Source organism: Streptomyces sp. NPDC088097, from assembly GCF_044741845.1.
Classification (GTDB): Bacteria; Actinomycetota; Actinomycetes; order Streptomycetales; family Streptomycetaceae; genus Streptomyces.
This window is the reverse complement of the sequence record NZ_JBIUTJ010000021.1, coordinates 1-93,768: the sequence shown is the minus strand read 5'-3', so window position 1 is coordinate 93,768 and position 93,768 is coordinate 1. Positions and strand designations below refer to the sequence as shown.

The 93,768-nt window shown below is 69.0% G+C and carries 87 protein-coding genes and 2 pseudogenes; 38 read left to right on the top strand and 51 right to left on the bottom strand.

Annotated features, from left to right (window positions below; all coding sequences use genetic code 11):
• Positions 1 to 524 precede the first annotated feature (524 nt).
• Positions 525 to 944, bottom strand: a complete 420-nt coding sequence (locus ACIOD1_RS33280; protein WP_401906762.1) for an ankyrin repeat domain-containing protein — start codon at positions 942 to 944, stop codon at positions 525 to 527.
• A gap of 60 nt (positions 945 to 1,004) precedes the next feature.
• Here ACIOD1_RS33280 and ACIOD1_RS33275 point away from each other — a divergent pair, with 60 nt between their 5' ends.
• Positions 1,005 to 1,922: a hypothetical protein gene (locus ACIOD1_RS33275; protein ID WP_401906760.1), complete on the top strand. Its 918-nt coding sequence runs from the start codon at positions 1,005 to 1,007 to the stop codon at positions 1,920 to 1,922.
• 167 nt (positions 1,923 to 2,089) lie between these two features.
• Here ACIOD1_RS33275 and ACIOD1_RS33270 read toward each other — a convergent pair whose 3' ends face one another.
• Together ACIOD1_RS33270 and ACIOD1_RS33265 are read right to left on the bottom strand one after the other, a co-directional pair.
• A complete protein-coding gene (locus ACIOD1_RS33270; RefSeq protein WP_365629910.1) occupies positions 2,090 to 2,293 on the bottom strand; it encodes a hypothetical protein in 204 nt (67 codons plus the stop codon).
• 91 nt (positions 2,294 to 2,384) lie between these two features.
• Complete coding sequence (locus ACIOD1_RS33265) at positions 2,385 to 3,452, bottom strand: hypothetical protein (RefSeq protein ID WP_401906757.1); 1,068 nt, start codon at positions 3,450 to 3,452, stop codon at positions 2,385 to 2,387.
• Positions 3,453 to 4,373: 921 nt separating this feature from the next.
• Here ACIOD1_RS33265 and ACIOD1_RS33260 point away from each other — a divergent pair.
• Positions 4,374 to 4,769, top strand: coding sequence for a hypothetical protein (locus ACIOD1_RS33260; protein WP_401906754.1), 396 nt, complete (start codon positions 4,374 to 4,376; stop codon positions 4,767 to 4,769).
• Positions 4,770 to 5,144: 375 nt separating this feature from the next.
• Here ACIOD1_RS33260 and ACIOD1_RS33255 read toward each other — a convergent pair whose 3' ends face one another.
• The gene (locus ACIOD1_RS33255; protein WP_401906752.1) at positions 5,145 to 5,492 is read right to left on the bottom strand and encodes a MerR family transcriptional regulator; all 348 of its coding nucleotides are present in this window, start codon (positions 5,490 to 5,492) and stop codon (positions 5,145 to 5,147) included.
• Positions 5,493 to 6,342: 850 nt separating this feature from the next.
• Between ACIOD1_RS33255 and ACIOD1_RS33250 the strand changes: the two genes are divergently transcribed.
• Positions 6,343 to 6,687, top strand: a complete 345-nt coding sequence (locus ACIOD1_RS33250) for an STAS domain-containing protein (RefSeq protein WP_401906749.1) — start codon at positions 6,343 to 6,345, stop codon at positions 6,685 to 6,687.
• On the opposite strand, the gene ACIOD1_RS33245 is transcribed toward ACIOD1_RS33250, so the two are convergent.
• The 3 genes from ACIOD1_RS33245 to ACIOD1_RS33235 all read right to left on the bottom strand — a co-directional run bounded on the left by ACIOD1_RS33245 (position 6,622) and on the right by ACIOD1_RS33235 (position 10,683).
• Positions 6,622 to 8,514 carry a hypothetical protein gene (locus ACIOD1_RS33245; protein WP_401906746.1) on the bottom strand — a complete coding sequence of 631 codons (1,893 nt, stop codon included), beginning with the start codon at positions 8,512 to 8,514 and terminating at the stop codon, positions 6,622 to 6,624. The genes ACIOD1_RS33250 and ACIOD1_RS33245 overlap by 66 nt on opposite strands.
• 410 nt (positions 8,515 to 8,924) lie before the next feature.
• Positions 8,925 to 9,455 (bottom strand): AAA family ATPase, encoded by a 531-nt coding sequence (locus ACIOD1_RS33240; RefSeq protein WP_401906744.1) that lies wholly within the window; start codon positions 9,453 to 9,455, stop codon positions 8,925 to 8,927.
• Between the two features lie 1,054 nt (positions 9,456 to 10,509).
• Positions 10,510 to 10,683: an Rv0909 family putative TA system antitoxin gene (locus ACIOD1_RS33235; RefSeq protein ID WP_401906741.1), complete on the bottom strand. Its 174-nt coding sequence runs from the start codon at positions 10,681 to 10,683 to the stop codon at positions 10,510 to 10,512.
• Positions 10,684 to 11,361: 678 nt separating this feature from the next.
• On the opposite strand from ACIOD1_RS33235, the gene ACIOD1_RS33230 reads away from it, so the two are divergent.
• A complete protein-coding gene (locus tag ACIOD1_RS33230; protein ID WP_401906738.1) occupies positions 11,362 to 12,054 on the top strand; it encodes a hypothetical protein in 693 nt (230 codons plus the stop codon).
• A gap of 92 nt (positions 12,055 to 12,146) precedes the next feature.
• Positions 12,147 to 13,250: a terpene synthase family protein gene (locus ACIOD1_RS33225; protein ID WP_401906735.1), complete on the top strand. Its 1,104-nt coding sequence runs from the start codon at positions 12,147 to 12,149 to the stop codon at positions 13,248 to 13,250.
• A gap of 175 nt (positions 13,251 to 13,425) precedes the next feature.
• Here the strand turns inward: ACIOD1_RS33225 and ACIOD1_RS33220 are convergent, their stop codons facing one another.
• The 9 genes from ACIOD1_RS33220 to ACIOD1_RS33180 form a co-directional block, all read right to left on the bottom strand.
• Positions 13,426 to 14,559, bottom strand: a complete 1,134-nt coding sequence (locus tag ACIOD1_RS33220) for a terpene synthase family protein (RefSeq protein ID WP_401906732.1) — start codon at positions 14,557 to 14,559, stop codon at positions 13,426 to 13,428.
• A 150-nt stretch (positions 14,560 to 14,709) separates the two neighbouring features.
• Positions 14,710 to 15,729, bottom strand: coding sequence for a polyprenyl synthetase family protein (locus ACIOD1_RS33215; RefSeq protein WP_401906729.1), 1,020 nt, complete (start codon positions 15,727 to 15,729; stop codon positions 14,710 to 14,712).
• A gap of 199 nt (positions 15,730 to 15,928) precedes the next feature.
• Entirely contained in the window at positions 15,929 to 16,630 is a 702-nt protein-coding gene (locus ACIOD1_RS33210; RefSeq protein WP_401906728.1) for a hypothetical protein, read from the bottom strand.
• A gap of 408 nt (positions 16,631 to 17,038) precedes the next feature.
• Positions 17,039 to 17,536 carry a hypothetical protein gene (locus tag ACIOD1_RS33205; protein ID WP_401906725.1) on the bottom strand — a complete coding sequence of 166 codons (498 nt, stop codon included), beginning with the start codon at positions 17,534 to 17,536 and terminating at the stop codon, positions 17,039 to 17,041.
• Between the two features lie 107 nt (positions 17,537 to 17,643).
• A complete protein-coding gene (locus ACIOD1_RS33200) occupies positions 17,644 to 18,114 on the bottom strand; it encodes a hypothetical protein (protein ID WP_401906722.1) in 471 nt (156 codons plus the stop codon).
• Complete coding sequence (locus ACIOD1_RS33195; protein ID WP_401906719.1) at positions 18,111 to 18,758, bottom strand: hypothetical protein; 648 nt, start codon at positions 18,756 to 18,758, stop codon at positions 18,111 to 18,113. Before ACIOD1_RS33195 ends, ACIOD1_RS33200 begins: the two co-directional genes overlap by 4 nt.
• 284 nt (positions 18,759 to 19,042) lie before the next feature.
• On the bottom strand, positions 19,043 to 19,288 hold the full coding sequence (locus tag ACIOD1_RS33190; protein ID WP_401906717.1) for a hypothetical protein: 246 nt from the start codon (positions 19,286 to 19,288) through the stop codon (positions 19,043 to 19,045).
• Between the two features lie 378 nt (positions 19,289 to 19,666).
• Positions 19,667 to 20,557 carry a hypothetical protein gene (locus tag ACIOD1_RS33185; protein ID WP_401906715.1) on the bottom strand — a complete coding sequence of 297 codons (891 nt, stop codon included), beginning with the start codon at positions 20,555 to 20,557 and terminating at the stop codon, positions 19,667 to 19,669.
• A gap of 627 nt (positions 20,558 to 21,184) precedes the next feature.
• Entirely contained in the window at positions 21,185 to 22,108 is a 924-nt protein-coding gene (locus tag ACIOD1_RS33180; RefSeq protein ID WP_401906712.1) for a hypothetical protein, read from the bottom strand.
• Between the two features lie 301 nt (positions 22,109 to 22,409).
• Here ACIOD1_RS33180 and ACIOD1_RS33175 point away from each other — a divergent pair, with 301 nt between their 5' ends.
• Together ACIOD1_RS33175 and ACIOD1_RS33170 are read left to right on the top strand one after the other, a co-directional pair.
• The gene (locus tag ACIOD1_RS33175) at positions 22,410 to 22,742 is read left to right on the top strand and encodes a DUF6233 domain-containing protein (RefSeq protein ID WP_401906710.1); all 333 of its coding nucleotides are present in this window, start codon (positions 22,410 to 22,412) and stop codon (positions 22,740 to 22,742) included.
• A 23-nt stretch (positions 22,743 to 22,765) separates the two neighbouring features.
• Positions 22,766 to 22,978: a hypothetical protein gene (locus ACIOD1_RS33170; protein WP_401906708.1), complete on the top strand. Its 213-nt coding sequence runs from the start codon at positions 22,766 to 22,768 to the stop codon at positions 22,976 to 22,978.
• 9 nt (positions 22,979 to 22,987) lie between these two features.
• On the opposite strand, the gene ACIOD1_RS33165 is transcribed toward ACIOD1_RS33170, so the two are convergent.
• Positions 22,988 to 23,938 carry a helix-turn-helix domain-containing protein gene (locus ACIOD1_RS33165; RefSeq protein WP_401906705.1) on the bottom strand — a complete coding sequence of 317 codons (951 nt, stop codon included), beginning with the start codon at positions 23,936 to 23,938 and terminating at the stop codon, positions 22,988 to 22,990.
• Positions 23,939 to 24,437: 499 nt separating this feature from the next.
• On the bottom strand, positions 24,438 to 24,770 hold the full coding sequence (locus tag ACIOD1_RS33160; protein ID WP_401906704.1) for a hypothetical protein: 333 nt from the start codon (positions 24,768 to 24,770) through the stop codon (positions 24,438 to 24,440).
• A 22-nt stretch (positions 24,771 to 24,792) separates the two neighbouring features.
• Between ACIOD1_RS33160 and ACIOD1_RS33155 the strand changes: the two genes are divergently transcribed.
• A complete protein-coding gene (locus ACIOD1_RS33155; RefSeq protein ID WP_401906701.1) occupies positions 24,793 to 25,056 on the top strand; it encodes a hypothetical protein in 264 nt (87 codons plus the stop codon).
• Between the two features lie 571 nt (positions 25,057 to 25,627).
• The gene (locus tag ACIOD1_RS33150) at positions 25,628 to 26,560 is read left to right on the top strand and encodes a hypothetical protein (protein ID WP_401906698.1); all 933 of its coding nucleotides are present in this window, start codon (positions 25,628 to 25,630) and stop codon (positions 26,558 to 26,560) included.
• 563 nt (positions 26,561 to 27,123) lie between these two features.
• On the opposite strand, the gene ACIOD1_RS33145 is transcribed toward ACIOD1_RS33150, so the two are convergent.
• On the bottom strand, positions 27,124 to 27,525 hold the full coding sequence (locus tag ACIOD1_RS33145) for a DUF4259 domain-containing protein (RefSeq protein ID WP_401906696.1): 402 nt from the start codon (positions 27,523 to 27,525) through the stop codon (positions 27,124 to 27,126).
• Positions 27,526 to 27,605: 80 nt separating this feature from the next.
• Between ACIOD1_RS33145 and ACIOD1_RS33140 the strand changes: the two genes are divergently transcribed.
• The 5 genes from ACIOD1_RS33140 (at position 27,606) to ACIOD1_RS33120 (ending at position 30,756) form a co-directional block, all read left to right on the top strand.
• Complete coding sequence (locus ACIOD1_RS33140; protein ID WP_401906693.1) at positions 27,606 to 28,145, top strand: winged helix-turn-helix domain-containing protein; 540 nt, start codon at positions 27,606 to 27,608, stop codon at positions 28,143 to 28,145.
• Positions 28,142 to 28,678 (top strand): transposase, encoded by a 537-nt coding sequence (locus ACIOD1_RS33135; RefSeq protein WP_401906764.1) that lies wholly within the window; start codon positions 28,142 to 28,144, stop codon positions 28,676 to 28,678. Before ACIOD1_RS33140 ends, ACIOD1_RS33135 begins: the two co-directional genes overlap by 4 nt.
• A 574-nt stretch (positions 28,679 to 29,252) precedes the next feature.
• Entirely contained in the window at positions 29,253 to 29,489 is a 237-nt protein-coding gene (locus tag ACIOD1_RS33130) for an acyl carrier protein (RefSeq protein ID WP_401906690.1), read from the top strand.
• A gap of 120 nt (positions 29,490 to 29,609) precedes the next feature.
• The gene (locus tag ACIOD1_RS33125; protein ID WP_401906687.1) at positions 29,610 to 29,855 is read left to right on the top strand and encodes a hypothetical protein; all 246 of its coding nucleotides are present in this window, start codon (positions 29,610 to 29,612) and stop codon (positions 29,853 to 29,855) included.
• Between the two features lie 589 nt (positions 29,856 to 30,444).
• A complete protein-coding gene (locus tag ACIOD1_RS33120; protein WP_401906685.1) occupies positions 30,445 to 30,756 on the top strand; it encodes a hypothetical protein in 312 nt (103 codons plus the stop codon).
• 517 nt (positions 30,757 to 31,273) lie between these two features.
• Here ACIOD1_RS33120 and ACIOD1_RS33115 read toward each other — a convergent pair.
• A complete protein-coding gene (locus ACIOD1_RS33115; protein WP_401906683.1) occupies positions 31,274 to 31,609 on the bottom strand; it encodes a hypothetical protein in 336 nt (111 codons plus the stop codon).
• Positions 31,610 to 31,745: 136 nt separating this feature from the next.
• Positions 31,746 to 31,874 (bottom strand): hypothetical protein, encoded by a 129-nt coding sequence (locus ACIOD1_RS33110; RefSeq protein WP_401906681.1) that lies wholly within the window; start codon positions 31,872 to 31,874, stop codon positions 31,746 to 31,748.
• A 52-nt stretch (positions 31,875 to 31,926) separates the two neighbouring features.
• Between ACIOD1_RS33110 and ACIOD1_RS33105 the strand changes: the two genes are divergently transcribed.
• Positions 31,927 to 32,196 (top strand): hypothetical protein, encoded by a 270-nt coding sequence (locus ACIOD1_RS33105; RefSeq protein ID WP_401906679.1) that lies wholly within the window; start codon positions 31,927 to 31,929, stop codon positions 32,194 to 32,196.
• A 73-nt stretch (positions 32,197 to 32,269) separates the two neighbouring features.
• On the opposite strand, the gene ACIOD1_RS33100 is transcribed toward ACIOD1_RS33105, so the two are convergent.
• Positions 32,270 to 32,500 carry a hypothetical protein gene (locus ACIOD1_RS33100; protein WP_401906676.1) on the bottom strand — a complete coding sequence of 77 codons (231 nt, stop codon included), beginning with the start codon at positions 32,498 to 32,500 and terminating at the stop codon, positions 32,270 to 32,272.
• A gap of 330 nt (positions 32,501 to 32,830) precedes the next feature.
• Here ACIOD1_RS33100 and ACIOD1_RS33095 point away from each other — a divergent pair, with 330 nt between their 5' ends.
• Positions 32,831 to 34,177, top strand: a complete 1,347-nt coding sequence (locus ACIOD1_RS33095; protein WP_401906673.1) for a peptide ligase PGM1-related protein — start codon at positions 32,831 to 32,833, stop codon at positions 34,175 to 34,177.
• Positions 34,178 to 34,282: 105 nt separating this feature from the next.
• On the opposite strand, the gene ACIOD1_RS33090 is transcribed toward ACIOD1_RS33095, so the two are convergent.
• The 6 genes and pseudogenes from ACIOD1_RS33090 to ACIOD1_RS33065 all read right to left on the bottom strand — a co-directional run bounded on the left by ACIOD1_RS33090 (position 34,283) and on the right by ACIOD1_RS33065 (position 40,335).
• Entirely contained in the window at positions 34,283 to 35,095 is an 813-nt protein-coding gene (locus ACIOD1_RS33090) for an SET domain-containing protein (RefSeq protein WP_401906671.1), read from the bottom strand.
• Between the two features lie 77 nt (positions 35,096 to 35,172).
• Positions 35,173 to 35,514, bottom strand: coding sequence for a hypothetical protein (locus ACIOD1_RS33085; RefSeq protein WP_401906668.1), 342 nt, complete (start codon positions 35,512 to 35,514; stop codon positions 35,173 to 35,175).
• Positions 35,515 to 35,761: 247 nt separating this feature from the next.
• Complete coding sequence (locus tag ACIOD1_RS33080; protein ID WP_401906666.1) at positions 35,762 to 37,735, bottom strand: hypothetical protein; 1,974 nt, start codon at positions 37,733 to 37,735, stop codon at positions 35,762 to 35,764.
• Positions 37,736 to 38,207: 472 nt separating this feature from the next.
• Positions 38,208 to 39,455: an esterase/lipase family protein gene (locus ACIOD1_RS33075; protein WP_401906664.1), complete on the bottom strand. Its 1,248-nt coding sequence runs from the start codon at positions 39,453 to 39,455 to the stop codon at positions 38,208 to 38,210.
• 335 nt (positions 39,456 to 39,790) lie between these two features.
• Positions 39,791 to 39,910: pseudogene (locus tag ACIOD1_RS33070) on the bottom strand (FAD-binding protein); the annotation flags it as partial.
• A 5-nt stretch (positions 39,911 to 39,915) separates the two neighbouring features.
• Positions 39,916 to 40,335 carry an arsenate reductase ArsC gene (locus ACIOD1_RS33065; RefSeq protein WP_401906661.1) on the bottom strand — a complete coding sequence of 140 codons (420 nt, stop codon included), beginning with the start codon at positions 40,333 to 40,335 and terminating at the stop codon, positions 39,916 to 39,918.
• Positions 40,336 to 40,435: 100 nt separating this feature from the next.
• Here ACIOD1_RS33065 and ACIOD1_RS33060 point away from each other — a divergent pair, with 100 nt between their 5' ends.
• The 4 genes from ACIOD1_RS33060 (at position 40,436) to ACIOD1_RS33045 (ending at position 44,285) form a co-directional block, all read left to right on the top strand.
• Positions 40,436 to 40,744 carry an ArsR/SmtB family transcription factor gene (locus ACIOD1_RS33060; protein ID WP_401906658.1) on the top strand — a complete coding sequence of 103 codons (309 nt, stop codon included), beginning with the start codon at positions 40,436 to 40,438 and terminating at the stop codon, positions 40,742 to 40,744.
• Positions 40,741 to 41,832 carry an ACR3 family arsenite efflux transporter gene (gene arsB / locus ACIOD1_RS33055; protein ID WP_401906655.1) on the top strand — a complete coding sequence of 364 codons (1,092 nt, stop codon included), beginning with the start codon at positions 40,741 to 40,743 and terminating at the stop codon, positions 41,830 to 41,832. Before ACIOD1_RS33060 ends, arsB begins: the two co-directional genes overlap by 4 nt.
• Positions 41,829 to 42,884, top strand: a complete 1,056-nt coding sequence (locus ACIOD1_RS33050; RefSeq protein WP_401906652.1) for an ArsO family NAD(P)H-dependent flavin-containing monooxygenase — start codon at positions 41,829 to 41,831, stop codon at positions 42,882 to 42,884. The genes arsB and ACIOD1_RS33050 overlap by 4 nt, the downstream gene beginning before the upstream one ends.
• A 258-nt stretch (positions 42,885 to 43,142) precedes the next feature.
• Complete coding sequence (locus ACIOD1_RS33045; protein ID WP_401906649.1) at positions 43,143 to 44,285, top strand: hypothetical protein; 1,143 nt, start codon at positions 43,143 to 43,145, stop codon at positions 44,283 to 44,285.
• Between the two features lie 21 nt (positions 44,286 to 44,306).
• Here the strand turns inward: ACIOD1_RS33045 and ACIOD1_RS33040 are convergent, their stop codons facing one another.
• Together ACIOD1_RS33040 and ACIOD1_RS33035 are read right to left on the bottom strand one after the other, a co-directional pair.
• The gene (locus ACIOD1_RS33040; protein WP_401906647.1) at positions 44,307 to 44,801 is read right to left on the bottom strand and encodes a GNAT family N-acetyltransferase; all 495 of its coding nucleotides are present in this window, start codon (positions 44,799 to 44,801) and stop codon (positions 44,307 to 44,309) included.
• Complete coding sequence (locus ACIOD1_RS33035; RefSeq protein WP_401906645.1) at positions 44,798 to 45,163, bottom strand: ArsR/SmtB family transcription factor; 366 nt, start codon at positions 45,161 to 45,163, stop codon at positions 44,798 to 44,800. The genes ACIOD1_RS33040 and ACIOD1_RS33035 overlap by 4 nt, the downstream gene beginning before the upstream one ends.
• A gap of 115 nt (positions 45,164 to 45,278) precedes the next feature.
• On the opposite strand from ACIOD1_RS33035, the gene ACIOD1_RS33030 reads away from it, so the two are divergent.
• Both ACIOD1_RS33030 and ACIOD1_RS33025 read left to right on the top strand, forming a co-directional pair.
• Positions 45,279 to 46,646 (top strand): NAD(P)-binding domain-containing protein, encoded by a 1,368-nt coding sequence (locus ACIOD1_RS33030; protein ID WP_401906643.1) that lies wholly within the window; start codon positions 45,279 to 45,281, stop codon positions 46,644 to 46,646.
• A gap of 5 nt (positions 46,647 to 46,651) precedes the next feature.
• Positions 46,652 to 47,899, top strand: a complete 1,248-nt coding sequence (locus tag ACIOD1_RS33025; RefSeq protein WP_401906640.1) for an MFS transporter — start codon at positions 46,652 to 46,654, stop codon at positions 47,897 to 47,899.
• A gap of 572 nt (positions 47,900 to 48,471) precedes the next feature.
• Here ACIOD1_RS33025 and ACIOD1_RS33020 read toward each other — a convergent pair.
• Positions 48,472 to 49,692: a nucleoside monophosphate kinase gene (locus ACIOD1_RS33020; protein WP_401906637.1), complete on the bottom strand. Its 1,221-nt coding sequence runs from the start codon at positions 49,690 to 49,692 to the stop codon at positions 48,472 to 48,474.
• A gap of 480 nt (positions 49,693 to 50,172) precedes the next feature.
• Positions 50,173 to 51,510, bottom strand: coding sequence for a hypothetical protein (locus ACIOD1_RS33015; RefSeq protein ID WP_401906635.1), 1,338 nt, complete (start codon positions 51,508 to 51,510; stop codon positions 50,173 to 50,175).
• Between the two features lie 306 nt (positions 51,511 to 51,816).
• Here ACIOD1_RS33015 and ACIOD1_RS33010 point away from each other — a divergent pair, with 306 nt between their 5' ends.
• On the top strand, positions 51,817 to 53,451 hold the full coding sequence (locus ACIOD1_RS33010) for a hypothetical protein (RefSeq protein WP_401906633.1): 1,635 nt from the start codon (positions 51,817 to 51,819) through the stop codon (positions 53,449 to 53,451).
• 235 nt (positions 53,452 to 53,686) lie between these two features.
• On the opposite strand, the gene ACIOD1_RS33005 is transcribed toward ACIOD1_RS33010, so the two are convergent.
• Both ACIOD1_RS33005 and lexA read right to left on the bottom strand, forming a co-directional pair.
• The gene (locus ACIOD1_RS33005; protein ID WP_401906631.1) at positions 53,687 to 54,205 is read right to left on the bottom strand and encodes a hypothetical protein; all 519 of its coding nucleotides are present in this window, start codon (positions 54,203 to 54,205) and stop codon (positions 53,687 to 53,689) included.
• 126 nt (positions 54,206 to 54,331) lie between these two features.
• The gene (lexA, locus tag ACIOD1_RS33000; protein ID WP_401906628.1) at positions 54,332 to 55,006 is read right to left on the bottom strand and encodes a transcriptional repressor LexA; all 675 of its coding nucleotides are present in this window, start codon (positions 55,004 to 55,006) and stop codon (positions 54,332 to 54,334) included.
• Between the two features lie 185 nt (positions 55,007 to 55,191).
• Between lexA and ACIOD1_RS32995 the strand changes: the two genes are divergently transcribed.
• On the top strand, positions 55,192 to 55,410 hold the full coding sequence (locus ACIOD1_RS32995) for a hypothetical protein (RefSeq protein ID WP_401906625.1): 219 nt from the start codon (positions 55,192 to 55,194) through the stop codon (positions 55,408 to 55,410).
• Positions 55,411 to 55,605: 195 nt separating this feature from the next.
• Here the strand turns inward: ACIOD1_RS32995 and ACIOD1_RS32990 are convergent, their stop codons facing one another.
• The 3 genes from ACIOD1_RS32990 to ACIOD1_RS32980 form a co-directional block, all read right to left on the bottom strand.
• On the bottom strand, positions 55,606 to 55,842 hold the full coding sequence (locus ACIOD1_RS32990; RefSeq protein WP_401906623.1) for a hypothetical protein: 237 nt from the start codon (positions 55,840 to 55,842) through the stop codon (positions 55,606 to 55,608).
• Positions 55,843 to 56,074: 232 nt separating this feature from the next.
• A complete protein-coding gene (ligA, locus tag ACIOD1_RS32985; protein ID WP_401906620.1) occupies positions 56,075 to 58,132 on the bottom strand; it encodes an NAD-dependent DNA ligase LigA in 2,058 nt (685 codons plus the stop codon).
• Positions 58,133 to 58,250: 118 nt separating this feature from the next.
• On the bottom strand, positions 58,251 to 58,508 hold the full coding sequence (locus tag ACIOD1_RS32980; RefSeq protein ID WP_401906618.1) for a hypothetical protein: 258 nt from the start codon (positions 58,506 to 58,508) through the stop codon (positions 58,251 to 58,253).
• 251 nt (positions 58,509 to 58,759) lie between these two features.
• Between ACIOD1_RS32980 and ACIOD1_RS32975 the strand changes: the two genes are divergently transcribed.
• On the top strand, positions 58,760 to 59,053 hold the full coding sequence (locus ACIOD1_RS32975; RefSeq protein WP_401906615.1) for a hypothetical protein: 294 nt from the start codon (positions 58,760 to 58,762) through the stop codon (positions 59,051 to 59,053).
• 154 nt (positions 59,054 to 59,207) lie between these two features.
• Here ACIOD1_RS32975 and ACIOD1_RS32970 read toward each other — a convergent pair whose 3' ends face one another.
• The 7 genes from ACIOD1_RS32970 to ACIOD1_RS32940 all read right to left on the bottom strand — a co-directional run bounded on the left by ACIOD1_RS32970 (position 59,208) and on the right by ACIOD1_RS32940 (position 67,561).
• The gene (locus ACIOD1_RS32970; protein ID WP_401906612.1) at positions 59,208 to 60,494 is read right to left on the bottom strand and encodes a UDP-glucose dehydrogenase family protein; all 1,287 of its coding nucleotides are present in this window, start codon (positions 60,492 to 60,494) and stop codon (positions 59,208 to 59,210) included.
• A gap of 159 nt (positions 60,495 to 60,653) precedes the next feature.
• Positions 60,654 to 62,210, bottom strand: a complete 1,557-nt coding sequence (locus tag ACIOD1_RS32965; RefSeq protein WP_401906609.1) for a glycosyltransferase family 4 protein — start codon at positions 62,208 to 62,210, stop codon at positions 60,654 to 60,656.
• 26 nt (positions 62,211 to 62,236) lie between these two features.
• Positions 62,237 to 63,691: a hypothetical protein gene (locus ACIOD1_RS32960; RefSeq protein WP_401906606.1), complete on the bottom strand. Its 1,455-nt coding sequence runs from the start codon at positions 63,689 to 63,691 to the stop codon at positions 62,237 to 62,239.
• An 88-nt stretch (positions 63,692 to 63,779) separates the two neighbouring features.
• Positions 63,780 to 65,126: a putative PEP-binding protein gene (locus tag ACIOD1_RS32955; protein ID WP_401906603.1), complete on the bottom strand. Its 1,347-nt coding sequence runs from the start codon at positions 65,124 to 65,126 to the stop codon at positions 63,780 to 63,782.
• A 2-nt stretch (positions 65,127 to 65,128) separates the two neighbouring features.
• The gene (locus ACIOD1_RS32950) at positions 65,129 to 66,472 is read right to left on the bottom strand and encodes a UDP-glucose dehydrogenase family protein (RefSeq protein WP_401906601.1); all 1,344 of its coding nucleotides are present in this window, start codon (positions 66,470 to 66,472) and stop codon (positions 65,129 to 65,131) included.
• 79 nt (positions 66,473 to 66,551) lie between these two features.
• Positions 66,552 to 67,337: a class I SAM-dependent methyltransferase gene (locus ACIOD1_RS32945; RefSeq protein WP_401906599.1), complete on the bottom strand. Its 786-nt coding sequence runs from the start codon at positions 67,335 to 67,337 to the stop codon at positions 66,552 to 66,554.
• Between the two features lie 86 nt (positions 67,338 to 67,423).
• Positions 67,424 to 67,561 carry a hypothetical protein gene (locus ACIOD1_RS32940; RefSeq protein WP_401906597.1) on the bottom strand — a complete coding sequence of 46 codons (138 nt, stop codon included), beginning with the start codon at positions 67,559 to 67,561 and terminating at the stop codon, positions 67,424 to 67,426.
• 277 nt (positions 67,562 to 67,838) lie between these two features.
• On the opposite strand from ACIOD1_RS32940, the gene ACIOD1_RS32935 reads away from it, so the two are divergent.
• The 6 genes from ACIOD1_RS32935 to ACIOD1_RS32910 all read left to right on the top strand — a co-directional run bounded on the left by ACIOD1_RS32935 (position 67,839) and on the right by ACIOD1_RS32910 (position 78,992).
• Positions 67,839 to 69,074, top strand: coding sequence for an XRE family transcriptional regulator (locus ACIOD1_RS32935; protein WP_401906595.1), 1,236 nt, complete (start codon positions 67,839 to 67,841; stop codon positions 69,072 to 69,074).
• Positions 69,055 to 69,588 (top strand): NUDIX domain-containing protein, encoded by a 534-nt coding sequence (locus ACIOD1_RS32930; protein ID WP_401906592.1) that lies wholly within the window; start codon positions 69,055 to 69,057, stop codon positions 69,586 to 69,588. The genes ACIOD1_RS32935 and ACIOD1_RS32930 overlap by 20 nt, the downstream gene beginning before the upstream one ends.
• 2,117 nt (positions 69,589 to 71,705) lie before the next feature.
• The gene (locus ACIOD1_RS32925) at positions 71,706 to 72,113 is read left to right on the top strand and encodes a hypothetical protein (protein WP_401906591.1); all 408 of its coding nucleotides are present in this window, start codon (positions 71,706 to 71,708) and stop codon (positions 72,111 to 72,113) included.
• Positions 72,114 to 72,263: 150 nt separating this feature from the next.
• Positions 72,264 to 78,512 carry an SDR family NAD(P)-dependent oxidoreductase gene (locus ACIOD1_RS32920; protein WP_401906589.1) on the top strand — a complete coding sequence of 2,083 codons (6,249 nt, stop codon included), beginning with the start codon at positions 72,264 to 72,266 and terminating at the stop codon, positions 78,510 to 78,512.
• A gap of 73 nt (positions 78,513 to 78,585) precedes the next feature.
• Positions 78,586 to 78,774: a DUF5988 family protein gene (locus tag ACIOD1_RS32915; RefSeq protein WP_401906586.1), complete on the top strand. Its 189-nt coding sequence runs from the start codon at positions 78,586 to 78,588 to the stop codon at positions 78,772 to 78,774.
• Positions 78,775 to 78,824: 50 nt separating this feature from the next.
• Positions 78,825 to 78,992 (top strand): hypothetical protein, encoded by a 168-nt coding sequence (locus ACIOD1_RS32910; RefSeq protein ID WP_401906583.1) that lies wholly within the window; start codon positions 78,825 to 78,827, stop codon positions 78,990 to 78,992.
• A gap of 165 nt (positions 78,993 to 79,157) precedes the next feature.
• Here ACIOD1_RS32910 and ACIOD1_RS32905 read toward each other — a convergent pair whose 3' ends face one another.
• A complete protein-coding gene (locus ACIOD1_RS32905) occupies positions 79,158 to 79,436 on the bottom strand; it encodes a hypothetical protein (protein WP_401906581.1) in 279 nt (92 codons plus the stop codon).
• A gap of 313 nt (positions 79,437 to 79,749) precedes the next feature.
• Between ACIOD1_RS32905 and ACIOD1_RS32900 the strand changes: the two are divergent.
• Positions 79,750 to 80,551 (top strand): annotated as a pseudogene (locus tag ACIOD1_RS32900) (IS5 family transposase).
• 680 nt (positions 80,552 to 81,231) lie between these two features.
• Here ACIOD1_RS32900 and ACIOD1_RS32895 read toward each other — a convergent pair.
• Positions 81,232 to 82,014, bottom strand: coding sequence for a methyltransferase domain-containing protein (locus ACIOD1_RS32895; RefSeq protein WP_401906578.1), 783 nt, complete (start codon positions 82,012 to 82,014; stop codon positions 81,232 to 81,234).
• A 268-nt stretch (positions 82,015 to 82,282) separates the two neighbouring features.
• Here ACIOD1_RS32895 and istA point away from each other — a divergent pair, with 268 nt between their 5' ends.
• The 3 genes from istA to ACIOD1_RS32880 are packed head-to-tail and all read left to right on the top strand — an operon-like array spanning position 82,283 to position 85,342.
• The gene (istA, locus tag ACIOD1_RS32890; RefSeq protein ID WP_401906575.1) at positions 82,283 to 83,881 is read left to right on the top strand and encodes an IS21 family transposase; all 1,599 of its coding nucleotides are present in this window, start codon (positions 82,283 to 82,285) and stop codon (positions 83,879 to 83,881) included.
• Between the two features lie 5 nt (positions 83,882 to 83,886).
• A complete protein-coding gene (istB, locus tag ACIOD1_RS32885) occupies positions 83,887 to 84,627 on the top strand; it encodes an IS21-like element helper ATPase IstB (RefSeq protein WP_401906572.1) in 741 nt (246 codons plus the stop codon).
• 55 nt (positions 84,628 to 84,682) lie between these two features.
• A complete protein-coding gene (locus ACIOD1_RS32880) occupies positions 84,683 to 85,342 on the top strand; it encodes a hypothetical protein (RefSeq protein WP_401906569.1) in 660 nt (219 codons plus the stop codon).
• A gap of 89 nt (positions 85,343 to 85,431) precedes the next feature.
• Here ACIOD1_RS32880 and ACIOD1_RS32875 read toward each other — a convergent pair whose 3' ends face one another.
• The 3 genes from ACIOD1_RS32875 to ACIOD1_RS32865 all read right to left on the bottom strand — a co-directional run bounded on the left by ACIOD1_RS32875 (position 85,432) and on the right by ACIOD1_RS32865 (position 88,684).
• Positions 85,432 to 86,130 carry a hypothetical protein gene (locus tag ACIOD1_RS32875; protein ID WP_401906566.1) on the bottom strand — a complete coding sequence of 233 codons (699 nt, stop codon included), beginning with the start codon at positions 86,128 to 86,130 and terminating at the stop codon, positions 85,432 to 85,434.
• A gap of 535 nt (positions 86,131 to 86,665) precedes the next feature.
• A complete protein-coding gene (locus ACIOD1_RS32870) occupies positions 86,666 to 87,082 on the bottom strand; it encodes a hypothetical protein (RefSeq protein WP_401906563.1) in 417 nt (138 codons plus the stop codon).
• Between the two features lie 1,452 nt (positions 87,083 to 88,534).
• Positions 88,535 to 88,684 carry a hypothetical protein gene (locus ACIOD1_RS32865; RefSeq protein ID WP_401906562.1) on the bottom strand — a complete coding sequence of 50 codons (150 nt, stop codon included), beginning with the start codon at positions 88,682 to 88,684 and terminating at the stop codon, positions 88,535 to 88,537.
• Between the two features lie 252 nt (positions 88,685 to 88,936).
• Here ACIOD1_RS32865 and ACIOD1_RS32860 point away from each other — a divergent pair, with 252 nt between their 5' ends.
• On the top strand, positions 88,937 to 89,359 hold the full coding sequence (locus tag ACIOD1_RS32860; protein WP_401906559.1) for a YrdB family protein: 423 nt from the start codon (positions 88,937 to 88,939) through the stop codon (positions 89,357 to 89,359).
• Between the two features lie 253 nt (positions 89,360 to 89,612).
• Here the strand turns inward: ACIOD1_RS32860 and ACIOD1_RS32855 are convergent, their stop codons facing one another.
• Positions 89,613 to 90,758, bottom strand: a complete 1,146-nt coding sequence (locus ACIOD1_RS32855) for an epoxide hydrolase family protein (protein WP_401906557.1) — start codon at positions 90,756 to 90,758, stop codon at positions 89,613 to 89,615.
• A 63-nt stretch (positions 90,759 to 90,821) separates the two neighbouring features.
• Here ACIOD1_RS32855 and ACIOD1_RS32850 point away from each other — a divergent pair, with 63 nt between their 5' ends.
• Positions 90,822 to 91,790: a helix-turn-helix transcriptional regulator gene (locus ACIOD1_RS32850; protein WP_401906555.1), complete on the top strand. Its 969-nt coding sequence runs from the start codon at positions 90,822 to 90,824 to the stop codon at positions 91,788 to 91,790.
• A 768-nt stretch (positions 91,791 to 92,558) separates the two neighbouring features.
• On the opposite strand, the gene ACIOD1_RS32845 is transcribed toward ACIOD1_RS32850, so the two are convergent.
• Complete coding sequence (locus ACIOD1_RS32845; RefSeq protein ID WP_401906553.1) at positions 92,559 to 93,008, bottom strand: SRPBCC family protein; 450 nt, start codon at positions 93,006 to 93,008, stop codon at positions 92,559 to 92,561.
• Positions 93,009 to 93,301: 293 nt separating this feature from the next.
• On the opposite strand from ACIOD1_RS32845, the gene ACIOD1_RS32840 reads away from it, so the two are divergent.
• Positions 93,302 to 93,768 (top strand): transposase (locus tag ACIOD1_RS32840; RefSeq protein WP_401906550.1); only part of this gene is annotated, 467 nt, incomplete at its 3' end.

Sequence of the window (93,768 nt, the reverse complement as noted above, 5' to 3'; positions counted from 1 at the left end):
CCAGCGCGGCGCGCTGGGGAAGAGACCCGGTTCGCTGCGCTCACCGGAAGGCCGGCCCTTCGGGCCGGTGTCCTGCGCTTCGCTCCGGACTGGTTCGGGCTTCGCCCGAACCGCCTGCTACGCAGGCCGGCATGACCCCGTTTCACGGGGTCCGGGCCTTCGGCCCGTTGGGTGGGTCCGCTCCGCTCCCCCGCCCCGGGTCCTTCCGGCTTCGCCTCCAGGACCAGCCCGCTGACGCGGGCAGCCGGCTACAAAGTGCATGCCGCCGGTCGGCAATCCACGGGGCCGGTTCTGGCGAGCCGGTCGGGACCGGCCTCATCGCTTCCATCGCTCAAGATCGTCGTTGAGGATGTACCCGTGACTAACCGCATCAGCGTTCTGATCTCAGCCTTGACCGTCCCCGCCAGCTTCATAATGTTCATAGTCGGCATTCAGCAGTACCGAGCCGGCGCCTCAGTCCTGTGGCTCATAGGCGGCTCCCTGTTTGTTCTCAGCTCCGTGTACACCCTCGTAAAGGATGTACGTCACCTCCGCACAGAGCCGAATGCCTGACGAACGACAGCAACGCATCCCCACGCCCGAGAAGACCACACTCCCCTCCGCGGACGACCGACGCCGGTTGAAGTGATCCGGGTGATGAGGCGATAGGCGATGTCGTGACCGTAAGACTCGGCCAGGTCGACCGCAGACCTCCTGCCTGTCGGCTGGGGTCGAGGATCGGCACCGTAGGCCAACAGGATCACCGTAAGCCGGCTGTCGATCGGCTCTCCGGACTGGAGTGCCGAGTCCCCTTCCAGGTCGATGGCGTGCTCCAGGAGAGTCATCCCGCAGCACACCTCGTCGACATCGGCACCTTCCTCAAGGAGACGAGTCAGCGTGGCGTGATCGCTCGACTCAACCGCCTGATGCGCGGCAGTCCACGAGCTTTCGGGAAACCCAGTCATTCAGGTAGCGTAGATCTCTTCGGGCACCCTAGGGGCCTGGAGTCCATAAGGTGAATGCCGATGACCCTTGGCGAACTGCCCGTCGCGTGGAGCCTGCCCACCGAGGACGCCCAAGCCGGATGGCGAGCTCTGTGGTGGAGCGTCGGACCGGACAGCGAACTCGCAGTGATGCTGGTCCACGAACGAAACCTGCGCCGCTCCCCGCACATCAAGGGATGGGTCGGATGGAGCGTGCCAGCCCCGTGTGACGGCATACTGATCGTGGTCTCCAGCGGGGTGGAACGCCGGACAACAGTAAAAGGCATCACCGAGTGGACCAGCCACCTGGCCCTGCTCTCCTGGTCACGATTCCTGCTGGCCTCCGGTCGTACGCGTCGCGGGCAAAACGGAACCTGGGAAAGAAACGCCGTCGTGTACTCCCCCGGGGGATACCCGGTGAGTCACTTCTGCATCGGTGACGACATCGACTACGTCGTCACCGACCGCACCGACGGCATCTGGACCTCGTACGGCGACGAGGGCATATACGGGCACCATCCGCAGAGCAGCGCCGGCCTGGCCCGCTGGAACACCGACGGCGCCCACACCTGGAATCCCCAAGGACGACTTCCCGTATGGCCTCTCGGCGGAAGCGCAGCCGCCACCGAGGAGGCAATGGTTTGGCTCGCCTGGTACAGCCACAAGGGTTCCTTCCTGTCCCGGGTCGATCCCACCAACGGCCAGGTCACCAGCTACCGCAACCCCCTCAAGGACACCGACGGCATCGCCGTCCGCGGCACCCGGATGATCCTCACCCACCGATTCCACAACCGGCCCGACATCGAACTCAGCCGCGCGGAACTCATCGACGACACCTGGGTAATCACCACCCAGGAAAAACTCCACCTACCAGGGCCCGTAGTCATGCGCTGCGCCCAAGGCCGCGACGGCAACCTCTGGCTCCGCGGCGGCGACACCTGGACACGAATCGAAGCCTGAACCAGGCACCGCTTCGCTTCGTACTGGTTCAGGCTTCGCCCGAACCAGTACGCTCCGCGTGCTGGGCTGACCCCGTTTCGCACGGTCCGTGCCATCGGCACGTTGGGATGGGTCCGCTCCCCCACCCGGTCCGCGGACGCCAACAGCGATAAGGGCGGCGGGGGGGGCTAACGGGTACCTCCAAGGAGCGCCGTGGCCGTTTCCAGGTCGATCGCCGGGTCCCCTGTCGCCTCGACTGCGGTGATGAACTCCTCGAGCTGGGCCGGGGACATCCGATGAGACAGGCCCTCTCGGAGCTGAGTGGTGTCGAAGTGGGCGTCCTGGTCGTATCCGTAGAGGTCGGCCAGGAGTTCTTGCGGGGTGGGTTTCACTGGGACAGTCCTTCTTCGTGGAGACGGGGGCATTCGGCTCCGGGGGTGCTCCGCTCCCCCCGGGGCCGGTTCCAGCCGGGTTGCCAGCCAGCTACTGCATCAGCTCGATATGAGGGTGCTCCACCGCTGCCGGGCAGATGTAAATCTGCTGCGTGACACAGTCGGCTATCTGGACCCTGGTCGGATGCTGCATATCGCGGCGATCACGAGGGGCGCAAGAAGCGGCGGCTTGGTCTTCGTACGGGATCCAGCTTCCGTTGCCGGCATCCCATTCGGAGCTGGTGATGGTCAACAACGGCTCCGTCTCGGTGCCACAGACCGAGCAGGGCCGCGGAGTCGGGTCCGCGTACCCCCACATGGGCCAGCCTCCCACCTTCCAACCCGGAGCACCCGACAGATGACTCCCATAGTCCGACTCCGGATAAGGCTCGTAACCGCCTTCCACGGCGACAGCGGCCGCCTGCCGGATACTCCAATCCTCGATCCGGTCTCGCAGCTCCTTGCTCAAATCCGCCGGGTTCGGGTACTCCCTGACCTGCTCCGGCGAAACCACGCACGGCTCCGGGACATACTCCTCGACCACCACCGGCGGCTCAGGAGGCGATACGAGCACCTCCGTGACAGCGGCCGCGGACCGCCAGACCACCACGCTCCTGGGCATGTAATGCTCCGGAGGGTGATCGAAGGGACACCACAGCACCTGGAGCAGATCGACCCCGGCCCTGCCCGGCGGGCACGGCACGGGAACGTCCCGCAGATACAACTGGGCCAAGGGCACCATCGCGACAGGACCATCGAGCCACGAGCCGTCGAGCCACGTCTCCTCCGAGTCCAGCCGGTCCCGGACCGCTCGCTCCTCGGCCGTGTAGTGCGGAGGGTGGGGATCCCCATCCGGGAACGCCGCCTCGCTCGCCCGGACACGCTGCTGCAGACGCAGATCAGCCAACGCGATATCGCTCGTACTCTCGTGCGGGAGATCGCAATACGGCCACGGCTCATCAACAGGCCACAACAACGGCCCACCAACCGAACTGTCATGCCACGTGACCGGCCCAGGACGAGGATGCAATCGGATCGCCGTGCGAGCCAACGGGCCCAGTTCAGGGAAAACCGCCGCGATATCAAACGGCCGCGGCGGAGTAGTACGAACCACATTCATAGCAACAATGCTGCCAGCAACCCCTGACAACCACGTCCCCCAAGCCGGGACCCCCAGCGCTGCGCGCTGGGGAAGAGAGCCGGTTCGCTGCGCTCACCGGAAGGCCGGCCCTTCGGGCCGGTGTCCTGCGCTTCGCTTCGGACTGGTTCGGGGCTGCGCCCCGAACGGCCTGCTTCGCAGGCTGGGGTGACCCCGTTTCACGGGGTTCGGGCCTTCGGCCCGTTGGGCGGGTCCGCTGCGCTCCTCCACCCTCGGGTCCTTCCGGCTCCGCCTCCAGGACCAGCCCGCTGACGCGGGCGGCTGACTGCCGAGTGGGGTTGCTCTTGTTGGCACACCGGGAGCTAGGAGGGAGGCGTGGCGGAGCGGACAGGACCGGATTCGAACCGGCGTCAGTCCCCCTTGAAGGAGGGCGCGTCGACCACTGCGCTACCTGCCCCCGCCGCCATCAAGCACAAGCTACCCCACCCCTGCCACCCCCGGTACAGGGTTTCCACACGAGCCGCTTCCGGGCATCGTCACAGTGCATCGCATCATCGGATGCGCTGTGTAGCATCCCGGGGAACACTACTGTCCCGGCAGAGCGTGTATCTATAAAGATTGAGAAACCGGCTGCACGCAGCCGGCTGCGACAGGGTGGAGTGGACGAGTCCGAGGTAGCTCTGACCTGCCGGTTGCGGCCCGGACAGGCCCCGAGGGCAGTCATGATGAGGTCATGGGACAGACCATGGTCGTCGCCGTGTGGCCCGCCGACGTCGACCGGCTCGACGCCCTCGTGGACGCACCCAGAGTACCGAAACCCGGTGGCAGGCCGCCGCCGAGCAGGATGCCGGGCTGCTTCGCCTGCGGGGCGCGGACCGGCGCCAGGCCCTCCCGCGGATCCGAGCCGAGCGGGACCGTCTTCGCGAGGACGGCCGCCACCGGGTGAACCGGTGGCGGGCCCTGGCCCCCGCCCTTCGCACCGAGTTGGAGCAGCGCGGCTTCTGGCGGGAGTGGGAGCCGATCCCCGACGGCGCCGCGCGGGCCGGGCAGAGTCTCGGCGGGATCGGCCCGCACGGCGGGGCCGGGCTCACCGGCCGGCTGTGCGTCGTCCTCCCCGACCTGCTCGCCATGCCCCTGACGCGCGGGGTGTACTGGACCAACCTCCCCCACGTGACGGCCCTCGAAGCCTGGACCGACCACTGGGGCACCGCATCGACCGCCCGACGCACCGCGACCCCCGAAGCCCTGGACGAACGCGCCCAGCTCGCCGCCCAGATCGTCACCACCGGACAGATCCTCCGCACCACCCTCGAACACACCCTCCAGAGCAGCCCCTGAGCCCTCCCCGGACCAGAGTCGGACATCCCGTACGGCTCCGTTGGGGCCGCAGACCGGACCCTGCCCGCAGCGCGGCTACATCTCATGGCCGGCGAGGACCCGATCAGCCAGGTAGTGAGGACAGGACCGGTCGTGCCACGTGACGGTCCATCCCCGATCCGACACGGCAAGCGTCCGCGCGTGCCCCATACCGGGCACTGCAAGGCAATGCGGGCAAGCAACCGTCTGTGGTGCCGTCAACTCCATCACGACCCGGCTCCTTCCCACCACCAGGCTGACACAAGCCGCCGGCCGGCACACGGCAACCCCACCAAGCGTTCAAGAACGTCCCTCTCCGCCGCGAGGACCCTCACGACGAGCGGGTTCCCACCGGTCTCAGGCCGCGGCCCCCGGCTTGGCCGCCGCCGCGGCGCGGTACTTGGCATTCATGCGCTGGGCTTCCTCCAGCTGGTCCTCCAGGACCACGATCCGGCAGGCCGCGTCGATCGGGGTGCCCTGGTCGACGAGCTCGCGGGCACGAGCGGCGATACGGAGCTGGTAGCGGGAGTAGCGGCGGTGACCGCCTTCCGAGCGCAACGGGGTGATCAAGCGGGCTTCTCCGAGCGCGCGGAGGAAGCCCTGGGTGGTACCGAGCATGGCGGCTGCCCGGCCCATCGTGTAGGCGGGGAAGTCGTCGTCGTCCAGATGGCCGCCCAAGGGGCCGGTGGGGGTTTCCGCTGTCATCGCACCTCTCTCACGGGAACGCGTGGAGGGGCCCTGGCGCCTATGGCACCAGGGCCCCGAAGGAACTGCTACACCATCTACCGGCCCTGTACGTGCGCCGGCCTTCTGTTTCCGCTCAACCGACCTGAGCTCTGCCGGGCGCACGGGGATCGCGGCGCTTGACCGGAGACCACCTCACTCACGATGTCCTGCGGTACCCGAACTCGCGTGGCGTCCGGGCGATCCTGATGGCGCTACAACCCCTCCGTTCATCCCTCGGATGATCAAATACCTACCGCTGGGAACTGCGTACTTCTTACTGCTCGTGGCCTGACCGAGCGCCACTCTTCGGCAGCCAGCCCCGTCGCCTGTCCTGCGTCCGCTCTGGCTTAGAACCCCACTGCCGAACCTCCCGGTATGGACGCCCACAATCGACACCCTCACCGAGGTACCGCGAACCGCTGATACCGCCTGTGGCGGCCCCTGATCACCGCGGGCCACCCGGTCCGATGATCAGCCCCGTCGCCGTCCTGCAACCACCCTGGCTTCGACACTCCACCACCGCACCGCCCTGCGTACTGCAACAACCTCTACCGCATGTACTGCTGCCCGGCAGTTCGTCTCTGCCAGGCCCTGCTGTCTCTCTGGGCTACGAGAGAAACCATAACCACACCACCCACCAATGTCTACTCCGGCCAAGACAGATTTTTGGCTGCTCGATCGAGAGGTATTCGACCGCCAAGGACCCCGGACACGTGTCGCCATGAACAGGACGAGGTCGGAAGGTCCCGGATCGGCTCGGGGGCGGGCCCGATACAGGGCCGGGGCCGATTACGGTCCTTGCAAGGACCATCAACCACCGGGGGGAACGATGAACGACCACGACCACCCACCACAGCCCTTCGGGCCCGAGGCGGAGCATGTTCTGCGTCTGGCTCGCGGCGAGCTGGGCCTGGACTCCGGCCGCGCCGTCGGAATCGACACAGCCCTGCGGCGCGCGGTCACCCACCCCCACAGCACGGTGATCACGGTCGACGTCAGCGAACTCGCGTTCTGCGACTCCAGCGGCCTCAACATCCTCCTACGCGCCCGCCTCACCGCCCTCACCCACGGCCACACCCTCCACCTGAAAGCACCCACCCCCCAACTCCTACGACTGCTGGACCGCACCGGCACCAGCACCCTCTTCATCCTCGACACACCGCCCCCGGCCTAACCGGACACGCCATGCGCCCCGACCGGAGCCTGCCGGAGCGGACCGGCCACCAGCTCGCCGCTGCCTGCCCCTCAGCACCATCCGCCTCCCCCTACCTCGTGGTTCTCCCCGGTAGACACCGGGCCCAGTGCCCGCCTCGCGGGCCGGGGCTGCTGGACTTCCTTCGAGGGCGCCATCAGCGGCCCGGCCGCAGGCGCGGCGGGCTGCGGCCGGTACACGGCACCCCGATAGAAGGTGGCCACGCCTGCCGTGCCGCCCCAGGACCGTCAGGACGAAGTCCGCCTGCGCCAGACCAAGGTGGCCCGCCCGCCAGGCAGCCGCGAGCAGCACGCCGGACAGCAGCGGCCCTCGACAGCGATCCGGTCCCGGCCGGACAGCGCCCACCAGGCCTTCCGTACACGGTCCGTCCACGCCCGCAGGCCCCGCCTGCGGCGTCCGGGTGTGGGAGCCGCCCCAGTCACCGCGCATGCCCCGCGCCCCTGGCCGGTGCGGCCTGCTGCCGGTGGGCGGGAACGCGGCTTCCGTCGGGACCTGCTGTCCGGGGGCCGGCGCGGCGGGCGGGGTGGTCGAGCAGGAACGAGCGGCCGTCGGGGAGACACGGTCCCGAGACGCGGGCGCGGCCGGGGCCGACGGCGGTGTCGTCAGGGAGTGCAGGGTCGCGTCCACGAGACGCCCGACCATGGTGGAGGACCGACCATCCTTCCAGGAGGTGTCGGTCCCCAGACGGGCCAGGTGCGCGGCGAGGAGACCAGTGCCGCCTTGGTCGCGGATCCGGTCCATGCGCGCCGCGAGCAGGGGCCACGGGCGGGAGCCGACCAGGCGACCCGCTTCCGTCTCGGGCAGAACGTCCTTGACGACGCCGACAATCGCGGCGTGCGCGAGCCGGTTCACGCCGAGCTGCTCCAGCGCCTTCGGCCGGCCGCCGAGGTCCAGGTCCCGGGGCACGCTCAAACCCTCGGTCAGCGGACCCCAGGAACGCCTCGCATCCAGGCTGGCGGGTGGCACCCACGGGTCGACACCCTCCCGCACCGGCGCGGCAGCGGCGGCCGGGGTCGGGGCGGGCTCAGTGCCCGGAGCCGAAGCGGGTGCGGGGGCCGGTACGCGTCCCGCCGCGGGCGCGGCCCACGGGTCGTCGACACCGCCCCTGCGCGAGGCCAGGCCGTCCCGGGACAGCGGCGCGACAGCACCGGGAGCAGCAGGGGCGGGGGTGGCGGTGGGCGCCGGGGCGGGAGCGGGTGCCTTGGCGGCGGCCGCGGTGGTGACGGCGGCGACGGCCTGGTCGACGCCCGCTCCGGCGGCGTGGGCGTCGAGGAGGATGCGGGCGACGTCGATGCCGCGGGCGTCGAGTTGGCCCATCGCGGCCGCGATGTCCGGCCAGGCCGGGGAGGCGAGGATCGCGTCGCGCACCAGGACTTCGGGGATCGTCGCCTTCAGGAGGTCGGCCCAGCGGTCGGTGCCCTCCGCCTTCGTCCGGGCCGCGTTCGCGATGACGGCATGGTGCACTGCGGCGGTCATGCGGCCCATCTGCGGCAGGAACGTGCCGAGGTCGACGCCGGCCTGCTGGAGGCCGACGAGCTGGCGGGCCATCACCGGCCAGTCCGCGCCCTGCATCAGCTCGGCGAGGATGTCCTCGCCCAGGACGCCGCGCAGCTGGTCGACCGACCAGCCCGGGGCCATCTTCTCCGCGTCCTCGCCGAGTTCCTCCTCCTTGCCCGTGAGGCGTTTCTGGGTGGCGCGGCCGCCCCGGCCGAGACCGCCTTCGCGGACGCCGCCGTGCTGCAGACCGACCTGTTGACCGGGCCGGCCCCGGCGGAGGTCCTGCGCCACCACTACAGGCCTGGTCCGGCCCGGCGCGCTGGCCGCAGCCCTGGCTATCGGCTCCGAACTGCGCACGCAGCACGACACCCTGACGGCCTCGATCCTCACCGACCGGCCACTGCCCCGAGAGGAGACGGCCAGATCGAATGGGCCTTCGCCATGGCCCGGTACGGGACGACGGATTTCCTACCCGTCACCGGGGAACGGCTGCCCCTGCCACGGTGACACCGGCTACGGAGCAACGGGGCGGACGTGGATGCCGGGGCGAGATCTGAGCGGATGGCACAGTGACGGCAAGAGCCGCCGAGGTTCGATTGAAGATCGTAAAGGCTGGTCGGCTGGTCGGACCGGCGGTCACCACCGGGCCGGAGTACGTCGGCCGCCTCGCCGTCGATCCGCACTGGACCGTAAGGGGCCTGCTATCCGGCGGTGAAGGCCCGCCGCACGTCGGCGCCGAGGACGGCCAGGTCGGTGGGGCGGGTGGTGTCAACCCTGATGACGGGCCCGACCTCCAGCGGTCTGTCGTACTCGGCCAGGACATGCTCGGGCAGGCTGCGGATGTGGACGGGGTGGTGGCCGGAATCTGCGGCCCGTGCCGTGAACCGCCGAGCCGCCTCCGGGAGCGGGCAGTGGCAGTGGACCTCGACCACGTCTGCGGCCAAGGCGGCAAGGCGGGGCCGGGTCTCGGGATGGCGCGGAAGGAAGTTGGCCTCGATCACCGCAGCCGGGCAGCGCGCGGCCAACGCCCAGATGAGTTCCATCGTCGCGGCGCCGAGCCGGCCCGACGCCGCGAGCGCGGCCCCGTCCGGCGTGCCCAGGCAGTCGTGGAGAGTCTCCTTGATGTGGTCCTTGGACAGCAGCGGGAAGCCAAGTTCCAACGCCAGTGGTCCTGCCAGGGTGCTCTTCCCCGCTGCGGGGGCTCCGGTCACCATCACAATCCGACGCTTCACGTTGTCGATCATGCCAGGCCCCGCCCTTTCCAGCCGCAGAAACCGCGTGGCGGTGTGGTGGGGGTGGGACCGGAATACGAGCGAAACGTGCCACGCTCCAGCGGCCAGGTAAGTGCTTGATCCTGAGGCGACATGACAAGTGGCTGGTTGGAAGGCCAGTGTGAGCAGGCCAGGAGGCGGTCTTGATGTCAGATTCTCGCGTACGGGCTGAGGCATTCAGCAGCGCGGGTTGCAGCGATCCATGACCCACGATGCGGATCCGCAGCCGAGGCGGGGCACGAAGGATGTCTGGGGCTGGCCTAGCCTCGGATTCGGGCCGCTTCTCGGGCTGCCGACCACCGCACGTAGGGGATGCCGCCAAGCAGCCCGGCCGCGACCGCGCCTGATGCCCACATGGCGACCGTCGCCGATTCCCTGACGGGGGCGGCGGTGTCGAGCCCGACGGGAACTCCCGCCCAGAACGCTGCGGACAAAGATGCGACGGCACCGCCGACGCCGAGGGCCCGCATCAGGCGGCCCGCCGGGGTGCCTCGTGCTCGACTGGGCTCACGGTGTACCAGCTCGAATCCATTGAGTTGGTCCTTCCCCTTGTTCGCCGGTGCCGGGCTCGCCGTTGCACGTGCAGCGGCCGGAGCAGCGTAGCCGCCATAGGCCGTGGGTCCGGGAGCCCCACCAGTCCACCACCCCGCCAGTGCCGTACGGAACAACGCCCGGCAGCACGAAGGCCCTGACCGCTCGGGGCAGGCCAGGACCTTCGCATACCTCGGGGGAAGCTGACGCGGCCCCGACGCGAGAGCGCGGAATCGGGGGCCGCGAACTGCACCGGCCCGACGTGGGGGTCCAAACCGGTGCACGCGTCACAGGGCTCAACGCCCCGCCCACCCGCAAGGACACGTTCCGCGTCAACACAAAACGCGCCCCGCCTCCCGCCTCCTTTATAGGTCGTCGGAGCGGGCGTGACCGGCGCCCGGCTCCAGACGGCACAGCCCGCCACGCCCCCGCCTCATCGGTCGGACGGCGGCGTCCGGAACCCAGGCGGCCGCGCCTGGACGGGCTATTTGCTGGGGTCGTCGTCGATACCCAGCCCCTGCTCCGCCTGCTGCTGCGCCTTGTCGACCTGATCGGTGTACTTGTTACCGGTCTTCTCGTTGGCCTCCTCCTCAAGGCTGTCCGAGATCTCTTTCCCCTTGGCCTTCGCCTGGTCGCTGAACTTGTCGAAGACGCCCATTCGCTTCTCCTGTTTCTGTTGAGAGGTCGTGGACACCATGCATATCAGCGGGTGCGGCCGGGCGCGCAGACACGCGCCTCCTACGAGTGAACCGGCCGCTCGCGGGTAAGGCCGCAGCCGTGCGTCGGAGTCCGCCGCAGAGGTGACAACCGCCACCACCCCAACGCCAGTCAAGATCAAGTGGCAGAAACGTGACATCAGTCAAGATCGCTTGGCAATTGGTCAAGATCACCGGTCAAAGGACAAGCGGATCGGAGAAAGCGGCGGAGGGCATTCCATCCCGCGAGAACCGAACCGAACTCAGTCGGCCAGGCCGGGGAGGCGAGGATCACGTCGCACACCAGGCTCTCCGGCGTCGTGGACTTCAGCAGGTCGGCCCACCGGTCGACGCTCTTCACCTTCGTCCACGCGATGTTCGCGGTGACGGCCTGGTTGCCGCTTCACCAACGTGGAGGAGGAGATGACGCCTTTGCGCACGCCCACCCACATCGGGTGTCGAAACTGGGCCTCGATCAGATCCCCGTCGATGACCGTTCGAGTACCCGCCCACAACGGTGGGTGCTGAGAGTCCTGGCCCGGCCTGGCCTGGACGTTCGGCCGACCGGACGATCATGGTCATCCGTAGAGGCGAGCGGGCTCTCCGCTCCTTTGCGAGCAGTGTGGTTGCTGCCACCGTGGGTGCAGACCTTCATTCGTCGCAGCTTTTCCCATATGGCAGGCAGGCAGTGCGCGGCCTCCTACCTGCCTTCTCGCAAGGGATTCACAGTGCGTAGAAGATTTTTGATCGCTTCCGCGATCAGCGTGGGTGTCGTCGCGGCTGGTGCGACTCTGGCCGCCGCGGTGGGCTTGCTGGTTCCTGTCAAGGGCAGCGCGGTGTTCTGTCTGACTCCGGAGGCCGCTTCGGCGCTGTCCGCCCAGGGCGTGGGTCTGAGTGCCACCGCTCCTGCGGAACCCGACCTGTCCGGACCGACCCCGTGTGTCAAGGCCTTGTTCAGCGGTTCGGCCTCCGCTGACCTGGCCGATGGAGGCGCTCAGTTGCAAGGAGGCATGGCCTTCACTCGCGCCGGGTCTGTAGCCCGCCTGGAGCTCAGCAAGCTGACCGCCGATGTGCCCTCGCGTACCTTCAGGGCTGACGTCGAAGTCAACGGTGCACCGGCGGTCACCACCGATTTCCTTGGGTTCAGTCTTGACCCCGCGTACGTCAGCCTCTCCGGCTCCGGTGCCCGGGCCGTCGATGACCCCGCTGCGCTCTCTCCTCAAGGTGCCGCAGCCTTCAACCGGGCCTTCGGCACGGTGCCCGTCTCCTCCGGGAGTTCCCTCTTTCGCATTACGGCGGAGGCTGATTTCCTCAGCGGCCTGCCCGGATTCTGACGGCCCTCGACGGTGGCGAGCACCGTCGCCGGGCACGTCGACATCCCCCTACGCCGAGCACCCCAATCAGCTGTCGATCAACAGGACCCCGCATGACGAGCCTTTCTCCCAGCCCGTTGACGAAGAGCGACCCGGTCGATATCGCCAGTACCCCCCTCGGCCGGCCCATGACGGGCATCACCACACCTCTCACGCAGTACATGCCCTGGATCCGGGGGCATCTGACCCAAGGACGCAGCATCACGACCTATGACGCGCGTGATTTCCCTATTCCCGAGGGCACTCTGCGCTGGATTCGCGAGTCCGGGCTGTTCCGGGTGGAGGAACTGGAGCGGCTTGAGGCGTATGGAATCCCTCTGCTTGCGGGCGTCTGGTCCGGGCATCAGGGCCCCGACCTGATCGATGTGTTTCTTCGACCTATGACGTGGATTTCGGCGATCGATGACAAGATTATCGAAATGGGGCGTGCCGACGACGCTTACCTGCAAGCGTGCCCTCGTGCCCTGAGGACCGGTCAACTCCCGGCTGACGCCGATCTGTACCACATTGCAATCCGCGATATCCGTGACTACTTCATCGCCCGTGGGGCGGGCGGCATCCTCGACGAGCTTGCCGACGACATTGCGAAGTGGCTGGCCGCTACCCATGTGGAACAGCAGTGGCGTCACACGGGCGCCGTGCCCTCGGTGGGCGATTACCTCGCGAACCGGCAGGTCTCTGTAGGCGCGTATCCCGTACACACACTCCTGAGACTGACCCCGGACTCGCTTCCCCCTTCCGAGCCCGTCCCATCCCGCATTGCCGAACTGCGCTGGCTGGTATGCCGGCTCATCGGGCTCGAGAACGACATCTACAGCGCCCATAAGGAAGTTCATGACGGAACGGGTCTGACGCTGCTCGATGTGATCCAGCGCAACTACGGACTGGATCTGCCTAACTCCCTCGCGGCAGCCCTTTCCATCGGCTCCGCGCTACGGACCCAGCACGACGAACTCATCACCGCCATTCTCCAGGACCCCACCCTGTCGTCCGGCGCTCGACGATTCGCCGAACTATTGGCCACCGTTGTTGACGGCCAGATCGAATGGGCCTTGGGCAGCATGCGCTACGGCATGCAATCCTTCCCCCCAGCCGATGTGGATCTCCAGACTCTGCCGACCCAATCCCGGCACGGAAAGAGTTCGCCGCTCATCTGACCGAGGCCCGGGCTCCGGACACCCCCAAGGTGATCACGGATGTGGCCACCACCGCGGCCACCACCCACCCACGACAGCCAGGTCCTGCCCGCATCCACACACGCCGGCGCCGCCGCGGCCTGCTGCCCGCGGCACCTGGTCGACAGCGGCCACGGCTCCCCGCTCCAGGACTGGGTCAGGGGGTCTGCGTCGGCTGGGGTGAGCGGGCGTGGATGGGTGGGAACTGGGTGTAGTCCGGGTACAGAGTCATGGTGCCGCTCAGGGCGCCGTTCCAGTGGAAGCCGTCACCGTGGTAGCGCGGGGTCATGTAGCACCAGCGCTGGGTGGCGGCTTCGATCTGTTGCAGGGTGGCCAGGTAGGTGAGCAGGTCGCCGGAGGTGCCCAGGGGCGTGGCGGCGATCTGGGCGTAGAGGTCCAGAGCCTGTTCTTGGGACTCGGCCTGGTGGGAGGCGAGGGTGTCGACGGCTTCCTGCAGGGACAGTTGCTGGGTGCGGCGCAGGAGGCAGACGGCGTTGGTGTGGTCGCCGTGGAAGCACTCTTTGCGGAAGGAGAACAGGTCGCTGGGCAGGATCCAGCAGTTCATGATGGTGCGCTGGTATTCCTGGACCAGTGGATGGTTGAGGGTCTGTGGCGGGATCTCGATATCCAGGACGTATTCGGTGATGGTTGCGTAGCTGGTGCAGGCGGTGCTGTCCCGGCGGATCTGGAGGTAGGCGGGCAGGTCCAGGGCGCTGATGTCGGGCGTTTGCTGTTCGGTGGTCAGTCCGTCTTGCTGCCAGGTGGCGAACGCGGTGAGCATGCGGTCGAATGCTGCGGGTTCCAGGCGGCTGCGGATGCGTTTGAACAGGGCGCGTACGGCGTCGGGGGACCAGGCCGGCGAGGTGGTGGCCGGCTCGCCGAGGACCAGGCTCCACATGTCGTCGAGGTAGCGGCGGGCCAGTGGGGGGCGGTCTTGTTCGGGGATTCGCTGGTCGGACAGGATGTGGGTGAATTCGTCGTCGATGAGGAACCACCACTCGCTCAGCTGGCAGATGTCCAGCATCCGGTCTCGGTCCCCTTGCGGGTAGCCGGTGCAGATCATCAGCCCGGTGAGGCAGTTCAGACTGGCACGGGCCCGGTCGGTGTCGCCGGCATAGAGGCTTTGGACGACCCATTGCTCGTTGCTGCGGACGATGGCGTGGTAGTCGGGGTGGTAGTCGCAGGAGAAGCGTTGCGCCAGCTCGGGCAGGTGGAACTGGGTGCCCGGACTCAGGCCGGGACACGGCCGCGTTGTCGGCTGGCTGCGGGTAGCTTCCTGGGAGGGGGTCATGGGCGGCTCAACTCCTGGAGTTGCGTGTGAAAGGCTCGCGTTTACGGGCTGGACCGACGGGGCCCGGGCAGGGCCTTCGGGGCTGCCTGCAGTTTCGTCCTGCGGCCGTCGGGGAGGGCATCAGCGCCACGCCACATGCGCCCCGGGGGTTCACGTGGTGCGATGTTCGGCTTGTTCCGCGAGGCTGCGCAGGGAGTCGGCGGCGGCGGAGCGCAGCGGGTGACCGTCGAGTGCGGCCAGGGCCTGGCGGCGCCGGTCGGTGATCATCTGTTCGACGGCCCGGCGGGCCCCGGTGGCATCCAGGACCTCGCGGATCTGATCAGCGCCGGCCTCGGTCAAGTGCCGGTTGCCGAGCTGGGTGTGCAGGATCCGCCGCTGGAGGGTGGAGCCGTGCCGGGTCGCGAGGGCTACCAGGACGGTCTGCTTGCCGTCGCGCAGATCCTCCAGGGCGGACTTCCCGGTCTGCCGCGGGTCACCGTAGACGCCCAGCAGGTCATCCCGCAGCTGGAAGGCTTCGCCCAAGGGCAGCGCGTACTCACTCAGAGCGCGCAGTTGCCGCGGGGCCGCGTCGGCCAGGACGGCCCCCAGGAGCAGCGGGCGTTCCACGGTGTACCGGGCGGTCTTGTAGCGGATGATCCGCCAGGCGGGGGCCGGGTCTGCGGGGCTCTGTCCGGTGGCGGCGAGGTCGAGGTACTGACCGACCAGGGTCTCGATCCGGAGGGCGTTGAAATGAGGCCATAAGGTTGCGGCCTGGGGTGGGGTGATCTCGGGGCTGTTGAGGAGTTCGTAGGACCAGCCGAGGGCGAGGTCGCCGAGCAGGATTGCGGCGTTGGTGCCCAGCAGGTGTGCACGGGGATGGCCGGGGTGAAGGCCGGCCAGTACATGTTGTGCCGTGGGTTTGCCCCGGCGGATCGCGGAGTCGTCCATGACGTCGTCGTGGATGAGCGAGAAGGCGTGGAACAGCTCCAACGCGGCCGCTGCCCTCCACACCGCCACGGGCGGCGGACGCCCGGTGACCGCGTGCCAGCCGATGACGCACAGCAGCGGGCGGATCCGCTTGCCTCCCGCCGTCAGCAGCCCGCGCAGCAGGCCGGTGAACAGCGCCAGCTCCGGCAGGTCACCCACCACGCGTTCCTGTGCGGCCAGAAAGTGGTGCAGGACCTTGTCCACGGCCACACGGACGGCAGCCGGGTCCAATGGGTCAGCAGGCAGAGCGGCACGAACTGTCACAGGGTTCCCCTTACTGAAGGCTGCCCCGTGTCGTCCGTTCGGGCAGCATCACCTGTGGAATCCCGAGTCCACGTTTATGGGCCACGGAACTCCGGCGCGACCGCGCGGGCACGCGGTCGCGCGGTCGCGCCGGTGGGGATCAGGAGGTATTGGCGTTCACGGTGTAGGTCAGGACCACGCATCCGTTTACGCCCGTCTTGCCGGGTGTGGAAGGTTCCTGGGCGGAACTATCCCCGCCGGAGTTCCCAGCGCCTTCCCCTCCATAGGCACCGCTCCCGGCCCTGGAGCAGGTTTTGAGATACAGCGGGATCTCAGCCCCGGAGCCGCCGGTAGTGGGGTTGTACCTGCCTGCTTCCTCGCTCGGGCGACCGTCTTTGCCCCGGGTTTTCTTGATGTCGCTGCCCCCCAAGCACTTGCTTGACTCCGTGCCGCCGCCCTCTCCTCCAGGACTGCTTTTGCCACTGGCCCATTGGCCAGAGGCGTCGCCGCCTTTGCCGCCCTCACCGTTCAGGGCGTATACGAAGATGCCCTCGCCCCGCATGTAGGTGGCGGTACCGCTCCGTCCCTTGCCGCCGTCGTTGTCCTGGCCCTTTCCGGCCGTGCCGCCCACGCCGCCACGGGCGACACTGATGCCGATCGTTCTTCCGCTCTTGACGGCGAGGAGGCACGACACCCCGCTGGCGCTTCCGCCTCCACCGCCCCCGCTGCCGCTCAGGTACCCGTTGTTGTTGCCGCCGCCCCCGCCTCCTCCGCCGCCGCCGCCCACAGCCTCGACGCGGATCTGGCTGACACCCTTGGGTACCTTGAAGGCGAACTGGCCTGGTGATGCGTACGTCTTCACTGTCGGAGCGGGCGCGGCTGCTACGGCAGCAGGCAGCAGCAATGACGCGACTGTTGTCACGGACACCGCAAGCGCGCACCGCGGCCCGGTAGATGGAACGAATCCCACGAGTACCTCCCTGAAGATCGATTCGGGCACAGCGTAGGGATCCGTCCACGCTCCGCCCGGGGCGCCATCAGCGCGCGGATCGATCTTTCCGAGAACCCCTCGAACGGCCGGTAGGAAGTAATGTTTCTGCACGTCAAACGCCTTCTCGCCAGGGAGGGCGGGGCTGCACGGGCGTAGTCCGTCGCCAGCCGCAGCACCGCCTCAGGAGCGAAATCTGGCTCCGGCGGCGTCGGAATGGAATGGGGCAACCGGAAGACGCGGCGGGGGTGTGCGCGCCGCCCGTGCCCTCTTTGTGGCCGACTAGGAAAGCGCAGGCAGGACCTTGAAGCTTGCGTTGGCGGCGAAGAGCTGCCCGCCGGCGGGAATGGGGCTGTTGGTGAACTGCGCGGTGAGCGCGTCGGCACCGGCCTGGGTCAGCCTCAACGGCAGGTCCTTCGTGCTGACCTTGGACAGGGACAGGTCGACCGTCGCTGCGGTGGAGGTCATGACATCGACCCTCTTGCCCTGGTGGACTGCGCTGTATGTGCCGGTCCGGTCGGGAGCGAGTGTCGCGCTCGGGTCTGCGAACTCGGCACGCTGGGCGCCGCGGTGGAAGGCGAAACCGCCCTTCACCGATCCGGTCAGGCCCGTCAAGTCGGTGTTGATCTGCCCGGAGGCCAGGACTGCCCGCATGCACTGGTGCCCGCCCTCCGTGACCAGGGTGGCCGGGGCGATCCCGTCCAGCTCGATGTCTGCCTCACGCAGTGCCGTCGCCGAGGCATCGGTGAGACAGAACGTCAGCGGGTCCCCGGTTTGCAAGGCCTCAAGCCGATACGAGCCCGTCAGACCCGCTGTCCGCCCCTACTCCCCGCGCACTTCTGCTATCGCCCCGCCCACCACGGCCGGCTGCTTTGCAACGCCCCAGGTCAGTTCCCGGCGAAGAGGATGCTGGCGACCTTGTTCTCATTGAAGTTGTTCCTGTTGGCGACCCCGGAGAGACCGGAGTCCTGGGTAAAGCTGGTTGCGACACCACTGGTGACCTGTACTTCCGGGCCGTCTGCGGGTACCACGTCGGCCATGGCGGGGGAGCCGAAGATGCCGGCCAGAACGCCGCCGATTCCGACGACCACGGCTGTGGAACGCATGCGCATGGGTAACTCCAGGTCGAGAAGAGGAAAGCCGAATCCCCCAATCTCAGCCCCCCGATCACGTGGGCCTCGGAATTGGACCAAACTACGGCGCGGCGCCACGCCGCCTGCTTGACGGTCCGGCTGGGCGTTGTTGACGGCGATGTTCGTCAGGGCGCGCTCGGCCAAGGCGGCGATGCTCAGGGAGGGATTGGCGCCGGCGGCATTGCCTGACAGGAGGAAGCCGTCGGTGACGTAGAGGCCCTTCACGCCCAGGATGCGGCCGTCCAGGACAGCTGGCCCGACCTCGCTGACGCCCATCCAGTGCCAGCAGCACGCCCGACGTCCTGGCCCCGGTACAGGTCCACGGCGACTTCGCCGCCCCGGGCCTTGCCGAAGTCGACCACCGCCGTCCGGGCCGGGGTCAGGAGGGTACGGGGGAGAAAGTGGTCCAGGTCGGTGCGGCGTAGGCCGAGGCGGACGGCGGCCTGGTCGGGGCCGTAGAGGGTGTGGCGGTCCAGGAGGGCGGGCAGGTCGCGGCGGCGGGTCAGGGCCGTGACCTGGTCCACGTGCACGACCGGGGTGTCCATCGGACCCTCCAGGCGCAGCAGGGCGCCTGCCCGCGTCAGATCCCCGATCATCCGGGCCGTCACCGCCGGGCGCAGTGGTGGAAGGGGGTCGCCGAGTGCGGCGGTCAATCGCTCGGCCGCCGTTCGCGCCGACGTCGACACCAGAGCGGCCCGGACGCCTTCGGTATCGACGGCCGCGACCGTCGCCGTCGACCACCGGTCGGGGGCGGCGTCCGGCGGCGGCACCAGGCCGATCGCCGCCGCCCACCGCCAGGCCCCCACCGGCACCTTGAGCCGGGCCGCCGCCCCGAACACGTCCAACGCCACCGCTTCGCGCATCGTCATGAAACGCACCCCAAACGCACACCACGACCCGACCATCGAGCCGTGCCCGAAAGATGGCGATAGATCCCGAATCCTGTCAAGTGTCTTTCTAATAGAGCGAGTTGGGGCGGGGCCGTTGGATCCGCGCCCGCGTAGCGCGAGACCGACGGTCACCCGGAAGGGTGAACCGCGGTGCGCCTCGACGAGGCGGCGGGGTGGGGGTTCGCACCGGTCGGCGCGAACACCCACCCCGCACCCCACAGGGGCCCTCGATGCCCCTCGGGTCGTCGGACCCGCAGGGGTGGCTATCCGTGCGCGCGGCCGTCTCGGCGGCTCCGCAGGGCCACGTCCGTGACGACCCCCAGGGCGCCGATCACCTCGGCCCACTCCGGCGCCCAGTGACTCGCCACCCTCTCCGCGACGGCGAAGGCCAGCGGCACCCACGCGCCCCGACGGGTGGTCGGCGGCCGGGACGGGACCGCGCCGGGGGCGGCGTCCCGGGAGGGCTCCGACTCGTCGGCCGGCTCGGGGGTGATGCATGTCGTGGGCATGACAGGTCTCCTCGTAAGAGAGTGCGGTCACCACCCCGGACGGGGCGATAGCCGCACTTTCGAACGCCGAGGGGTTAGCCCCGCAAGTCCGCCAAAACCACAGCTCAGATACCTAGGAGGTCAGGTCACACACGGGCTACACCATCACCCCCCAAGCCCCGCAACCCCCGAACCCGACTTTCTCGCACCTCTTTTCGGCGTGTTCCGTGACACCGAATGTTGAGCGCGTGCCATCGAGGTTTGATCACCTGCGGGCCTGTGGGGTGAGCTGTCCTGGCTTTGGCCGGGCAAGGCTTTCTCCGCGCGAGCGAGCTGGACGACGCCAAACGCCCCACCCTGGGGCAGTTCCCGGGATAGGGCGCGGCGCATAACGGCGGGCTACTTCGCGGTCAGGTACTCCGAGCGGATGTAGAGCCCGCTGCGCTTGTCGAACGTCCACTTGAGCCATTCGGCTGTTCCCCGGTCACGCAGACACTGTTCCCAGTTCGGACCGTCCATCGGCGCGTACCAGTCCTCATCGGTGCTGGAGACGTCCGTGAACGCGTAGTTCGGCGGGAATTTGTCCACCAGCCACATGAAGCCGCCCCACTGGTCGACCTTCTTGTGCCAGCGGAACGCCGAGACCTTCCACGCCGGCGTCGTCGCCTTGACCGGAGCGTCCGGCGCGCTGTTGAACGCGTCGTACACCCGGCGGTCCTGTGCGCCCATCGCCGCGCGCTTGTTCGCCTCCTCCACGATGGCCTGCTGCTTGTCCACAAGGAACTTGGACAGGCCGCGGGTGGTGTCGTCGTCCAGCGGTTCGATCAACTCGGCCAGACGTTCGGCGGGCAGGTACGCCAGGACGGTGCCCGGAGAGTGCATGTCTTGCGCGACGGCGGCGTTCAGCCAGTCCACGGCCGGCTGCCATGTCTGCGTGACGCCCTTGTAGTGGCGCATCGTGTAGTACTCCAGGATCGCCGCCCGGACCCCGTCCAGTACGGCCGGGGTCAGCTTCGCCGCCAAGCCCTCACGTGTCTTGACCGGAAGCTGACCGAGCAACTCCGTCCGGTCGGCCCGGGGAATCAGCCGGATCTCCTCGGCCGTCAGCTCGGCCCAGTCCGCGAGCTTCGCCGTTTCATCGGCCTGGTACTGCGTCCACTTCTCCAGTTCGCGCCTCCGGGCTGCCGCCAGGGCGGCCTCAAGGTCGAAGTCCGGGTCGGCGTAGTTCGGGATGCCGTCACCGTCTTCATCGCCGATCTGCAGCTCGTAGGTGTTCTCCGTGGTCGTCATGGGTCAGCCCTTCATCGGGGTGGCGTGCCGTAATCGATCTTTACAGAGTGTCGTCACTCACCGCTGCTACTTGCACACACAGGGCGACGATTTGGCGGGCCGACCCGGTCTTCTTGGCCGAAACCCGCGCTCCCGAGGCCCGACACCGGGGCGCGAGTTCCACAGGCTTCGGATGCTCGTATCCCGCCGATATCCACCCTGCGCACGCCTCCAGGCGGGAGCGCGCGGCGAGGCCGCTGCGCACGTCCATGCCGGTGTAGTGCACCCCCGGGCCGTACACCCCGCCAGGCCGCGCCCCAGCGATCGAACCCCTCTGGCCAGCGTGCTTGATCTTCGATGGCACGAACTCGCGTCGATCAATGTTCGATGGCACGCGCTCAATGTTTGACGGCACAGGACACGGCGCGACTGTCCGGACGCCTGGACCGCTCGCCTTGGAATTCGAACATGAGATCTAATAAGAGTGGCGTCCTCCGACGCCCCCGCACCGCCGAGGAGCTTGCCGTGACCACCCCCGCACCCACCCCCGCCAGACCCACCGTCGCCACCTGGTCCCCGAGCCAAACCGGCCCGTGCGCGAAGTGCCACCTTCTCTGCACTTCACGCGCCGAAGGGATCTGCTGCCTGTCAGGTGGTTGCCGCAGGTCCTGTCCAAAGATGCTCACCTGGAGCATGGTTGGCTGCCCGGTTTGCCGCGAGGTGCGCGTCTCGCCGCTGGAGCACGCCCTCGGCGTGAACCGCTCGCAGGGCGGACTCGATTACGAACAGCCGCCCAAACTGGTAGTCATCGGCGTTGAGTGACTTGTCGCCTTCGGTCAGGAAGAACTTGATGCTCCCATCCGCGAACTGCTCGATGTGGGGTGTCAGCACCTTGAAGCGAGCGTAGCGGGCGTAGTCGATGCCGAGGGCAAGTACCTGCATAGCCTCGCGGAGCTGTTGGGTTACCTCGGTGAGCTTCGCGACCTGCTGGGCTTGCTTGTCGTGGTAGGCGGCCCTGGTCAGCCGGAACTTCGCCAGATTCGGGCCGAAGCGAAAGGGCCGGCGGCCGGGGTATTTGATCTTGGGTAGCTCCGCGTGAAATTGGATCAGGTCCGCGAGTGCCAGCGCCAGTCCAGCCATCGCCGTAGGGTAGTCGGCCAGCACAGCGTGGGTGTCGGCGTCCTCTAGCAGTTTGACGGTTTCCACCCGACTCACCAGATCGATCATGTCGATGTCCTCGAAGCGTGCGCCGAAGATCATTGGGCAGGCATCCGTGAAGAAGGACGAGACGTCGCCCCGCGCTTGGTCGATGGCCCGCGCAGAGGGGAAGGTGCCGTAGTGCTTGAGCGCCACCCTCAGCTTGTTGGCCCGGTCCATCGCCAACTTGCCGGGAAGCTGACTGCCGGCTGGGAGTCCCGGCTGGAGCTTTGTCCAATACTCAACGAAACTGATCTGAGTAGGCACGTTGACCTGCAGATGTTCCACCGCGAGGAGCAGGAAGTGCTCCACTGCGTCCTGGAACGACAGGATCGCCGTTGATGACATCGGCTCGGGCAGTGCGGACTGGGTCACCCCCTGCTCGTGAAGGTAGCGAATGAATGCAAGTCGCTGAACGGTCTGTGGGGTCGGTGGACTGGACAACGAGAACTCCTGCTTCGCTGGGTGGGCTTATGCCCGGTCGCGGCGTGCTACCGCCGCACCAGCAGATCCTTCTCTAGTTGACTGAACCGTGCCAGCGATTTGGGCTGCGCAGGTAGGGAACGGTGGTGCAGTTAATACGCCAGCCGTGCGCGCGCTACGGCGCTCCGAACGCGAGCCCGCTGTGTGTCACCTGTGGGACCGCCCGGCAGGACTCCGTACAGGTCGGCTGATCATGTCCGAGCTACCGCCCGACCTGCCACGCCTGGCGACGGTGGTCACCTACCTGCGCGGCGAGTTGAGTCGGGCGGAGCGGGCCCTGGCCGTCGCCGAGGAACGCGAAGCCCTCGCCGCGCGACGGCGCCCGCCGCCGGAGCCCCCGGCGTGGCTGGTCGAGCGCGGGATAGGCGCGGGCCGCCCCCCGGTCCGCGTGCACACAGGCGACTGCTGGGACACCCGCAGCCGCTGCGCCCCGGCCGGCGCCGATCAGATACGGGCTCTCCTCGCCCAGGGCGTCCCCGAGTGTCGGCACTGCCGGCCGGACACGGCCCTCGGAGTGCTGGAGTGACCCGCCGACCTCAGGGTGGAGAGATGAGCAACGGCCGGCCGCGCGTGGTGGTGTACCCACCGGACGCCCAGGGCGGGCGCCGCGTTCGCGCGGACGGGGAGATCCTCGGCCGCGCCTTCGGCCCCGGCGACCTCCTCGAATTCCTGCGCCGCGCCGGCCTCGACCCCGACGACATACCCGCCGACGGCGCAGGCCTCATCGAATGGCGCGGCGGCGGCCCCGCCACCTGGTCCTAGCCCTCGTGGCTACATAGGGGAAGACGGAGATCGGATGTCGGGGGATCTTGGCATCGTTGCTTGTCGGACCGTTCGGAAATGTTGGTAGGAACTGGCACCACTCGTTCGGGCGTGGGCCTTGGCAGCTTGGGTGATGAACTGGCGGGTGCTGTCCGGGTCCAGCGCCCGGGCCTGGAGGTGCTCGTACATGACGCCGTAGTGCTGTACGTCGGATCGTTTCTCCAGGTACAGGTCGCTGGTGAACCTTTCCAGATACACCGTGCCCTTCCCGGGGGCGTCCGCGAACGTGAGGATGGAGAACTGTCCCGAGATGCCCGGGTGGGCTCCCGCCTCGTGTGGGAGGACCTGCACGGTGATGTGCGGCTGGTTACCGAAGTGGTTCAGGTGCTCGAGCTGTTCGCGCATGACGTCGGGGCCGCCGACCGTACGGTGCAGTACCGATTCGTCCAGCACGGCCCATAAGCGGAAAGGGCGGGCGGGGTGGTGGGCCCGGTGCTGCCGGCGCAGCCGTACCTGAAGTCGGGCGGCTTCCTGTTCGGGCGTGGCCGGAGGGATCGTTTCCGCGATGATCGCGGCCGCGTAGGCGGGGGTTTGCAGCAGGCCGGGCACCACGAGGGACTCGTAGGAGTGGATCGAGGAGGCGCCCGTCTCCAAACCGATGTAGACGGCGTACGGGACCTCGCCGAAGGCGACCCACCAGCCATGGCGCCCCGACTCCCTTGCCTGCCGCATCAACGCGTCGACGACCTGGGGGTCCGTGACCCCGTAAAGGCCGCACAGGTCCCGCACATCACGGGGCTTGATGATTCGGCGGCCGTTCTCCAGATGGCTGATCTTGGGCTGGGAGATCAGCAACCGCTCGGCCACCTGGGTACTCGTCAGGCCACTGTCCAGACGGAGCCGGCGCAGTTCCGCGCCGAGCCGGCGCCTTCGGACGGTGGGATTCTCATTCGCCGCCACGGGCGGTCTACCTCCGGCTCGGGACCGTCTACCGGCCAGGCGAATGCCACGGCCGGGCCCGGGCGAACGCGTTCGCCGTGCAGAAACGATCAACGAGCCTCGAAGCCAAGCGTCACCTTGTGCGAGCCGGGGCCACTATCCGAGGTAGTGCAGCCGTGCCCCTCATCGTGGGCGGCACACTCAGGGCCCCGAAGCAAGCACCCAGGCGCTCTCAGTTCTCAGCGACATCATTTCCCCGTGAACAAGGGTGGTCTCGCCGCTGGACAACATGCGCTCTCGTGACTGGGTTCTGGCACACATTCCGTGAAGGATCTTCCCGGACCTGCGTCAGACGGGCCGGGCCCGAGAGTGACCAGCACCGATCGGGATCACGTGGCCCCGATGAGGGTGTACTCAAGATCGCTCACGGAATGTGTGCCAGAACCCGTGACTGGCCGACAAAGCCAGCTTGATCGAGTGGCGGGGCGGCGGTCCCGCCACCTGGCATCAGGCGTAGGCCTCACGCTGAGGCGGGGCGGCGCTCGCCTTTCAGCAGCCGCTGGACGTAGGGCCGGTAGACGCGCATCGACCGGTCTGCGATGCACAGCGTGCCGGTCGCGAGGATGATCGTGCGGGTGCCACCGGCCCGATACCGCAGGTCCGCGATCGGGACGAGCCGGTCGCCCGCGAGAACATGGTCTCCGACCCGAAGTTCGTGGGGAGGGCAGTCCACTGGGGCGGTGCCGGGCGGGATCACCACCGCCGGCTCCTGTGCGGCCGGCCGCTTCCCCGCCGGAGCGCACAGCACCGTGCGTGCGATCCACTGGAACCCGGCGCCGTCCATCAGCCGCATGACCAGCGGGGACGAGTAGAGCTTGACGACCTCGCCGCGTGCCTGGCGCTCCCGGTCGTTTCCGGGAGCGATCGGCGTCAAGACCGGTACCACCACCGCTTCCGGCAAGTGCCTCGTCTTCTCGGTCACCCGAAACGGCAAGACGATCATCGGCGTCCTGCTGAACGACGAAGAACGCTACATGGACTCCATGGCCCTCTCCGACTGGGCCCTCGGCCCGGCCGCTGGCTCTAGGACCGCACTCCAGCGCAGCAACGCCACCCCGATCCCCGACATCCTCGACTGACCCCGCCTCGAAGCGGATACCGCCCGCGTTCGCCTGCACGTCTTGCTGCCGACACCACATCGTGTCGGCAGCAAGGCGCCCCGCGCTATCACCGGTAAAGTGGCCCGACGCCCCGGTTCGGACATGCGGGTTGTCGTACCGACCACATTTCGACCAAGCCGTCTGACCCACGCTCCAGCAGATCGGCGAGAACGACGAACTCGTCTCCCGCGCCAAGGGCATCGCCTTCGCCGCGCGCCTGGCGCGGCGCGCCCAACGAGTGTTCACGCCGGGCTGTCCGTGGAGCGTCACAAGTCAGCGCGGGCAGGGACGCCTTCATACGTACGCAGGGTGCGACATCGTTCCGCGGGCAGCGCTCCCAGGGCCGCCGCACGTCCACACTCAATGATCACTTAGCATGCGCCAATTACCAGAATGCTTATGTAACAAGGGGAACGCTGTGCACCTGACCAGGCACATCAAGATGGCAGTCGCGGGAGCGGCGGGGATAGCTCTCTTCACAGGGTGTGCGGGTGCGGGGAGCTCGACGGCGGGGGCGACAGGCAGCTCGCCGTCAGGGACGCTGCTGCCCGTGAAGACCGGTGCCCGCGATGTCGTCCACACCTCCATCGACGAGAAGCAATACCCGGTCCGCCTCGCGGTCAAGGGGCTGGTCCGCGGGTCTGAAGAGGACCTCAAGGGCGTGCGTATCGAGGGCGACCTGAAGGGCAAGACCCCCTACTACCTCACCTACGAGGTCACCAACACCGGCCGGTCGCAGATCCCCCGGGCCTACGAGGTGTTCCGCAATCTTGCCCTGACCGGGACCGACTGGGCACCGGGAACACAGGTCAGCGTGAGTGCCTCGAACCTCTGCGCGGACTCCACGCCCGAGACTCTGACGCCAGGTGGCTCCTACACCTCGTGCGGGATGTACATGCTGCCCAAGGACGTCGGCGCTCTGACCGTGACGCACACCATGGGACGCGGGCTCATCACCCCGGCCAAGCAGGTCGCCGCCTGGCCGGTCGACGGCGGCCTCGACACGGCCTCGAAGGAAATGGCGAAGATGGGCGACACGATCGCCGTGCGATGGGACGCAGGGTCGAAAGAGGGCGGTGTCCTCGAACTGCCCGCCACACTGAAGTCCCTACGCAAGGGCAAACCGGCCGACCTCAACGGCCTCGGCCTCAAACTCAACGACGAACAAAAACTCCGCACCCCGTACTACGTGACGATCTCCTACCGCAATCCCGGAAAGAGCAGCCTCTACGCCGCCACCCTCGGCAGCAGCGTCCGCTTGCTCACCCAGGGCGCGCAGCAACTCGGCGGCGTACCCGCCGAGCTCCTGGACGAGCCCGGCATCACCGCCTGCCCGACCGACAACGCCAGCACGATCCCACCCGCCGGCAGCATCACACAGTGCACCATCCATCTGGCAGCCGACGGCGACGCCCCGGCCGCAGTCGGCTTCCACGACGCCGGCGAGGACGGCCTGACAGGTTGGCGGGTATCCACCTCCTGACACCCCCTACCAGCCAAGGCGCCTCCGCCGCATGTTCGACCGGTCAAACGCCATCTTTGGGCGGATTGGACCGTTCACGACCGACGTCACAGCGCCTGGCTGCGTAGGTCGGCAGCAGAAACGGTTGTCGACGCATTCTGGGAACGACCACGGGTCGACGATCGCGACGCTGTTGATGAGAAGCAGGAGCAGCTGAGCCGCCGCAGGCAGCCGGCCCCCGATCCCCGTCCCGGCTGTCTCCACCCGCCCGGTGGCCGTGGTCGCGGCGCGCCGCCGAGGCATACAGCAATGGGCCCGTCCGGAGCTTTCTGCGGCCGGGGCGTCCGGCACACGATCCCGGAGAAGACCGACAGTCAGGCCGCTCGTCTGCGCAAGAGCTCAGGCGGCGGGCGGCCGACTGCCCCGTCGACGAAAAGCGGTAGGCGCAACATCGTCGAGCGTGCCATCGACAGCCTGAAGCGCATCGGACGGTGGCTACCCCGCTCGACGAGCGCCACTATGCCTACCTGGGCACTGCCACGTTCCTCAGCCTTTGGCTCCGGACATGATCGGCCGGACAAGTTCTAATCGAACGCGCAAAGGATGAGCTGCACTTCTTGGCGCCACTCTGCAGCGGTGCTGCTGTCCACCCATCCTCGGGCGAGTTTGGATCTATCACCCAGGACACGGCGGAGCGCTTGGCGGGCCATGGCACGCACCGGCTCTGGTATGAGGGGGAGTGGCCTCTCCGACGCGTCCTCAGGGTTCGTGGGGATATCGCTGACCTGGGCCTGGCCGATGGCGTAAGCAGCGGCGGCAACTGCCTCTACTCCGTCCTCGGCGTCGACAATCGGGCCGGAATCGACCACTCGCTGAAATGCTTCCTGGATGGCGGCCACAGCCTCCTGTGGCGGCAGGTCATGGAGCCAGTCCTTAAAGTCGTCGGCGAGGTCGCTCTGGAACGGTCCTGTTCCCCACGTTCCCATATCTGTCTCCTGGTATTACTGAGGATTTCGGGTTGTCGTCGGGTGGTGACGGTTCATGATTCCTGCGGTATGCCGGTGGTATGCGTTATCCGGAGGGTGGGGGCCTGACCGCTGAGCGTCGGGCGTTTCGTGAGGGGATCCGGCTTCAGGCCGGCGCACGGTTCGCGGCGGGTGAGAAGACCGTCGTGATCGCGAAGGACCTGCGGGTGGGTGTGCGGTCGGTGGAACGCTGGCGTCGTGCCTGGCGCGAGGGCGGCATGGAGGCCCTGCACTCGACGGGCCCGGCCAACTCCCCGACCGTCACCGATGCCCAGTTCAGCATGCTCGAGGAGGAACTCGGCAAGGGCCCGTCAGCGTACGGCTTCGAGGATGAACGGTGGACTCTGGTCCGGGTCCAGACGGTGATCCGCCGCCGGCTGCGGGTGAGTCTCTCGGTGGCGACGGTCTGGCGGCTGCTGAAGCGGCACGGCTGGTCCTGGCAGGCACCGGCCCGCAGAGCACTGGAGCGCGACGAGCACGCGGTGGAGCTGTGGAAGAAGGAGGTGTGGCCCCAGGTAAAAGGCTCGCGGCGGCGTGTGGGGGCTGGATCGCCTTCGAGGACGAGGCCGGATTCTCCATGACGCCGCCGGTCGCCCGCACCTGGGGCCGGCGCGGACACACCCCCGTCATCCGCGTCCGCGGCCGCTCCCGCCGCCGGACCTCGGTCGCCGCCCTGTGCTGCTACAAACCCGGCGAGAAGAGCCGCCTCATCCACCGGCCCCGCAACCATCTCCTGCTCAAGGGCGCCCGAAAGAGCTTCGCCTGGCAGGACTACCGCGACCTCCTGGTCCGGGCACACATCCAGCTCGGCGGCCCCATCGTCGTGGTCTGGGACAACCTCAACACCCACCTGGCCTCCGGCCTGAAACACTACGAGGCCGAACACGACTGGCTCACCACCATCCGCCTCCCCGCATACGCACCAGACCTGAACCCGGTCGAAGCCGTCTGGTCCCTCGTGCGCAGAGCCACGGCCAACACCGCCTTCGACACCCCAGACGACCTCGACCGCAAACTCCGCCGCGAGTTACGCAGAATCCAACTCCGACCCCACCTCATCGACGGCTGCCTTAACGCCACCGGCCTGGCTATCAACCCACCGACCCCACCCTGAAATCCTCAGTAAACAGATGCGGGACCAATGAGCCGATGCATAGACCCACAGGCGCGGGCGTCGGCAGGACCGGTTCTTCGCGGCGATAGCGGAGACCGAGCGGGAGAACATCCGCGAGTCGACCCTCGAAGGGCTCGACGCGGCGGCGGCCCGCAAGGGCAAGCACGGCGGCAGGCCGCCCGTCATCACCGAGGACATGCTGCACACGGTGCTCGGCGCAAGGCGCTCGGCGAGTCCGTCGAGCAGATCCAGCCGGACCTGATCATCCCCACCGGCAAGCGCAAGGGACAGGACACCAGCGTCGCCAGCATCTACCGCGCGCTCGCCGGGCACGAGAAGCAGGAGGCGTACCCCGAAGCCGTAGAGGCCGCGCACGCCGACTTCGCCGACCTCCAGGACGCCGACGGCATCCCGCGCCCCGCCGAACCTGTATCCGGCGTCCGGATGACCCGCTGACACCCGTCCCCGCTGCCCCGTACACCAGTGATCACTTTGGTGACTGTGGCGATGTTTGACCCGTGCTCACCCTGTCCAGGACTCATATGTCACAGGGACTACCGAGCAGAGGAGCAGCATGTCCAGCATCGAAGCCCAGGTCAAAGAGGTCATTGCCGAGACAAGCCGTCGTCGGCCGGAGGACATTCGGAACGACGCCACGTTGAGTGAGGACCTGAGTCTGGACTCGATGAATGCAGTCGAGATCGTCACGATTCTGGAGGAGCGGTGCCAGGTCGAAATCTCAGACCAGGCGGCCGAGGGGTTCAAGCGGGTGCAGGACGTCATCGACTACATCACCGCCCGCAAGCAATAGAGGATCCGGCGGCGACGGCGCCGACAAGGCGTGCGGTGCGATAGCGGTCAACCGTTCTTCGAGGCGCCGACAGCCCGCGAGGGTGAGTCACTTCGCCAGCCTAAGATCGTTTAAGGGACCATGAACCACACTAAGCGCATGTTTGCCGCGGTGGCCCTTGCCGGCGTCGCCTTCTCCGCAGCGGTTGCAGCACCAGCACACGCTGCCGACAGCGGGGCGGAAACCGGCATTCTTGACCCTGAGGCGCCTCTGGCTCTCCCGGCCGCCAACCATCACGGTGACGCGTTCACCTACCACTCGCCCCGGGTCGGCAATAGGAATTTCGTTGACCACATTGTCAACTCGGGCATCCCGCTGACCCACTAGGACAGCCGCGATCAACCGCGTAACAAGCGCGGTCCGGATGCCGCCCCCACCGTGAAGAGACCCCCGGCACCTACCCTGCCGGGGGTCTCTTCGCGCGGTGGGGGCGTTACGTGAGGGTCGGTCCGTCAAGCAATGGGGCCGAGAACTCGGTGTGCCTTGTCAAGCGTGCTGTACAGCGATCGCGCCGCCCGGGTACTAGAGGTCCCTTCGACAGGTGGACTTGTCAGCCACCAATGGGCTTTCTCATGTACGGGCAGTCCGCCGGGCGTGCGCAGGGCCTCGTCCACCGCGAGGAAGAGACGTACCGCGACGGCCCGGCCGGTGCGCAGCACCACCCAGCGCCCGTCACTCAACCGCGCGGCCCGGCCGCTCACCGCCGCACGCGCCCCGCAGTCCGCAATGGCAGGCCGGGGCGTGTTCCACGCCGACCGTCGATCGGAATCGGCCAATCCCCGGCCGGACCTCGCACTGGCCTCTCGACCCGTGAATGATCTCCAGAACGGATCGTAGAGGCCCTGCCGTACGCGGCCCGCCCCCACACCCGGCCTACTCCCGCACGGGAGAGAACCAGCCGAACGAGGAGCCATCAGTGACCGGCAGCATCCCCACCGACATCACTGTCGACGAAGGCGTCCACCAGATCCCGGCCACGACGCGGGCACCCGAGACAGCCGACGCCTCAGACGCCCGCGAGAGCCTGCTCAGGGCCATCAGCAAGGAAGCCCTGACCCTCGCGGACAACCATTCGGGACAAGCGTCGGCCGCACTGCGCGACCTCGCCCACGCCTACGCCCTCGTCACCACCGCCGTCCCACCGACGGCCGGCCTCACCCGGCCGACCGGACGGGCATCGAGCACCGACCTGTCCGTCACGGGCATGATCTCTCCCGACGCGGTGTGAGAGGACACGCTTACCGAGCCTGCCCATCCGTCGCCCGCACAGGCACGAGCGATGCGCCGCATCGAGGGTGCCGTCCGTCGGATCACGAAGAGCGGGGTGTGGTACTTCGCAGCGGTCCTGCCACGCGGCAGGTCAGGCAGGCGGGACCGTTGTACCGCTGTTCCCCGAGGCCGAAGAAGGTCCGGAACGAGTCCGGGGCGACCCGGTGCGCTGTTGCTCACGTCTTTCGAGGCAGGGGCCCGGTCCTCGGAGTCCGTCAGGGAGATGCCCGCGGTGGCGGTGGAGTACGTGGACCAGCAGGTGAAGGTCCCCGCCGGGGCGTGGGCGGACGACGACTGGCAGGGCGGGCCTGCCCGCCGGGATGCCACCGACCGGGGTCCAACCCCATCCAGCCCTCGCCGTACGGTTGCGGGGGGGGGGGGGCCCCCCCCCCCCCCCCCCCCCCGCCGGGGGGGGGGGGGGGGGGGGGCCCCCCCCCCCCCCCCCACCGGCCCGCCCCGGCGCGGCCGTTTGGGGTTCAGGCCCGCGTAATGATGAGCTTCGCCTTGTTCTCCGGGTCCTTTTCGAGGAGGTACGTCGGCGTGGTCCGCGCGCTCCTGGCGGGGCGGGCGATCGGGGTGCCGGTGTACGACGCGACAGCGGCCCCGGACCCGTTCACGGCGGTGAGTTCCGCGGGAAGGGCGGTTCCCCCGCTGACCACGAGCACCGGTGTCCCGTCCACGTAGCGCACGCTCAGAACGCCCACGTCCTGCGCTGCGACCTCAGTAGCGGGGATCACCGCCGACTGGGTGATCCCGGACTCGGGGACCGTACCCAGATCGGTCACCTCGGGCGTGATCTGTTCGTCCGTCATGGTTGTCTCCCTCCCGGCCGGCTCCTTGCCTACCATGCCGATCTTCCCACGTCCGGCCGGGCCGGACGTGGGGTTGGTGATCCCGGCTCCGCCCCTCCGGGCGGTCAAAGCCGGGGCGGGGCTGGTGGGTTGGGGGTCATGGTGCGGCGGGGGTGGCGTCGGCGAGGTAGAGGCCGCCGCCCTGGGAGGCGAGGGCGGCCGAGGACACGGCGTCCGGGGTGTCGGGGGTCTGTCCCAGGGGCGACCACGGCGAAAGACTCGACACCGCAGCTCGCGAGGGCAGGCTCGGCGGCCGGCCCCCGGTCATCACCTACGCCATGCTGCACACCGTGCTCCTACGCCGCGCGAACGACGAGACGGTCGAGGACATCCAGCCCGACCTTCTCATCGGCACCGGCCACCGCACGGGACAAAGCCCCAGCCTCGCCGGCATCCACCGGGCTCTCGCCGAACACGCCAAGGCCCAGAGCTACCCCGACGCCGCCACCGCGGCCCCCGCCGACGCCGCCGCACTCCCGGCAGACGATGACATCCCAGGACCCCGCCCGGCCCGCACCCTGCATCTCGGCGACGAACCCACGGGATGAGCGGCTCCGGAGCCCGGGCCGCCCGGACCCAAAGATCTGTTTATCCGCTGGTCACCCTGGCGGGGTCGGTGGGTCAGGATTCCAGGTAGCTGGTGTCGGCTTCGTATGACCACAACGGGACACGTTCACCCAGATCGAACGTCAGTTTGCCGTCGGGGCAGTTGTCGGGATTGACGTCGCAGTTCGCGCAGTCGACGAGCCGGGCGTAACCGCCGCTGACCACGTAGTAGGAGTACTTACTTTTGGTGTTGGGATAGTTCCCGTCGGGGAGATCGGCCGGTCCGTTACCGGTGGGGTAGCTCATGGCGGGCCTTCCAGGCGTGCCGGGGAGGGATCTCCGCCCATACCGGTGATTATTCGGGCCCCGGCCGTGTGATCAACACCTTCGCCCCGCTCACCGTCAGCAGGGCCCGATGCCTGACCGCCCCCGCCGGTCGCAGGCCCCCCCTTGTTCGGGCGGCATCTCCACCTGCCGGGGCATATAAAGCCGCGCGCAGGTGCTCACCGCACAGCACAGTCCGGCCCCGGCTCCCGATGACGCGTCCAACTCCCCGCCCTCCTGCCGGATTCGGCTCCGCTTCCCGAAGCCTGACGCCATGATGGGGTCACTGATCGTTCCGCGAAAGGGAGTCCGGTGCGCAGGCTGTGGGTGGCCAACTGCAACAGCGAGTACATGGTGGACCGGCTGGATCTGCTGGACCGTCGTGAGCTGGAGGTGACTCCGGTAGTCGCGGCGCGGATGGTGTGGCTTCTGCGCGACGGTGACGCCATGGTGATGGCACAGCCGCTGGATCGAGCCTTCGTCGCCCAGGTGGGGGCGCTGATGGGTTTCGATGCACAAAAGATCGACCTGATCACGCCCGGGGACGCAGGGGTGCGGGTGCTGGACCAAGAGGTGCTGCACCGGCCCGCGCTGGTGAGCCGGTTGAGGGAACTGGTGGCCGAGCCCGGGGAATGGGAGATACGGGGGTATCTGTCGGACCGGGGCATCGACGCTCTGGCGCGGGCTCTCGGTCTGGGCCAGGGGGCGGTGTCGGGGTTCGACGCGGCCGGGGGCGCGGAGCTGTTCAACAGCAAGACGGTCTTCCGAGCAATGGCGGCCGGTCTGGGGATTCCCGTTCCCGACGGTGCGGTGTGTTCCACGCGCGGAGATCTGGAACGGGCGCTGGACCGGCTGGCCGCGGTGACCGGGGCGGTCATCGTCAAGGCCGACCGGTGCGGTGGGGGCGCCGGAAATCTGCTGTGCCGGGCCGACCCGGGCATCCCCATGTCCGGGACGCTCGCAGTCCGGCCGCTGACCGGGCAGGAGGACCGGGCGGCGATCCTGGCCCACACCGGCCTGGCCGCCACGCACGCACCGCACGGTCAAGTGGTGGTCGAGGTCTACCACCCCGGCTGCCGCTCGCTGTGCCTGGAAGTGGACTGCCCCGCCCCCGGGGACGGGCCGCCCCGGCTGCTGAGTTTCGGCGAGATGCTGATGGAACCGGCCATCAACGGATTCGTCATGCCCGCCCAGGACCTCCCCGACCCCGTGCGCAAGGAGGTGGCAGACCAGGCACTGCGGCTGGCAACGAGTATGCGCGACTTCGGCTACCGCGGCCTGGTCAATATCGACGCGATCATCTCTCCCGGCGGCCAGGTGTGGTTCAACGAGGTCAACGCCCGACTCGGCGGCGGCACCCACCTCCACCATCTCGCCGCCCACCTGCTCGGACCGCACTGGGCCCGGCACCACGTCCTGGTCTCCCGCGATGACCTGCCCGCCGCCGGCATCCCCCAGCTGCTGTCCGCGCTGCAAGACCACCACCTGGCGTTCGACCCAGCCACCGCGACCGGCGTCGTGATCACCGGCGACGACACCCTGAACCGCGGCACCGCCGAGTACGCCGTGCTCGCGCCGGACCTCCCGGCCGCCAGGCACCTGGAGACCCGCCTGCGGCCCCTGACCTCCGCAGCCGCCGCGGCCGGCAACCTGCCATGACCGGGGCGGCGTTCACGGCAGGCCGAGGACCTCGTGCGGCCGCCGGCGCCGCGGCGCCCTGCCTGATAGCCGCTCACAGCCATCAGGCAGGCAGGTGACCGGTGCTCACCCGTCGGCCCGTCGCCCGTCGCGCAGGTATGCGGCGATATAAGGAACGCGGTCGGTGCGGTACTTGAAGCCGCGCGTCCGGCCCCGGCACACCGCGCTGCCGCACAGGCAGGAGTCCACCGCGATGCTCTCGTACTCGGTGGACTCGTAGTCCCAGGTGATTTCCTCCCCGGCACGGATCGGCCGCATGGCGACAAAGTCGTAGCCACCCACCGTGTTGTCCACGACCCCCGCATTGGGCGAGCAGCAGTGGTTGATGCTGCGGGCCGTCTCGTCCAGCTCGACGTGCAGATCCCAGCCCTTCTGGAACGAGTGCCGCGTACGGCGCGGCTCCGTCCGCTCCACACGCCCCCGCACCACCAACTCACCCACAGCGAAGTCCCTCACCGCGTATACGCCCCGGCCCTTGCCGGCAGCATCCCGGATCACGACCCCCACGACCTGGCCGTCCTCCCCCGGCAAAACACCCCGTCCCGATGCCGACCGTCCCCCAACCCCGGCCGCGCCGCCGCCGAACGGGTGCCCCTTTTGAGCCGTCGAACGTGAACCCTTGCGCCCCACAACGCCCCCTGCATGACGGACAGACAACAGTCCCCCCAGCCTTCCCACCCACCGTCGATCCGCGACGCGCAAGATCAACCTTTTTGCTGTGCCCTGCTGACCCTGCGGTGGGCGCAGCTCAGCGAAGGCACTGGCGGGACCCTGTGCTCGGTCGGCGGGCGATGTCGGTTCGGACGGCGACCCCGGACGCGGGTGCGGGGTGTCCCGCCGCGTCGAGGGGCCGGGGCGGGCGGCGGCCTCTTCGGCCATGGGGTTCTCGCCCCGAGAGCCGCTGATGCGTGGCCCGTTGCTCCTCCGTTGCCGTCTGCCATCAGAACGTCAGAGGGTTATCCGGCTGTGTACTGGGTCTGCGAGCCGCCGATGGTGTTACTGGCAGCCGCCTGATTGGCGTAGTCGGTCGCGACGGATCCGTAGTTCGTCACTTCCTGGCCGAAGTTGCTCGCAGTGCCGGCCTGGACTTCGTCATCCCAGGTGGTCGTGGAACCACTGCTGCTTCCCGAGTAAGAGGTGTTACCCCAGGCTCCGGCGGTATAGGGGGTACTGATCGGGGCAATCCCGTCGGCATGGGCAGAGCCCATGCCGACGCCCATCAGGCTGGCGGCCAACAGCGCTGCATTGGCAACAGTTCGAGATCGCATCGACAACTCCTTGTAGCAGGTGATCTTCACGTTGGGTAACGATCCGACCGAGTGCAGGTTGTCCTGTGAGCTCGGTCGTCTGCCCGACGACGTCCTGTACGGCCTTCGCCTCACGGACTACGACGACACCCCTGCCTGCTGACAGGCCTCATGGCAGAACTACTGAGGCCTTCCCTGCGTTCGACCGTCTGGGGGCCGAGATCAAGTGCGTAGCGCCAGCGGGTGTACGGATGGTCCCCAAATGTCGGGGTGGCGGTCCCGGGTGGCGGTGGGGGTGTCAGCGGCGGTAGAACAGGTGGAGTCGGTCCTTGAAGCCGGCCAGGCAGACGCCGGACCTGCTGCCGCCGTAGTTGGGGATGCGGCCGTAGTTCTCCCAGGGGACGCGGGGGTTCCAGGCCCACAGTTCGATGTCGCTGCCGTCGCCGCGGGTGATGGCGTACATGTTGCCGGAGAAGCCGGTGAGGGCGATGACCTCGTGGTCGAAGGGCGCGATGCCGAGGTTGGTCCAGGTGGTGCCGTCGTAGGAGGCCCAGCGCTGCCTGTCGGTGGTGAAGATGCAGTAGACCTTGTTGTCGCCGGTGGCCACGAAGACGTTGTTGCGGGCATCCTTGCTGTCGGGGATCTCGGGGCCGAGGCTGCCGTCGCCGTCCCGGTAGAGCAGGCTGCGCAGGTTGTCGGTGTAGCTTCGGATCGTCGGGTAGACCCACACGAGTTTGTTGCCCAGGACGGTGATGCTCGGCGGGCACTTGGCGAGGTCGACGCCGCTGGTGCCGGAGTACGACGTGGTCCATTGCCCGTTGCGCAGGGTGGCGACCATGATGCCGCCGGAGCCGTTGTCGGAGGAGACCAGGCAGCGCAGTTCGCCGCCGAGGACGGCCAGGTTGGAGGGCCGTGTCGTCGAGCGGATGGGCGTCGAGGCGGTCGGGCCCCAGGTTGTACCGTCGAAGGTCCGCATGGCGAGTTCTGCGGTGGGCGGGAACGGCTCGTTGTGCAGCAGGTAGAAGGTGTCGCCCAGGGCGCCCACCCCGGGGGCCTGGACCACCGCCCGGGACTGCGGGACGGGCACCTCGTCGGTCCACTCACCCATGTACCACTGCTTGGTGTAGACGTTCTCATCCGGTGCGGGCAGCAATTGCGTGTGCAGCCGGTAGTGGCCCTCCGGGCTGGAGAAGTCCCACACCAGCGTGCTCAGCGCGCCCTGCTCGCCGCCCGCTGCGGGGTGGGCGACCAGGTGGCGCAGTGCCTGGCGGTTGATGGCGATGCTGCGTTCACCCACCAGGTCGTCGTCGTTGGTCAGCCAGCCCAGCAGCCAGGTCAGCAGGGCCGCGACGATCGCGACGACGGCGGCCAGGGCCGCCTCGTTGGACTGGCCGTTCTCGGTGATGCTCACGGCCGCGTCCGCGCACGACTGGGCGACCTTCCACAGGTGCTTTTGGATCTCGTCGAAGATGTTGCCGCTGTCCTCCTCCCAGCATTCGAGGTTGAGGAGCAATACCTCCTGGTAGGAGCCCCGGTACAAGCTCGCGTTGCCGTCGAAGTTCGCCCAGTCCCCGGTGTCCAGGCCCCCGAACACCTGGGAGCGGTAGGTCTGCTCGGCGGACATGTCGCTGCCGGCGCCGCTGACCCAGTAGATCTCGTCGGAACCGCCCATCTGGTCGTTGGTGTCGCGCACGCACTGGAACTTCAACGGGTGCACGTTCACCGCGACCGTCCCCGCCCGTGCGGCGGCGCCCTCGTCGCCGGGCGGCCCGGTGAGCACGGTCACCGCGCTGCCGCCGTAGGCGGCCATCGCCTCCACCGCGTCCGGCCCGTCCACCGCTGTCCCGGGCTCCAGGTCGGCGACGTTGACGATGTTCACGTTCGGCTGCGCGAGGATCTCCTGGGCCAACGCCGGCAGGTCGGCGCGCAGGTCGGCGAACGAGTACGGGGTCTCGACCGGCACCTGGGTGATCTGCGCCGGGAACAGCGTCGCGCCGGCCCGCGCGGACGACTGCCGGTAGGCCGCGCCGCACGCCGCGATCTCCTCGTCCCCGACGAATACCCGCATCACCTCGACCAGACGCTGCTCCAGATCGGACAGCTCCAGTCCCTGTTCGTGGCGGGCGGCGGCGTGCAGGGCGACTCCCGCCAGGATGTTCCGGGGCCGGTTCGCCGTCAGGCGACTCGCCCCGCGCCCGGCTTTCCCCGCACCGTCCAGCCGTGCCCGCAGGCGTGCCAGCCGGTCCTCGGGGGTCGTTTCGATTCGGGCCACAGGTGACTCCTCGCTCGCACAAGTCCAGGGCGCTACCGCGCCCGAACCACCGTAGGAAACCCGCTGCCACTACAGGCACGGAACGTGACAAAGCGGCCGGTTTTCGCAGGCTGGCGTCTGATCTCCCGCAGCACGCGAACGGGCCTCTGTCGTCACCGCTTCTCTATCCGCCCGGTCATGAACCGGCGTCCCCACCCCCGCCGGCCGGGGCTCCGGGGCAGGCGCCCCGGAGCCCCGGCACCCGCTCCGGTCGACCCGGGCACCCCCGCCGCAGACATCTGCATCGGATACGCCCGCTGGGCCTGTTGCGACCAGCACCGCGATATCGGTCTTGCCGCCGCAGCACCGACGACGGCCTCGCCCTTGTCGTGCTGCAGGGCGAGGCCGTCATCGGGGGTGCGTCAGTACCTGGTGTTCGGCGGTGCCGTCATGGCCGGAGGCCGTACTCGCCGCGGGCGTCGTTGGCCGGTGGTCACGCTTCCCGGAGCTTGGCCACGATCCACTGGCCGAGGTCGGAGGTCATGACGGTGTGGCCCTCGTTGCTGGTGGCGCAGAGGAGGTCGTGGAGGTCGCTTTCCTCGGGGTTCACCTTGGCGTAGAGGGCGGTGTGGTCGTCGATGTGGGCCGACGCCACGGCGCTGACGGTGGGGACGAAGGTGGAGGTGTTGTGGGTGAGCTCCGCCTTCTGTCCGTTGACCAGCGCGGCCAGCACGGCGGCCATGCCGAAGTTGGCGGCGTCTTCCAGGAGAGGTGCCTTGGGGAAGAGGCCGCCGGGAGCGCCGTCGAGTTCGGGGAAGCCGGTGGTGTTGATGGTGATCGGGCTCTGGCGCGCTTGCGCGATCTGGGCGACGGTCTGCTTGCCCTGGCCCTGGGTGCGCAGTTGCGCGGTCGTCTTCGGTCCGTGGGCGGCGATTGCGGTGTCGTCGGCGGGGATGCTGTTGCCGATGCCGGTGCCCGTTCCGTTGGCGACACCGAGCAGGCGGGGACGCAGGGGCCAGCCGCCCAGTCGATCGAGCGCGGCCAGGAATTCGGTCCGTTCCCGGTCTTGGCCGTCGGCGACGTCGAGGGTGACCTCGGCGGCGGTCGCGACGTGCCAACGCAGCATCTGGCGTGCGGCCGGGCTGTTGACCAGGTCGGAGTAGAGGCTGAGGAGCGGGTTGGTGTCGCCCCACTTGTCCTTGACGAAGTGGGCGAATGCCTGGACTCCCAGCGGCAGCCACGCGCCGCGGTGCGGAGTGTCGTAGGAGAGGTAGGTGGCGGTCTGGTGGTCCTCCTTCTGCCTTTCCATCTTGGCCAGGGCGTAGCGGGTGACCATTCCGCCCATGCTGAAGCCGCCCACCGCCAACGGGGCGTTGCCTTCGCGGTCGGCGATCGTCCTGCGGATGCACTCGATCGCGACGCCGGCGTTGTCGATGATGGACGCGGACCGGTTCTCGAAGCCCAGGAGGATGACGTCGAAGCCGTTCTCACGCAGCGTGGAGATGAACGGGTAGTCCCCGTTCTCCAGGCCGTCGTACAGAACGTGGCCGTTGCTCCCTCCCATGGCGAAGCCGTCGGCGAGGATCACCGGCCGCCTCACGGCCATTTGGTCGGATGAGCTGTAGAAGACCCAGGCGGTCCCGTCGCGGAGCTCCCACTTGGTGTCCCAGGGGTCCGTTCCCGCGGCTGCGGGCTGAGCTCCCGGAAGGGGGCCCCAGATGCTGACAACAGGCTTGGACATGCTTCGACGACTCCTTGGTGTCGCGGCCGGTCATACCGAACACGATCATCGTCGCGGCAAGATCATCCAAGCCGCCCCGCAATTCACCAGCATCACCCTTTCGTGGATGAAAGCGGCGATTCGCTTACATCACCAGCACTTTCACAGCAGGCCCCGGCCCGCAATCCCCGCCATCGTGACCTGCGCCATGCCCATTTCACACCCGGCCACCATCCGCTAGACCACACCGACCGGACGCCGGGGCGTCGTGCCGACTCGCGGAATGATTCGAACATTCGATCTGGTGGGGGACGTCGTCCGTACCGCCCCTGAGGAGCCCGCCGTGACCACCCCCGCCCCACCGCCAGGGGCCCCAGCTGGGCGCGGGCCGTGTAGAGGGCTGCGGTGTATCCGGCGGGGCCGGAGCCGATGATGACGACGTCGCGTATGCCCTCACCGGTCGCGGTCTCGGGCATGGGTGTCAGACCCGCTTCTTGGCGTCGATGTCGGCGATCAGGCCCTCGGTGAGGTGCTTGATCTCGTCGCGGATCGGGCGGACGGCTTCGACACCCTGGCCGGCGGGGTCTTCGAGCTGCCAGTCGAGGTAGGTCTTGCCGGGGAAGTAGGGGCAGGCGTCGCCGCAGCCCATGGTGATGATGTAGTCCGATGCCTGGGCGGCCTCGGGGGTGAGGACCTTGGGCTTCTGGTCGGAGATGTCGATGCCGAGTTCGGCCATCGCCGCGACGGCGGAGGGGTTGATCTGCTCGCCGGGGACGGAGCCGGCGGAGCGGACCTCGACGCGGTCTCCGGCCAGGTGGCGCAGGAAGCCGGCGGCCATCTGGGAGCGGCCCGCGTTGTGGATGCAGACGGACAGGACGGATGCGAGCGGGGTGGAGGACATCGTCTCTTCCTTCATCAACCGAGGTCGGCCGGCCGACGGCACGATCCAACAAGTCAGCCCAGGCTGGTGTCAGCCCCGAGTGATGTGAAAGTATCAGTCCATGATGACGTCAGTCGACACTGAAGTGATGCGAGTCCTGGCCGACCCCCTCAGGCTTCAGATCGTGACCCTGCTCTCCCGCGAGACGCTCTGCCTCACCCACCTCGTGGAGGAGACAGGCGCCAAGCAGACCAACCTCTCCAACCACATGAAGGTCCTCAGAGAGGCCGGGGTCGTGGAGACCGAGCCGTGCGGCCGCTTCGTGTACTACAAGCTGCGCCCGGACGTCATCGCCCAGCTCGCCGGCCGGCTCGCCGACCTGGCCGCATCCGCGCGCACCGCCGCCGAGAACAAGAGGGCCTGTCCGTGACACCCACCCAAGCTCCCGCCGCCACCGAGGACTCCTCGGTCGCCCGGAAGCTCTCCACACTGGACCGCTTCCTCGCGGTCTGGATCCTTCTCGCCATGGGCCTCGGCATCGGGCTCGGCCGGCTGATCCCCGGGCTGAACGACGCGCTCGCCAAGGTGGAGATCGGCGGGATCTCCCTGCCCATCGCGGTCGGCCTGCTGATCATGATGTATCCGGTTCTGGCGAAGGTCCGTTACGACAAGCTCGACGCGGTCACCGGCGACCGGAAGCTGATGATCTCCTCGCTGGTCATCAACTGGATCCTGGGACCCGCCCTCATGTTCGCGCTCGCCTGGATCTTCCTGGCGGACCTGCCCGAGTACCGCACCGGCCTGATCATCGTCGGCCTGGCCCGCTGCATCGCCATGGTCATCATCTGGAACGACCTCGCCTGCGGCGACCGCGAGGCCGCCGCCGTCCTCGTCGCCCTGAACTCCGTCTTCCAGGTCATCGCCTTCGGCATCCTGGGCTGGTTCTACCTCGACCTGCTCCCCGGATGGCTCGGCCTGGGCGACGGCGAGCGCCTCGACATCTCCATGTGGAAGATCGCGCTGAACGTCGTCATCTTCCTCGGCGCCCCGCTGCTCGCCGGGTTCCTGACCCGCCAGATCGGTGAGAAGAAGCTGGGCCGCGAGAGCTACGAGAGCAAGTTTCTGCCGAAGATCGGCCCCTGGGCCCTGTACGGCCTGCTGTTCACGATCGTCATCCTCTTCGCCCTCCAGGGAAAGACCATCACCTCGCAGCCCCTGGATGTCGCCCGGATCGCGCTGCCGCTGCTGGTGTATTTCGGGGTCATGTGGTTCGGGACCTTCGCCCTCGGCAAGGCGATCGGCCTGAGCTACGACCGCACCGCCACCCTCGCCTTCACCGCCGCCGGCAACAACTTCGAGCTGGCCATCGCGGTCGCCATCGCCACCTTCGGCGTCACCAGCGGCCAAGCCCTCTCCGGCGTCGTCGGCCCCCTCATCGAGGTCCCCGTCCTCGTCGCCCTGGTGTACGTGTCATTGGCATGGCGCAGGAAGTTCACGGAGAACAAGCTCACCTCATGACACCTAGCACCGATGTGGTGGTGATCGGCGGCGGGCAGTCCGGGCTCGCCGCCGGCTACCACCTGCGCCGCTTGGGCATCGAGCACGTAATTCTCGACGCCAAAGCGGCGCCGGGCGGGGCCTGGCAGCACACCTGGGAGTCTCTCCACCTGTTCTCCCCAGCGCAGTACTCTTCCCTGCCCGGCCGGCTCATGCCCGCCCAGCCTGGCCAGGTCTACCCGGACGCCGGGCACGTCGTCGCCTACCTCGCCGACTACGAGAAGCGCTACAGCCTGCCGATGCAGCACGGGGTGTGGGTCGAGAGTGTGCACCGTGACGGCGCGTACCTGCGGGTGGAGACGGACGGCGGCAACTGGCGGGCCCGCGCGGTGGTCAGCGCCACCGGCACTTGGACCCGCCCGTTCATCCCCGCCGTGGCCGGACGGCACGAGTTCACCGGCCGCCAGCTCCACACCGTCCAGTACCGCGAGCCGACCGAGTTCGCCGGGCAGCGCGTGATCGTGGTCGGCGGCGGGAACTCCGGCGCCCAGATCGCCGCCGACCTCGCCCCGACGGCCGACCTGACCTGGGTCACCCCGCGCCCGCCCCGCTACCTGGCCGACGACATCGACGGCCGCGCCCTCTTCGACGCCGCCACCGCCCGCCGCCGAGCCCTCGACGCCGGACGGGCCGACACCGGCGGCGTCGCCTCCCTCGGTGACATCGTCACCGTCCCCCCGGTCCGCGCCGCCCGCGACGCCGGACTCCTGGCGGCGAAGCCGATGTTCAGCCGGCTCACCACCACCGGCGTTCAGTGGGTCGACGGCGCCCGCGCCGAGGCGGACGCGATCATCTGGTGCACCGGGTTCCGGCCTGCCCTCGCGCCCTTCGCCGGCCTGCGCCTGCGGGGCGCACGTGGCCACATCGCCACCGACGGCACCCGCGCGGTCGACGAGCCGCGCCTGCACCTGCTCGGCTACGGCGACTGGACCGGCCCCGCCTCCGCCACCCTCATCGGCGTCGGCCGCCCCGCCCGCGACGCCGCCCGGCAGATCACCGAACTCCTGCACTGACGAACCAAGTAACCATCAGGACAGGTTGGCTGAATCTCGCGTCTAATGATCGGGGTGACGAGACCTCATTCAGCAGGCCTGTGGCTTCCCGCCCAAGACGATGACCCCGACGCACTCACCCTCATCGTGGACACCCCCAGCGGCGTACACATACGCCGGATACCGCCCGCCCTACCACTGCCCGCTCACGTCGACCACGGTCCCGGTGCGGAGGAGGCGACCCACACGGCAGCGGCCACCTGGGGAATGCCCGACTTCGTGTTCCAGCAGGCCGATCACGCCGCAAAGGGATCCGGGCGGCGAGAACTGGGCGATCGGCTCCTTCTGGCCGGCAACCGGGGCGCGGTCGTGCAGGTCAAGGCCCGCACCATCAGCCCCAAGCCGGACGCCCGGGAGATTCCCTGGATCCAGAAGGTGGCCACCAAGGCAATGAACCAGGCGAAGGGCACGGTACGGCAACTGCGCATGCTGTCGGCCGACATGGTCAACGGCCGCGGCGGGACCCTGCACGTCGACGGGAACACGTTCGAGTGGATCGCCGTCTTCCTGCTGGACCACCCGCACGTGCCGCGCGACACCGTGCCCACCTGGCAACCACTGGGCTTCCCGGCCATCGCGCTCACACGCCGCGACTGGGACTTCCTCTTCGACCAGCTGCGCTCTACGACCGCGGTACTCGACTACCTGTTCAGGGCCGCCGCCGAACCTGCCGTGCCCCTCGGAGACGAGCCCGTGCGTTACTACGAGTTCGCCGCCGCCGATGCTGATACACCCCCTGCGGAGATGGACACCGAGCTGGTCGGAGCCGGCGGCACATTGTTCTCCGTCCCGCAGCTGCCCCAGGCTCCCGCGGGCAGCGACGGTACGAACGTCCACCGCATGATCCGCATCATGCTCGAAGACATCGCGCTCGCACCGCTTCAGGACTCACTGACCGAGCACAATCGCTTCACCGTGCTCTCCGACCTGGACCGGCTGCCCGTCGCGGTGCGGGCCGAGTGGGGCCACCTGCTGCTGGACATGCTTCGAGACGTCCCGCAAGTACCTGCGGATCAATGCAAATGGCGCTTCCGGCGCATGCTTGACGCCGACGGCACACGCCAACTCATCGTCGGCGCAGCGACCCGCTTCGACCGTGACGTCCAGGCGGCATTCTCCGCCTACGTGCAGCTTCGACACCATGAGGTCACCACTCGCACCGGCCGGACCGAGGGATCATCGGCCCTTGGCGTCCTGCTCACCCCGCGCCACGACGGGCGACGGCCGTGGGACACCAGCACCGTGCGCGTCCACGGGGACCTCGAACTGCCACCGGAAGACCTGCAGGTCTACAGCGAGGCTTGGAACCGCGCCTTCGACGAAGGCGACGTAGTCGCTCAGGACACGCCGAACAGCCCCTAGCCGACAAGTAAGGATCGGACTTCACATGACGCTGGAGCTGCGACGCTCCAGCAGGACCACGTTCCGCCAGACACCATGGTGGCGGCCGATGCGCTCGCGGGTACCGATGACCCGGAACCCGGCCCGCTGGTGCAGGGCCAGACTCGCGATGTTCTCGGGGAAGATCCCGGACTGGATGGTCCAGATCCCCGCGGCCTCGGTCGAGTCGATCAAAGCGTTCAGGAGCTGCCCGGCGACGCCGCGGCCGCGGGCGACGGGGTGAACGTAGACGGAGTGCTCGACAACGCCCACGTACGCGCAGCGCTCGGAGACCTTGGTGGCGGCCACCCATCCGAGCAGCTTGCCGTCGGTGTCGAGCGCGGCGAAGCGGTGCTCGGGGAGCTTCGCGGTGTCGAACTCGGCCCAGGTGGGGGCGGTGGTCTCGAAGGTGGCGTTGCCCTCGTCGATGCCCGCCTGGTAGATCGCCAGGACCTCGTCCGCGTGCGCGTCGGTCAGCGGCGTGACGGCGATGCTCACGCGGTGGCCGCGCGGGTCAGGAGCCGGCCCATGGCCGCGAGGACCGCGGGCTCGACCCGGTAGTACACCCAGGTCCCGCGCCGCTCGGAGGAGAGCAGGCCGGCCTCGCGGAGCTTCTTCAGGTGGTGGGAGACGGTCGGCTGGGAGACGCCGACGTCGGAGATGTCGCACACGCACGCCTCCCCGCCCTCATGGGAGGCCACCAGCGAGAACAACCGCAGGCGTACCGGGTCGCCGAGGGCCTTGAACATGAGGGCGGTCCGTTCGGCCTCCTCGGCCGTCAACGGGCGCTCGGTCAGGGGTGGGCAGCACGGGGCCACGGCCTCCGGCTCCAGCAGCGGCAACACCTTCACAGTGGACATGCCCCCATCATCCTTCGAACTTCGACAGATGTCTATGTTGACGAACGTCGATACCGGGTCCACTCTTGAGCTGTCAGGACATCGACAGACGTCGAATCAATTGGGGAGCCCCGTCGTGAACGCATCCACCGAAGCCCTGCCCGTCGCCGTGATCGGAGCGGGCCCCGTCGGCCTGGCCGCGGCGGCGCACCTCACCGGGCGCGGCATCACTCCCCTGGTCCTGGAAGCCGGACCGGCCGCCGCCACCGCGGTACGGGAGTGGGGCCACGTACGGCTGTTCTCCACCTGGTCCGAGCTTGTGGACCCGGCCGCCGAGAAGCTCCTGGCCCCCACCGGCTGGACGGCGCCCGACAGCAGGACCTACCCCTGCGGCGCGGACTGGGCCGCCCTCTACCTCCAGCCCCTCGCCGACGTCCTCGGCGGCAGGGTTCGCTACGGCGCCACCGTCACCGGCGTCTCCCGCCTCGGTCGCGACCGGATCGTGGACGCCGACCGCGAGCGGCAGCCCTTCACCGTCCGCATCGCGAACGCGGACGGCACCGAGGAGCGCATCCTGGCCTCCGCCGTCATCGACGCCTCCGGCACCTGGTCCACCCCCTCCCCGATCGGCGGCGACGGCCTTCCCGCACTCGGCGAGCACGCGGCGGCCGACCGGATCTCCTACCGGATCCCCGACCTCAAGAACCCGGTCGCCCGGGCCCGCTACGCCGGCAAGCGCACCGCCGTCATCGGCTCCGGCGCCTCCGCCTTCACCGCGCTGGCCTACCTCGCCGACCTCGCCAAGGCCGACGACGGGAGCGGCACGCATGCCACCTGGATCCTGCGCCGCGGCATCTCCGGCTCCACCTTCGGCGGCGGCAGCGCCGACCAGCTCCCCGCCCGCGGCGCCCTCGGCCTGGCCGCCAAGGCCGCCGTCGACAACGGCTGCGCCGACGCCGTCACGGGCTTCCGCACCGACGCCATCCAGCGCGACAGCGACGGCCGACTGGTGCTGGCCGCCGAAGACGGCCGCCGCCTCGACGCCGTCGACGAGGTCATCGTCCTCACCGGCCTGCGCCCCGACCTCTCCTTCCTCGACGAGCTCCGCCTCGGCCTGGACGAGCGCCTCCAGGCCCCGGTCGAGCTCGCGCCGCTGATCGACCCGAACCAGCACTCCTGCGGCACCGTCTACCCCCATGGCGTCAACGAGCTGTCCCACCCCGAGCAGGGCGTCTACCTCGTCGGCATGAAGTCCTACGGCCGCGCCCCGACCTTCCTCGCCATGACCGGCTACGAGCAGGTCCGCTCCATCGCCGCCCACCTCGCCGGCGACCAGGAAGCCGCCGAACGCGTGGAGCTGACCCTCCCGGAGACCGGAGTGTGCGGCGGCGCCGGCCTCTTCGACCAGCCCCAGGCCGCCGAAGAGACCAGCGGTGGCGGCTGCTGCGCGGCCCCCGCGACCCTGACCATCGGCGCTCCCGCCTCCTCTTCCGGCGGCTGCTGACCCGCATGCCGCACACCAAGGCCGGCGTGGCCGCGACCGGGACGGGGGTCCGGTCGCGGCCACGCGCCGCACTGCCCGCCCTGTGCGCCACCCAGATCACCAGCTGGGGAATCCTCTACTACGCCTTCCCCGTCCTGAACCCCGCCATCACCTCCGACACCGGCTGGAGCCCAGCCGCGACCACCGCCGCATTCTCCGCCGCCCTCCTCGTCTCAGCCCTCACCGGCATCTACGTAGGCCGCGTCCTGGATCACCGCGGCCCCCGCCTCGTCATGACAGCCGGCTCCGTCCTCGGCGTGCTCAGCCTGCTCACCGTGGCCGCCGCCCCCAACCCCGCCGTGTTCGCCGTCGGGTGGCTGCTGGCCGGAGCGGCAATGGCCGCCACCTTCTACCAGCCCGCCTTCGCCGCCCTCACCCGCTGGTGGGCCCCCGACCACATCCGCGCCCTGACCATCGTCACCCTCGCCGGCGGCCTCGCCTCCACACTCTTCGCACCCCTGACCGCCGTCCTCGCCGGCCACATGTCCTGGCGCGCCACCTACACCGTGCTCGCCGCGATCCTCGCGCTCGTGACCATCCCCGTCCACGCCCTCGCGCTCAAAGCGCCGTGGCCGCCCGCTCCCAAGGGCCCCGCGCATGCCGCCGGTGGCAGAGATTCCGTGGTGCGCAGCAGGGCGTTCGGGATGCTGGCCGCCACCTTCACCCTCTCCGGGTTCGCGATGTACGCCGTCGTGATGGGACTCGTACCGCTCCTACTCGAACGCGGCTACACCACCGCCCAAGCCCCCTGGGCCCTCGGACTCGGCGGCGTCGGACAAACCCTCGGCCGCTCCCTCTACGCCGCGCTCTCCCGCCGCCTCGGTGTCACCGCGCGCACCGTGACCCTGATCGGGCTTGGCGGGCTTACCACCGCGGCCCTCGCCACCACCCCCGGCCCGTACGCCCTTCTCATCGCAGTAGCCATCCTCGCCGGGGTGATCCGGGGCAACCTCACACTCCTCCAAGCCACCTCTGTCACCGACCGCTGGGGAACCACCCACTACGGCCGGCTCTCCGGACTCCTCGGCGCCCCCGCACACGCCGCAGCAGCCCTGGCCCCGTTCGCCGGCGCTCTCCTGGCCGGGCCGATCGGCGGCTACCCCGCGCTGTTCGCACTCCTCTCAGCGCTGTCGATCCTCGCCGCTGCCACAGCCCTCGACACCCGCCCGCGCATGCCACGGCCCGACCCGACAGCTCACCCGAACCGGCGATAGCACCACACCTGTTGCAGCGGCTACGGTTGGTACTCCGCGCGCTGAGCTGCACGAATGTTCCATCCCGTGCCTCGCGCCACACCACCTCCCCCAGAGAACACCTTGTGCATGGCCTGCATCAAGGCGCGCGGTGAAATCTTCCGCGCCTGAGCGATCCGCGCGGGCGGGTCACCGCACGCGCACCACCGTGACGACCACGTGGCGGGTGGTCCCGGCGAGGATCTCCACCAAGAGCGGCGCACCGTCGTAGGCCGTGAACATCTCTCCCTCGCCGACGCCGGCCCCGGACTCCGGGGCCGGCTTCGGCGAGGGCCCGCGCGCTCTGCGCGGCCAAAGTCCCCGTGACGCGCTGGGAGCGGACCCGGCTCCCGTCCGGCAGTTCCAGGAGCAGATGCCGGCGGCGGGCGGGGGTGCCGGTGAAGTCGACCACGAGCGCGTCGAGCGTCTCGGAGTGCCACTGGCGGAGAGGCGGTATTTAGAACCTTCGCTATTCCCGTGGTAGCGATCTTGCCCGCCGCTTGTGGCCCGCGTGAACATGTGCGCGCCGCAGCCGGAGGACTTGAAACAGGCCGTTATCCGAAAAACGCGGCGAGAGCTGATATTGCTCGGTCCGTCACATCGTTGACATCCCCATCTCCCGCGACCGTGATCAGCCTCCCTCGGGATCCGTACAAAGCGCTTACCGGCTCAGTCTTGTGCTGCCAAAGATCCCACCGGCTGGCAGTGGTCCGTCTGGAGTCGTCTGGGCGGGCCATAAGGGGGCTACCACAGTGGCAAGTGCCGTCCTGCTGTGGTGCCGCGTAGAGCAGGTGGTAGACGTGTGAGGAGTCGGTCCGGCAAATTCTCCTGCCCGCCACCCTCCTGATCGCTTCGGACTTGGTGATCTCGAATTTGAGAGCCACGTCGACCGCGAGTCCGTCCTCGGCCAGGATTTCCTCAAGCGCCTCCAACTGCTCCAGCGACTGAGGAAAGCCATCCAGCAGGAACCCGTGTTCGGTGTCTGCTTCGAGGAGACGCCGGTTGACCATATCGAGTAGCACGTCATCGGGGATCAGGTCGCCCCGGTCTATGCAGTGCTTGGCGATCAAACCTGCTTCTTCGCCATGACCGATGTTCTGACGCAGGATGTCTCCGAGGTGCACCTTCGGCACATCGAGCACCTTCTTGAGGAAGGTTGCTTGAGTTCCCTTTCCGGCACCTGGTGGCCCGAGGAGGAGGAGCCGAGTCGACTCTCGGGTCATGAGCCGGGCCACCGACGGCGTGATCCTCCGTCCATTCCCAACGGCTGCCTTACCCCTCACGGCGGGCCGGAGTAGCTCGTCGGCATGGTCGCGAGCCGCCTGCACGATGGCGGCGGCCTCCTCCCTCGCCTTTCGGATGATCTCCTGGGCTTCTGTCTGGTAGACAGGCAGCGCATCTGGGTGGGCTGACGGGTTCTGTGCTGTGGAGCGAGCCGCAGCTGCTCGGTGTGCCTTCGCGCCGCGCTGGAGCAAGCGGACCTCTTTCCACCGCTCCCGCCAGGAATCCGTGACCCGTGAGTCGGCGCCAGCTAGCTGACGGACCAGCTCCAAGGTGAAGTCGATCGAGGGCAGCCGCTTCCCTTGAAGCGCCTCAGAGATGGCGGAGGCAGAAAGGGACACGCGGCCCTGCTGCCGGGCCGCCTTCTCGATCTCTTTGTACGTGGGAGCCCCTGCGTCGATCCTCAGCTCATATAGCGCCGCGGAGAAGTCGGCCAGCGCGGCCTCGTAGGACCCCTCGGGGTCACGCCCCTCGGTAGCTGCATTCTCGTCCATGTTCTCCCCGCCCCTGCTCGGATCACCAGCGTAGGCAGCACAGCCGACCACCGCCGATATTCAGCGAATTTCAGCGAACGGCTTGCTCGTTCGGTGTCGATCAACGGAAGCCCTTCGTCGTTCGGCGCCAGCCGAGGGTGCTCGGCGCGCTACCTCATGGACCTGCAACGCCGGTGTCATGACAGGGCGCACCTTGCTCCGACCGTCGGAGACGAACTTTGCGAGGAAGAGGTATCCCCATGCCGAAGATGCCCAAGGCTCCCTGCCCCGTATGCGAACGTCTGGTTGCGCTACTGCCCACCCGCCGGGCCGGGTACGGCTCGGTCCACGACCACAAACGCCACCCGCGCGAGTTGGTGCTCTGCGGGGGCTCAATGACGCACGTCCTTCTCGCGAACGCGACCGCATGGCAGGATGAGCTCAAACTGGATGTCCCGGAGGTTCCCCGGGATACAGCCGATAAGTCGGCGTTGTTCTGATTCAGCCTCGCTCCCATGAACTTCCGTGGTAGCCAGGCGGGCCTGGCCGAGGCCAGGCCCGCCCGCCTGTATGGGCCGCCCTCACCTGCTGCGGCTGGGTGCCGGAGCCCCGGGTCAGCCGGTCTTGCCGGAGTGGACCATGAGGAGGGGTGTCGGTTTCCTGCCCGGCGACGCGGTAGGTGAGCAGGGCGGGCTGGTAGATGCCCTGGAAGCCGTCCAGGATCGTGGGGGCGCTCCAGGAGGTTACGTCGAACGTCACGTGCCGCAGCCGCCGGTCACGGGTGCTGCGGTCGCTCTGGTCGTTGACGTAGACGGCGTGGAGGCGGCCCCCGTAGGAGGCGAGCGCGAGGCCCTTGTGCGGGGTCAGGACCGCAGCGAGTTTCGGCTCGCTCCAGGTGGTGCCGTTGTAGGTGGTGTGCCACAGCTTTCCGGAGGCACCGGAGTCCGTGCGCAGGGCGACCTTCTGCCACCCGGGGCGCACGAGTTCCCGGTCTTCCACTACGGGCAGCGGGTGGCGTCGGGTATCGGGCACCGCGCCTGCAACGACCTGGTTGGGGGTCTCCCCGTAGCCCTCCTTGCAGAAGATCCGCACTTCGAGAGCCGTGTGCTGGATTCGCTCGTTCCGGATGGTGTTGGCCATGTCCGTCGCGGCCGCCCGCGAGGTCACGTCGAAATGTGGGTTGGCTGCGGCCCGACGGAGAATCCGCTCGTCGTCGTTGGCCGGTACCTCGACTTCTGTCGGCGCGGCGCCGGGCCTCCACTCCCGAATCAGCGTGGATTGGCGCAGCAGGCCGGGCCACCAGGGAAGTACCTGCCCGACGAGTTCCCCGACGTCACCCCAACTCGCCTCGTATTCGATCGCCGGGTGCGCGGTGTCCGCGGCGACCAGGGCAGGCCCACGGAATCCGACATCGCCGAACAGCGCGCAGACCGTGGCGATGCCGTCCTTGTTGCCACTGCGGGCGAGGGCGCTGGCGGCTTCGGTTGCCGCCTCGTGTTCGGTGCTGTGCAGGATGCGGATGGTGCCGAGGTCGGTGTCCCAGTCCATGGCGGGACCGTGGGGTGTGTCCCTGTACCCGGCCCATCGACCCGGTGCCGGCTCGTGTGGCAGTGGGCGCAGCAGGAGGGCGCCGCGGTGTGCGAACTCAGCCGTCGCGGCGGCCCACGAATAGACCTGGGTCCCGCCCCATACTTCCTCGGAGTCCTGGCTGACCGGGCGGCGCGCCTTCTGGTCGGGTTTCGGAAACTTTTCGCACTTCCGAGCCAGCCGCCACATGCCGAACGCGTTCACGCCCAGCATGCGCTGCACTTCGAGCTTGGTCAGATAGCTGCTGCTCACGGCCATACCGCTGCTCCTCACCGTTCCGCGCGAGCCGTGATGGCTCCCGGCCGATCATGAGCCGCCCTGGAGGCCGCTATGGCCCGTTCTGCAGCTCCTGCCCGGTTCTCCACCCGCTTTGGCCGAGAAGCACCCAGCCCAAAAGGAACCATGTCGGCTGTAGCGGGTGGGGGCTGTCCAGATACGGACACGCGGTTCCCCCGCGCCTGGCCGGAAGGTCACCGGGCATCTTGCGATGACGGCCCGCACGGGTGCATGCGCGGCATACCGTGCTGTCCCAGTGCGGGACTGTCGGGGAGGGCAAGCATGGCGGTGAAAAAGTCGGAGTACCGGATGTGGGTTCAACTGGCTCAACGGGAGGATCTGCCGCAGGCCGCGTTCGAGGCGGTGGTGGAGGGGCTGGTGCCCGGCCCCGAGGGATTCGATCCCGGGTGGCAGGAGAAGGAGTTCGCTGGGGCCCTGCCGGCCTTGTTCCGCAGGGTTGAGGAGCAGGGCCTTCGAGACCGGTTGATCGCACAGTCGCGCAGTGAGATCCCCAAGCTGGTTCGCCAGGGCCTGGTGGGCGGGCGCGACGTCACCGCGGTACTTCGCCACCATGCGGTCGAAGCCGAGCTGGTGACGGCTCTCGCGCGACACGACCGGCATCGTGACGTGGTCACCGAACTCGTGGAGGGCGCGGATCTCCAGCAACTCATGGGAATCCTGCTGGCCGCCGGGAGCCCCCACCCGGAGGAGTCCTACGAGCTGCCGTCGGTGCCCGGCTTCCTGTTCGACGCGATCCTGCTGCGCGCGCTGACCTGTTTCACCGCCCAACTGGAGGGCTTCGTCATCGATCGCACGCGGGAGACGGCGGACCGGTACGGGGGACCCGCACGATGGCCCGCCTACGGGATGCTCGCTCTGATCCTGGAAAGGTGTCCGGAGCGCTGGCCTGACCTGGTGAAGGACTCCAAGCACGGCACGGCCGTGCAGCACACCCTTTTGGATCATGTGGACACCGCGAAGCTCACCGATGACGTCCTCGCCGCGTGCGGGGCGGCCGTGCCCCTGGGCGAGTGGGCAGACCTGGCCAAGCCGCAGTCCAGCCAGCACGCACGGCTGCGACACATCAGCGACCGCGTCCACAGGCATCCTCGACTGCGAGAGATCGCCGTGGAACAGCTCCACGCGGCGAGCGCCGAATGTCTGGGCCGCGGCCGGCTCCTGCACGCGACGTCACTGCGGCGCCTTCGTGACCATGAAGTGACGTCCCTGGCCCACGCCCTGGCGCTCACCAGCGCCAGCGGCAAGGACCTCGCCAAGATTTGGGCGGCCGTCATCGGGCTGGCCGAGCCGACCGCGGTTGAAAGGCGCTCGGACTTCGACGGGGATGAACCACTGCCCCCGAGGCGATTGCTCAACAACGACCACCGCATCAGCGCCCTCGCCGCCCTCGCCGGCAACCCTCACCTTGATCGTCGGCTGGCCCTTGAGGTACTGGAGGAGCTCCACTCGGTCGAGGTGCGCTGGCTCATCGCCGACGACGTTCCGGCCTGGCTCAAGGAAGCGGCGGCCCGCCACGTGGCGACTGTCAGCCCGGAGAAGGCCGACCCGGTGCCCCGGCTCCGGTGCGACGAGGAACTCGACGGCTACGACGACCCCGAGGCGGTCATGCAGACCTGGCTCGACGCAGTGAGGGATCACCGCGGGGCGTTCTTTGACCAGGTCGAGTACACGGTCATCAACTCCCGGCATCGCACCGACGACTTGGTGGCGCAGGTCCGTGCCCACATCGTTCTCAGCGACTACGAGCATGCCTTGGCGGCGGAAGCCTTCTTCAAGCTGTGCGGCGACAACGCCCAGAGGTGGAACACCTTGATCAAGCTCCTGACGCGCGAGCAGCGTGACTTCGAGGAGACGTTCGGCGAGTTCCTCGAACGGTTGAAAGCAGCGTTCGAGTGAGCTAGACGGTGACGCGGCTACCACGGTCTCACGTGCTTCACCACAACGCCTGACCGCGGTCCGTGCCTGTCAGGCACGGACCGTACGCGAACTGTCGACGTGAGGCGTCGGGTGGCCATACCGCGTCAGCCGGCCCCGCCAGAACGGCACCTACGCCTCGGAAGGGTTCGTGGTCATCCACGGGCCGGAGAGCAGAAGGTCGCCCACGCCGCGCAGGCTCGACGTCTCGCCGGTCTCAGCCCTGCGCCCGGCGAGGCCGGTGGAGGCGGCGTCGTCCCGGTGAGGGGTCAGGAGCGGCATCCGGTGAGGAGAATCCACCCGCCACCGCGGCTCGTTGCGCCGGCTGCTCTGCGACCGGGGCCGTGGGGGCGGGGAGGGCGGCCATGCCCTTCGCCAGGACCGTGATGTGCGGGATGTGCCGGGCACAGGCCTGGCACACCTCTGCCAGGGTCCAGACCTGGCCGACGGCCGGGTTGTGGACAAGGACCAGCAGGCTGATGCCGGTGCACTGGACGCGGGTCTCGTGGAGGCCGCACTGATCACTGCCGCAGCTGCAGGCGGCGTTGGGACGGACGCCTGCGAGTCGTCCGTGAGCTTTGATGTGCTCCGCGGCGAAGCGGCGCATGCTCGCGGTGTCCTTCGAGCGAGGCGGCATCTTGCACGCGGCGGTGCTGCAGGTGACGGACACGGTGTGGTCGAGGTGGCCGGTGAGGCGAACCGTCCAGGTCCGTCCCGGCACACGTGATCCGGGCATCAGGGTCAAGTCGGGTCCTGTCGTCGTGCTGGTACTTGTCGGTGCCCTCCGGCCGGCTCATCACGGAGCGGAGTACGTACGCCGCGTCGCGGAACGCAGCCCGCCAACGGTGCGGACCGCTCTGGATCAGAGCGCGCGCAGGACGGCGACTACCTTGCCGAGAATAGTGGCGTCGTCGCCGGGGAGCGGCTGATAGGCCGTGTTGTGAGGCATGAGCCAGACCTGGCCGTTCTCACGACGCAGGCGCTTGACCGTGGCTTCGCCATCCAGCATGGCCGCGACAATGTCGCCGTGGTCCGCGCTGTCGGCCTTCCTCACGGTGACGATGTCGCCATCACAGATGGCGGCGTCGATCATGCTATCGCCGACAACCTTCAGCGCGAACAGCTCGCCCTCGCCGACGAGGTGCCGCGGCAGTGGCAGGACGTCTTCGACGACCTCCTCGGCGAGGATGGGCGCGCCGGCGGCGATGCGGCCGACGAGCGGAACCTGGACGGCCTCCGGCTGCGTGCCGAACTGGTCGGCGGGCCAGCCGCGGACGCGGTAGGCGCGGGGGCGGTGCGGGTCCCGGTAGAGCATGCCCTTGCGCTCCAGGGCCATGAGCTGGTGCGCGACGGAGGAGGTGCTCCGGAGGTGGACACCTGCGCCGATCTCCCGCATCGAGGGCGGGTAGCCCTGACGGGCGACAGTCTGCTCGATGAAGGCGACGATGGCGCGCTGGCGGATGGTGAGTCCGTCCGGGCCGGGGCTGATGACACCAGGCGGGCGCCCAGGGCGGGCTGCGGATTCGGCGACGTGCATGTGGTGCTCCCCCCTGAAGGGATCTTGCGTTCAGGGACAATAACCCGCATCCCACCCGACACGGAACATCTTTTCGATAACAGGGCGTCCCGATCTCCCAGCTGGTGGTGAGGAGAGCCAGCCGGAGGGCGCCGCCCTCGGGCGCGGAGTTTGCTCCAGGGGTTCCGACGGCTCAAGATCCGCATGTGCCATTTCACGTCAGGCTCCGCTTCGGGCCACCCCCCTCTCCCGCCATCACCGGCACGTGGAGCAGCTCCGAGAGCGCCGAGCGGAAGTTCCGGGGTTTCATCGGCCGCTACGGCAGCCAGGCGGACGTACGGATCGAGCTGATCGAGGAGGGTTCCGAGGGTGAGCACACCGTGCGGTCCTGGACGCGGGAGCGCGGGGAAGTGGAAGGGCCCTGACAGGGCCCCGGGGCGCGCTTCTTCGTCACGCTGAGAGGCCGCCGGGCGTCTCTGGTCGGGCTGTCGTTGCCCGTGAGGGTGATCAGGGGCAGGGTGGGAATGGGCCGAGTGACACCGCGGTGATGGGTGGTGCGGGCGATGGGCAGACCGGTGTGGACGGGGGTTCCGGGGTTCGGGCTCGTGCGTTTTCTGAACTTACTGCCGCGCCTTGCTCGTAGCCACGATGTCGATGGCGACTCGGAGTGGTGTTTCGGAATGGCCCAGTAGTGCCCGGGTGATTGCGATCGCCTGGATGATACTCATGCCACGCTCGGCAAGAAGGGCCTGAACGGCTTCCATTCCTTCAGTCTTCAGGATTGGTCGAGACTCCTCGACCAAGGCGGTCCAGCGTGCGGCATGCTCGGGGCCTAGCCCAACGACGTATTCGAACACGACTGCTTCCCTTCCGTGCTGGGCCGATGGGTTGTACTCACATGGTCTGTGAGTACAACCGGATCTCATGGCTGATCATCCCATCATTGTCTCAGCGGTGGCTCCTCGCTTCCGCCGGGCGGGATGAGCTGGAGCCAACTCCTACTGTTCTAAGCCGAGTGGTTGGCCTGGCAGAAACCCTTGGGCCGTGTCTTTGGGTCGTGTCGGCCCGGCAATGTCCGAAAGAGATGACCTAGGTGGTGGGGAGGAAGTCGGCGACGAGGACGGCGAATTCTTGGGGGTCGAGGATGCGGATGCCGAGCTCTTCGGCCTTGGCTCGTTTGGAGCCTGCTTTCTCGCCCGCCACCAGGAGGCTGGTGCGCTTGGACACCGACGACGAGGCTTTTCCACCGGCCCGCTCGATCAGCTCGTTCATCTCGTTTCGGGACAATGCCGCGAGGGCGCCGGTCATGGAGCCGGTCACCACGACAGCCTGTCCGGCCAGCGGGCCGCTCGCCGAGTCCTCGCCGTCGTTCCCGGCCATCCCGCCGGTCACCGCAGTCGCGGGCCTCTGGGGCTCGGTGACCTGCGTGCCGACCTGCTGGGCTTGGAGCTTGTCCAGGAGCGGGCCGAGTTCGACGAGTTCGGCCGCGATCACGCGGGCCTTCTCGGTGCCGATGCCGTCAACCCCAGCCAACGTTTCGGCGTCGGCGGCCCGGATCGCGTCCATCGACCCGAAGTAGCTGGCAATCCGGCGGGACATCGTGCGCCCGGTCCCCCGGACACCCAGAGCGCAGAACACGCGCCCCAGCGCGGCCCCGCGGGCGGTCTCGATCGCGGCCAGAAGGTTGGCGGCGCTGGTCTCCCCCATACGCTCCAACCCGAGGAGTTGCTCACGGGTCAGGGCGAACAGGTCGGCGATGTCCTTGACGAGTCCGGCCTCCACCAGTTGGATCGCGCGGGTCCCGCCGAGGCCTTCGATGTCGAGCTGGTCCCGGCCGGCGGCGTAGATCACCGAGGCCACCGTCTGGCAGGCGCGGCCGCGTACGCACCGCCACCGCTGCTCGGCGGTATCGATCGCATCTCCGCAGCGGGGGCATACCTCGGGGAAGTCGATCGGGCTCTCGGCGCCGGTGCGCTCGTCGACCAGAGGTGCCTCAACCCGGGGGATCACATCGCCGGCCCGGTAGACGAAGACCTGATCGCCGATCATGAGCCCGCGACGGGTGATGTCGGACGGATTGTGGAGCGTGGCGTAGGTGACGGTCACCCCGTCGATGACCACCGGCTCCAGGACCGCGCGCGGGGCGATGATCCCGGTCCGGCCCACGTTCCACTCCACCGCCAGCAGGCGTGTCACCTTGTGTTCGGCCGCGAGCTTCCGGGCCACCGCCCACCTCGGAGCGCGGGAGCCGTTGCCGGCCTGTCGCTGGTCGGCGGCAGTGTCGGCCTTGACGACGACGCCGTCGATTCCGAACGGCAGCTCCGCGCGCAGGCTCGCGATCACGTCGATGCGTTCCTGTACCTGTTCCACGGTCTCGCAGCGCATGGGGGCGGCGGGCGTGCTCGCGGCCGTGTTCGCGCCGAGTGCGGCCAGGTTCTCCAGCAGAGCGAAGTGGCCGAGGTCGTCCAGACCGATCGCGCTGTAGGCGAAGAAGGTCAACTCGATGCGGTAGGGGCGGTCTTTGGCGCGCAGGGTGCCGGCCGCTCCGCTGCGCGGGTGCGCGAAGGGTGTGGCCTCGTGGGCGAGCCGGATCCGGTTGGCGTCCTCGAACTGCGCGGTCGTCAGCAGCACCTCTCCGCGCAACTCGACGTCGAGCGGCTTGGTCAGGACCGCAGGAAGGCCCAGGACGGTGTCGGCGGCGTGCGTGATGTCCTCGCCGGCCAGGCCATCGCCGCGGGTGAGGACCTGGACGAGCCGTCCGCCCCGGTACCGAGCTGCCACCGCGAGACCATCGAGCTTCGGCTCCACACACCACCCGGCCACCGAGCGCCCCAGCCGCCGTTCCAGCCCGGCCGCCCACTCGACAAGCTCGTCGGCGTCGAAGACGTTGTCGAGGGAAAGCATCGCCACCGAATGCGGCACATCCCCCTGCACCGCACCACCCGCCACCTTCCCCGTCGGGGACTCGGCGAGCACCTCGTCCGGGTGGGCCTCCTCGTAGGCCGTGATGGCGCGCAGGAGCCCGTCGTACTCGTCGTCACCGAGCGGGGTGGCTCCGTCGCCGTAGTACGCGGCCGACGCCGCCAAAGCGGTGGTCACAGCCTCCACGTACGCGACAGGAGACTCCAAGGCACTGTTTTCGGTCATGAACGTCATCATCGCGCCCCGCACTGACAACGCCATGCCGACCCGATCGTGCTCGCCACGGCCCCCCTTCACGCCGACACACGGCCTGCCCCATGTGGAGGGCCGTCCGGCGCGGCCCTCAGGCCACGGTGACGCGCAGGACGTACGACTGGCCGGTGCTGATGGCTTCCGCCTGTTCCCCGAGGTCCGCGTCCGTGAAACCGAGCAGCGCCTGGTCGGCTGCCCGACGGAGGAGCGGGAGGATCTCTGCGACGGGCCGGCCCCGATGTCCTTCGGCGAGCTCGGCGAAGGCCTTCTGGTAGGGGGCTCCGTACGTGCTCGCGCTGTCGGCCAGCAGGTGGTCAAGGTGCTGTCGCTCGATGCTGATCTCGCCCATGGCCCGCTCCTTCGGTCCTCGGGGCCCTGTCTGGTCCGGACCCTCGCCTTCGACGCTACGAGGCCGGTCTGACATCGACCCCCGACCCGGAAAGGGGCGCGTCCCGCTGATGAGGTCCTGGAGCTGCTCGCGGACGGGTGGCGGCATCAGCCCCTCGGTGGCGAGGAGGTGCCACTGGCAGCCGCGGTCGAGCCGGTGGAACTCCCCGAGCTGGTAGTGCAGCACCAGGGCGTCGAGGGCGCGATGTGCGGGTGGCCAGTCGCGCGGGCCTGGGGCTGGCTCCGCCGGCGCCGGACCCGGCAGCCAACCTCGGCGCGGTCCCGGCCACCGCCGTCGCCGGGGCCATCCGGCCGGTCCGCACCTACACCCTGCTCGGGGCCCGGGCCGCCGACGGCCAGCCCGTGCACCTGCCCAGCAGCCGCCCCGCCGGTATCCGGGTTACCTGGAGAGGGCCGACAGGCAAGAGGGAGCAGTTCGAGGTGACCGGCGCGGTGCTGCCGGACGGCACCTACGCGGCGGAGCGCGTATCGGTGTACCCGGGGTGAGCTCGGCGCGCTACGGCTGAAGCATGCCCGCACGGCCACCTGGCCAGGCTCTGGGGGCCTGACCAGCACCGGTTGCCTCACCGCCCGATCGTCGCAATCCGCTCGGGCAGGACCCAGTCTTGGCGATGGTGATGTCCCCCTGGTGAAGGAGCAGTCAGGGACGGCCGACGGAGGTGTACCGGAATCCGATCTCGCGCATGCGCGCAGGGTCGAGGAGGTTTCGGCCGTCGAAGATGACCGGTGTGCGCATGACGCTGTGGGCTTCGGCCCAGTCGACTTCGGCGAGCTCGGGCCATTCCGTCACGATCACCGCGGCGTCTGCGTTGGCCAGGGCCTGCTGCGGGGTCGGGAAGCGGGTCACGGAGTCCCACGGCTCCCCGGCATGCGGGCGTGCGAGGGGGTCCCAGGAGTGTACGTGCGCGCCTTCGGCGAGCAGGCGGCCGGCGAGGACGGTGGAGGGTGCCTCGCGCATGTCGTCGGTGCCCGGTTTGAAGGCCATGCCCAGGAGCGCGACGTGCTTGCCTGCGAGGTCGCCGAGTTCGTCCTTGAGGTGTTGGATGGCTCGGCGCTTTTGGATGTTGTTGACGTTGATGACGGCGGTGAGGAGCTGGGGGTGGAAGCCGGTGTTGGAGGCCATCTGGCGCAGGGCTTCGCTGTCTTTGGGGAAGCAGGAGCCACCCCATCCGATGCCGGGTCGCAGGAAGTGGGCGCCGAGGCGGTGGTCCATGCCGACGGCTGCGAGGACGTCGGTGACGTTGGCGCCGGTGTTCTCGCAGAGGGTGGCGATCTCGTTGGCGAAGCTGATCTTCGTGGCGAGGAGGGCGTTGGCGGCGAGTTTGACCATCTCGGCGGATTTCACGTCCATGGTCGCCACCGGGGCGTTGATGCCGGTGTGCAGGGTGGCGACGAGTGCGCCGGCGGTGTCGTTGTCCTGCCCGATGACGATGCGGTCCGGGGCCATGAAGTCCTGGATGGCGCGGCCTTCGGCGGTGAACTCAGGGTTGGAGACGTAGCCGACGTGGGCCAGGCCGGTCTCGTCGAGGAGAGCGCGGGCGCGGGCTCCGGTGCCGACGGGGACGGTGGACTTCATGACGACGGCCTTGAGGTCGCGGGCGTCGGTCAGGGAGCGGATGACGGTCCACACGCGGGAGAGGTCGGCGTCGCCGGAGGCTGAGGGCGGGGTGTCCACGCAGACGTAGGCGACCTCGGCGCCGGTGATGGCCTGGTTCAGGTCTTGGGTGAAGGTCAGGCGTTCTTTGTTGCGGGCGATCATGTCGCCGAGTCCGGGTTCGTGGATGGGGACGTCGCCGGCGTTGAGGATGCGGACGCGTTCGGGGTTGATGTCCCGGACGGTGACGAGGTGGCCGAGCTCGGCGAGGCACGCTCCGGTCACCAGCCCGATGTATCCGGCGCCGAACACCGCGATGCGTCGCTCTGCCATGTTCTGTCCATCCTTTTCGTGCTGGTGCAAGGGGGGTGTTCGTATCGGCCCGGGTGGCGCCCGGATGTCGGGCGCCACCCTACTCGGGTGTGCTTTCACTGCCGGAATCGTGCTGTCCCAGGCCGCGGGGGCGGCGGTGGCGAGTCGCCGGCGTGCGGGTCAGGCCTGGTCGGCGAGGACGCGGTCGTAGATGTCGAGGTAGTGGGGGGTGAGGCTGCGCCAGGAGTAGTGGTCGCGGGCGAACCGGCCGGCGGCCTCGCCTCGTCGGGTGAGCTCGGCCGGGTTGGTGAGGGCGTGCTCGATGGTGGCGGTGAGGTCGGCGAGGTCGCCGGGGGCGGGAAGCCAGCCGGTCGCGTGGGGGCCGCTGGTGGTGACGTAGCCGAGGGGGCCGCCGCTGGCAGAGGCGATCACGGGGGTGCCGGAGGCCATCGCCTCCAGGTAGACGAGGCCGAAGGGCTCGTCCACGGAGGGTGCGGTGAGGAGGTCGGAGCAGTGCAGGCCGTCGATGAGGTCGCGGTGGGGGCGCCAGCCGGCGAAGAAGACGTCGTCGGTGATGCCGAGGTCGCAGGCCAGGCTGTGGGGGTGGGCCCCTTCCCATTCGCCGGGGTTGCCGCCCAGGACCAGCAGCGCGGGGCGTACGGGGGTGCGCTCGCGCAGGACGGCGACGGCCTGGAGAAGAAGGTTGAGGTGCTTGAAGGCGAGGAAGCGGCCCATCCAGAGCAGCAGCGGTCGGCGGCGGCCCTGGTCGTCGTGGAGCAGGCGGCGGACGTCGGCGGTGGTGTATCGGATCGTGCCGGGAGGCCGGCCGGGGAGCCAGCCCTGGGGGTCGTCGACGAGCCACCGGTGGAGGATCTTGTAGCGGTGGGTGTCGTCGAAGGTGGTCGGCGGGGTGAAGAGGTCGGTGTCGACGCCGTTGGGCACCAGGTCGATTCGACTGTCGGGGATGCGGACCAGGGATTGGGCCAAGGCGCGGTCCTGTTCGGAGATGACGACGATCCGGTCGCTGGTGGCCGCGTAGGCGCGCAGGCGATCCACCCAGTGCCGGGCGTGGGTCCACATGTGCCAGCGGTCGGTGAGCAGGGCTTGGGCCTCGTCGAGGTCGGGGGCACTCGGATTTCGGGTGAGGCGCCGCAGTGTTGCCTGGGGTTCGGTGCGGTACTGCTCGCCGAGGGCGGCGACGGACAGGTCCAGGGCGTCGGCGAGGTCCAGGCGGCGCAAGGCGTTGCGGAGGAATTTGAGTTCGGTGCCGTGGAGGGTGGTCACCACCGGGCGGGGGCCGTCTTGGGTGATGCCGTGGAGGGGGGTGAGGTGGTGGAGGTGGAGGACTCCGGCCTGGCCTGCTTGGTGGGTGGTGAGGTGGCGTCGCCAGTACGCCTCGATGGCGTCGGCGGTGGCCGGGGCGACGGCGGCGAAGACTCGGTCGGGAGCGTCGGCACGGTCCTCGTAGCTGGGGTGCATGGGGACGGGTTGGGCGAGGGCGTCCGCGCCGTGGGCGTGGGCGGTGGCGGCGGGGTTGTAGTCGCAGCCTGTCAGGGGCAGGCCGTTGTAGAACGTCGGGGCGTGGGAGTAGGCGCCCGGCTGCCCGAGGGAGCCGGCGAAGATGCGGGCCGGGCGTCCGGTGGCGAGCGTCTGCTCGGTGAGGTTTTTGACGACGAGGGAGGATCCGCCGCGGGGGAAGAAGAGGATGCCGTGGTCTACGGTCGGGAGGTCGTTCATGCCGGTGTCCTTGGGTGTTGGCGGTGTCAGCGGGGGATTTCGACCAGGACCGATGGGGCTGCGGTGGTGCGGCGGTCGGTGTCGGCTTCGTGGCGGGCGGCGATCAGCCGGTACATCGCCGCGTAGATCCGTTGGGTGAAGGTCTGGCCCGCGAGGTGCGTCATGCGCCGGGCGACGGTCTCGTCGGGGGTGCACCCGGCCGCGGCGCGCAGGAACTCGGCGGTCATCTCCTGGGGGGTGACCGAGCTGGCGCTGTGCGCGTTGTCGTAGATCGTGTCCGCGTACCGTCCGCCGGAGGGGTCGGCGAGGGGGTTGCGGCGGTGTTCGAGCCGGATGCGGTAGCGGTCGCCGACCACGTCGTTCTTGCTGACGCGCACGTGCTGGAGCGGTCCTTGGTGGAGGTCGATGACGAACTGCGACATGCGTCCCTTCTCCCGGAAGGGCAGGTGTCCGGCGCGGTCGGCTTCTTGGAGGCCGACTTGGCGGTGGGAGTAGCTGTTGGAGGTGAAGGTGTAGGTCAGGTAGCCGTGCGGTCGGGCGTCGTCGTCGAGGAGTTCGAGGGTGAAGGCGAAGTCCATCTCCGCCAGTGCTGTGCGGCGGTCCAGGCCGGCCGTCGCGCCGTGCTCTGGTGACAGGGGTCGCAGGAGGGCTTCGAGGGCGCGGTTTTGGTCGGTGGCGAGGTAGTCGCCCACGCGTCGCACGTAGTGGTTGGTGATCCGCACCGCGGTGACGGGGCCTTGGGCCAGGCGCAGGTACCAGGCCATGAGGTCGATGTAGTGGTAGCTGGAGAAGGCGAGTGCGCCGACGCCGTGGGTGTAGCCGTGGGCGTTGCCGAGCCTGTACTCCTCCGGAAGGCGGAAGTGTCCGCCGGTCACGGTGAAGTTCCCCATGGTCAGGGGCTGTCCGTGCTTCTCGTAGACCTCGGTGATCAGGCGGGCGGAGTCCACGAAGGCATCGTTGGCGCGGCGTCGCATGGGCATGGCGAAGAGGTGGCCGGGTCTGTCGAGGTGGGCCTTGAGCAGGGTGTCGAAGTGGGTGTCGATGGTGGTGGCGGCGTGCACGTCCCATGCGGCGTCCGCGACGGCGACGATCGGCTTGTCGCACAGGAGGTGGATGCCGCGCCGGGTCGCCCAGTGCAGGTAGGGGTAGTGGGCGACGGGGTCGCAGGCGACGATCGCCACATCGAACGGCCGGCGGGCGTGCGCGGCGTCCAGACGGTGCTCCAGGTCCTCGGTCCTCTCCCCCGGCTTGGGCTGGATCCACTGGGGCCGGTCGTAGCGCAGGAGGTCCAGCAGATCGGGCATGTGGTGCAGGAGGTTCTCGTCGTAGGGGTCGCGCAGGTCGCAGATGGTGCTGACCCTGACCGGGAATCCGCGGCGTTGCAGCGTGAGGATGGCCGGGACGTGGTTCTCGGTGGCGGCCCAGTGGCCGCAACCCCCGATCAGCAGGACGTTGATCGGGCGGGGCGTGGTCGAGGGCATGGCGAAGTCGACCCTTCCAATCAAGTGGTGGTGGGCGGATTGCGGGGCGAGTCGTGCGCCCCGCCCCGGAATCGGAGGGTCGGTCGGTTCAGAGGCCGAGGAGGGTGGTGACGTGCTCGGTGAGGTGCCGGGTGCCGCCGGTGGTGAGGGCTTCGTGTCGGATCGACTGGCGGGAGTCGTCGTCGAGGCGGGAGAGGGCCTCGTGGACGGCGGGGATCGCGGGGAGGGTGACGGTGAGGCTGTTGACGCCGAGGGAGGCAAGGACGGCGGCGCCCACGGGGCTGGCCGCCAGGCCTCCGCAGGCGGATACCGGCACTCCGGCCGGGCCGGCGGTGTCGGCGACGTGGGCGACGGTGCGGTTCACCGCGACGTGCAGGGGGTCGATGTCGCGGGCGAGGGCCGGGTTGGTGCGCGAGGCGGCCAGGAGGTACTGCGTGAGGTCGTTGGTGCCGACGCTGAGGAAGTCGACGTCCTCGACGAAGCGGTCGACGGCCAGGGCGCAGGCCGGTACCTCCACCATCACCCCGAGCGGGATCCGGGGGGCCGCGAGTTCGCGGCAAATTTTCTCGGCGACCGCTGCGGCCTGGGTGAACTCCTCGACGGTGGTGACCATCGGGAACATGATCCGGAGCCGGGCGCCGTCTGCGGCCGCGCGGTAGAGGGCTCGCAGCTGGGGGATCAGAAGGGTGTCCGGGCGGCGAAGGGCCAGGCGGATGCCGCGGACGCCCAGGAAGGAGTTGTCCTCCTTGGGCAGGTTCAGTGCGGGGACGGGCTTGTCGCCGCCGATGTCGAGGGTCCGTACGGTGATCTCCGCGCCGCGCACCGCGCGGGCCAGGTCGAGGTAGGCCCTGTAGTGGGCGTCCTCGTCGGTGATCTCGTGCTCGCGGCCGAGGAAGAGCAGTTCGGTGGCCAGCAAGCCGATACCGGCGGCGGCGCTGCGTGTGAGTTCGGCCGCCTGCGCCGGCTTCACGAAGGTGGTGGAGAGGACGACCCCGCCCGGTGCCGGGCCCGCGGCCTGGGCGGCTTCGCGCCGTACCCGGGCCCGCTCGGCCATCGCGTCCTCGCGGGCGATCGCCTTCTGGAGGTCGGGGCCGTAAAGACCGGCGTGGAGCAGGCCCGCGTCGCCGTCGAGCGCGCACACGGTGCCCGCGGGCAGTTCCAGCACAGTGGTGCCGGCGGCGACGACGGCCGGGATACCCAGGCCGTGCGCCACCTGCACCGTGTGGGAGGTGGGGCCCCCGCTCGCGGTGCAGAACCCGGCGACGCGGTCGAGGTCGAGGGCCGCGGTGTCGGCCGGGGTCAGGTCGTGGGCCACCAGGATGTACCTGCCCTGGGGGGCGGCCGGGTCGTTCAGGCCGTGGAGGGGGGCGACGACCCAGCCGCGGGTTCCGGACACGCCGCGGTGCGTCGCGGCGTTCTCGAACAACCGGTCCATGGTCAGGCCTCCTGAGCGGTGTGGTGGCGGAACGCCCCGAGGGTCTGGTGGTCCCAGCCGGCTGCCCGCCACCGGCTGGGGTCCAGGCAGCGGCGGGCGTCGATGACGGTCCGGGTGGTGCTGTCGGCGAGGGAGGCGGGGTCAAGAGCGGTGTAGCGGGGCCAGTCGGTGGCCACGATCAGGACGCCGGCGCCGATCAGGGCCTCGGCAGGGGCGTCGACCACCGTGAGCTCGGGCTGGTGGCGCCGCACCAGGTCGTTGACGCTGGGGTCGTGGACGCGGACTTCCGCGCCCGCGCGGTGCAGCCGCAGGGCGACGTCCAGGGCGGGCGAGTCGCTGATGTCCCCGACGGACGGTTTGAACGAGGCCCCCCAGACGGCCACGACCGCCCCTTTCAGGCCCGCGGGCAGGACGGTGGCGGTGTGCTCGACGGCGAGAAGGCGGCGCCCGGTGTTGGTGGAGTCCACGGCGGTCAGGAACTCGGACGCGGCGCTCTCGCCCAGTTCCTGGGCGCGGTCGGCGAAGGCCCGAATGTCCTTGCCCAGGCAGGAGCCACCCCAGCCGAGGCCGGCTGTCAGGCCGAAGGGCCCGATCCTCTGGTCCAAGGCCATGGCGCGCGAGACGATTCCGAAGTCCGCGCCGGCCGCCTGGCAGATGTCGTCCACGAGGTTGGCGAACGACATCTTCGTGGACAGGAAGGCGTTGGAGGCCGCTTTGGTCAGGTCGGCGGTCACGAAGTTGCCACTCAGCAACGGCACCCCGGCCTCCAGCCAGCCGCCCCACACCCGGCGGATGACGCCCTCGATCACGGGCCGGTCGGCGTCCGAGGAGCCCAGGACGAGCCTCGCTGGGTGCAGCGACGTCTCCATGGACAGCGCCTCGCGCAGAAAGTCCGGACTCCACCCCACCCGCAGCCGTACGCCCTTGGGGGCTGCGGCGGACGCGCGGGCCGCCAACCGCGCGCCGAACCCGACCGGCACCGTCGACTTCCCGATCAGCACCGCGTCCCGCGTCAGGCGGCGGGCAACCCCGACGATGGCCTCCTCAACGGCGCTGAGGTCCATCGTCATCGCCCCCTCAAGCTGCGGGGTCGCCACCGCGAGGAAGAACACCTCTCCGTGGGCGACGGCCTCGTCGTAGGAGTCGGTGAAGCGCATCCGACCCGCGGCGGTGTGCTTCGCGATGTAGTCCGTGACGCTCGGCTCGTCGAACGGGCAGCGCCCGGCCCGCAACGCGTCCAACGTCTCGGCATTGATGTCGACGCCGAGCACGTCATGCCCCAGCTCGGCCAAGGCGGTCAGGTAGGGCAGACCCAAGCGGCCCATACCGATCACGGTGATCTTCATCTTGCTCTCCCAGGTGTTCGTGCGACAGCGCAAATTGGTGGTCGCGGCCATGCCGAACCCGGCTGTACCGCCGGATCGGTCATGCTTCGGTGATCTCGTGGGCGGCCTCGGCCGGGCGGCGGCCGACGATCACAGAGGCCTGAAGGTCGGCCTGGAACACTCCGTCCGGGCAAGCGGCCGCCAGCGTCCTGCGCATGTCCTCCTCGAATGCGGCCTGTCGACCTTCGAGCGCCGCCGCCGAGGAGTAGGCGTAGGTGCGCTGCAGACCGACGAGCTCGTCGAGGGTGTAGGTCCGCCGGTAGTCCGTACGCAGGACGGAGACCCGGCTGAAGGCGGACCGGCGGATGACCTCCTCGTGGCCGCCGACAGGCTCCACGTACGCGGTGGCAGGACCCGCAAGGTTCACCGAGCCCAGCCAACGCAGACGCAGTTGCTCCAGCAGCGCGTGCCACCACTCGCGCTGCGTGCCCGGCGCCCGGTAGCCCGCGACGGCGATGAACCCGCCCGGCCGGACGGCCTGGTCGAGGGCCGCCAGGACCCGTGGCCGATCCATCCAGTGGAACGCGTCCGCGATCACTGCCCCGTCGAAGAGGCCGCTCTCGGTCAGGGTCGCCGCCTCAGTGGCGTCGGCCTGCCGCCAGGTGACCGACCGGATGGCGCGCGCCTGGGCCCAGTCGCGGCCGGCGGCCAGCATCTCCTGCGACGCATCGACCGCGGTGACCCGTGCGCCACGCTCGGCGAGGTCCAAGGCCAAGGTGCCCGGACCGCATCCCAGGTCTAGGACGCGGGGCTGGTCCTTCGCGTCGTCGAACTGAGCCGCGATGTACTCGACGACAGCCGGGGGGTGGGGGCGTCGGTAGGTCACGTATGACGCACCACAGGAAGCGAAGATCGTCCCTGCGTCATGGTAGCCGGCGGGGCGGGGTTCCAGGCGCCGCCGCGGTACGGACGTCACTCTTCCTCGTCCCGCACCAAGGAGTCGGACGGGGCCGGGTCGTCGAGGGTGAGGAATCGGGCCCAGCCGGCCTCGGCACGGGCGAGCAGTTCAGGGCTGGGAGACGGCGGCTCGGGGAAGGAAAATCCGGGCATGGTGTTCTCCTCGGACAGACAAGGGCGAGGGAGGAGCGCGGCGGGCCGAGGGGTAGTCCTCGGCGAGATCCGACAGCCGCCGCATCAAGGGATGCCGCTCGGTATCGGCGGCTGACAGCCAGTGAACGTCCCCCCGATCCGTCCTGGAGACTCCAGCGGGTGACTCCAAGCCGGAGTCAGCTGTCGGCACCTCGCCCTAGCATCGAACCAGCCGTGAGAATGGGGACCCGTGATGGTCAGTCAGGGACTGGATCCGCAGGCTGTCGTCGTTGGCCTGATGGACGACGACCGCATGCTCAAGGCCCTCGCCGAACGGGACATGGGCGCCCTGTTCACCCTCCTGAACCGGCGCGGCGTGAGCACTCGCAGGCTCGCAGCAGCCGTCGACATCAGCCAGGGCCGCCTCTACGACTACATGAACGGCAACTGCCGCGTAGAGAAGCTCTCCCTCTTCGAGCAGGTCGCCGACGGCCTCCGCGTGCCCGGCCACCTCCTCGGCCTCGCCCGAAGAAGTTGGGAACCCGCGCCCGAAACCCCGATGCCCGCCACCGACGCCGAGCAGCCCGCGGACGTCGATGACCTCCACGCGATCGACGCGTTCCGCGACGCGGACCGCCAAAGCGGCGGTGGCCGCCTCTACGCGGCCGTGACCCGGCACCTGAAGGACCGGATCGCCCCTCGCCTCGTCGACGCCTCCGACGGCCCCGGCATCTTCGCGGCAGCCGCGGCCCTCACCGAGATGGCCGGCTGGATGGCCCACGACTCCGCCCAAGACGAGCTTGCCGTCAAGCACCTCACCCGCGCCCTCCCCCTGGCCCGCGTATCCGGCGACGCCCCACTCGCCGCCAACATCGCCGCCAGCACCAGCCACCTCACCCTTCACACCGACGACCGGGCGGGAGCAGCCCGCTGGGCCAAGACCGGCCTCCACCTGGCCGCCCAAGGCCCCCGGATCCCTGCCCTCACCGCCCGCCTGCACACCATGACCGCCCGAGCCCTGGCCGCCGCAGCCCAGCACACCCCCGCCCAGCACGCTCTCGACCAAGCCCGAAGCGACCTCGCCGAACCCGCGGAGGCCACACACCCCTGGCTGAGTCCATTCGACGCCGCAGCGCTCGCCAGCGAGTCCGCATTGATCCTCAAAGACCTCGGCCGCTACGACCAGGCCCTCGAACAGGCCGAGCACGCCCTCACACTGCGGGAGGCAGGCCGTGCCCGCTCTCTGGCCCTGACACGAATCACCCTGAGCGACATCCACATCCGCAGAGGCGACCTCGACGCCGCCGTGAAGGTCGGCCACGACCTCCTCACCACCAGCCCCACCCTCAGTTCCGTTCGCGTCATCCACCAGCTCGACGACCTGCGCGCCCGCCTCGACCGCCACAAGGCCTACGCACCGGTCGGCCAGTACCTGGTGCGGTTCGACGACGCACACCGGGCCAGAATGCTCCTGATGGCCGACATCATCACCGCGCCCAGGAGAAGCCCCGCCCATGAGGCCCACACCCGATGACCCCGACGCCTGGAACGCCTACCTGGCCGAAGGCAACCGCACCCAAGCCCGCAAACGCGTCTCGGCCGACGCACTGATCCGCAACCCGGCCGGCCACGTCCTGTTGGTCAAGCCCACCTACAAGCCGGGCTGGGACCTGCCCGGCGGAATGGCCGAGGCCAACGAGGCACCCGAAGCCGCCCTCACACGCGAACTCCGCGAAGAACTCGGTCTCGAAGCAACCCTCCGCGACCTCTTGGTCGTCGACTGGGTACCGCCCCACGGACCGTGGGACGACCAGATCGCCTTCATCTTCGACGCCGGTGCCCTTGACGATGCACACGCCGCCAGGCTCCGCCCGCACGACGACGAGCTTTCGGAAGCCGTTTTCTACTCCGTCGACAAGGCTCTCGAACTCCTCCACAGCCGGGTACGGACCCGACTCGGCGCCGCTATCCAGGCCAGACAGGCCGGCCATCCCATGTATCTGCACGACGGACGCACAGCGCTGTCCTCGCACAGAGATCCTGAATGAGCCTCACACGCACCCTCATGACCATCACCGAGAGAACGGCAGTGCGGCCCCTCGGCGGGGCGACCCCCAAACGCGCGGATCGAACGTACCGCGCTGAGCACGAGTGAAGCCGACCGGCCGGACGAGCCCCGAGCACGCGGGTCAGGCAGGCAGCACTGGTAGGGCAGAGCTGACGTTCCCCGAACGCTCGGGACGACTTCCACGACGCCCTGGACCTCCGGAAGGACGGCAGCTGATCCCCGGGCGCGCGGGGCGGACCGGACCTGGTGCAGGGTGGCGAGGCTGCTCGGGGGCTGATCCCCGGACGCGGGGAGGACGAAGTCCTTCTGCGTCAGGCTCGGGTCGGCCTTCGGCTGATCCCCGGGCGTGCGGGGCAGACGGCGGAATCAGAGCGGTCGCTTTGGGGCTTGTGGGCTGATCCCCGGGCGCGCGGGGCGGACGCGCTGTCGACGTACTCCCAGAACGCTCGGCTCGAACGATCCCCGAGCGCGCGGGGCGGACATCTCCTGTTCGGTCAGCGGGTCGCCGTCGAGGGGACGATCCCCGAGCGCGGGGGGCGAACTCCCGGATGACCTTTCGCAGGCGCGGGAGCACCGGACGATCCCCGAGCGCGGGGCGGACCAACCCGCCAGGTCGCCCATGACGAGTTGGAGGGGCAGATCCCCGGGCGCGCGGGGCGGACTCGGCGGTGATGTTCACGAACACCTCGATGGCCGGCTGATCCCCGGGCGCGCGGGGCGGACGGCCCGACCGAGCTGAACCCGCTCGTCGTGATCGGCTGATCCCCGGGCGCGTGGGGCGGACCGTCCACCTCTCCTCTTCTTGATGGGCTGGCGCGGCTGATCCCCGGGCGCGCGGGGCGGACAACGTGAAGGAGACGCGGCGGGCGTAGCGCAGCGGCTGATCCCCGGGCGCGCGGGGCGGACCCACTCCCGAGTGTGTACGTACGCCAGCGGCTCGGCTGATCCCCGGGCGCGCGGGGCGAACCGCGGGCGGAGCAAGGTAGAGGGCAAGGTGCCCGGCTGATCCCCGGGCGCGCGGGGCGGGCTGGGTCCGCAGTCGCGGGCGACCGTCGGTCTGAGGCTGATCGCCGGGCGCGCGGGGCGGACACCTTCGCTGCCACCGAATGAGCTCCAAGCGCGTTCACGCTCGGATACCAGGGGCCACGATGTCGCATTCTGGAGGGCAAGTACCTCGGGAAATTTGGCAGCCGTCATGCACGGACGGGTGATGCTGTCCGCTGGAGCGGGTTGCGGCCGTGCGCGACCACGGTCTACGGAGGGTCGGTGCTCGATCTCGAAAGCTGGTGGGGGGGGCGTAGGCGTATGGGGATCCGTGTCTCCGATCAACGGGGTAGTGGCGGCGTGGCGCACCCCCGGGGCGTGCCGACTATCACCGTGGGCTGAAGCGCACTCAACAGCAGGGCCGGCTGACATGCATAGGATCCTTGGATGGTTACTGCCCGGGATCAACTGCGAGGGCCGAAGGTCTCCCGGGGCCAACGGGGACCATCGCAGAGCCTGTGGCGTGGTGGATTTGATCAGCCGTGAGTTGGAGGCTCCGTCCGAGCGGCTGACAAACGGTCTGGCCCTCGACGGCGAAATTTTGCTCTTCGGTATCCCGGGCGTATGGGTTGCCCCGCGAGGCTGTTCGGCGGGCCTCCGCCCGCAGTGGCACCGCCGCGAGGGGGGCACGGGAACGTCGGCCTGCTGAATTCGGGCGGATTCCGGTGAGGGTGAATTCGGGGGGCGTGGAGTCGATTGCGGTGCGCTGCACGCACGCCCAATTGACAGACTGTCCCTTTTTTTGATCCGGCGCACAGAAACCTTTCTTCTTTTCACTCCCCTCGCTTCCGGCGGGCGCTCAGTGCATAAATCAGCCTCCTCGGGAATTCCCGTCAACCCCTCTTTAATCAACAGCCCCACTCTCGAACGCGCATTCCCTTGGTTTTAGAAAGAGGAGCGACGGGAGCGCGTCAAATGCATGCATGGGGCGGCCTGCCGTCTGGCAGTGCATCGATTTGCATCTTTTTCAAGAGGAGCCGAATTTGTATCCTGCTTGCGCTTTTGGCGCGCTGTATACATGCAGTAGGAAATGATTCACGAAAGGAAAGCGTCATGAATGGAAAGCCGATCGCCGAACTGCTCAACACGATCAATGAGACCCGCGTGGTGAACACCGACAACGACGTACTCACCCTGGAGTACTCCGCCAAGGCAGGCGGCACCCTCGACGGGCATCGGGTGTCCGGACTGGCGACGCATGTCGCCAAGCGCTACCCCGACGGCACGGAGACAGCCCAAGCCCGAATCGTCCTGATCGCCGTGGGAGGCACCGACCAGCTGGTTCTCACGGGGCTGGCCACCGGCGTCCTGCGTGACAGCGGCGCCGTGTCGTACGAGGGCTTCTTCGTGGCCCGGGCTCCGCAAGGCCGGTTCGCCGACCTGAACGGCAAGGGAATCATCGCCACCGCCGTGTTGAAGACCGACGGCACGGTGGCCCACACCTGGCACCTGTTCAGCTGACAGATGCCCACCATCGCCCCGGGGCGGGGTATGCGGGCGGGCCAGGGAAAGCCATGCTCCGCCGCCCCGCCCAGGGGGTAGTGGCCCGGCCCGGCATCCGCCTCATGGCATAGGGGTGCACCGTTTCAGTTCACGTAAAGGGATCAGCACATGAGCAGGACGACGAGGACGAGGCGGGCCGCAGAGGAGCCGGTTGATGCGGTGGCGGTGGTGGGGGCGGCGTGCCGGCTACCCGGTGGCATCGACTCCCCGGCCGCATTGTGGCGCCTCCTTGAAGGGCAGCAGGAGGCGGTAGGGCCCGTTCCCGGCGACCGCTGGGATGCCCCTGCGGTGGCGCAGGGCCTGGCAGGCGTGCTGGGTCGGCAGATCCTCAACGGCGGCTATCTGCCGGCACGGTTCTTCCGGTTCGATCCGGCGTTCTTCGGGATCAGCGGCCATGAAGCACGGTGGATGGACCCGCAGCACAAGCTGCTGTTGATGGTGGCGTGGGAGGCATTCGAACACGCCGGTATCCCGCTTGAGAGCCTGCGGGGCAGCGGGGCCGGCGTGTTCAGCGGCATGTTCACCATGGACCACTTGCTGCGCGGGCACCGTAGGGCCGAGGAAGTCTCCCCGTACTGGACGACCGGGGGGATGCACGGTGTGGGGGTGGGGCGGCTGTCGTTCTTCCTGGACCTTCATGGCCCGTGTATGGCAGTGGACACCTCCTGCTCCTCCTCGTTGGTCGCCCTGCACCTAGCCTGTCAGTCCCTGCAAGCGCGTGAGTGTCCGCTGGCGCTGGTGGGGGGCGCCTCGGCGGGGCTCGGTCCCGAGGTCAGCGTGGCGGAGGCCCGGTGGGAAATGCTGTCGCCCACCGGTCACATCCGTGCTTTCGACGCGGAGGCGGACGGCTTCGTGCGCTCGGAGGGCTGCGTCGTAATGGTGCTCAAACTGCTGTCCGACGCGAAACGCGACGGCGACCGGATCCTGGGGGTGGTGCGCGGGACGGCGGTCAACCAGGACGGGCGTTCGGTGCGGCTGACAGCTCCCTCCTCTGACGCGCAGGCGGCGGTGTTTTCCGCGGCGTTGCGGCGGGCGGGCCTGGATGCGGGGCAGGTAGGAATGATCGAGGCGCACGGTACCGGGACGGCTATCGGGGACCCGCTGGAGTTCGCGGCGCTGAAGAAGGTATACGGCGCTGGCAGCGGCCGGTGCGCGCTGGGGTCGGTCAAGACGAACCTGGGACATACCGAACCGGCATCCGGCCTCGTCGGCCTGTTGAAAGTGCTCCTGAGCCTGCAACACGCGACGGTGCCCGCGACGCTGCACTTTCGCCGCTGGAACCCGCAGATCGACGCCGGCGACTGCCGACTGTTCGTCCCCACACACGCCACACCCTGGCCGGTGGAGTCCGGGCCGCGGTTGGCAGCCGTGTCCTCCTACGGGGTGAGCGGCATCAACGCTCATGCAGTCGTCGAACAGGGGCCCGTCGAACAGCACCGTCGCGGCCGGCGGCAGCCGCAAAACAAGACCTTCCTGCTGAGTGCAGGATCTGCGGAGGCACTACGCGAATCAACGGCGCGACTGGGCGCCTGGCTGGAGGCGGACGGGCAGCAGGTGCCGTTGGCGGACCTGGCGCACACGCTGGCGGTGCGCCGCTCCCATGGGCGCCACCGCGCCGCAGTCGTCGCCCACGACCGGAAGACCTTGGCAGCTCGGCTGGATGCCTACGCACGAGGTGGGGACACGGAAGGCGTCACGGCCGGCCGGGTCCTTCCGCCCGGGCCCGGGCCGGTGTTCGTCTATTCCGGGCACGGCTCGCAATGGGCCCGTATGGGACGGCGCCTGCTGGGGACCAACAGGGCCTTCACCAAGGCCATGGACGAGTTGGAGGCCGTCATCCAGGAGGAAGGCGGCTTCTCCGTGCGGCAGATGCTGGACGCGAAAGACCTCACCACAGCCACCGAACGGATCCAACCGGTGCTGTTCGCCCTCCAAGTCGCGCTGACGGCTATGTGGCGCTCCCACGGCATCGAGCCGGCCGCCGTCATCGGCCACTCCATGGGCGAGATCGCCGCCGCCGTCGCGTGTGGCGCCCTGACGGTCCAGGACGGCGCGCGGGTGGTGTGCCGCCGGGCCAAGTTGCTGACCCGCGTCATGGGCCAAGGCGCTATGGCAGCCGTACAGGCATCCGCCGAGGAGGTCGAACGCGACCTGCGCGACGGGGATCAGACGGGTGTGGAGATCGCGGTCCTGGCTAGCCCCTCCAGTACCGTCGTTGCCGGCGACGACACGGCGATCGACCGCCTGCTCGAGCGCTGGCTCGCCCGCGACATCGCGGCTTCCAAAGTGGCCGTCAACTACGCTTCGCACTCCTCGCACATGGACCCCCTGATCCCGCTCATCCGCGACGCGCTAGCAGACGTGCGGCCAGCCCCTCCGGGCTGCACCTTCTACACCACCGTCCTACAAGACCCGCGCGCCGCCGCCACCCTGGACGCGGGCTACTGGGCCGACAACCTCCGCCGCCCGGTCCGTTTTGCCAGCGCGGTCGCGGCCGCGGCCAGCGACGGGCATCGCCACTTCATCGAGATCAGCCCCCACCCGCTGCTGACAGCCGCGATCAGCGCCACGCTGGAGCAGGACCTGCCCGGGCAGACAGTCGCCCTGCCCACCCTCCACCACGACCAGGACGAACGTCTCGGTTTCGCTACCGCGCTCGCCGCCCTGCACTGCGCCGGGTCACTGGTGCCGTGGCGGCGCTGGTACGCCCGGGGCACGTTGTGTGAGGCACCGGCCACCACCTGGGAGACGGGCGAACACCTGATCGACCCCAGCATGCTGACCACCCCCGCCTCCGCACAGCCCCACCCCCTGCTGGGCACACCCTTCAGCGACCCGGCCGACGCACACCGCCATCTATGGCATCATTCGCTCCCCGCCTCCCTGACCGGGTGGCTGCGCGACCACAGCATGGCCGGCGTAGCCGTCATGCCCGGAGCCGGATTCTGCGAGATGGCCTTGGCAGCCGCCGAGGACGCCCTGCCACCCGGGGAAGGCGTCGTGCACCTTCGCGACATCACCTTCGACACCTATCTCCCCCTCGACGCTGAACCCCTCACGACCCTCTGTAGCGCCAGCTACAGCCCGTACCGCTCATCGGCGCGCTGGCAGGCCAGTTCCCGGCGAGACGCGCAGACGATCCTCCACAGCACGGCCACGCTCTCCCGGGTCGCGAATCCGCCCCGCCCGCCGCACTTGGAAGTGAGCGAACTCGAAGAGCGCTATCCCCGCCTGGTGCCGGCAGGCGCGCTGTACAAACGCTGGCAGCACACCCTGCGCTTGGAGTACGGACCAGCCTTCCGGCCCCTCGCCTGGGTACGGCTGTCCGAGGACGACAGCTCCACCAGCACCCAGGCGGTGGCACGGCTGCACCTACCCGACGAAGCCCGACCACACGGCGGCTCCTTTCGCTGCCACCCCACCCTGCTGGACGGCGCCCTGCAGACGCTGTTGGCGTTGTGGACCCTGCGCGCCGATCTACCCCCCGGGTCTGCGTACCCAGTTGGCATCGGCGAACTGCACCTTCTCGGTGATGCCCGACGCGCGGCGTTCTGCCGCGCCCGGGCCGAAGCTGTCTCACTTTCGCGGATCACCGGGGCATTGGAGCTGCTCGACGAGGAAGGCCTGCCGCTGCTGAGCGTCGACGGCATCCGCTTCGCCCACGAGGCACGTGCCGCTGATCCAGACGAAGAGCGCCTCTACCAGCACCGGTTCGAGCAGGTCTCCGCCCCCACCGCCCGGCAGAGCGCGGAACCATGGCTGATCCTCCTCGAACAGGGCCCTGGTTCATGGGAAAGTGCCCTGCTCGACGCGCTGCGCGCCGCCGGCGCCAGGCTCACCCTGATCGAAGAACCTCTGACCACCGCCCCAGACGGCTTTCGGCAGCGTTTGCGGCGGGCTCTGGACGCCGCGGACGAACCCTTCGACAACGTCCTGCAGCTCACCCCGCCGCCCACCGGCGACGGGCCAGGGCTCTGGTCCGCACAGACCGCCTGCGCGCGCACCACCCGCCTGACTCTCCTGGCCCGCACCCTGGTCGAGGCAGCCGCCACCCCACCGCGCCTTCAGGTCCTCACCCACCACGGGCAACCCGTGGTGGACGGCGAGGACGTGGCGCTGGAGAGCGCGGGCCTGCGCGGCCTGCTACGCAGCCTCGCCTACGAACACCCCGAACTACACGCCCGCCTCATCGATACCGACATCTCAACAAAGCCTGAGCTGATCGGGACCGAACTCCTTGCCGAGCCCGACGACAACGACGAGGTGATCTGGCGCACCGGACACCGTTACGCCGCCCGCCTCGCCCCCGCCCCCCTGCGGCCCGACGAACGCCGGTCGCTCAGCCTGTCACCCGGCGACCACGCCGTGACCGCCGAACCCGCAGCCGTACCCGGCCACCTCACCTACACTCTGGACCCCGACAGCAGCACGGTCGACTCGCACGGAGACAACGGAGGCAGTCCACCAGCAGACGCCAAGCACGACGTACGCATCGCGGTGACGCACACATGCCTTGGTGACGCCGGTGTGCAGCTACCGGTGCGCGCCTGCGCGGGACGAACCCTGCCTGACGAAGGCAGCCACGACACCGGCCGTTGCCTAGCGGTGCTGACCCCAGCTCCGGGCCTGGTCAGCCCGATAACCGTCGACCCCCGATGGACCACAACCGTTCCCGATCACCTGGACCCCGGCAGGTTCGCCGGAAGCCTGCTGCCGTACCTCACCGCCCGCCACATCCTGCACGACCTGGCCCGCCTCGCCCCGCGTCAACGGGTGCTCCTGCACGGCCCCCGCACTGCCACCCTGCTCGCTGCCCTGCACATCGCCCACGCAGCAGGCGCCTTGGTTCACGTCGACGCCGACGAGGACCGGGACCCGATGTCCGCTCTCCCCGACCACGTACGCTCGCACGACCCGCAGGCCGCTCTGTCCTACGACGTCGTCCTGGACACAACCACCCACCCTCATCCCGATGCGCTGCCGCCGCTCAACCCAGGTGCCCGCTGGATCACCCTGACAGTCCCCGGCCCTCGGCCCGACACCCCGGGCACCTTGACCGCACACTGCAACCCGGCAGCCGTCCTGGCCACGCCTGGGCAGGCGGAGGAGCATCTGCGGGAAACGGGACGCGCTCTGGCCGAGGGCACCTGGCCCCTCCTGCCCGTCAGGCGCCTGCCCCTCGACGACCTCACCGCCCCCGTCACACCGCTTCCAGGCCCCAACACCACAGCGGCCTACGCCTGGCCTCGCGCCCCGATCACTGCGTATATCCCGCCCACGAGCCTGCGCCTGGTCCACGACGACGGCAGCTACATCATCACCGGCGGTCTCGGAGGCCTCGGCATGATCCTGTGCCGGTGGCTATCCGAACGCGGCGCCGGCCGCATCATTCTCAACAGCCGCTCGGCCCCCGACCCCGAGACCCTCACCGAGATACACAGCCTGCGCGAGAACGGGGCACACATCGAAGTCCTCAGCGCCGACCTCGCCGAGCCCGAAACCGCCGAACGCCTCGTGAACCTCGCCACCCAGACGGGCCTGCCCCTGCGCGGAGTCATCCACGCTGCCGCCGTCGTTGCCGACGCCACCGTCACCCGGACCGATCCCAAACTCATCGACCGGGTCTGGCGCCCCAAAGCGGCCGGCGCCTGGCTGTTGCACGAGGCCACCGTGTCCCAACCGGTGGACTGGTGGGTCGGATTCTCTTCCTTCGTGTCGCAAATCGGATCCCCCGGCCAGGGCCCCTACGCCTCGGCAAGTGCCTGGCTCGATGCACTGATAGCCCACCGCCACGCCCACGGCCTGCCTGCCCTCGGCATCAACTGGGGACCATGGGGAGAACGCGGCATCGGCGCCCGCACCATCGGCGCCCGCGGCTTCGCCACCATTGCCCCCGTCCAGGCCCTCCGTGTCCTCGAACGCCTTCTCGCCCACGCCCGACCCACCACAGGCTGCATCGACCTCGACGTCACCGCTTGGCTCCAGCCCTACCCAGACGTGGCAGCCTCCGCCTACCTCTCGCCCCTCATGGGAGACGCGTCCACGCCAGACCAACCGGCCGAACCCCGCGACCAGCAGCGCTTCCTGGCCGAACTCCGCGACATCAAGGACGCCACGGCACGCACCCGGCTCCTGACCGACCACATCCGTAACCTGACTGCCGATGTCCTGCGCGCCGCCCCCGACCGCATCGACATCCACGCCTCGCTCGTCACCCTCGGGATGGACTCCCTCCACACCATCCGCCTACGTCAACGCCTGCGGACCAGCCTGGACATCGACATCCCCGTCACCGCGATGTACAAGGCCCCCAGCGTCCAGGCCCTCACTGCCTACATCGACGAGCACCTCACCTGACCGGCGCCACCCGCACCACGCCTCCAGCAGACCAGCCCACGACGAAACGGCACCCCCTATGAACACCGCGATCGTGCTCCTGGTAGGCGGGCCGGAAGGCACGCCCACGGAGCACGCCCAGCCCGACGACCTCAGCGCCGACATCCGCCTACGCCACCTCAACCGCTACGAGCACTACCGCCCTACCGGCTTCCGCGCATCCCATGACGGCTACGAATGCCTGGTCTACCGCTGGGCGTACAGCACCTACATCGCTGAATAACCCCCCTTCGCCACGGCATCGCCGCGGCCTACAAGGCCCGGGAGCGGCTCATGTTCCTCCGTGGCAGAGGCCTGGCCTTTTGGGCCGTCCTCCTCATCGTCATCTATCTCCTGGTCACCCGCCCAATGGAATTCGCCGACTCCCTGGCAAACACGGTCCTACGCACCCGCGACCTCCTGCGAGCCATCGGCATCTTCTTCGACCGGCTCGCCGACTGACCCACCACACACCAGCCAGCCCTCTTGCACCGAAAGGCCCTCCATGAGCATCGGCCGAATAGCCGCCGCCTTCGCCGCTGCCACCACCGGCCTGCTCACAGCCCTCACCTTCCGCCTCCAACACCCAACACCCGGCACCACCGTGGCCATCACCATGCCGCCGACTCAGACCATCACCCTCACATCACCTTCCACAACACCCATCACCGTCACCACACCCCCGACCATCCCCCCGACATCGAACGCTGCGTCCACCACCACAGCCAATACCTCACCGCCCCCCGCGACCGGTCCCATCCACCCACCGACCCCACTACCCGCCCCCACCCCCTCCTCCGCCTGCTGGCCAACCTTGATACCACCAGCCACCAGCACCCAACCGACCTCCTCCACTCCTTCCCCACCCAGCACGACCGATCCACCCACCACCAGTTCACCCACCACGACCGATCCAGCCGGCCCCACCCCGCATTCGGCATCGCCCACCGCTACCATCACACCCACCCCGAGCAACACACCCCCCAACCCGTCAGCCAGCGCCTGCGACCCTCACACGCTCCCCACTCCCACCGACCCCACCCTGAAATCCTCAGTAGGACGGCTCCGACGCCGTGATCACACCAACCACCGCAAGATCGTTCCATGATGTCCGGCACAACGTCGAGAATGCCCCTATGAGCTCGTAACAGGATCTTGGTGAGATGTCCTGGTCGGCCGTGACCGGTGTGAGGATTCGGCTGTTCGTGATGGTGTGAGTATTCGGCCGTGGATCGTGGATGACGACGTGTGGGCACTGATCGAGCCGTTGCTGCCGCCTTGGCCGATGAGGTCACCTGGGCCGCGGCCGGTCGCTGACCGGCTGTGCCTGCAGGGCATCTTGTACGTCCTCTGCAACGACATCGCCTGGCAGCTCTTGCCATCTGAGCTGGGGTTCGGCTCGGGGCAGACCTGCTGGCGAAGGCTGGAGCGGTGGCAGCGGGCCGGGGTCTTCGACCAGCTCCACCGCATCCTCCTTGCCGAGCTGACGCGGCCGGCCGCCTCGACTGGTCCAGGGCGTGCGTGGACGGATCTCACATCCGGGCGAAAAAGGGGGCGCCGACACCGGTCCGTCGCCGGTCGACCGGCGGAAGACGGGCAGCAAACACCACTTGATCTGCGACGTACACGGCACCCCGCTCAAAGTCATCACGACCGCCGCCAACGTCAACGACGTCACCCAGACCCTCGCCCTGGTCGACGGCATCCCACCGATCGCGGGCCGACCCGGCCGCCCCCGCAGACGCCCGGACGCCCTCCTCGGAGACAAGGCCTACGACTCCAACCCCAACCGCGATGAGCTGCGCAAACGCCGGATCCTGCCCGTCATCTCCCGCAAGGGATCCCCGAACATCAAGGGCATGGGCAAGCTCCGCTACGTCGTGGAACAGACCTTCGCCCTGCTCCACCAGTTCAAACGACTCGCCGTCAGATGGGAACGCCGCACCGAACTCCACGACGCGCTCGTCTCCCTCGCCTGCAGCCTCATCTGCTGGAGACGCCTCAACAAGCCCAACTCATGATCGTGTTATGAGCTCATAGCCACGCGCGATCATCGGCTGATCCCCGGGCGTGCGGGGCGGACCCTTCACCGTGGGTCGACAGCTGCACCTCACCGGGCTGATCCCCGGGCACGCGGGGCGGACCAGCTCGGCGGTTCGGGCTCGCTCTGCACGTACGGCTGATCCCCGGGCGCGCAGGGCGGACTCCTCGGCCCAGTCGGCGAAGGCAATGGCGAAGCGCTGATCCCCGGGCGCGCGGGGCAGACGACCGGCTCGTTGGCCACTGAGGTCCACGCTCCGGCTGATCCCCGGGCGCGCGGGGCGGACGATCATCGGTCAGCCCGGGGGAGGCAAGACCAAGGCTGATCCCCGGGCGCGCGGGGCAGACGCGCTGTCGACGCACTCCCAGAACGCTCGGCTCGGACGATCCCCGAGCGTGCGGGGCGGACGGGGCCCGGTCCGAGAGAGAGCGTTCAATGTACGGACGATCCCCGAGCGCGGGGCGGACCAACCCGCCAAGTCGTCCATGACGTATTGGAGGGGCAGATCCCCGGGCGCGCGGGGATGATGTGAGCGGTCAAGAAATTCCCCATGTCAGACCGCTTGAGCGTCACGTAATTCCCCACCCTCGCGGTCTCGGATCCCCATCGAGGTGGGACGCGAACGGCAGCCTGGCGAATGCTCCCGACCGAGCATGTGTGTTAGCTCCTCCGGGCCTCGATGAGGAAGCGCTGCGCGTAAGCCACGAAGGGGCCGTGGCGATCGATGAAGTCGTGGAGCTCTGCCAGACGGTCGCGGTACTTCTTCACCGTGAAGTCCGGGACGATCCAGATGACCCTGCGGAGGAAGTGGACCACCGCCGCAATGTCGTGAAACTCCATCCGGAGCGCCTCCTGGCGCACGTCCACAACATCCAGACCCGCCGCTTCTGCGGCAGCCGCGGCCTCCATCGGGCTAGCGCCTGCTGTGGTCGCCAGCGGAGGGAGAGACCAGCCGGCCGCAGTCCGCTGCGGCCCCATCATGAAGTCGGTCAGTTCACGCACGCTGCCCGAGCCCACCTGCTGGGAAAGGTACGTGCCGTTGGGGCACAGGACCCGGCGGACCTCGTCCCAGCGGGTTACCACCGGATGACGACTGACCACCAGGTCGAAGTGATCCGATGGAAACGGCAGGTCATCCGTATCGCCGGCCTCAACAACTGTGCCGTTGAACTTGGCCAGGCTACGCCGGGCGATCTCCAAGTTCGGCCGCCATGACTCCGTTGCCGTCAGGACCGGCGGCGCAACTGGGACCGAGGCCAGCACCTCGCCCCCGCCGGTTTGGATGTCAAGCGCCGCCTCGGCCTTCGACATCCGATCCGCGAGGAGTCTCGCATAACCCCATGACGGACGCTGTTCGGTCGCGCGACCGGCGAACCAGGAGAAGTCCCAGCCCTCCGTCGGGACGGCTTCGCCTTCGGCGACAAGATCTTCGAACCTGGTCATGAGGCGAGAGTGGCAGACGGCGAAGACAACCGCACCAGGATTTCGACGGCGTCGGCGGCAGTACGGCCACACTATGAACGGTCACGATTTTCCCCATCCAGGGTGGTTTGAGCATCACTTGATTTCTCATCCAGATTTCTCCTAATTGGCCATGGGTACGGAGGCGTTCGGGATCGAGGGACCTGGTCATCGCGGCGATGGTGGTGGGCCTCTGGATCTACTGGTCGGACAGCCGATGGACACGCCGATGGCAAGGAGAACGCTGGTCGTGGTCGACATCACCGAGATCTACGTCCACTGGCACGCGGGCCGCTCAAAGAGCGATCTGGCCCGGTCGCTGGGGGTGGACCGCAAGACGGTCAGGAAGTACCTGGCGCCGGCGGAGGCGTCGGGGATTGCGCCGGGCGGGCCGCCGATGAGCGAGGCGGATTGGAGGAAGTTGATCAAGGGGTGGTTCCCGGAGCTGGCCGACCGGCGGCTGCGGCAGCTGACCTGGCCGGAGATCGACCTACACCGCGACTTCATCGAGAGTCTGCTGGGGAAGGTGACCGTCTCGACGATCCACCAGCGGCTGAGGGACGAGCACAAGCTCGAGGTCTCCCAGTCCTCCCTCCGCCGCTGGATCCGCGACACGCTGCCCGACGAGGTGAAGAAGTCGCAGGTCACGGTCCTGCGGGACGAAGTAGAGCCGGGTTCGGAGGCCCAGATCGACTATGGTTTCCTGGGGCAGTGGATCAATCCGAGGACGGGTAAGCGGCACCGGATCTGGGCGTTCGTGATGGTGCTTCCCGCCTCGCGGCACATGTTCATGCGGCCGGTGATTCATCTCGATCAGCACGCCTGGACCGAGGCCCACGTTGCAGCGTTCGAGTACTTCGGCGGCATCCCGCGCCGGCTGGTGCCCGACAACCTCAAGACTGGGGTCGACAAGCCCGATCTCTACGATCCGAAAATCAACAAGGCGTATGCCGAACTCGCGACCCACTACGGAGCGTTGGTAGATCCAGCTCGCGCTTTGAAGCCAAAGGACAAGCCCCGAGTGGAGCGGCCTATGCCCTATATCAGGGACTCGTTCTGGCGCGGGCGGGAGTTCGTCTCGCTCGAACAGATGCAGAAGGAGGCGGTCATCTGGAGCCGCGATGTCGCTGGGCGCCGTGACTGTCGGCCGCTGGATGGGGCGGCACCGGCGGCCGTCTTCGCGGCGGTGGAGGCCGAGACGCTGCTGCCGCTGCCGCACACGGCATTCGTTCTGGCCCGCTGGTCGACGGCGACGGTCGGCCCGGACATCCACATCAAGGCCGGCCGCACCCTTTATTCGGTGCCCTGGAAGCTGATCGGCCGCCGGGTCGACGTCCGCTCAACTGCGACGATGGTGCAGGTCTTTCTCGACGGTGAACTGGTCAAGACTCACGCGGCACTTGAGCAAGGAAAACGGACCGACCGGGGCGATTATCCACCTGAGAAGATCGCCTTCCAGATGCGGACGCCGGTCTGGTGCCGCACCCAGGCATCGGAGGTCGGGGACGCCTGCCGCACCGTCATTGACCTGCTGCTGGAGATCAACGCGCTCTACCGGCTCCGTGCCGCCCAGGGGATTCTCGGCCTGCGCAAGAAGTACGGCGAGACGCGGCTGGAAGCGGCCTGCGCGAAGGCGATCGCAGTCGGCGACCCTTCCTATCGCACCATCAAGGGCATCCTGGTCGCGGGGACCGAGACCGATCCCGAGCCCGAGACCAGCGGCGATGCCGGAGCGGCCGCCTTCCTCCACGGGCCCCAACAACTGTTCGCGACCGTCGCACCCACCGGGATCGCGGATGGCGATCTCGAAGACCAGGACCACCACGACGCCGAGGGGACCCTTCTATGAGTGTGATGGACACCGCCCTGCGCGAATCGCTGAAGGCTCTGCGGCTCTCGGGAATGCTGGAAACCCTCGACGCTCGTCTGGCCCAGGCCCACGGCGGAGAACTCGGCCACCTGGACTTCCTCCAGATTCTCTGCCAGGACGAGATCACCCGCCGGGAGACCGTCGCCTTCCAGCGCCGCCTGCACCGGGCGAGGTTCGAGCAGCAAGCCACCTTGGAAGAGTTCGACTTCGCCGCCTCATCCAAGCTCCCCGCCGCCCAGATCCGAGACCTCGGAGCCCTGCGATGGCTCCACGCTGGGGAGTCGGTCATTTTGTTCGGCCCGGTCGGGGTCGGGAAGACACATATCGCACAGGCCCTGGGCCATCTCGCCATTCGTCAGGGCGCCAACGTCCGCTTCGCCAAAACCAGCCGCATTCTCGCGGATCTGGCCGGCGGCCACGCGGACCGCACCTGGACCAAACGGATCCGCGAGTTGGTACGGCCCGACGTCCTCATCCTCGATGACTTCGCCATGCGCCAGCTCACCGCAGCTCAGGCCGACGACCTCTACGAGCTGGTCAGCGAGCGACAGGGCCGCTCGCTGATCATCACGAGCAACCGGGCGCCCAGCGACTGGTATCCGCTCTTCCCTAACCCCGTCGTCGCCGAGTCGCTCCTGGACCGGCTCATCAACACCAGCCATCAGGTCATCATGAACGGCCCCAGCTTCAGGCCGAACAAACGTCCCAAAAAATCCTCGGACTGACCCCGGATCACGGGAAGGGCTGGGGAATTACGTGACCCCAGCCCTGGGGAATATCGTGACCGTTCACAGCTGCCTGGGTTGCGGACTGCCGGTCGGATCGCGGATCGACGACTGCGGGCAGTGGCAGATGGTCCGACTTCTGCCGCAAACCGTGCTGCGGCTGCCCGGCCCGCCGGAGCGGCCGGTCATGGACTGGGCAGAGCTGGCGACCGACGGCGCCCTGTGGGACGGACTGAGCCAGTACCGCGACATCCCGGCCGGCGTGGCCCTCGCCCACGTGGTGGCCGCCGCCGGGGGCGGGCCGGTCGCGGCGGCACCCGGACCGGTAGCCGAGCTCCTCGGCCGGGCACTCACCACGCTGCTGCCCTCCGGGGAGGGCGCGAAGCTGCTGGACCTGGCAGGGCCCGGGCTCGGCACACCGGCCGCCGAGCTGGTGCTGGTGCCGGTCCATCCACAGACCGGAGAGGTGTGGCAGCCGTTCGGTGACGCGGTGGCCGTTCCCGTCGAAGCCACGCTCTGGGCCTACCTGGCCTTCCCGCCCCATCGGACGCGACTACCGGTGGTCGGCGGGCTGCCGGTCGGCGTGGAACGGGACGATCCGCTGCCCCAGCACCCGCTGCTCGGCCCATCCGGCGGGGCGTTCCGACACACGCTGGCACGGATGCCCGCCGTCCGGGAACCATGGCTACGGGCCATTTACACCCGCGGGTACTGACCCACCAGAAGCCTTGACCTGACGCCGACAGGGCCGACCGTGTACGGCCGGCCGACATCACGTGTTCAACCCCAGTAGCACGCCCGACATCACCGATGCTGAAGAGCGCGGCGGGCTGAAGTTGCCGACGGAGATGCGACAGTGGCTCTTGGCGAACGACGTCGGTGGTCGTCGGGGGTAGGGGCGCCGGTCAGGCCAGCTGCCTCCCGCAACAGGACCGTCGCGTCTGCCGCAGCTCTCGCCTGCGCCCGGTAGGCCTGCGCGAGGTGCCAGGAAGCGGCGGCCTCCACCGCCTCCACGAGCGCGAGCAACAGGGTGAGGACGACCGCGGCGTTGCCGCCCCGGGCGGCACGGGGTGCCTGTTCCAGGCCGCGGGTCGAGGCGCGCCAGCCGGCTCGGGCGCGGCCTTCAAGGGAGCGGGCGCCGGGGGGCGCGGGCGGCCTGCTCGAAGGCGTCGGCCGCCCGCTGGACGCGGTCGCGGACGAGGGCCGGGCGCGGGCGGCGGGGACGGCCAGGAGGTCGCCAAGGGCCGCGACGTCGCCGGCGCCTTCGTCCTGCCCGGCGCGACCCAGGAGTTCGGACGCTTCCCGGATGCCGTGTTCGGCGAGCGCCCAGTCGGCCGGGGTGACGTGGGGGGTGAAGCGTTCGCGGACGCGGGGCAGGGACAGGTCGTAGGCGAGCGTCGAACCGGAAAACCAGACCGGGCGCGAGCCGCCGTCGGCGCGGTCCCCGGGTAGCACTACCGAGTACCCGAGCAGGGTCCCGTCGTCGTCGCGTCGCTCGCGCACGCGCAGCTCCGCGTCGCGGAGCCGATCGAGGAAGCCGGTGTCGCCGTGGGCGAGAGCGGCCGCGGTGCGGACGGTGCGCTGCAGGGACTCGCGGGCGGTCTCGACCAGGCTGCGGCGGGCGGCGCCTACATCTCGTTGGCGGGGCCCGCCCCGGGGGGATCCCCCCGGGGCGGTATCGGTCAGCCCTTCGGGCAGTGGCGGCAGGTCACGTGCCGACCCGTGCGAAGAAAGACCTTGAGGCCGGCGGTGGCGGCCGTCGCCAGGCGCTCCGCGCGGGCCCGCTCGGCGAAGCCGAACGGGTATGCACAGGCCGCCCCCGAGCCGGTCGGGCCTCCGGCTCGCCACGACGTCGACGGCGGGCTCCAACAGCCCGATCCATTTCGTCCGGCATTGAGCTCTGAGAGCCGCCTCCCCGGCTTGGGGGGGGCGGCCCTCAGTCGGCGGGCCTACCATCGGGCCGTCTGCCGTTTCCGGATGAGCCCGCAGCGTGAGTCGCACGCCGCAAGGAGCACCGTGATACTTCCGGGTGTGGTCGTCAGCCCGGGCACTTCAGGCCGGTCCGGGCGGACTTCACCGCGCTGTCCAGCGTCTGGGCCTGCGGCTTCAGTTTGGTGGCGGCCTCAGCGCCGGTGGTGTCGTCCGGCAGGTCGTCCCAGGTCTTCTTCAGCCCGTCCGCCGCGGACTTCACGGCCTCCTTCTGGGCCGCATTCCACGTCGCCTTGGACTTCCCGACCGTGTCCCAGCCGCCCTTGACATCGTTGTACGCGTCCTTGACCTGGTCCTTCGTCGCCGAGGCCGGATTCAGTCCGGACAGCGCCGTCGCGTCAGAACGTAGCTTGTTCAGGTCGGTGCACAACTGTGCAGCCGCCGCACTGGGATTGGGACTCGGATCGGCCGCGAAGGCGGGAGCAGCCGCGCCGACGGACAGGAACAGCGCTGCGGCCGCGGTCACGGCAGTACTCGGAACGTGCCTCATGGGTTTCCCCTCGTTTCGGGATTCCTCGGGTCGTCCCCGCCCCTGACATCCCCGAGCTTCCGGCTCACCACGCTGACACAGCCCACCGGACCCCGCAATCCGCGACTGCCACACCCTTGCCGTGCAGGATCTGACGGCCCTGGCACGCCGCCGGCAGGGCACGACCAGCGCGCGAACGGCTCACATCCGCGAGGGCGGCCGTCGGGCCGCCGGAAGCCGACACAGGCCGGTCGCCGAACGGCCCGGCGACATCACGCACGCCGACACAGCACTCCGCCGAACGAGTGAAGCCCGGCCTACAAGAACCTCGCGCTGGGCGACATCAAGGGAATGGCCCTGCCCATGGTGCAGGGCGGCCCGGCGCCCGCAATGAACCTGCAGCAGGAACTCTGCGCTGCCGACCCCAACGAGGCCGGCCCTGACGCCGTCCCCCACCCACCACGCACGCCAGGTACTCCGCAAGTCGGCTCACAGGCCCGCCCGCCGCCCGTGTGGGCGGTTTGGCCGTCCCGGGCGCACCGCCGGGCGGGCCTCGAACCGGCGCCACCGCGGCGGCGCCGGGCCCGGAGCGCCGGCGACCCGTGCGGTAACTGTCCCCGCACCAGACAGGCGCAGCGATCCGACCACTCCCCCGCCCGCCCGTTGTCGGCCCGCTTCGTCGATCGCCTGCTACAAGCCCGGACCGGGCCCGAACGCTAGGGCCCGGCCCGGCCGGGCCCGGTGGCACCGGGGCTACCGAGCACGCCACGCGCCCTTGGCCGGTGCGGCCTGCCGCCGGTGAGCGGGGATCGCGGCTTCCGTCGGGGCCGGCTGTCCGGGTGCCGCGGCGGACGGGGTGGTGGAGCGGGAGCGGGCCGCTGCCTGGGAGACGGGTGCGGCGGGGGGTGGAGGGCGGTGTCGTCAGGGAGCGCAGCGTCGCGTCCACGAGATGGCCGACCGTGGTGGAGGTGGGGGCCGTCCTTCCAGAAGGTGTCGGTCCCAAGACGGCCGAGGTGCGCGGCGAGGAGACCGGTGCCGCCTCGCCCTCTGCACGGGGCTCGTGGGCGGCGAGGGCGTAGCGGCCGGGCGGAGCCCGGGCCGCGACACCCTCTGAGCCTGGTGTGGAGGTGGTGCGCGTGGACGGCCGATCGGGTGGAGTCGACATTCGCTTCCCGCGCAATCAGAGCCCGGTCATCGGTGTCCAATGCCTTCATCGGGGCACGAGAGCCGCATGCATCTCCTCCTGCTCTTCCTGCTGCCCCTCGGACTGGCGCTCGTACTCCTGGCCGTCGCCGAACCCCGGCAACACGCCGAGCCCCAGCAACGCGGACGCCACCGCCGCTGACACCGCCGCTCGGGCTCTTCGGAGCGCATAGCACGTCAAGGCGATGCAGTTCAGGTAAGGCACCGCGGACGTGGCGAGGACGAGAGTCGGGCACCGGCCTGCCTCTACAGGTTGCGCGCCGCGTCGATGCCGGCGGCGGTGGAGAGCAGGTCGAGGAGCTGTGTGAGGTCCAGGAGCCGGCGCCGTTGCTCGGCCACCGGTCCGGCCACGGCCAGGCGGCCGGTCCGCAGCATGCGCACCATCACGTGGGGCATGGACCCGCGAGGACGGTGTCCGCGTCGTCGTCTGCGCGGGCGACTTCGACCAGGACACTCTCGAACCCATCGACCAGGCATGCACGTACGCCGCGGACCACCCCGGCGTACGACGGATCGTCCTCGACGTCACCCAGGTCGCCGTCGCCCCGGTCCCGCAGAACAACGTAGGGAAGTTTGAGTGACGAGGGCTGCTTAGGCGGCTGTGTGTGGGAGGTTGGGGGCATGCACGGCCAACCTGGGGAGGGGCACATGGCGGGCGAGCGGGAGCGGGGTTCAGCGATCATCGATGAGCGGCCGTGGTACGTAGCGAATGAGCTGCTGGCGCTGTTGATCGAGTTCGCCGCACTGGGACTGCTGTGCTGGTGGGGTTTCGCTACCGGCGGCAACGTGGGCCTCAGCATTCTCCTCGGCCTCGGCACACCGGCGCTCGCCATCACGCTGTGGTGGCTGTTCGCCGCACCGGCGGCTAAGATGCGGCCGGCGCTGCCAGGTGTCCTGCTCGTGAAGGCGCTTGTACTGGGCGGGGGCGCGGCGGCGCTGTACGGGGTGGGGCATCTCACCGCGGCAGTGGTCATGGCGGTCGTGATTGTCGCGAACACCACAGTGGCGGAGGTCTTCCGTCGGCCCACGACCGTAGGTGACGAGCGGGCATGTGGGGCCGAAGGCCAATAGCAGCTGTCCTGTGGCCTCCTCGTCCGACCCGGGCGGGTATTCCAGTCGACCTGGCCCCAATCTCAGGTGATCTGGTCCGATTCGCCCGTCGTCACAGGCAATCTGGTCGGTGTGACTGCTGTGCGGTGAAGTTGAGCAATCCGAGACTGCCGCCGGTCAGCGGGAACCTGGAGTGGTTCAGCCCGGGCAGTCCCGATCCGGCGATGCAAGGCCGTGGGCTGCCCGGGCATTCTCGGGGTTCCAACCGTAGGCGTCAGGCGCCGAGCGTGCGGAAGAAGGCGCGGACGTCGGTGACGAACGCTTCTGGCTGCTCCAGTGCGAGGAAGTTACCGCCGCGCTCCAGCTCGCTCCAGTGGGTGATGTTGTGGTCCCGCTCGGCGAACCGGCGGATGGCGATGTCGGTGTTCCGGGCGACTGCCACGCCGGTCGGGACTGTGCCCCGCGGCTTCGGGGCCCAGGCGCCGGCGTCGTGGCCTGCCTCGTAGTAGAGGTTCGCCGAGGAGCCGGCCGTGCCGCTGAACCAGTAGACGCTGATGTTGGTCAGCAGGCGGTCACGCCCCACGGCGTCCTCGGGGAGCTCGGCGGTGGGGTCGGTCCATTCCTTGAACTTCTCGGCGATCCAGGCGAGTTGGCCGACCGGCGAGTCGTGCAGGCCGTAGGCGAGGGTCTGCGGGCGGGTGGACTGGATGGCGTTGAAGCCCATCTTGTCCTGCTGGAAGTTCACCAGTCGGTCCAGCCGCTCCTGCTCGGGCCCGGTCAGCCCGTCGAGTTCGGCGGGATCCCCGGAGGGGAAGGTGAGCAGGCCGTTGACGTGAATGCCGACGACCTGGTCGGGTGCCTGGCGCCCCATCTCGGCGGCGATCCAGGCGCCACCGCCCGTTCCCTGAACGCCGTAGGCGCTGTAGCCGAGCCGGCCCATCAGCTCGACAAACGCGCCTGCGATACGACTGGTGTTCCAGCCGGTCTCGCCGAGCGGACCGGAGAAGCCGGTGCCGGGCGTAGAGGTCACGATGACGTGGAAGTCCTGCGTCAGAGGGCGGATGACCTCGACGAACTGCACGAACGAGCAGGGCCAGTCGTGCAGGAGGAGCAGCGGGACGGCCGCCGGGTTCTGCGAACGGACGTGCAGGAAGTGGATGTTCTGGCCGTCGATCTCTGTGGTGAACTGGGGGAACTCGTTGAGCTCCGCCTCCGCCTTGCGCCAGTCGAAACCGTCGGCCCAGTACGCGGCCAGGGCCTTGAGGTAGTCGGTGGGTACACCCCGGCTCCAGCCGGTGCCGGGGATCTCGCTGCCCCAGCGGGTACGCGCCAGCCGCTCGCGCAGGTCGTCCAGGTCGTCCTGCGGGACGTCGATGCGGTACGAGTGGATCCGGGCGTCGGTGTTGCTGCTGGTCTCCATGAGTAAGACAGTATTCTCAATATAGGTAGGTTACGTTCCTAATTACACTTCAGGCTGGGCTTCATGCTTGATACTTCCGCGCGCTTGCTGCGCCTTCTCTCCCTGCTGCAGACCCCGCGGGCCTGGCCGGGATCCGAACTGGCCGAGCGGCTGGGGGTGAGCGGCCGGACCGTCCGCAATGACATCGACCGACTGCGCGAGCTCGGCTATCCCGTGGACGCCACGCGCGGAGTCGCCGGCGGCTACCGGCTGGGCGCCGGGGCGGCGATGCCCCCGCTGCTTCTCGACGACGAGGAGGCCGTCGCGGTGACGATCGCCCTGCGCACCGCTGCGCAGGGCGCCATCCCCGGCACCGAGGAGACCTCGCTGCAGGCGCTGGCCAAGCTGGAGCAGGTGCTGCCCTCGCGGCTGCGCCGCCGGGTGCGGACACTCCAGGCGTACACCGTGGCCGTGCCGGCCGATCGTCCGATCCCGGCCCTCTCCGCGGATGTACTGACCACCCTGGTATCCGCCTGCCACGACCGGGAACGGCTGCATTTCGACTACCTGGACCACGCCGGCTCGCCCACCGGCCGCCTGGTGGAGCCGTACCGGGCCGTGAACTGGGGACGACGCTGGTACTTGGTGGCGTGGGACGTCGAGCGCGAGGACTGGAGGACCTTCAGGGCCGACCGAATCCAACCCCGCACCCCGACCGGACCGCGCTTCGCCCCGCGCGAACCCCCCAGCGCCGACATCGCGGCGTACGTCTCCCAACGGGTGTCGAGCGCGGCCTGGCGCTACCACGCGCGGGTGACCGTCCATGCCCCGGCGACGGCGGTAGTCGAGCAGATCAACCCCGCAGTCGGCACAGTCGAGGTGCTCGACGCCGACCGCTGCGTCCTGATCACCGGTGCGGACACGGTGCAGACCCTCGCCGTCTACCTAGGCATGCTCGACTTCGACTTCGACGTTACCGAGCCCGTGGAACTGGTCACCCACCTCCGTCGACTCGCCGACCGCTACGCCCGCTCTGCACCGCCTACTCTCTGAGGCGAAAAGACCCGCCAAGGCCGGTATCAACAAGATTCGCCACTGCCGGACCACATTCTCTGAGACAACTCAGGAGAACAGCCCCGGAGGACCACATCCATTGAAATCCGTGCCAGGCGGCCGTCTCAACCCGTCTGGTCGCCCCAGCTCACAGCTCCGCGTCCGGACCAGATCAATTGAGACGGGACAGCCCCCACCGCCAGACCCCCGCTCACCACCTGGGCACCCAGCCAGGCAGGCCACTGCACGAAGTGCGGCACCACGTGCGCGCGTTACGGATCGCCTGCGAGCACCTTGTGTGCGACCTGCCTCAAGGCGCGCGGCGAGACCTTCCGCGCCTGAGCGATCCGCGCGGGGTCAGCGCAGGCGTACCACCGTGACCGCCGCGCGCCGGGTGGTCCCGGGAGCGGCGATCCCGCCGTAGGCGGTGAACGCCTCTCCGTCGTCGGTCCGGCCCCGAACTCCGGGGCCGCTTCGGCCAAGGCCGGCGAGACCGCCGCATGGCGCAGCGCGCTCACGCCGTCGGGGGTGGACCGGGCTACGGGGCCCAGATGTACGCGCCGATCAGGGCCCGGGCACCGTGGGGGAAAACCGCGACGGCGACACCGACCGTCGCGATCAGGAGGGCGCCGACCTTCTCGCCCGGGCCCGACCGGTCCGAGGGTGCGGCCCAGGTCGGGCCCTGGTCGATGCGGCACCGTCCGTCGTAACAGCGGCGGCGAAAGGGCCTGCGCCGAAATCCGGGGAGCAGGAGCGCCGCCTCGCGAGTCAGACTTCGCCGCGCCAAGAGCCGGATTCGGCGCCGCGGGACTCGATGTACTTCTTGAAGTTCTTCAGGTCGCCGGTGACCTGGCGCTTGACGAAGCCGAGCTTGTCACCGAGGTTCTCGGCGAAGCCCTCGGGGTCGTAGTCCAGCTGGAGCATCACCTTGGTCTTGTTCTCCTCCAGACGGTGGAACGTGACCACGCCGGCCTGCCTGGTCTCACCACCGACCGTCGTCCAGGCGACGCGCTCGTCGGGAATCTGCTCGGTGATCTCGGCGTCGAACTCACGCTCTACACCGCCCACCTTCGCCTTCCAGTGGGTCAGGGTGTCGTTGACCTGCGTGATCTTCTCTACCCCGTCCATGAAGTGCGGGAACGTCTCGAACTGCGTCCACTGGTTGTAGGCGGTGCGGACGGGAACGTCGACCTCGATGGACTCTTCGACCTGCGACACGTGAACGCCCCTCACTTTGCACGGCACACCGGCGGAAAACAACGGCGCGGGGGACAGCTTCATGGATGCCCCATGCCACGCTGCTGCCCACGCCGGCGCGGTCCATCACCCCCGAACGGACGCCCGAATCAGTTGCGCCCGTCTCTAGCCGCAGTCCAAGGCGCTCACGGTAGCCGTGATCGTCTTCCCGGATCCGGTCGCGGACAGGATCGTGCCCCGGGCACCCTTACTGACCTTGAAGTTGTCTTGTCGTAGGGGCTGACGGTCGGTGATCGTCGCGGTATGCCGGGTGTATGAGGTATCCGCAGGGTGGGGGTCTGACCGCGGAGAGGCAAGCGTTCCGTGAGCGGGTCCGGATGGAAGCGGTCGCGATGTTCGCCGAAGGTCGGGGCAGTACGCAGATCGCGAAGGAGTTACAGGTCAGTGTCCGATCGGTTCAGCGGTGGCGTCGTGCTTGGCTTGAGGCCGGCCAGGACGGGGTCCGTTCTCAAGGTCCGGCGTCCCGTCCGAAGCTGAGTGACGCGCTGTTCGCCGTGCTCGAGGAGGAGTTGGCGAAGGGTTCGGTCGCGCATGGCTGGTCTGATCAGAGATGGACGCTGTCCCGGATCAAGACGTTGATCGGCCGGCGGTTCCACAAGTCCATGACGCTGTCGGGCATCTCCCAGATGCTCCGAAGGCACGGCTGGAGCCATCAGGTTCCGGCCCGACGGGCCGTCGAGCGGGACGAGGCGGCGGTGGCCGGCTGGGTGAAGGAGGTGTG

What these genes read in the sequence shown, in the direction of transcription:
- ACIOD1_RS33280 (WP_401906762.1), bottom strand. Translation starts at nt 944, where the DNA reads ATGACTGGGTTTCCCGAAAGCTCGTGGACTGCCGCGCATCAGGCGGTT.
- ACIOD1_RS33275 (WP_401906760.1), top strand. Translation starts at nt 1,005, where the DNA reads ATGACCCTTGGCGAACTGCCCGTCGCGTGGAGCCTGCCCACCGAGGAC.
- ACIOD1_RS33265 (WP_401906757.1), bottom strand. Translation starts at nt 3,452, where the DNA reads ATGAATGTGGTTCGTACTACTCCGCCGCGGCCGTTTGATATCGCGGCG.
- ACIOD1_RS33255 (WP_401906752.1), bottom strand. Translation starts at nt 5,492, where the DNA reads ATGACAGCGGAAACCCCCACCGGCCCCTTGGGCGGCCATCTGGACGAC.
- ACIOD1_RS33250 (WP_401906749.1), top strand. Translation starts at nt 6,343, where the DNA reads ATGAACGACCACGACCACCCACCACAGCCCTTCGGGCCCGAGGCGGAG.
- ACIOD1_RS33235 (WP_401906741.1), bottom strand. Translation starts at nt 10,683, where the DNA reads ATGGGCGTCTTCGACAAGTTCAGCGACCAGGCGAAGGCCAAGGGGAAA.
- ACIOD1_RS33225 (WP_401906735.1), top strand. Translation starts at nt 12,147, where the DNA reads ATGACGAGCCTTTCTCCCAGCCCGTTGACGAAGAGCGACCCGGTCGAT.
- ACIOD1_RS33220 (WP_401906732.1), bottom strand. Translation starts at nt 14,559, where the DNA reads ATGACCCCCTCCCAGGAAGCTACCCGCAGCCAGCCGACAACGCGGCCG.
- ACIOD1_RS33195 (WP_401906719.1), bottom strand. Translation starts at nt 18,758, where the DNA reads ATGACGATGCGCGAAGCGGTGGCGTTGGACGTGTTCGGGGCGGCGGCC.
- ACIOD1_RS33190 (WP_401906717.1), bottom strand. Translation starts at nt 19,288, where the DNA reads ATGCCCACGACATGCATCACCCCCGAGCCGGCCGACGAGTCGGAGCCC.
- ACIOD1_RS33185 (WP_401906715.1), bottom strand. Translation starts at nt 20,557, where the DNA reads ATGACGACCACGGAGAACACCTACGAGCTGCAGATCGGCGATGAAGAC.
- ACIOD1_RS33175 (WP_401906710.1), top strand. Translation starts at nt 22,410, where the DNA reads ATGTCCGAGCTACCGCCCGACCTGCCACGCCTGGCGACGGTGGTCACC.
- ACIOD1_RS33170 (WP_401906708.1), top strand. Translation starts at nt 22,766, where the DNA reads ATGAGCAACGGCCGGCCGCGCGTGGTGGTGTACCCACCGGACGCCCAG.
- ACIOD1_RS33160 (WP_401906704.1), bottom strand. Translation starts at nt 24,770, where the DNA reads ATGCGGCTGATGGACGGCGCCGGGTTCCAGTGGATCGCACGCACGGTG.
- ACIOD1_RS33145 (WP_401906696.1), bottom strand. Translation starts at nt 27,525, where the DNA reads ATGGGAACGTGGGGAACAGGACCGTTCCAGAGCGACCTCGCCGACGAC.
- ACIOD1_RS33140 (WP_401906693.1), top strand. Translation starts at nt 27,606, where the DNA reads ATGCGTTATCCGGAGGGTGGGGGCCTGACCGCTGAGCGTCGGGCGTTT.
- ACIOD1_RS33135 (WP_401906764.1), top strand. Translation starts at nt 28,142, where the DNA reads ATGACGCCGCCGGTCGCCCGCACCTGGGGCCGGCGCGGACACACCCCC.
- ACIOD1_RS33130 (WP_401906690.1), top strand. Translation starts at nt 29,253, where the DNA reads ATGTCCAGCATCGAAGCCCAGGTCAAAGAGGTCATTGCCGAGACAAGC.
- ACIOD1_RS33125 (WP_401906687.1), top strand. Translation starts at nt 29,610, where the DNA reads ATGAACCACACTAAGCGCATGTTTGCCGCGGTGGCCCTTGCCGGCGTC.
- ACIOD1_RS33115 (WP_401906683.1), bottom strand. Translation starts at nt 31,609, where the DNA reads ATGACGGACGAACAGATCACGCCCGAGGTGACCGATCTGGGTACGGTC.
- ACIOD1_RS33105 (WP_401906679.1), top strand. Translation starts at nt 31,927, where the DNA reads ATGCTGCACACCGTGCTCCTACGCCGCGCGAACGACGAGACGGTCGAG.
- ACIOD1_RS33100 (WP_401906676.1), bottom strand. Translation starts at nt 32,500, where the DNA reads ATGAGCTACCCCACCGGTAACGGACCGGCCGATCTCCCCGACGGGAAC.
- ACIOD1_RS33090 (WP_401906671.1), bottom strand. Translation starts at nt 35,095, where the DNA reads ATGGCCGAAGAGGCCGCCGCCCGCCCCGGCCCCTCGACGCGGCGGGAC.
- ACIOD1_RS33075 (WP_401906664.1), bottom strand. Translation starts at nt 39,455, where the DNA reads ATGTCCAAGCCTGTTGTCAGCATCTGGGGCCCCCTTCCGGGAGCTCAG.
- ACIOD1_RS33065 (WP_401906661.1), bottom strand. Translation starts at nt 40,335, where the DNA reads ATGTCCTCCACCCCGCTCGCATCCGTCCTGTCCGTCTGCATCCACAAC.
- ACIOD1_RS33060 (WP_401906658.1), top strand. Translation starts at nt 40,436, where the DNA reads ATGATGACGTCAGTCGACACTGAAGTGATGCGAGTCCTGGCCGACCCC.
- ACIOD1_RS33050 (WP_401906652.1), top strand. Translation starts at nt 41,829, where the DNA reads ATGACACCTAGCACCGATGTGGTGGTGATCGGCGGCGGGCAGTCCGGG.
- ACIOD1_RS33035 (WP_401906645.1), bottom strand. Translation starts at nt 45,163, where the DNA reads ATGTCCACTGTGAAGGTGTTGCCGCTGCTGGAGCCGGAGGCCGTGGCC.
- ACIOD1_RS33025 (WP_401906640.1), top strand. Translation starts at nt 46,652, where the DNA reads ATGCCGCACACCAAGGCCGGCGTGGCCGCGACCGGGACGGGGGTCCGG.
- ACIOD1_RS33020 (WP_401906637.1), bottom strand. Translation starts at nt 49,692, where the DNA reads ATGGACGAGAATGCAGCTACCGAGGGGCGTGACCCCGAGGGGTCCTAC.
- ACIOD1_RS33010 (WP_401906633.1), top strand. Translation starts at nt 51,817, where the DNA reads ATGGCGGTGAAAAAGTCGGAGTACCGGATGTGGGTTCAACTGGCTCAA.
- ACIOD1_RS33005 (WP_401906631.1), bottom strand. Translation starts at nt 54,205, where the DNA reads ATGCCCGGATCACGTGTGCCGGGACGGACCTGGACGGTTCGCCTCACC.
- lexA (WP_401906628.1), bottom strand. Translation starts at nt 55,006, where the DNA reads ATGCACGTCGCCGAATCCGCAGCCCGCCCTGGGCGCCCGCCTGGTGTC.
- ligA (WP_401906620.1), bottom strand. Translation starts at nt 58,132, where the DNA reads ATGACCGAAAACAGTGCCTTGGAGTCTCCTGTCGCGTACGTGGAGGCT.
- ACIOD1_RS32980 (WP_401906618.1), bottom strand. Translation starts at nt 58,508, where the DNA reads ATGGGCGAGATCAGCATCGAGCGACAGCACCTTGACCACCTGCTGGCC.
- ACIOD1_RS32970 (WP_401906612.1), bottom strand. Translation starts at nt 60,494, where the DNA reads ATGGCAGAGCGACGCATCGCGGTGTTCGGCGCCGGATACATCGGGCTG.
- ACIOD1_RS32965 (WP_401906609.1), bottom strand. Translation starts at nt 62,210, where the DNA reads ATGAACGACCTCCCGACCGTAGACCACGGCATCCTCTTCTTCCCCCGC.
- ACIOD1_RS32960 (WP_401906606.1), bottom strand. Translation starts at nt 63,691, where the DNA reads ATGCCCTCGACCACGCCCCGCCCGATCAACGTCCTGCTGATCGGGGGT.
- ACIOD1_RS32955 (WP_401906603.1), bottom strand. Translation starts at nt 65,126, where the DNA reads ATGGACCGGTTGTTCGAGAACGCCGCGACGCACCGCGGCGTGTCCGGA.
- ACIOD1_RS32950 (WP_401906601.1), bottom strand. Translation starts at nt 66,472, where the DNA reads ATGAAGATCACCGTGATCGGTATGGGCCGCTTGGGTCTGCCCTACCTG.
- ACIOD1_RS32940 (WP_401906597.1), bottom strand. Translation starts at nt 67,561, where the DNA reads ATGCCCGGATTTTCCTTCCCCGAGCCGCCGTCTCCCAGCCCTGAACTG.
- ACIOD1_RS32935 (WP_401906595.1), top strand. Translation starts at nt 67,839, where the DNA reads ATGGACGACGACCGCATGCTCAAGGCCCTCGCCGAACGGGACATGGGC.
- ACIOD1_RS32930 (WP_401906592.1), top strand. Translation starts at nt 69,055, where the DNA reads ATGAGGCCCACACCCGATGACCCCGACGCCTGGAACGCCTACCTGGCC.
- ACIOD1_RS32925 (WP_401906591.1), top strand. Translation starts at nt 71,706, where the DNA reads ATGAATGGAAAGCCGATCGCCGAACTGCTCAACACGATCAATGAGACC.
- ACIOD1_RS32920 (WP_401906589.1), top strand. Translation starts at nt 72,264, where the DNA reads ATGAGCAGGACGACGAGGACGAGGCGGGCCGCAGAGGAGCCGGTTGAT.
- ACIOD1_RS32910 (WP_401906583.1), top strand. Translation starts at nt 78,825, where the DNA reads ATGTTCCTCCGTGGCAGAGGCCTGGCCTTTTGGGCCGTCCTCCTCATC.
- ACIOD1_RS32895 (WP_401906578.1), bottom strand. Translation starts at nt 82,014, where the DNA reads ATGACCAGGTTCGAAGATCTTGTCGCCGAAGGCGAAGCCGTCCCGACG.
- istB (WP_401906572.1), top strand. Translation starts at nt 83,887, where the DNA reads ATGGACACCGCCCTGCGCGAATCGCTGAAGGCTCTGCGGCTCTCGGGA.
- ACIOD1_RS32865 (WP_401906562.1), bottom strand. Translation starts at nt 88,684, where the DNA reads ATGCCCCACGTGATGGTGCGCATGCTGCGGACCGGCCGCCTGGCCGTG.
- ACIOD1_RS32860 (WP_401906559.1), top strand. Translation starts at nt 88,937, where the DNA reads ATGGCGGGCGAGCGGGAGCGGGGTTCAGCGATCATCGATGAGCGGCCG.
- ACIOD1_RS32855 (WP_401906557.1), bottom strand. Translation starts at nt 90,758, where the DNA reads ATGGAGACCAGCAGCAACACCGACGCCCGGATCCACTCGTACCGCATC.
- ACIOD1_RS32850 (WP_401906555.1), top strand. Translation starts at nt 90,822, where the DNA reads ATGCTTGATACTTCCGCGCGCTTGCTGCGCCTTCTCTCCCTGCTGCAG.